Annotated in this window: 89 protein-coding genes and 1 tRNA gene; 47 read left to right on the top strand and 43 right to left on the bottom strand. The window is 70.1% G+C overall.

From position 1 onward, the window contains the following. The first annotated feature begins 185 nt into the window (after nucleotides 1-185). The 3 genes from H7F53_RS13050 (at nucleotide 186) to H7F53_RS13040 (ending at nucleotide 1,715) form a co-directional block, all read left to right on the top strand. Nucleotides 186-521 (top strand): RNA-binding S4 domain-containing protein, encoded by a 336-nt coding sequence (locus H7F53_RS13050; RefSeq protein WP_185679934.1) that lies wholly within the window; start codon nucleotides 186-188, stop codon nucleotides 519-521. Then, the gene (fdxA, locus tag H7F53_RS13045; RefSeq protein ID WP_185679933.1) at nucleotides 518-856 is read left to right on the top strand and encodes a ferredoxin FdxA; all 339 of its coding nucleotides are present in this window, start codon (nucleotides 518-520) and stop codon (nucleotides 854-856) included. Before H7F53_RS13050 ends, fdxA begins: the two co-directional genes overlap by 4 nt. Nucleotides 857-1,178: 322 nt before the next feature. After that, complete coding sequence (locus H7F53_RS13040) at nucleotides 1,179-1,715, top strand: CarD family transcriptional regulator (RefSeq protein WP_185679932.1); 537 nt, start codon at nucleotides 1,179-1,181, stop codon at nucleotides 1,713-1,715. 89 nt (nucleotides 1,716-1,804) lie between these two features. On the opposite strand, the gene H7F53_RS13035 is transcribed toward H7F53_RS13040, so the two are convergent. Beyond that, nucleotides 1,805-2,752, bottom strand: a complete 948-nt coding sequence (locus H7F53_RS13035; RefSeq protein ID WP_185679931.1) for an L-threonylcarbamoyladenylate synthase — start codon at nucleotides 2,750-2,752, stop codon at nucleotides 1,805-1,807. A gap of 63 nt (nucleotides 2,753-2,815) precedes the next feature. Here H7F53_RS13035 and H7F53_RS13030 point away from each other — a divergent pair, with 63 nt between their 5' ends. Both H7F53_RS13030 and H7F53_RS13025 read left to right on the top strand, forming a co-directional pair. Next, nucleotides 2,816-4,552 carry an acyl-CoA dehydrogenase family protein gene (locus tag H7F53_RS13030; protein ID WP_185679930.1) on the top strand — a complete coding sequence of 579 codons (1,737 nt, stop codon included), beginning with the start codon at nucleotides 2,816-2,818 and terminating at the stop codon, nucleotides 4,550-4,552. After that, the gene (locus H7F53_RS13025; RefSeq protein WP_185679929.1) at nucleotides 4,549-5,379 is read left to right on the top strand and encodes a DUF815 domain-containing protein; all 831 of its coding nucleotides are present in this window, start codon (nucleotides 4,549-4,551) and stop codon (nucleotides 5,377-5,379) included. Before H7F53_RS13030 ends, H7F53_RS13025 begins: the two co-directional genes overlap by 4 nt. A gap of 4 nt (nucleotides 5,380-5,383) precedes the next feature. Here H7F53_RS13025 and H7F53_RS13020 read toward each other — a convergent pair whose 3' ends face one another. Then, nucleotides 5,384-6,859, bottom strand: coding sequence for a PQQ-dependent sugar dehydrogenase (locus H7F53_RS13020; RefSeq protein ID WP_185679928.1), 1,476 nt, complete (start codon nucleotides 6,857-6,859; stop codon nucleotides 5,384-5,386). A 61-nt stretch (nucleotides 6,860-6,920) separates the two neighbouring features. Between H7F53_RS13020 and H7F53_RS13015 the strand changes: the two genes are divergently transcribed. Together H7F53_RS13015 and H7F53_RS13010 are read left to right on the top strand one after the other, a co-directional pair. Next, on the top strand, nucleotides 6,921-7,403 hold the full coding sequence (locus H7F53_RS13015) for a GAF domain-containing protein (protein ID WP_185679927.1): 483 nt from the start codon (nucleotides 6,921-6,923) through the stop codon (nucleotides 7,401-7,403). Nucleotides 7,404-7,585: 182 nt separating this feature from the next. Further along, complete coding sequence (locus H7F53_RS13010) at nucleotides 7,586-8,323, top strand: glycine zipper 2TM domain-containing protein (protein ID WP_185679926.1); 738 nt, start codon at nucleotides 7,586-7,588, stop codon at nucleotides 8,321-8,323. Nucleotides 8,324-8,361: 38 nt separating this feature from the next. On the opposite strand, the gene H7F53_RS13005 is transcribed toward H7F53_RS13010, so the two are convergent. The 11 genes from H7F53_RS13005 to hemE form a co-directional block, all read right to left on the bottom strand. Beyond that, nucleotides 8,362-9,351, bottom strand: coding sequence for a ParB/RepB/Spo0J family partition protein (locus H7F53_RS13005; protein WP_185679925.1), 990 nt, complete (start codon nucleotides 9,349-9,351; stop codon nucleotides 8,362-8,364). Further along, the gene (locus tag H7F53_RS13000; protein ID WP_185679924.1) at nucleotides 9,348-10,124 is read right to left on the bottom strand and encodes a ParA family protein; all 777 of its coding nucleotides are present in this window, start codon (nucleotides 10,122-10,124) and stop codon (nucleotides 9,348-9,350) included. Before H7F53_RS13000 ends, H7F53_RS13005 begins: the two co-directional genes overlap by 4 nt. A 7-nt stretch (nucleotides 10,125-10,131) precedes the next feature. Beyond that, complete coding sequence (gene rsmG / locus H7F53_RS12995) at nucleotides 10,132-10,791, bottom strand: 16S rRNA (guanine(527)-N(7))-methyltransferase RsmG (RefSeq protein WP_185679923.1); 660 nt, start codon at nucleotides 10,789-10,791, stop codon at nucleotides 10,132-10,134. Beyond that, nucleotides 10,788-12,635 (bottom strand): tRNA uridine-5-carboxymethylaminomethyl(34) synthesis enzyme MnmG, encoded by a 1,848-nt coding sequence (mnmG, locus tag H7F53_RS12990; protein ID WP_185679922.1) that lies wholly within the window; start codon nucleotides 12,633-12,635, stop codon nucleotides 10,788-10,790. The genes rsmG and mnmG overlap by 4 nt, the downstream gene beginning before the upstream one ends. A gap of 97 nt (nucleotides 12,636-12,732) precedes the next feature. Continuing rightward, on the bottom strand, nucleotides 12,733-14,007 hold the full coding sequence (gene mnmE, locus H7F53_RS12985) for a tRNA uridine-5-carboxymethylaminomethyl(34) synthesis GTPase MnmE (protein ID WP_185679921.1): 1,275 nt from the start codon (nucleotides 14,005-14,007) through the stop codon (nucleotides 12,733-12,735). Between the two features lie 42 nt (nucleotides 14,008-14,049). After that, a complete protein-coding gene (locus H7F53_RS12980; protein WP_185679920.1) occupies nucleotides 14,050-14,292 on the bottom strand; it encodes a DUF6489 family protein in 243 nt (80 codons plus the stop codon). 117 nt (nucleotides 14,293-14,409) lie between these two features. Continuing rightward, a complete protein-coding gene (locus tag H7F53_RS12975) occupies nucleotides 14,410-15,540 on the bottom strand; it encodes an aspartyl/asparaginyl beta-hydroxylase domain-containing protein (protein WP_185679919.1) in 1,131 nt (376 codons plus the stop codon). 7 nt (nucleotides 15,541-15,547) lie between these two features. Further along, entirely contained in the window at nucleotides 15,548-16,804 is a 1,257-nt protein-coding gene (rho, locus tag H7F53_RS12970; protein ID WP_185679918.1) for a transcription termination factor Rho, read from the bottom strand. A 191-nt stretch (nucleotides 16,805-16,995) separates the two neighbouring features. Next, nucleotides 16,996-17,439 carry a CopD family protein gene (locus H7F53_RS12965; RefSeq protein ID WP_185679917.1) on the bottom strand — a complete coding sequence of 148 codons (444 nt, stop codon included), beginning with the start codon at nucleotides 17,437-17,439 and terminating at the stop codon, nucleotides 16,996-16,998. A gap of 7 nt (nucleotides 17,440-17,446) precedes the next feature. Further along, nucleotides 17,447-17,680, bottom strand: coding sequence for a hypothetical protein (locus H7F53_RS12960; RefSeq protein WP_185679942.1), 234 nt, complete (start codon nucleotides 17,678-17,680; stop codon nucleotides 17,447-17,449). Between the two features lie 66 nt (nucleotides 17,681-17,746). Beyond that, nucleotides 17,747-18,775, bottom strand: a complete 1,029-nt coding sequence (gene hemE, locus H7F53_RS12955) for a uroporphyrinogen decarboxylase (protein WP_185679916.1) — start codon at nucleotides 18,773-18,775, stop codon at nucleotides 17,747-17,749. Nucleotides 18,776-19,104: 329 nt separating this feature from the next. Here hemE and H7F53_RS12950 point away from each other — a divergent pair, with 329 nt between their 5' ends. From H7F53_RS12950 to H7F53_RS12905, 10 genes are all read left to right on the top strand, one after another. Then, nucleotides 19,105-19,950 carry a pyruvate, water dikinase regulatory protein gene (locus H7F53_RS12950; RefSeq protein ID WP_185679915.1) on the top strand — a complete coding sequence of 282 codons (846 nt, stop codon included), beginning with the start codon at nucleotides 19,105-19,107 and terminating at the stop codon, nucleotides 19,948-19,950. Between the two features lie 10 nt (nucleotides 19,951-19,960). After that, nucleotides 19,961-20,545 (top strand): Maf family protein, encoded by a 585-nt coding sequence (locus tag H7F53_RS12945; protein WP_185679914.1) that lies wholly within the window; start codon nucleotides 19,961-19,963, stop codon nucleotides 20,543-20,545. Continuing rightward, nucleotides 20,542-21,456 carry a shikimate dehydrogenase family protein gene (locus tag H7F53_RS12940; RefSeq protein ID WP_185679913.1) on the top strand — a complete coding sequence of 305 codons (915 nt, stop codon included), beginning with the start codon at nucleotides 20,542-20,544 and terminating at the stop codon, nucleotides 21,454-21,456. The genes H7F53_RS12945 and H7F53_RS12940 overlap by 4 nt, the downstream gene beginning before the upstream one ends. Before the next feature lie 37 nt (nucleotides 21,457-21,493). Continuing rightward, entirely contained in the window at nucleotides 21,494-22,072 is a 579-nt protein-coding gene (coaE, locus tag H7F53_RS12935) for a dephospho-CoA kinase (RefSeq protein ID WP_281384799.1), read from the top strand. Nucleotides 22,073-22,150: 78 nt separating this feature from the next. Beyond that, entirely contained in the window at nucleotides 22,151-22,840 is a 690-nt protein-coding gene (gene dnaQ / locus H7F53_RS12930; RefSeq protein WP_185679912.1) for a DNA polymerase III subunit epsilon, read from the top strand. 17 nt (nucleotides 22,841-22,857) lie between these two features. Continuing rightward, nucleotides 22,858-23,424, top strand: a complete 567-nt coding sequence (gene hpf / locus H7F53_RS12925) for a ribosome hibernation-promoting factor, HPF/YfiA family (protein WP_185679911.1) — start codon at nucleotides 22,858-22,860, stop codon at nucleotides 23,422-23,424. Between the two features lie 144 nt (nucleotides 23,425-23,568). Then, nucleotides 23,569-24,030: a PTS sugar transporter subunit IIA gene (locus H7F53_RS12920; protein WP_185679910.1), complete on the top strand. Its 462-nt coding sequence runs from the start codon at nucleotides 23,569-23,571 to the stop codon at nucleotides 24,028-24,030. Then, entirely contained in the window at nucleotides 24,005-24,505 is a 501-nt protein-coding gene (locus H7F53_RS12915; protein WP_246438886.1) for a PaaI family thioesterase, read from the top strand. The genes H7F53_RS12920 and H7F53_RS12915 overlap by 26 nt, the downstream gene beginning before the upstream one ends. Continuing rightward, nucleotides 24,498-24,839, top strand: coding sequence for a DUF1491 family protein (locus H7F53_RS12910; RefSeq protein WP_185679908.1), 342 nt, complete (start codon nucleotides 24,498-24,500; stop codon nucleotides 24,837-24,839). The genes H7F53_RS12915 and H7F53_RS12910 overlap by 8 nt, the downstream gene beginning before the upstream one ends. Nucleotides 24,840-25,052: 213 nt before the next feature. Continuing rightward, nucleotides 25,053-25,679 (top strand): cell wall hydrolase, encoded by a 627-nt coding sequence (locus H7F53_RS12905; protein WP_185679907.1) that lies wholly within the window; start codon nucleotides 25,053-25,055, stop codon nucleotides 25,677-25,679. A gap of 125 nt (nucleotides 25,680-25,804) precedes the next feature. Here H7F53_RS12905 and xth read toward each other — a convergent pair whose 3' ends face one another. The 3 genes from xth to H7F53_RS12890 form a co-directional block, all read right to left on the bottom strand. Further along, nucleotides 25,805-26,608, bottom strand: coding sequence for an exodeoxyribonuclease III (gene xth / locus H7F53_RS12900; RefSeq protein WP_185679906.1), 804 nt, complete (start codon nucleotides 26,606-26,608; stop codon nucleotides 25,805-25,807). Continuing rightward, nucleotides 26,608-26,940, bottom strand: coding sequence for an iron-sulfur cluster insertion protein ErpA (gene erpA, locus H7F53_RS12895; protein WP_185679905.1), 333 nt, complete (start codon nucleotides 26,938-26,940; stop codon nucleotides 26,608-26,610). Before erpA ends, xth begins: the two co-directional genes overlap by 1 nt. A gap of 75 nt (nucleotides 26,941-27,015) precedes the next feature. Then, a complete protein-coding gene (locus tag H7F53_RS12890; RefSeq protein WP_185679904.1) occupies nucleotides 27,016-27,444 on the bottom strand; it encodes a CBS domain-containing protein in 429 nt (142 codons plus the stop codon). A gap of 201 nt (nucleotides 27,445-27,645) precedes the next feature. On the opposite strand from H7F53_RS12890, the gene H7F53_RS12885 reads away from it, so the two are divergent. Beyond that, on the top strand, nucleotides 27,646-27,936 hold the full coding sequence (locus H7F53_RS12885) for a hypothetical protein (protein WP_185679903.1): 291 nt from the start codon (nucleotides 27,646-27,648) through the stop codon (nucleotides 27,934-27,936). On the opposite strand, the gene H7F53_RS12880 is transcribed toward H7F53_RS12885, so the two are convergent. From H7F53_RS12880 to H7F53_RS12850, 7 genes are all read right to left on the bottom strand, one after another. After that, nucleotides 27,894-28,220 (bottom strand): hypothetical protein, encoded by a 327-nt coding sequence (locus H7F53_RS12880; protein WP_185679902.1) that lies wholly within the window; start codon nucleotides 28,218-28,220, stop codon nucleotides 27,894-27,896. The two genes, H7F53_RS12885 and H7F53_RS12880, sit on opposite strands and share 43 nt — an antisense overlap. Then, entirely contained in the window at nucleotides 28,220-30,154 is a 1,935-nt protein-coding gene (gene dxs, locus H7F53_RS12875) for a 1-deoxy-D-xylulose-5-phosphate synthase (protein WP_185679901.1), read from the bottom strand. The genes H7F53_RS12880 and dxs overlap by 1 nt, the downstream gene beginning before the upstream one ends. Before the next feature lie 9 nt (nucleotides 30,155-30,163). After that, entirely contained in the window at nucleotides 30,164-30,700 is a 537-nt protein-coding gene (locus H7F53_RS12870) for a Fur family transcriptional regulator (RefSeq protein WP_185679900.1), read from the bottom strand. A gap of 20 nt (nucleotides 30,701-30,720) precedes the next feature. Further along, nucleotides 30,721-31,365 carry a peptide-methionine (S)-S-oxide reductase MsrA gene (gene msrA / locus H7F53_RS12865; protein ID WP_343062059.1) on the bottom strand — a complete coding sequence of 215 codons (645 nt, stop codon included), beginning with the start codon at nucleotides 31,363-31,365 and terminating at the stop codon, nucleotides 30,721-30,723. A 69-nt stretch (nucleotides 31,366-31,434) separates the two neighbouring features. Next, entirely contained in the window at nucleotides 31,435-31,587 is a 153-nt protein-coding gene (locus H7F53_RS12860) for a thymidylate synthase family protein (protein ID WP_185679899.1), read from the bottom strand. A gap of 154 nt (nucleotides 31,588-31,741) precedes the next feature. Continuing rightward, nucleotides 31,742-33,331, bottom strand: coding sequence for a bifunctional phosphoribosylaminoimidazolecarboxamide formyltransferase/IMP cyclohydrolase (gene purH / locus H7F53_RS12855; protein ID WP_185679898.1), 1,590 nt, complete (start codon nucleotides 33,329-33,331; stop codon nucleotides 31,742-31,744). A gap of 125 nt (nucleotides 33,332-33,456) precedes the next feature. Next, a complete protein-coding gene (locus tag H7F53_RS12850; RefSeq protein ID WP_246438885.1) occupies nucleotides 33,457-33,795 on the bottom strand; it encodes an SEL1-like repeat protein in 339 nt (112 codons plus the stop codon). 264 nt (nucleotides 33,796-34,059) lie between these two features. Here H7F53_RS12850 and dksA point away from each other — a divergent pair, with 264 nt between their 5' ends. The 5 genes from dksA (at nucleotide 34,060) to trmB (ending at nucleotide 38,449) form a co-directional block, all read left to right on the top strand. Then, nucleotides 34,060-34,518, top strand: coding sequence for an RNA polymerase-binding protein DksA (gene dksA, locus H7F53_RS12845; protein ID WP_185679897.1), 459 nt, complete (start codon nucleotides 34,060-34,062; stop codon nucleotides 34,516-34,518). Between the two features lie 75 nt (nucleotides 34,519-34,593). Then, nucleotides 34,594-35,034: a PilZ domain-containing protein gene (locus tag H7F53_RS12840; protein ID WP_246438884.1), complete on the top strand. Its 441-nt coding sequence runs from the start codon at nucleotides 34,594-34,596 to the stop codon at nucleotides 35,032-35,034. Nucleotides 35,035-35,137: 103 nt separating this feature from the next. Next, on the top strand, nucleotides 35,138-36,685 hold the full coding sequence (locus tag H7F53_RS12835; RefSeq protein WP_185679896.1) for an ABC transporter substrate-binding protein: 1,548 nt from the start codon (nucleotides 35,138-35,140) through the stop codon (nucleotides 36,683-36,685). A 220-nt stretch (nucleotides 36,686-36,905) separates the two neighbouring features. Next, a complete protein-coding gene (gene ctrA, locus H7F53_RS12830; RefSeq protein WP_185679895.1) occupies nucleotides 36,906-37,601 on the top strand; it encodes a response regulator transcription factor CtrA in 696 nt (231 codons plus the stop codon). Nucleotides 37,602-37,750: 149 nt separating this feature from the next. Then, entirely contained in the window at nucleotides 37,751-38,449 is a 699-nt protein-coding gene (gene trmB, locus H7F53_RS12825) for a tRNA (guanine(46)-N(7))-methyltransferase TrmB (RefSeq protein ID WP_185679894.1), read from the top strand. Here the strand turns inward: trmB and H7F53_RS12820 are convergent. Then, nucleotides 38,446-39,024: a TMEM165/GDT1 family protein gene (locus H7F53_RS12820; RefSeq protein WP_185679893.1), complete on the bottom strand. Its 579-nt coding sequence runs from the start codon at nucleotides 39,022-39,024 to the stop codon at nucleotides 38,446-38,448. The two genes, trmB and H7F53_RS12820, sit on opposite strands and share 4 nt — an antisense overlap. Nucleotides 39,025-39,200: 176 nt before the next feature. Here H7F53_RS12820 and H7F53_RS12815 point away from each other — a divergent pair, with 176 nt between their 5' ends. Beyond that, nucleotides 39,201-40,991 carry a methyl-accepting chemotaxis protein gene (locus tag H7F53_RS12815; protein WP_185679892.1) on the top strand — a complete coding sequence of 597 codons (1,791 nt, stop codon included), beginning with the start codon at nucleotides 39,201-39,203 and terminating at the stop codon, nucleotides 40,989-40,991. Nucleotides 40,992-41,039: 48 nt separating this feature from the next. On the opposite strand, the gene H7F53_RS12810 is transcribed toward H7F53_RS12815, so the two are convergent. Beyond that, nucleotides 41,040-43,304 (bottom strand): NADP-dependent malic enzyme, encoded by a 2,265-nt coding sequence (locus H7F53_RS12810; protein ID WP_185679891.1) that lies wholly within the window; start codon nucleotides 43,302-43,304, stop codon nucleotides 41,040-41,042. 114 nt (nucleotides 43,305-43,418) lie between these two features. Between H7F53_RS12810 and mutS the strand changes: the two genes are divergently transcribed. Genes mutS through H7F53_RS12795 form a run of 3 tightly spaced genes read left to right on the top strand, consistent with a single transcriptional unit; the run spans nucleotide 43,419 to nucleotide 46,615 of the window. Then, nucleotides 43,419-46,055 carry a DNA mismatch repair protein MutS gene (gene mutS, locus H7F53_RS12805; RefSeq protein WP_452447338.1) on the top strand — a complete coding sequence of 879 codons (2,637 nt, stop codon included), beginning with the start codon at nucleotides 43,419-43,421 and terminating at the stop codon, nucleotides 46,053-46,055. Nucleotides 46,056-46,109: 54 nt separating this feature from the next. Beyond that, a complete protein-coding gene (locus tag H7F53_RS12800; RefSeq protein ID WP_185679890.1) occupies nucleotides 46,110-46,286 on the top strand; it encodes a hypothetical protein in 177 nt (58 codons plus the stop codon). After that, a complete protein-coding gene (locus tag H7F53_RS12795; protein ID WP_185679889.1) occupies nucleotides 46,283-46,615 on the top strand; it encodes a hypothetical protein in 333 nt (110 codons plus the stop codon). The genes H7F53_RS12800 and H7F53_RS12795 overlap by 4 nt, the downstream gene beginning before the upstream one ends. A gap of 86 nt (nucleotides 46,616-46,701) precedes the next feature. On the opposite strand, the gene H7F53_RS12790 is transcribed toward H7F53_RS12795, so the two are convergent. Genes H7F53_RS12790 through gluQRS form a run of 3 tightly spaced genes read right to left on the bottom strand, consistent with a single transcriptional unit; the run spans nucleotide 46,702 to nucleotide 48,372 of the window. Next, on the bottom strand, nucleotides 46,702-47,271 hold the full coding sequence (locus H7F53_RS12790; protein ID WP_185679888.1) for a cob(I)yrinic acid a,c-diamide adenosyltransferase: 570 nt from the start codon (nucleotides 47,269-47,271) through the stop codon (nucleotides 46,702-46,704). Between the two features lie 19 nt (nucleotides 47,272-47,290). Continuing rightward, nucleotides 47,291-47,524 (bottom strand): HIG1 domain-containing protein, encoded by a 234-nt coding sequence (locus tag H7F53_RS12785; protein ID WP_185679887.1) that lies wholly within the window; start codon nucleotides 47,522-47,524, stop codon nucleotides 47,291-47,293. Then, nucleotides 47,521-48,372 (bottom strand): tRNA glutamyl-Q(34) synthetase GluQRS, encoded by an 852-nt coding sequence (gene gluQRS / locus H7F53_RS12780; RefSeq protein WP_185679886.1) that lies wholly within the window; start codon nucleotides 48,370-48,372, stop codon nucleotides 47,521-47,523. Before gluQRS ends, H7F53_RS12785 begins: the two co-directional genes overlap by 4 nt. Nucleotides 48,373-48,524: 152 nt before the next feature. Between gluQRS and H7F53_RS12775 the strand changes: the two genes are divergently transcribed. Then, on the top strand, nucleotides 48,525-49,133 hold the full coding sequence (locus H7F53_RS12775; protein WP_185679936.1) for an HNH endonuclease: 609 nt from the start codon (nucleotides 48,525-48,527) through the stop codon (nucleotides 49,131-49,133). A 66-nt stretch (nucleotides 49,134-49,199) separates the two neighbouring features. Beyond that, a complete protein-coding gene (locus tag H7F53_RS12770) occupies nucleotides 49,200-50,027 on the top strand; it encodes an AIM24 family protein (RefSeq protein WP_185679885.1) in 828 nt (275 codons plus the stop codon). Nucleotides 50,028-50,057: 30 nt separating this feature from the next. On the opposite strand, the gene rpoN is transcribed toward H7F53_RS12770, so the two are convergent. From rpoN to H7F53_RS12750, 4 genes are all read right to left on the bottom strand, one after another. Next, nucleotides 50,058-51,560, bottom strand: a complete 1,503-nt coding sequence (gene rpoN / locus H7F53_RS12765) for an RNA polymerase factor sigma-54 (RefSeq protein ID WP_185679884.1) — start codon at nucleotides 51,558-51,560, stop codon at nucleotides 50,058-50,060. Nucleotides 51,561-51,624: 64 nt separating this feature from the next. After that, on the bottom strand, nucleotides 51,625-52,425 hold the full coding sequence (gene lptB, locus H7F53_RS12760) for an LPS export ABC transporter ATP-binding protein (RefSeq protein ID WP_185679883.1): 801 nt from the start codon (nucleotides 52,423-52,425) through the stop codon (nucleotides 51,625-51,627). A 99-nt stretch (nucleotides 52,426-52,524) separates the two neighbouring features. Then, nucleotides 52,525-53,019: an asparaginase domain-containing protein gene (locus H7F53_RS12755; protein ID WP_185679882.1), complete on the bottom strand. Its 495-nt coding sequence runs from the start codon at nucleotides 53,017-53,019 to the stop codon at nucleotides 52,525-52,527. Nucleotides 53,020-53,062: 43 nt separating this feature from the next. After that, nucleotides 53,063-53,749, bottom strand: a complete 687-nt coding sequence (locus H7F53_RS12750; RefSeq protein ID WP_185679881.1) for an NnrU family protein — start codon at nucleotides 53,747-53,749, stop codon at nucleotides 53,063-53,065. Nucleotides 53,750-54,097: 348 nt separating this feature from the next. Here H7F53_RS12750 and H7F53_RS12745 point away from each other — a divergent pair, with 348 nt between their 5' ends. Continuing rightward, on the top strand, nucleotides 54,098-55,315 hold the full coding sequence (locus H7F53_RS12745) for a PQQ-dependent sugar dehydrogenase (protein WP_221773729.1): 1,218 nt from the start codon (nucleotides 54,098-54,100) through the stop codon (nucleotides 55,313-55,315). 169 nt (nucleotides 55,316-55,484) lie between these two features. On the opposite strand, the gene H7F53_RS12740 is transcribed toward H7F53_RS12745, so the two are convergent. After that, nucleotides 55,485-55,561: transfer RNA gene (locus H7F53_RS12740), tRNA-Arg, on the bottom strand. Nucleotides 55,562-55,660: 99 nt separating this feature from the next. Between H7F53_RS12740 and H7F53_RS12735 the strand changes: the two genes are divergently transcribed. The 3 genes from H7F53_RS12735 (at nucleotide 55,661) to H7F53_RS12725 (ending at nucleotide 57,137) form a co-directional block, all read left to right on the top strand. Beyond that, nucleotides 55,661-56,020: a hypothetical protein gene (locus H7F53_RS12735; RefSeq protein ID WP_185679880.1), complete on the top strand. Its 360-nt coding sequence runs from the start codon at nucleotides 55,661-55,663 to the stop codon at nucleotides 56,018-56,020. A gap of 43 nt (nucleotides 56,021-56,063) precedes the next feature. Next, on the top strand, nucleotides 56,064-56,594 hold the full coding sequence (locus tag H7F53_RS12730) for an MmcB family DNA repair protein (RefSeq protein ID WP_185679879.1): 531 nt from the start codon (nucleotides 56,064-56,066) through the stop codon (nucleotides 56,592-56,594). 84 nt (nucleotides 56,595-56,678) lie between these two features. Beyond that, entirely contained in the window at nucleotides 56,679-57,137 is a 459-nt protein-coding gene (locus tag H7F53_RS12725) for a GNAT family N-acetyltransferase (protein WP_185679878.1), read from the top strand. A 46-nt stretch (nucleotides 57,138-57,183) separates the two neighbouring features. Here H7F53_RS12725 and H7F53_RS12720 read toward each other — a convergent pair whose 3' ends face one another. Further along, nucleotides 57,184-57,345, bottom strand: coding sequence for a DUF1289 domain-containing protein (locus tag H7F53_RS12720; RefSeq protein ID WP_185679877.1), 162 nt, complete (start codon nucleotides 57,343-57,345; stop codon nucleotides 57,184-57,186). A gap of 294 nt (nucleotides 57,346-57,639) precedes the next feature. On the opposite strand from H7F53_RS12720, the gene H7F53_RS12715 reads away from it, so the two are divergent. From H7F53_RS12715 to H7F53_RS12665, 11 genes are all read left to right on the top strand, one after another. Beyond that, complete coding sequence (locus H7F53_RS12715) at nucleotides 57,640-59,037, top strand: DEAD/DEAH box helicase (protein WP_185679876.1); 1,398 nt, start codon at nucleotides 57,640-57,642, stop codon at nucleotides 59,035-59,037. Between the two features lie 76 nt (nucleotides 59,038-59,113). Continuing rightward, nucleotides 59,114-59,836, top strand: a complete 723-nt coding sequence (locus H7F53_RS12710; protein ID WP_379542826.1) for a sterol desaturase family protein — start codon at nucleotides 59,114-59,116, stop codon at nucleotides 59,834-59,836. After that, complete coding sequence (locus H7F53_RS12705; protein ID WP_343062056.1) at nucleotides 59,803-60,255, top strand: DUF2141 domain-containing protein; 453 nt, start codon at nucleotides 59,803-59,805, stop codon at nucleotides 60,253-60,255. The genes H7F53_RS12710 and H7F53_RS12705 overlap by 34 nt, the downstream gene beginning before the upstream one ends. Nucleotides 60,256-60,318: 63 nt before the next feature. Then, on the top strand, nucleotides 60,319-61,593 hold the full coding sequence (locus tag H7F53_RS12700) for an MFS transporter (protein ID WP_185679873.1): 1,275 nt from the start codon (nucleotides 60,319-60,321) through the stop codon (nucleotides 61,591-61,593). 134 nt (nucleotides 61,594-61,727) lie between these two features. Next, nucleotides 61,728-63,047, top strand: a complete 1,320-nt coding sequence (locus H7F53_RS12695) for a PAS domain-containing protein (RefSeq protein ID WP_246438883.1) — start codon at nucleotides 61,728-61,730, stop codon at nucleotides 63,045-63,047. A 235-nt stretch (nucleotides 63,048-63,282) separates the two neighbouring features. Then, complete coding sequence (locus tag H7F53_RS12690; RefSeq protein ID WP_185679871.1) at nucleotides 63,283-64,614, top strand: M48 family metalloprotease; 1,332 nt, start codon at nucleotides 63,283-63,285, stop codon at nucleotides 64,612-64,614. 46 nt (nucleotides 64,615-64,660) lie between these two features. Next, a complete protein-coding gene (locus tag H7F53_RS12685; RefSeq protein ID WP_185679870.1) occupies nucleotides 64,661-65,428 on the top strand; it encodes a DsbA family protein in 768 nt (255 codons plus the stop codon). A gap of 64 nt (nucleotides 65,429-65,492) precedes the next feature. Further along, complete coding sequence (locus tag H7F53_RS12680; RefSeq protein WP_185679869.1) at nucleotides 65,493-66,653, top strand: sensor histidine kinase; 1,161 nt, start codon at nucleotides 65,493-65,495, stop codon at nucleotides 66,651-66,653. Nucleotides 66,654-66,742: 89 nt separating this feature from the next. After that, complete coding sequence (locus H7F53_RS12675) at nucleotides 66,743-67,552, top strand: LytR/AlgR family response regulator transcription factor (RefSeq protein WP_185679868.1); 810 nt, start codon at nucleotides 66,743-66,745, stop codon at nucleotides 67,550-67,552. Between the two features lie 56 nt (nucleotides 67,553-67,608). Continuing rightward, nucleotides 67,609-68,466, top strand: a complete 858-nt coding sequence (nadC, locus tag H7F53_RS12670; protein WP_185679867.1) for a carboxylating nicotinate-nucleotide diphosphorylase — start codon at nucleotides 67,609-67,611, stop codon at nucleotides 68,464-68,466. Next, nucleotides 68,463-69,182 (top strand): T2 family ribonuclease, encoded by a 720-nt coding sequence (locus tag H7F53_RS12665; protein ID WP_185679866.1) that lies wholly within the window; start codon nucleotides 68,463-68,465, stop codon nucleotides 69,180-69,182. Before nadC ends, H7F53_RS12665 begins: the two co-directional genes overlap by 4 nt. Here the strand turns inward: H7F53_RS12665 and H7F53_RS12660 are convergent. Next, nucleotides 69,179-69,634, bottom strand: a complete 456-nt coding sequence (locus tag H7F53_RS12660) for a nucleoside deaminase (RefSeq protein ID WP_185679865.1) — start codon at nucleotides 69,632-69,634, stop codon at nucleotides 69,179-69,181. The genes H7F53_RS12665 and H7F53_RS12660 overlap by 4 nt on opposite strands. A gap of 112 nt (nucleotides 69,635-69,746) precedes the next feature. Between H7F53_RS12660 and rpmB the strand changes: the two genes are divergently transcribed. Further along, nucleotides 69,747-70,037 carry a 50S ribosomal protein L28 gene (gene rpmB / locus H7F53_RS12655; protein ID WP_185679864.1) on the top strand — a complete coding sequence of 97 codons (291 nt, stop codon included), beginning with the start codon at nucleotides 69,747-69,749 and terminating at the stop codon, nucleotides 70,035-70,037. A gap of 100 nt (nucleotides 70,038-70,137) precedes the next feature. Here rpmB and H7F53_RS12650 read toward each other — a convergent pair whose 3' ends face one another. Further along, on the bottom strand, nucleotides 70,138-71,931 hold the full coding sequence (locus H7F53_RS12650; RefSeq protein WP_185679863.1) for a tetratricopeptide repeat protein: 1,794 nt from the start codon (nucleotides 71,929-71,931) through the stop codon (nucleotides 70,138-70,140). Nucleotides 71,932-72,041: 110 nt separating this feature from the next. Between H7F53_RS12650 and H7F53_RS12645 the strand changes: the two genes are divergently transcribed. After that, nucleotides 72,042-73,040, top strand: coding sequence for a hypothetical protein (locus H7F53_RS12645; RefSeq protein ID WP_185679862.1), 999 nt, complete (start codon nucleotides 72,042-72,044; stop codon nucleotides 73,038-73,040). Here H7F53_RS12645 and H7F53_RS12640 read toward each other — a convergent pair. The 6 genes from H7F53_RS12640 to xseA all read right to left on the bottom strand — a co-directional run bounded on the left by H7F53_RS12640 (nucleotide 73,030) and on the right by xseA (nucleotide 81,925). Then, nucleotides 73,030-74,466, bottom strand: a complete 1,437-nt coding sequence (locus H7F53_RS12640) for a tetratricopeptide repeat-containing sulfotransferase family protein (protein ID WP_185679861.1) — start codon at nucleotides 74,464-74,466, stop codon at nucleotides 73,030-73,032. The genes H7F53_RS12645 and H7F53_RS12640 overlap by 11 nt on opposite strands. An 86-nt stretch (nucleotides 74,467-74,552) precedes the next feature. Continuing rightward, nucleotides 74,553-77,498: a TonB-dependent receptor domain-containing protein gene (locus tag H7F53_RS12635; protein ID WP_185679860.1), complete on the bottom strand. Its 2,946-nt coding sequence runs from the start codon at nucleotides 77,496-77,498 to the stop codon at nucleotides 74,553-74,555. 266 nt (nucleotides 77,499-77,764) lie between these two features. Then, the gene (locus H7F53_RS12630) at nucleotides 77,765-78,949 is read right to left on the bottom strand and encodes an aspartyl/asparaginyl beta-hydroxylase domain-containing protein (protein WP_185679859.1); all 1,185 of its coding nucleotides are present in this window, start codon (nucleotides 78,947-78,949) and stop codon (nucleotides 77,765-77,767) included. A 404-nt stretch (nucleotides 78,950-79,353) separates the two neighbouring features. After that, nucleotides 79,354-80,079 (bottom strand): M23 family metallopeptidase, encoded by a 726-nt coding sequence (locus tag H7F53_RS12625; protein ID WP_343062055.1) that lies wholly within the window; start codon nucleotides 80,077-80,079, stop codon nucleotides 79,354-79,356. 137 nt (nucleotides 80,080-80,216) lie between these two features. Next, a complete protein-coding gene (locus H7F53_RS12620; RefSeq protein ID WP_185679857.1) occupies nucleotides 80,217-80,420 on the bottom strand; it encodes a DUF2093 domain-containing protein in 204 nt (67 codons plus the stop codon). 26 nt (nucleotides 80,421-80,446) lie between these two features. After that, complete coding sequence (gene xseA / locus H7F53_RS12615; RefSeq protein ID WP_185679856.1) at nucleotides 80,447-81,925, bottom strand: exodeoxyribonuclease VII large subunit; 1,479 nt, start codon at nucleotides 81,923-81,925, stop codon at nucleotides 80,447-80,449. Here xseA and purD point away from each other — a divergent pair. After that, nucleotides 81,924-83,213, top strand: coding sequence for a phosphoribosylamine--glycine ligase (gene purD / locus H7F53_RS12610; RefSeq protein WP_185679855.1), 1,290 nt, complete (start codon nucleotides 81,924-81,926; stop codon nucleotides 83,211-83,213). The genes xseA and purD overlap by 2 nt on opposite strands. Before the next feature lie 367 nt (nucleotides 83,214-83,580). Here the strand turns inward: purD and H7F53_RS12605 are convergent, their stop codons facing one another. Further along, nucleotides 83,581-84,576 (bottom strand): adenosine kinase, encoded by a 996-nt coding sequence (locus H7F53_RS12605; protein WP_185679854.1) that lies wholly within the window; start codon nucleotides 84,574-84,576, stop codon nucleotides 83,581-83,583. Nucleotides 84,577-84,856 lie beyond the last annotated feature (280 nt).

The following is an 84,856-nucleotide window of genomic DNA, read 5'->3' as shown; positions in this document are numbered from 1 at the left end:
GCAGCGCCGCTCCCCACGGCGGACAGAAGGCCGGCGCGGGCATGCGCGGCAAGCACGGCGCGGCGCGGCCCGGCGGCGGGGCGGATCGCCCTGTGCCGGCGCGCCCGGCCGCTCCCGCCGCGGCGGAACCGGTCCCCGGCAATCCCTTTGCGGCCCTCGCCGGGCTGGTCGGTCGCTGAGCGGCGATGCGGCTCGACAAGCTGCTGTGGTTCCTGCGCTTCGCCCGGACGCGGCCCTTGGCCCAGGCGCTGGTCGCCGCCGGCCATATCCGCCTCAACGGCCGCCGGGTCGAGCGCAGCGCACTGGCGGTGCGCACCGGCGACATCCTCGTGCTGCCGCTGCCCGCCGGGGTGCGCGTGATCGAGATTCTGGCCCTGCCCGGTCGCCGCGGCCCTGCCCTTGAAGCCCAGGCCTGCTATCGCGTGCTTGACGGGGCTCCCGCAAATCCCATAGCAGCCGAACCAGCACCGCCCGCGTCGGACCCAGACCGGCCCGAGCAACCAGGGGACCATTCGTCATGAGCTATGTCGTTACCGAGGCCTGCATCCGCTGCAAGTACATGGACTGCGTGGAAGTCTGCCCGGTCGATTGCTTCTACGAGGGCGAGAACATGCTCGTCATCAACCCGAACGAGTGCATCGACTGCGGCGTGTGCGAACCGGAATGCCCGGCCGAGGCGATCCTGCCCGACACCGAGGGTGGTCTCGAGCAGTGGCTCGAGCTGAACGCCAAGTATTCGGCCGAGTGGCCCAACCTCACCTCGAAGCGCGACACCCCCGAGGACGCCGATGCGTTCAAGGGCGTCGAGGGCAAGTTCGAGAAGTTCTTCTCGCCCGAACCCGGCGAGGGCGACTGAGCCCCAGCCCCGCGGATCACGGCGATTCGTCTCGCTGCGGCTGCGAGACAACCCTTTGCAGCGGCGCCTGGCGCCACCGCCCCGGAGTCGCCGGACTCCGGGGTTTTTGCGCGTTTTCCTGAGGGGGTGGAAATTTTGTTGCAGCTTCGCTATATGAAGGTGACCGAGCGGAACGCGTCGTTCCAGCGGCAGTACGCATCTTGAAAGGCAGGATCGCAACAGACGGTTGATCGGGCCAAGGCCGCTCCGCCGAGCGGGCCCCTTATCCCATCAAACCCCAGAACCGTCGGGTCGCGCGATCCTGGACGCGAAAGGACGATACATGGCGGCCAAGGCTCACGCCTTCGATGTTGGAGACTATGTCGTTTACCCCAAGCACGGTGTCGGCCGGGTAATCGAATTGCAGGAGCAGGAAATCGCCGGAATGAAGCTGGAGCTCTACGTGCTCCGCTTCGAGAAGGAACGGATGACGCTGCGGGTGCCGATGAACAAGGTCGAAGCGATCGGCATGCGCAAGCTGTCGTCGGACAAGACCCTGCGCGAGGCGCTCGACACGCTCAAGGGCAAGCCCAAGGTCAAGCGCACGATGTGGTCGCGCCGCGCCCAGGAATACGAAGCCAAGATCAACTCGGGCGACCTGGTGTCGATCGCCGAGGTGACCCGCGACCTGTTCCGCGCCGATGACCAGCCCGAGCAGTCCTATTCCGAGCGCCAGATCTTCGAGGCCGCTTCGTCGCGGCTCGCGCGCGAGCTGGCGGCCATGGAAAAGACCGACGAACCGGCGGCGCTGAAGAAGATCCTCGCGATCCTCAACGAGCATGCGCCCAAGTTCTACGAGGCCGCCGCCGCGGCCGAATAACCGGGCCCGCCTGCCGGACCCACGAAGGGGCCGCTCCTGCCGGGGCGGCCCTTTTCGCTATGGCTGAAAGACCGGCGCCGGTGGGTGATTCAGGCCGCCGCCCGGCGCAGCCGGTCGTTGATGGCCCGGCCAATCCCGCGATCGGGCACCGGCGCCACCGCGACGCGCGGCGCCGCGGCGCCGGCGGCGGCGTGGAGACAGGCATAGAGCCGCGCTGCCGCTTCGGCGAGATCGCCCGTGGCCGACAGGGTGACGTCACCGGCAAGCGCCCCGAACCCGATCAGGAATTCGTCCGGTGCCGCCGTCACGGCGCCCAGCCGCACCGGCTTGCCGGGCGCATAGTGGCTGGCGAGCTGACCCGGCGCCTCGATCGCGCCCGGGCTCGCGCCGGGGGCCTCATCGCTGCCGAGCACGGCAGCGATCTGCTCGGTGCTCACCGGGCCGGGGCGCAGGATCGTCCAGCCTTCGGTGCGCAGGGCGACGATGGTCGATTCGAGCCCGGTGGCACAGGGCCCGCCGTCGAGCACCAGGTCGATCCGGCCAGCCAGACTGGCGGCAACATGCGCGGCGGTGGTCGGACTGACCGCGCCGCTGCGGTTGGCCGAGGGCGCGGCCAGCGGCAGGGCGCAGGCGGCCAGCAGCGCGCGCATCACCGGATGATCCGGACAGCGCAGGGCAAGGGTCGGCAGCCCCGCGGTGACCGCCGGGGTGATCGCCGCACCGGCGCGCAGCGGCAGCACCATGGTCAGCGGCCCAGGCCAGAACGCGGCGGCCAGGCGTTCGGCCCGCGCATCCACCTCGGCCAGCGGCCGTGCTGCGGCGAGATCGCCCACATGGACGATCAGCGGATTGAAATCGGGCCGGCCCTTGGCGCGATAGACTGCGGCAACCGCCTCGGCCTGGTCGGCCCGCGCCGCCAGCCCATAGACCGTCTCGGTCGGCACCGCGACCGGTGCGCCGGCGCGCAGGCTATCCGCTGCGCGGGCAAGCCCCGCGGTATCGGGCGGCAGAACAAGAGGGCGGGTGTTGCCGGTCATGGCGCGGCGCTATAGCGGCCTTGCGGTGCAAACCCAAACCACGATGCACGCGGGAGTTGCCGGATGACCTATACTGCCCCCACCTCAGACCTGCTGCTGGCGCTCGAGGTGTGCGCCGGACTGGGCGACCTGGCCGAACAGCCCCGGTTCGCGGCCGCCACCCCCGACACGGTCGCGGCGGTGGTCGAAGGGATCGGGGCCTTTGCCGCGGGCGAATGGGCCCCGCTTGCCCAGGCCGGCGACCGGGTCGGCGCGCGCGTCCAGGACGGGGTGGTGACCCTGCCGGATGGCTATGCCGAAGCCTACCGCACCTTCGTCGAGCAGGGCTGGAACTCGATCGCCGGACCGGAGGACCATGGCGGCCAGGGCCTGCCGTGGTCACTGTCGGTCGCGGTGCTCGAAACGCTGGGCGCTGCCAACCTCGGCTTCACTCTCTTGCCGGTGCTCACCGCCGGGGCGATCGACGCGCTCGAGCAGCACGCCAGCCCGGCCCAGAAGGCACTCTACCTGCCCAGGCTGATCTCGGGCGAGTGGAGCGGGACGATGAACCTGACCGAGCCGCAGGCCGGGTCCGACGTCGGCGCGCTGCGCACCACGGCCACCCCGATCGGCGAGGGGCCGCACGCCGGAAAGTACCGGATCCGCGGCACCAAGATCTATATCAGCTGGGGCGAGCACGACCTGGCCGCCAATATCGTCCATCTGGTGCTGGCGCGGCTGCCCGGGGCGCCCGAGGGCTCGCGCGGGATCAGCCTGTTCATCGTCCCCAAGTACCTGCCCGATGCGCAGGGCGAACCCGGCGTGCGCAACGATCTCAAGGCGGTGTCGATCGAGCACAAGCTCGGTCTGCATGCCTCGCCGACCTGCGTGATGAGCTTCGGTGACGAGGATGCGTGCATCGGCGAGCTGGTCGGCGCACCCAATGAGGGACTGCGGGCGATGTTCACGATGATGAACGCCGCGCGGATCAATGTCGGCGGCCAGGGCGTGCAGGTGGCCGAGGCCGCCTGGCAGCGGGCCCGGTGGTTCGCGCGCGAGCGGGTCCAGTCGCCGCGCGCGGGCAGCGCCGTCAAGACCCCGGTGGCGATCGTGGAGCATCCCGACGTGCGGCGCATGCTGCTGCGGATGCGTGCGCTGACCGAGGGCGCCCGGGCGCTGCTCTACTACACCGCCGGCCAGGTCGATCGGGGCGGGCTGGGCGACGAGGCCGCCAAGCAGCGCGCCGACGTGCTGGTTCCGCTGATCAAGGCCTGGGGCACCGAGGCCGGGATCGAGGTGGCCAGCCTGGGCATCCAGGTCCACGGCGGCACCGGCTATGTCGAGGATACCGGCGCTGCCCAGCATTACCGCGACGCGCGCATCCTGCCGATCTACGAAGGCACCAACGGGATCCAGGCGGCCGATCTGGTCACCCGCAAGCTTGGCCTCGGCGGGGGTGAGGTGCTGCTGGGCCTGCTCGACGATGTTCGTCGCGACAGCGCCGACGCGCCGGCGCTGGCGTCCCTCGCCACCGACTGTGCCGCCGCCGCGCTGTGGCTGCGCGATGAGGCCTCGCTTGACGACCGCCTCGCCGGCTCGGTTTCGTTCCTCACCATGTGCGCCGTGGCCGTGGCCGGCTGGCAGCTGCTGCGCCAGGCCCGCGCCGTAGCCGGAACCGACCATGTCCTGGCGGCGAGCAAGCCCGTGGTGGCGCGGTTCTTCTTGGATCATCTGGTCCCGGCGGCGGCTGGACTGGCCCCTTCGGTGCGAGCCGGCGCCGCCACGCTCTACCAGCTCGGAGCGCTGGACCTGACCGCATGAGCAGCGAAGGGGACAGCCTGCGCCGGATCGCCGAGGCGCTCGAGCGTCTGGTCCCGGCCACGGCCGCTGGCCCGGATTGGCAGGCCTGCCCGGCCTATGTCTGGGACCGCGGCGGACCGCGCGGGGTGGAACGTCTGGTCGCTCCCGACCTCGCCCTGCTGCAGGGCATCGCCGCGCAGAAGGAGGTGGTGGTGGCCAACGTGCTGCGCCACGCCCGCGGTCACGCCGCACACGACATGCTGCTGTGGGGCTCACGCGGCATGGGCAAGTCGGCGCTGCTGCGCGCTGCGGTCAGGGCAGCCCAGCACGAGGATCCGGGCGGCATCGCGCTGGTCCAGGTCGCGCCCGACGCGCTCGACGGGCTGACCGGGCTGTTCCTGCAGCTGGGCCGCGTGGCGCGCCGGTTCCTCGTCTACATCGACGATCTCGGCTTCGAGGACGGCGACAGCACCGGTCCGCGCCAGCTGCGTTCGTGGTTGGAGGGCGGGGTTGAGGCGCGCCCCGGCAACGTCCGGCTGGCGGTCACTGCCAACCGCCGGGCCATCGTCGCCCGGCACCTGTCGGAGCAGGACGATCCGATCAACCCGCGCGATGTGGTCGACGACCGGCTTGCCCTGGCTGACCGGTTCGGCCTGTCGATCGGCTTCCACGCCTGCAGCCAGGACGATTACCTGGCGATCGTCGGCGGCTATGCCGCCGCCTATGGCCTGTCCTGGGACGAGGGCGACGCGCTTGAATGGTCCAAGCGGCGCGGCGCCCGGTCCGGCCGGGTTGCCTGGCAGTATGTGACCGAGCTGGCGGGACGCGCGGGCCAGACCCTCGGCTGAAGCGCTATTTTCCGGTCGCGGCCGCAGCCGCCTCCTCGGCGCTGGCCCGGAAGCTCGCCATGGCCTCGCTGTTGAGCTGCCGCTGCGGCGGCATGTGCCCGGTCACCACCGGCTTGACCCCCACTGCGGGCGCGGCCCCGGGCGCGATCAGGCGCCAGACGATTCCGGCGGTGTCATCGCTGACCAGCAGCGCCCCGGTGCGATCGAAGGCCAGCCAGGTCGGCCGGCCATGGGTCTTGCCCGTGCGGGTGAGGAAGCCGCCCAGCACCGGCACGGGCTGGCCGCGGGGATTGCCGTTGGCGTCGAAGGTCACGAAAACCACGTCATAGCCGACCGCGGGCTTGCGGTTCCACGACCCATGCCGGGCGATGAAGGCACCGTTCGCGAAGTTGCTGCCGAGCCGGTTGCCCGCCGCGGCGAAGCGCAACCCGAGCGGCGCGACATGGGCGCCCAGCGCGAACTCCGGCTTGCGGACATATTCGTTGAGATAGAGCGGCATCGGCTCCTTCACCCGGTCGTCGAGCTTGTCCTTCCAGTAGAACCACGGCCAGCCATACTGCGCACCGATCGGGACATTGGTGAGATAGTCAGGGACGAGATCGCCGCCGAGCATGTCGCGCTCGTTGACCACGGTCCACAGCTCGCCGGTGGCGGGGTTCCAGTCCATCCCGTTGGCGTTGCGCAGTCCGCCAGCATATTGCCGCGGCCGGCCCGAGGCGAGGTCGATCTCCCAGATCGCGGCGCGGCCTTCCTCGGCCTTGATCCCGGTCTCGGCGATGTTCGAGGCCGAGCCGACCGCGACGTAGAGCTTGGTCGCGTCGGGGCTGAGTTGGAGGTTGCGCATCCAGTGGTTGCCGCCGGCGGGCAGGTCCATCAGCTTGCGCGGGCTGGCGCTAAGCGTGGTGGCGCCGGGCTGGTAGGGGAAGGCGAGCACGGCGTCGTGATTGGCGACATAGAGCGTGCCGTCGTGCCAGGCGAGTCCGGAGGGCGAGGCGAGGCCCTGGCCCTGGCGCAGCACGAAGCGCTGTTCGGCCACGCCGTTGCCGTCGGCATCGCGCAGCAGGACCAGCACATCGGGCGAGGGATCGCCGGCCCCGGCGCGCGAGAACAGGAAGCCCATGACCAGCCCGGTCAGGCCGCCGCCACCCGTGCTCGGCGGCCGGTTGGCCTCGGCCACCAGCACATCGCCATTGGGCAGGGTCAGCATCACCCGGGGATGGTCGAGCCCCTCGGCGAAGCGGTTGACCTGCAAACCCGCTGCGGCGGTGGGCGCCTCGCCGGCGGCCCAGCCGATCGGCTTGGCGATGCCGATGGTCGGGAACTTCTCCGGTTCGGGATCGACCAGCTGCGGATCGCGCCCGGTGGTCGCGGCCAGCGGGCGATCGGTCGGATTGCCGTTGAGCAGCCAGGCTCCCGCCCCGACGAGCACGATGATCAGGAGGCCAAGGCCGGCGAGCACTTTGCGCAAGGTGTCACTCATAGTCGGGAAATAGGCTGCCCCGCCGCTTGCGGCAACCGGAGCGCAGGCTAGTCTGCGGCGGATGTACGATTTCACTCCCGCCGCGGACGCCACCCCCGCCGAACTCCATGCCGATCTGGCCCAGGCCGCACTGGCGCTGATTCATGACGAGCCCGATCCGGTAGCCAACATGGCCAATCTCGCCGCGCTGCTGTGGCAGATGCTGCCGCGGCTCAACTGGGCCGGGTTCTACCGGATGGTCGACGGCGGGCTGGTGCTCGGGCCGTTCATCGGCAAGCCCGCCTGCATCCGCATCGCGCTGGGGCAGGGCGTTTGCGGCACGGCGGCGGCGCGTGCCGAGACCCAGCTGGTGCCCGACGTGCACGCTTTTCCGGGCCATATCGCCTGCGATGCCGCCAGCCGCTCGGAGCTGGTGGTCCCGGTGCTGCGCGACGGGCAGGTCATCGCGGTGATCGATCTCGACAGCCCCGAGCCGGCCCGTTTCGACCCCGTCGACGCTGCCGGGATCGAGGCGCTCGCCCGGATCATCGCCCCGCATATCTGAACCCCGCATATCCGAGCTGGGGCCGCGCGCCCGGCCGGACCGATCGCTGCGCGGCGGTTTACCTTCCGCCGGTCCTGCGCCATTCCGGGACAGGTCCGTGCCAGCCGTGGCGGGCAGGGCGGCGCGCTGCTAAATTCCGGGTTAATGCCCGGGGCTGCGTGCCCCTCCTCAGGGGAATCACCATGCGCTGCCGAATCGCCCCGACTCACGTCACCCTGGCCAGAATCGCTGTGGCCGCTGCCGTCACGATCGCCGCACCCGCCCGCGCCCACGGCCCTGAGCACGGCCCGGCCGCGCCGGTCATGGTCTCTCCGGGGCACTGGGGCGGCCCCTTCGGCGCAATGTACGGCGGGTGGGCCCCGCAGATGGTGATCAACGTCCCCACCGCCCCCCCGCCACAGGCCTGGTCCGGCGCCGCCCCGGGCTATGCGCCGGGCGGCTATGAGGGCGCGACGCTCGACCGCGAATCGTGGCTGCGCGAATGCCGCCGCCGGCTGGGCGACAATGGCGTCGGCGGCGCGGTGATCGGCGGCGTGCTGGGCGGCGTGGCCGGGAACGTGATCGGCGGCCGCGGCAACCGCGTGCTCGGTACGGTTGCCGGTGCGGCGGTCGGCGCCGTGGCCGGTGCGGTGGTCGACAAGGCCGAGGACAAGGGCCGCGTACAAGACCGCTGCGAAGCCATGCTGGCCCAGCCTGCGCCTGGACCGGGCGGCCCGGCAATGGCCTATGGCTATGCCGTGCCGGTGATGTGGGTGCCGGTGATGATGATGCCGCAGCCCGCCGCAGCGGGCGCAACCAAGCGCACCGTGGTGACCGAGGTGCGTTACGAGACGGTCGGGCGTAGCCACCGCGCGATTCCTCGCCGCGCCGCGCCGGACAAGCGGGTGCGGCTTGTTCCGGACAAGCGCGTTCCCCAGTAAATATTTGATTCGTTGATATTAACTGGCTGAATCGAGGCTCAGATCGCCTCGCCGGTCAGCCGCTGGCAGACCAGATCGAGCTGATCGAGCGTGCGGTAGCGGATCGTCACCGAACCTGCGGTCGGATCGGCGGGATCGACCGCGATGCGAATCGGCAGGCCGAGGAACTCCTCGAGGTGGGTCTGCACCGCGATGATGTCGGCATTGCCGCTGCCATCGCCAAGGTCGCGCGCGCGCCGCGGCGTGGCGGGTTCTCCGCGGCTCTGCCGCCGCACCTGCTTTTCCAGCTCGCGCACCGACATCTGCCGCTCCACCACGGCCTGGGCGAGCGCCGCGGCGTTCTCCACCCCGACCAGCGTGCGCGCGTGGCCCATCGACAGGGCCCCGCTTTCGACCAGTGCGATCACCGGCTCGGGCAGGCTGAGCAGGCGCTGCAGGTTGGCGACATGGCTGCGCGACTTGTCGACCATCTTGGCGATGTCGGCCTGCGTCATGGCTTCCTGCTCGGCCAGGCGGTGATAGGCGCGCGCCTCCTCGATCGGGTTGAGATCCTCGCGCTGGAGGTTCTCGATCAGCGCCAGCGCCATGACCTCGCGTTCGCTCAATTCGCGCACCAGGGCAGGGATCTCGTGCAGGCGGGCGCGCTGGGTGGCTCGCCAGCGTCGCTCACCGGCGACCAGCTGATAGCGGCCGCCGCCGAGCGGGCGGACGATGACCGGCTGGATCACCCCGCGCGCGGCGATCGACGCGGCCAGCTCCTCGAGCGCCGCCTCGTCGAAATGCCGCCGCGGCTGCTCGGGGTGCGGCTCGATCGCCGCGACTGGAAGGGTGACGAGGCCACTGACCGGGTCCCCGGAGGTGGCGGCCTGAGCCGCCCCGCTGGTGACCAGCGGCTCTTCGCGGCGCACCTCGCCAAGCAGGGCACCCAGACCACGCCCCAGCGCGGGAGGCTTGCGCCGGACCAGCGGGCTGACCGCGTCAGCGGCCGAAGCGGCCGGCGGAACCTTGGTAGCGGGCTCGTCGCTCATGCGGCTTTCCTTCGTTCGGGCATGCGGCCGATCAGTTCGCGGGCGAGGGCCATATAGGCGCGGCTGCCGGTGCAATTGTAGTCATAGACCAACGCCGGCAGGCCATGGCTGGGCGCTTCGGAGAGCCGCACGTTGCGCGGGATCACCGCCTCGAACACCAGCGGGCCCAGGCAGGCACGCACATCGTCGGCGACCTGGTCGGTCAGGCGGTTCCGCCGGTCGAACATGGTCAGGGCCACGCCGATGATGCCCAGCGCAGGGTTGAAGCGCTGCTGCACCCGCTCGACCGTCTGGAGCAGCTGGCTCAGACCCTCGAGCGCGAAGAACTCGCACTGCAGGGGCACCAACAGGGTATCGGCGGCGGCCAGGGCGTTAAGCGTGAGCAGTCCGAGCGAGGGTGGGCAGTCGATGAAGCACACGTCATAGTCGGCGACCTCGGCCAGCGCCTCGCGCAGGCGGTCGGTGCGGTTCGCCACCCCGACCAGCTCGACCTCGGCCCCGGACAGATCGACCGTGGCGGGAACGATGCTCAGCTCGGGAATCCGGGTGGGCAGGGTGCAGTCGGCCAACGGCGCGCCATCGATCAGCAGATCATAGGACGAACGCTCGCGCTCGGCCGTGGCGATGCCGATGCCGGTCGAAGCGTTGCCCTGCGGATCAAGGTCGATCAGCAGCGTCTTCCACCCGGTCGCGGCGAGGGCCGTGGCGATGTTGATCGCGGTGGTGGTCTTGCCCACGCCGCCCTTCTGGTTAGCAATCGCGATTGTGATCATGGCTGCATCACCGCTTCCGATCCTTTTTGCCCGAGAGCTTGCCCAAGACCTGACCGACGATCACGCCGGCTTCGGTATCGGTCAGCGAATGTTCCACGTGGAACCGATGCGACCACCCGTTCAGCTGATTCACTTCATCCCGCGCCGACCGCCCCTTCGGCAACAGCCATAGCGTGTCGCTTGTGGAAAAGCGTGCGGAAAGCTCGACCAGACGATCGAGCGGGGCAAAGGCCCGGGCCGAAATCACCCGGGCCGGGAAGCTTTCGACCAGTTCGAGCCGCGCCCCGGCGACCCGCGCGCAGGGCAGGGCCAGCGCGGTGATCGCGCGCTGCAGCCAGTCGATCCGCTTGCTGCGCGATTCGACAAGGACCACCTCGCACTCCGGCCGCAGCGCCGCGACAACCAGACCGGGAAATCCGGCCCCACTGCCGAGATCGAGCCAAGGGGACCATGTTTCACGTGGAACATGGCAGAGCAGCTGGGCGCTGTCGGCCACGTGGCGCAGCCAGACCGCGTCAAGACTGGCCGCCGAAACGAGGTTCTGGCGCGCGTTCTCCTCCCGCAGCAGGGCGACCAGGCTTTCGAGCCGCTCGAGCGCCACGGCATTGCCCTCGGGCAGGGTGGCCAGCCAGGCGCGCGCCGCGGCGTTCGAATCGAGCGCGGTCACGCCGCCCGCCGCCGGGCATGGACAAGCAAGGCAGCCAGCGCGGCCGGGGTGATCCCCGGCACCCGGCCGGCATCGGCCAGGGTGGCGGGCTGGGCCCGGACGAGCCGCTCCACCATCTCGTTAGACAGGCCCGGGATCGCGGCATAGGGAAAGCCGTCACCCAGGGGCAGACGATCGCTGGCCCGCAGTTCGCGCAGCTCGCCATCCTGGCGCGCCAGGTAGGGCGCATAGGCCGCATCCTCGGCCATTTCGGCGCAGAGATCGGTATCGGCCGGGACGGCATCGCCCAGCCACGGCCGCAGGTCATCCAGGCTCACGCCAGCGAAGCGCAGCCACTCGCGCAGCGGCAACCGCCCGACATCACTGCGCACCGGCAGTCCGGCGCGGCCCAGCTCGCTCGCCGTGGCCATGTGGTCGAGTGCGGCATCGAGCCGGGCCCGGTCAGCCGCGCGGCGTTCGAACCAGGCGCGTCGCTCGGCCCCGACCGCGCCGCAGGCGAGCGCGAGCGGGGTTAGCCGAGTTGAGGCGTTGTTGGCGCGCAGCCGGAGACGATACTCCGACCGCGCAGTGAGCATGCGGTAGGGCTCGCTGACCCCGTGCAGCGTGAGATCGTCGATCATCACCGCCATGTAGGAATTGGCCCGGTCGAGCGCGGCCGAGGCGCGACCGAGCACAGCGGCCGCCGCGTGCATCCCGGCGACCAGCCCCTGGGCGGCGGCCTCCTCGTAGCCAGTCGTGCCATTGATCTGGCCGGCACAATAAAGCCCCGGCAGCGCGCGCAGCTCGAGCGTCCGGCGCAGCGCCCGGGGATCGATGTGATCGTACTCGACGGCATAGCCGGGCACGACCATCTCGACCTGCTCGAGCCCGACCATCGAGCGCAGCAGCGCCAGCTGGACATCGGCCGGAAGCGAGGTGCTGATGCCGTTGGGATAGACCAGCGCGGTATCGAGGCCCTCGGGCTCGAGAAACACCTGGTGCCCATCACGGTCGGCGAAGCGGTGGATCTTGTCCTCGATCGAGGGACAATAGCGCGGGCCGGAGGCACCGATCGCACCGGTGAAGAGAGGAGAGCGGTGGAGATTGTCGGCAATGATCTGGTGGGTGGCCGGATTGGTCCGGGTGATCGCACAGAACACCTGGGGCAGGGGGCGTACGCGCGTCAGCGGCGACATCGTCCAGGGATCCGCGTCCGAAGGTTGCTCGTCGAGCTGTGCCCAGTCGATGGTGCGGCCATCGAGGCGCGGCGGCGTGCCGGTCTTGAGCCGTGCCATCGGCAGATCCGTTTCGCGCAGCTGTGCCGCCAGTCGCTGGGCCGACTGCTCGCCAATGCGGCCGCCCATGAAGCGCTCCTCGCCGCGGAACAGCGTCCCACCAAGGAAGGTGCCGGTGCATAGCACCACGGCTTCGGCCGCCAGCACCGTACCGTCGGCCAGATCGAGCCCCACGACGCGCCCCCCGCCGAACCGCAACGCCGCCGCCTCGCCCGCAATCAGCGTGAGATCGCCCTGCTGGCGCAGCAGCGTGTGGATCGCCGCCTTGAACCGTACCCGGTCAGCCTGGACCCGTGGACCCTGCACCGCGCTGCCCTTGCTGCGGTTGAGCATGCGGTAGTGGATCGCCCCGGCATCCGCCGCGCGACCGATCAGCCCATCGCAGGCGTCAACCTCGCGTACGAGATGGCCCTTGCCGAGCCCACCGATCGCCGGATTGCAGCTCATCGCGCCGATCGCCGTCAGGTCGAAGCTGACCAGCGCCACGCGCGCGCCCATCCGCGCCGCGACCGCCGCCGCCTCGCAGCCGGCATGCCCACCGCCTACGACCAGGATGTCGAACCTCTGCATGGAGCTGCGCTTACAGGATCGCGCCCGCCGGGTCCACCGCAGCCCTGTTTCACGTGGAACATTTGGCCGCGCGCAACCTGCCCGCAACCGCCCGTGGCTACTTGCCGATGCAGAACCGGCCGAACAAGGCGTCGAGCATATCCTCGGTGGTGGTCCGGCCAAGCAGTGCATCGAAGGCGACCCGCGCAACACGCAATTCCTCGGCCACCAGCAGCGGATCAGTCTGTCCGTCAACCCGGCCGAGGGCGGCCTCGGCCTGGGCGAGCAGGCGATGCTGGCGCATGTTCAGCGCGGCGTCGCCGGGCCGGGGCAGCGCGGCCCGCGCCGTGGCGACCAGGTCGGCCCGCAAGTCCACCATGCCGGCCCCGGTTCGGGCCGAGAGCCGGTGGCGCGGCGCCTGCTTGGGGTCGGCATCGGCGCGATCACACTGCGCGGCGATGTCCCAGGCTCCCGGCGGGCAGGCCGCCTCCGGGCCCAGCCACAGCACGAGATCGGCCCGAGCCAGCTCCGCCGCGGCGCGCTCCACCCCGATGCGTTCGATCGCGTCGGCGCTGTCGTCCCGCAGCCCTGCGGTATCGAGAAACAGGAATGGGACGCCGTCGATCGCCACTGGCCGGCTCACCACATCGCGGGTGGTTCCGGCGATGGGCGAGGTGATCGCGGCCTCAGTCTCAACCAGAGCATTGAACAACGTCGACTTCCCCGCATTGGGTGGACCGGCGAGCACGACCCGGAACCCCTCGCGCAGCGCCTCGGCGCGCGGACGCGCCAGCCACGCAGCCAGGGCCGCACGGAGCCCCGCGGTGTTCCACGTGGAACAGTCGGCCTGCGCAGCCACGTCATCGTCATCGGCGAAGTCGAGCGTCGCCTCCACCGCGGCGGACAGGGCGAGCAACTCGTCGCGCCACTGCGCCACCTGACGCGACAGGCCGCCGCCGGCCATGGCAAGGGCGGCCTGGCGCTGGATCTCGGTCTCGGCCGCGAGCAGATCGGCGAGGCCCTCGGCCTCGGCCAGATCGATGCGCCCGTTGACGAAGGCACGCCGGGTAAACTCGCCGGGCTCGGCACGGCGCAGCCCCGGGCAGGCGAGCAGCGCCTGTTCAACCGCGGCGATCACCGCGCGGCCGCCATGCAGATGGAGCTCGGCGCAGTCCTCGCCCGTGGCGTTGGCTGGACCGGGCAGCCACAGCACCAGCGCACGGTCGAGCGTGTCTCCGCGGGCATCGCGCAGCCGCGCGGTCACGGCCCGGCGCGGCTCGGGCAGACGACCGGCAAGTTGGCGCAGGGCGGCAGACGCAGCAGGTCCGCTGATCCGGATCAGCCCGATCGCCGCCGGGGGCGCGCCGCTGGACAGGGCAAAGATCGTGGCCAAGGCCGCGCCTGGATCAGACTGCAGACACCCGGACGGAACGGCTCAATCCTTCTTGGTGCCGCGCATGCCGGTGCCATCGAGGAACTGCTGGAACAGCTTGAGTCCGATCTCGCCCATCGGCGCGATCTGCTTGCTCAGCTGCTGCAGCTGTTCGAGGTTGCCGACACCCTGCATCGCCTTGGTCACCGCATCGACATAGGCATCGTTCGCCTTGCTGACATCGGGCAGGCCGAGGAAGCGACGGGCCTCCTCCGGGGTGCAGTCGACCTCGACATTGACCTTCATGTCCGGAATCCTCTCTGATCGCGCAGGGCTGGCACGCTGGCACAGGGCCTGCACAAAGTCCATCGGCGCGCGGGCGGGGCAGGGTGACCGGGCGCCAGGCGCACCGGCGGGCCAGTATCAATTGACGTCGAACGCCTCGATCGCCTGGAACAGCCGCAGCAGGGTGTCGCGGTCCTCCGCAGGGATCTCCGGGCGCCAGATCTCGAACAGCAGCACCACGCGCTCTTCGGGACCATCGTTGCGCGCCTCGTGCTCGACCGAATCGTCGAACACCAGCGGCACGCCGGGCTCCCATGTACGGGTCTCGCCGCCGACGCGCAGCGTGCAATTGGGGGCCGGGCGGATCGGGATATGGCAGATCAGCCGGGTGTTGAGCATGCCGACATGCGGGGCGATATGCGCTCCGGGCTTGAGCCGCGACCACAGCGCGCCCGGGGCCCGGCCGGGAATGCGCGGCATCGGCGCCAGTTCCAGCGCGGCCATGGTGGCGGGACACCGTGCCATGGCGGTCTCCACCTGCGTGCCATTGCGCCAGAAGTAGAACGCGCCCCAGGCGGGATCGTCGAGCAGCGGATTGTTCGGCGAAGGGCGGCCCGGGATGGTCACCACATAGGGACTGAAGGCCGCATCCTCGACCGCGGCAAGCTCGGCCTGCATCTGCGGCAGCAGGTCGAGCATGTCATCCAGCCAGGGAAAATCACGCGGATCGTAGAACCATTTCTGCGGCAGGAAGGGATAGTAGAACATCGTGGGCTGCTGGAGATAGGGCTCGGTCCGCCCCATCAGCATGTCAAGCGCAGTGCGCATCGTCGGCGAAACCGTCGCTCCCACCACGGCATGGAGATGCTCGGCATAACGGTCCTGCGCCGAGGTGATCGCCCGTCCGGCATAGGCCAGCAGATCGGCAAAGGGCGGCGGGCAGCCGGTCACCGCGGCCTGGTTGACCGCGGCCTGGAAGAAGCTGGAGGCGGCGCGGGTGTCGCCGCCGCGCTCGCGCAGCAGGCCCTTGAACAGCAGGGCCCCGACATCGCGCATGGCCAGGGCCAGCTGGCGGTCGATCGCCGCCTCGGCGGCATCGTTGCGGCCCAGCATGAACTCGGCATTGCCCAGCGCCAGCCAGGGCACCTGATCGGCCGGCAGGGCGCCGGCCGCTTCGCGCAGCAGCGGCGCGGCGCGGGCGGCATCGCCGGCCTGCAGGGCGGCGAGACCCGCCCTGATCGCCTGCTGCGGATCCGCGGCGCCGGCCATGTCCTGCCTACTGGTTCATGGTCGCGAAGAAGTCCTCGTTGGTCTTGGTGTCCTTGATCTTGTCGAGCAGGAACTCCATCGCGTCGACCGTGCCCATCTGCATGAGGATGCGGCGCAGCACCCACATCTTGGCAAGGTTGCTCTTCTCGACCAGCAGCTCCTCCTTGCGGGTGCCGCTCTTGCCCACGTCGAGCGCCGGGAAAATGCGCTTGTCCGACACCTTGCGGTCGAGCACGATCTCGCTGTTGCCGGTGCCCTTGAACTCCTCGAAGATCACCTCGTCCATGCGGCTGCCGGTGTCGATCAGGGCCGTGGCGATGATCGACAGCGAACCGCCTTCCTCGATGTTGCGCGCTGCGCCGAAGAAGCGCTTCGGGCGCTGCAGGGCATTGGCGTCGACACCGCCGGTCAAGACCTTGCCCGAGCTTGGCACCACCGTGTTGTAGGCGCGGCCAAGGCGGGTGATCGAATCGAGCAGGATCACCACGTCCTTCTTGTGCTCAACCAGGCGCTTGGCTTTTTCAATAACCATTTCAGCAACTTGAACGTGCCGCGTGGCGGGCTCGTCGAAGGTCGACGAGATCACCTCGCCGCGCACCGAGCGCTGCATGTCGGTGACCTCCTCGGGCCGCTCGTCGATCAGCAGCACGATCAGGAAGACCTCGGGATGGTTGTCGGTGATGGCCTTGGCGATGTTCTGCAGCAGCACGGTCTTGCCGGTGCGCGGCGGCGCGACGATCAGCGCACGCTGGCCCTTGCCCTGCGGGCTGATCAGGTCGATCACCCGGGCCGACTTGTCCTTGACCGTGGGATCGATCGTGTCGAGCCGCAGCCGCTCGTTCGGATAGAGCGGGGTGAGGTTGTCGAAATTGACGCGGTGGCGCACCGCTTCGGGATCGTCGAAGTTGACGCTGATCAGGCGGGTGATCGCGAAGTAGCGCTCACCGTCCTTGGGAGCGCGGACCTCGCCCTCGACCGTATCGCCGGTGCGCAGGCCCCACTTGCGGACCTGGTTGGGCGACACGTAGATGTCGTCGGGCCCGGCCAGGTAATTGGCCTCAGGGCTGCGCAGGAAGCCGAAGCCATCGGGCAGGACCTCGATCGTGCCGATGCCGTAGATCTCTTCGCCGTCCTCGGCGACCTCCTTGAGGATGGCGAACATCAGGTCCTGACGGCGCATCGTGCTGGCGCCCTCGACGCCCAGCTCCTCGGCCATTTCGACCAGCTCGGCCGGGGTCTTCTTCTTGAGTTCTTTCAGGTGCATCGATCGGTTCCGGATAAGCGGGGTCGGGGGTGGCCGGCAGGTCGAAGGGCTTGGGGAAAGCAGACCCGGACGGCGCGCGCTGGCGCCTGTCCCACGCCGGAGACGCCGTTCAGATAGGCCCCCGCAGAGCCGCCGTCAATTGACAAGCACACCGCGGTTGCCCGGCCCGGCGCAGGGCCGGCGGAACCGGGTCAGAACGGCTTGACGATGACGAAGACGACGATGAACGCGGCCGCGATCCCGGGGATTTCGTTGAGCAGGCGCAGGCGCTTGCCGGTCAGCCGGCGCGTGCCCTGGGCCAGCGCCTGGTGATAACCGGCCAGCCAGAACTGGTAGGCGGTGAGCCCCAGAACGAAGGCCAGCTTGGCGTGGAACCAGCCCTGCTGGAACGCGCCGGTGACCATGGCCAGAGCCAGTCCGAGCACCCAGACCACCACCAGCGACGGCCACAGGATGATCTTGAGCACCTTGCCTTCGCGGTCGGTCCAGATCGCGTTGTCGGGCGATCCCGGGGCCGTTTCCTGATGGTAGACGAAGTAGCGCGGCAGCAGGAACAGGCCGGCCATCCAGAAGATCACGAAGATGACGTGGGCGGCCTTGAGCCAGAGGTAGGTCATTGCGAGCGCCTGTTGCATGGCCCGATCATAGGACCTTGTCCCCGGTGCCGGAAGTGGGCGCGGAGGGCAAGAGGGCGGCGCGGATCGCGGCGGGCGTGTGATGGCCCTTGCGGCGGCTGGTCAAGTGATGCCCCGCGCAGCGATCGCAGCGATAGGGCCGCAGCACCCAGCCGCCGGCCAGCGCCGCGGCGCTGGCGGCTTCGGCGCTGGGGTAGCGGACCTTGCGGCGGCAGATGCTGAGCCGGGTGCGTTTGGGCATGGTTTGTGCCTTGGGCGGGGGGACGTGGTTCGGGCCGCCGCGCAGCGAGGCTCGCCCCAAACCGCCTCAGCCGCGCTGCCACCCGCGCACCACCGCGAGGAGGGCCTCGACGTGCGGAATCGGGGTGAACTGGCCGATGCCATGGCCAAGGTTGAACACGTGCGGGCGGTCGGCAAAAGCCTCGAGCACGCGGTGCGCCTGGCGCTCGAGCTCGCTGCCGCCGGCCAGCAGCAGGAGCGGATCGAGATTGCCCTGCACCGGCATCCCCGCGGGCAACTCGCGCGCGGCCCACAGCGGGTCGATCGTTTCGTCGATGCCCACCGCGTCGACTCCGGTCTCGCGGGCATAGGCGGCCAGCTTCTCGCCGGCACCCTTGGGGAAGCCGATGATCGGCAGATCCGGGCAGCGCGCCTTGAGCTGGCGGACGATCGCCGCATTGGGAGCGATCACCCAGCGCTCGAACTCGGCTGGTGCCAGGCTCCCGGCCCACGAATCGAACAGCTGCACGGCCTCGGCCCCGGCCTTCGCCTGGCCTTCGAGATAGTCGACCGTGACCGTCACGATCGCGTCGATGATCGCCTGGAAGGCCACCGGATCGCGATAGGCATAGGCACGCGTCTCGTGCTGGTCGCGGCTGCCCTCGCCGTTCACCATGTAGGTGGCGATGGTCCAGGGGCTGCCGGCGAAACCCAGCATGGTCTGGTCGGCGGTCAAGGCCGCGCGGACCTGGCGCACGGTCTCGTAGATCGGCTCGAGCCGTTCGGGCACCGCCACCAGCGCGGCTAGCGCGGTGTCGACCAGCTTGGGCGACAGGGCCGGGCCCTCGCCCGCGAGGAACTGCAGGTCCTGGCCCATGGCATAGGGCACGATCAGAATGTCGGAGAACAGGATCGCCCCGTCGAACCCGAACCGGCGCAGCGGCTGCAAGGTGATCTCGGCCGCGGCGGCGGAATCGTAGACCAGCGGCAGGAACCCGCCCTTCTCTGCCCGCAGCTCGCGGTACTCGGGGAGATAACGACCGGCCTGGCGCATCAGCCACACGGGGCGCCGGGAACCGTTCGTCCCGGTCAAGGTATCGAGAAGCAGACCTGGCATCGCAAAGGGTCCAATCAAAAAATAAAGAGATTCTTTATAAAGGATTCTGAGTTCTGTTGGCCCTGTGGAAACCGGGGACAGCGGAGCCTTGCCAGAATTGTCCCGGGCTGAACAGGGGGAGCCTGTTGCCGACTCCGTACGCCGACGGGTCAAGCGCGACTTATCCCGCTTGTCCCCAGGCTGTGGGAAAGCTTGTCCCCCTGTCCACAGTTTGCCTCGGAGCAGGCCGGGACCGGGCAGCAAATCGACCCCCGAAGTTGTCAGTGCCACTGTCCCGTGGTTTATGCCGCGGGCTATCCACAAAGCCCGCAGGGACCGCTCGCCGCGCCATGACCCGACTCCACCTCCACCTGCTGTCGGATTCGACCGGCGAGACGCTGGAGATGATCGCCAAGGCGGCCCTGGCCCAGTTCGACGATGCCGACGTGATCCGCCATTTCTGGCCGATGGTGCGCTCGCAGCAGCACCTAGACCGGATCATGGCCGAAATCGCCGCCAACCCGGGGCTGGTCCTGTTCACCCTGGTCAATGCCGAGATCCGCCGCCGGCTCGAGGAGCGCTGCCGGGCGCTCGGCCTGCCCACGGTCCCCGCGCTCGATGCGGTCACCGCCGTGCTCGAGGACATGCTGGGCCAGCAGGCCAAGGCCCGGCCTGGCCGCCAGCACATGCTCGACGATGCCTACTTCGCCCGCGTCGATGCGATCCAGTTCACCATCGCCCACGACGATGGCATCGCCGCCGAGGACTGGGAGCATGCCGACATCGTCCTGGCCGGGGTGTCGCGCACCTCCAAGACCCCCACCAGCATCTACCTCGCCAACCGCGGCTACAAGGTGGCGAATATCCCGATCGTGGTGGAAAGTCCCCCGCCCGCGATCCTCTTCGCGCTGCGCCGGCCGCTGGTGGTCGGGCTGACCACTGCGCCCGACCGCCTCATCCAGGTCCGCCGCAACCGCCTGCTCTCGCTCAGCCAGGCCCCGACCACCGACTATGTGAACGAGGACCAGGTGGCCCGCGAGGTGCAGTTCGCGCGCCGGCTTTTCGCCGACAACGGCTGGCCGGTGATTGACGTGACGCGCCGCTCGATCGAAGAGACCGCCGCCGCGGTGATCAAGCTCTACCAGGAGTATCGGTCGCGCGGGGAAAGCGCCGATACCGGCGCCAAGCCGATCTGAGGACCGACCCATGCTGATCCTGGCCTCGCAGAGCGCATCGCGGCAGGCGATGCTCGCGGCGGCGGGGGTGCCGTTCACCGCCATCCCCGCCCGCATCGATGAACGCGCGCTCGAGGCCGGACTGGGCGACGCGCCGGCCCCGGCCATCGCCACGGCCCTTGCCGAGGCCAAGGCCGCTGCGGTCGCAGCGCTGCATCCCGGCGGCCTGGTGCTGGGTAGTGACAGCCTGGTGGTCTGCGCCGGGCGCCGGTTCGACAAGCCGCGCGACCGGGCCGAGGCCGCGGCGCATCTTGCCTGGTTCTCGGGCCGCCAGCTCGAGCTGCACAGCGCCGCGGCGCTGGTGCGCGACGGGACCGTGCTGTGGTCGGCCGCCAGCCGCGCCGACCTGGCCGTGCGCAGCCTCGGCAGTGGCTTCGTCGACGCATACCTCGATCACGAATGGCCGGCCGTGGCCGGCTGTGTCGGGGTGTTCCGCATCGAAGGGCGCGGCGTCCAGCTGTTCGAGACGATCGCGGGGGATCATTTCACCGTGCTTGGCATGCCCCTGCTCGCCGTGCTCGGCGCGCTCCGCGGGCTGGGAGCCCTGCCCGCATGAGCCGGTCAGCACCCGGGGCCGGCCCACAGCCCTATGCCCCCCTCGGGGCCGGTCCACGGCCCTATGCCGAGGTGATCGGTGATCCGATCGCGCAGTCCAAGTCGCCGCTGATCCACGGCTTCTGGCTGACCGAACTGGGCATTGCCGCCAATTACCGCGGCTGCCATGTCACCCCCGACGGGCTGGCCGGCTATCTCGCCGCCCGGCGCTGCGACCCCGCCTGGCGCGGCTGCAATGTCACCATGCCGCACAAGCAGGCGATCATGCCCTTGCTCGACCGGGTCGATCCGCTGGCCCGGCGGGTCGGCGCGGTGAACACCGTGGTGCGCGCCGCCGATGGCACGCTGACCGGGTTCAACACCGACGTTCCCGGCTTTCTAGAACCGCTCGCCCCGCTGCTCGCCCGCCCGCACCTGTTCCGCATGGCCCGCATTCTCGGGACCGGCGGTGCGGCCCGGGCGATCGTCTCGGGGCTGGCCGAGCGGGGCTTCGTGCTGGTTCTCGCCGGGCGCGATCCCGGCAAGGCCCGCGCCCTGCTCGACGAGCTCGCCCCCCAGGGCGATCATCATGCGGTGGACCTCGCCCATTTTGCGGCTCCCACCGACTTCGCCTTCGACGACCGCGCCGGGTGCTGCGATCTGGTGGTCAATGCCAGTCTGCTCGGCATGACCGGCCAGCCGCCGCTGCGGTTTGACTGGAGCCACGCCCCGCCGGGAAGCCTGGCCTATGACATCGTCACCGCGCCGCTCGACACGCCGTTCCTCCAGGGCGCCCGCGCGGCAGGCTTTGCCACTGTCGACGGGTTGGCGATGCTGATCGGCCAGGCCGACAGCGCCTTCACCCACTTCTTCGGGCAGGCGGCACCGCGCGGGCGCGATGCCGAGCTGCGCCGTATGATCGCCCGTGGTTGAGCCGCCCACCCGGACCCGGCCCGCGGGACGGCCCTTTTTGCTCGGGCTGACCGGCTCGATCGGCATGGGCAAGTCGGCCGTGGCGGCGATGTTCGCCGATCTGGGCGTGCCGGTGTTCGATGCCGATGCCACGGTCCATGCCCTGCAAGGGCCCGGCGGGGCGCTGCTCCCCGCCATCGAGGCGGCCTTTCCGGGCACGACCGGGCCGGACGGGGTTGACCGGGCCCGGCTGGGCGCGGCGGTGTTCGGCGATCCGGCGCAGCGCCGTGTGCTCGAGGGCATCGTCCATCCCGCGGTCGGGGCTGAGCGCCGCGCCTTTCTCGCGCGCCATGCGGCCGCACCGCTGGTGGTGTTCGACATTCCGCTGCTGTTCGAGACCGGCGCGACCCAGGTCGATGCCGTGGCCGTGGTCTCGGCCCCGGCGGAGGTGCAGCGCGCGCGGGTCCTCGCCCGGCCCGGCATGACGCCCGAGAAGTTCGCGCAGATCCTCGCGCTGCAGGTGCCCGATGCCGAGAAGCGCGCCCGCGCCGACCATGTGATCGACACCGGAGCCAGCCTGGCGGAGACCCGCGCAGCGGTCGCCGCGCTGGTCCGGCAACTGCGCGGCGCGGGCTGAGCGCGGGCGCTCCCCGCCGCGCTGTCGCCACCCATTCCCCGCTTGCACAGCGGCGCGGCGAGGCCGATATGGAGAGGAATGCGCGAGATCATCTTCGACACCGAAACCACCGGACTCGATCCCCGCAAGGGTGACAGGATGGTCGAGATCGGCTGCATCGAACTGGTCAACCGGGTCGCCACCGGCGCGGTGTTCCACGCCTATTTCAACCCCGAGCGCGACATGCCGGCCGAGGCTGAGGCGGTCCACGGCCTGTCCGCCACCTTCCTCGCCGACAAGCCGCGTTTCGCCGACCGGGCTGCCGAGCTGCTGGACTTCCTGGGCGACAGTCCGCTGGTGGCGCACAACGCCGGCTTCGATTTCGGCTTCCTCAATGCCGAGCTCGATCAGTGCGGGCGCGAGGCGGTGTGCCTCTCGCGCATGGTCGATACGGTCAAGCTGGCCCGGGTGCGGCATCCCGGGGCCAAGCTCTCGCTCGACGCGCTGTGCACCCGCTATGGGATCGACCGCAGCCACCGCACGCGCCATGGCGCCCTGCTCGATGCCGAACTGCTCGCCCAGGTCTATGTCGAGCTGACCGGCGGCCGGCAGATCGGGCTCGAGCTGGCCGGAGCCCCGGCCGATCAGATCGTTGCCGCGATGACCGTGGTCACTCGCGAGCGCGTTTTCCGTCCCGCCCGGCCGCATGCGGCGAGCGAGGCGGAACTGGCCGCGCATGCCGCGTTCCTCGAGGGGATCAAGGCCCCTTTGTGGACCGGCGGCGCGTAAGAAGAGGAGAAGAACACATGGACATTCGCGTATCGGGTCACCAGGTCGAAACCGGCGAAGCGCTGCAGACGCACGCGACCGAGCGCCTGAGCGCGATTGTCGAGAAGTACTTCAGTCGCGCCTTGTCGAGCCAGGTCACGTTCAACCGCGCACCGGCCTCGATGTTCCGCTGCGACATCGTCACCCATGTCACCCATGGACTGATCCTCAAGGGTGCGGGGATCGCACCTGATGCGCATATCGCGCTCGATCAGGCGGCCGAGAAGATCGACAAGCAGATCCGCCGCTACAAGCGCCGGCTCAACGACCACCACGCCCAGGGCGGCTTTGTCCCCCGTGAGGAGGAGGCCGCCTACGTGGTCTTCGCCGAGCCCGAGCCCGAAGCCGAAGAGCTTCACGCCGATGCGCCGCTGGTGATCGCCGAAACCCGCGTCGACGTGCCCGAGGCCACCGTCTCGGACGCGGTGATGATGCTCGATCTGCGCAACACCAATGCCCTGCTCTTCAAAAATGCTGGCACGGGACGGCATAATATGGTTTACCGCCGCGGCGACGGATCGATCGGCTGGGTCGAGCCGTCCTGACGCCCGCGACCGCGCGCCATACACCGCGTCCGCGCAGGGCAGGAACGTTATCAAGGGGGATGAGGCCCGGTTTCGGCCGGGGCACCACCGTGGTTTGGCCTCTTGGGGGGGCCGGGCGCGGCAGATAGGCGATACGATCAGTTCATGACGGCTCTCTTCACCCTTGACCCCGATGCGGTCACCACGATCCGCGCCGACGACAAGCCGGCGATCCTGCGTTCGCTCGCCACCCGCTTCGCCCAGGTCTACGATCTGGCCGAGGCGCACGTGCTCGAGCGGATCGAGGAGCGCGAACGCCTCGGCAGCACGGGTTTCGGCCGCGGCGTGGCGATTCCCCATGCCCGGATCGAAGGCCTGGCCCGCCCGGTCGCCGTATTCTTCCGGCTCGCAACGCCGGTCGCATTCGATGCTGCCGATGGCCTGCCGGTCGATCTGGTGTTCGGGCTGCTCTCGCCCGACCAGGCCGGCGCCGCGCACCTCCATGCGCTGGCCGCGATCTCGCGGATGATGCGCGACGAGCGCATGCACCAGGCCCTGCTCGAGGCCCCCGGACCCGAGGCGCTCTATGGCCTGCTGTGCAATGTCATCGATCGTGACGCCGCCTGACGACCAGACCGTCGCGGCCCCGCCCGAGGTTCCCGGTGCCGCCCTGCACTGGCGGGCGCTCGAGGGCCTCTACGCCTCGGCCCCGATCAACACGATGTTCGAATCGCGGCTGAGCGTGCAGGGCGAGGGCGCGGCGCGGATCGAGTTCACGATCGATCGCCGGGTCCATCACGCCGCCGGCGCGGCGCACGGCACGATCTATTTCAAGATGCTCGACGATGCCGCGTTCTATGCGGCCAACACCCTGGTCACCGACCGCTTCCTGCTGACCACCTCGTTCAACCTCCACTTCGTCCGCCCGGTGCGCAGCGGCAAGGTTGTGGCGGAGGGGCGCTGGATCAGCGGCAGGCGCCGCGTGCTGGTGGCGGAGGCCCGGCTGGTTGACGCCACCGGCGAGGAGATCGGCCGCGGCACCGGCACCTTCATGCGCAGCCGCATCGCGCTTTCGGGGCTGCCGGGCTACCGGATTGGCTGACCGCGATCCCTCGACCGCCCGGCTGCCGAGCCATGTCGAGGTGGGCGCCCTGCTGCGCCAGGTCCAGGCCGCGGGCGGTTTCGCCATGGTCCTGGCCAAGGGCGAGGCCGATTCGGGCGCGCTGCTGGTGGTCTTGACCGACCAGGGGCGCCGCTCACGCGCGTGGGAGCGCATGCCAAGCCCCGATGGGCACCGCGTCTGGACCCGAGTGCGCGAGGAGGTGGCCGAGGATCCCGGTGACTTTGCCGATTGGCTGAAACGGCGCCAGCATCAGGATCCGGACCTGTGGATAGTCGAACTGGACATCCCGGAGGGCGAACGCTTCATCCGATAGGTCCATTCTCCGGGTTGACACTTCTGCACCGCAGCATCAAAGGCGCCGCACCATTTGACGCGCAGGCGGCCGTGGGGGCACTGAGGTCCACCGGCTGGCACGCAGACGGGTGGCAACCGGCGGGTTTTCCGGAACCGGGGTGACGCAGGCCAAGCCTGCCGGGACCCGCTCCGCACCCGTGCAGGTCGGCCAACCGCCGATAAAGACAATGTGATGCGTTACGCCAACAGCCTGTCCGGTGCTCTGGCTCTGGGACTGGCCTTCTCCTTCACGGTCATCGCCGCCGATGGTTCCGGCGCGGTCGCACAGGACCGGACCCCGCAGATCGCAGCGCCCGCTGCCGCGGCAGAACCCGAACTTCTTCCTCTCGACCCGGCTTACGCCGCCGATCCGGCGCCGCTCGAGAGCCCGGCCCACCCCGCCGTCAGCGCCCAGAGCCTGGCCCAGCTGGTCGCCGCCCAGCCCGCCGGCGACCTCCCGCGGGAGCTCGAATGCCTGGCCGGCGCGATCTATTTCGAAGCCAAGAGCGAAACGCTGGATGGCCAGCTTGCGGTCGGTCGCGTGATCGTCAACCGTGCCCGCTCGGGCCGCTTCCCCGCTTCCTACTGCGGCGTGGTGTTCCAGCGCGCCCAGTTCTCGTTCGTGCGCGGCAAGGCCATGCCGGCCGTCAGCCACGGCTCGCGCGCCTGGCGTACCGCCGTGGCGGTGGCCCGCATCGCGCATGAGGGCTCATGGCAGAGCGCCGCCGAGGGCGCGCTCTACTTCCACGCCGCCCGCGTCTCGCCGGCGTGGAACCTCACCCGCATCGCGCGGGTCGATAGCCACATCTTCTACCGCTGAACGCGCTTCGGCGCGGATGCGCAGGGCCCGCTGCCGGCCACCGGAGCGGGCCCCTGGCCATGCGGCCGAACCGCGCGGTTGCTACCCCTGGCGCCGCTCCGGGCGCCCCGTCCGGAGCCGGTCGCTCAGGGCTCCGCCCGCACCTCGACCCACACCGGGGCATGGTCGCTCGCCTTCTCGCGGCCACGGTGGTCCTTGTCGACCCCGGCCGCGACCAGCCGGTCGGCCAGCTCGGGCGAGAGCAGGGCGTGGTCGATGCGGAAGCCGTGGTCGCGCTGCCAGGCCCCGGCCTGATAGTCCCAGAAGGTCCAGACCCCGCCGCGCGGGTTGAGCGTGTCCAGCGCGTCGGTCCAGCCGTCCGCCAGCAGACGGGCATAGGCGTCGCGCGATTCGGGCTGCATCAGCGCGTCGCTGGCCATGGCCGCGGGGGCCCAGACGTCCTTGTCCTCCGGAATCACGTTGAAGTCGCCCAGTATGGCTGCCGGCACCTCCTCGGCGGCGATCGCCGCCATGCGCCGGCGCAGGCGCTCCATCCAGCGCAGCTTGTAGTCGAACTTGGGACCGGGCACGGGATTGCCGTTGGGCAGGTAGATCCCCGCCACGCGCAGCCCGAACACGTCGGCTTCCAGATAGCGCGAATGCTCATCCTCCGGCTCGCCGGCCAGCCCGCGCTGGACCTCGACCGGCTGCTGCCCGTCGGCCAGCATGGCCACCCCGTTGAAGCCCTTCTGCCCGTGCCAGATCGCGCCATAGCCGATCTTCTCGAACTCGGCCGCCGGAAAGCCCTCGTCGGCGGTCTTGATCTCCTGCAGGCAGGCAACCGCCGGCCGGGTCTCCTCCAGCCATTCGAGCAGGCGCGGCAGCCGGGCCTTGATGCCGTTGATGTTGAACGAGGCGAGCCGGAGCGTCGTCACACCCGTTGCGGCCATCAGACCGCGAAGCTCGAACCACAGCCGCAGGAGGCGGCGGCATTGGGGTTCTCCACCTTGAAGGCGGCACCGCCGAGCGACTCGACATAGTCAACCACGCAGCCGGCGATGAAGTCGTGGCTGACCGGGTCCACCACCAGTCGCACGCCATCGGTTTCGACCACCAGGTCCTCGCCCTCGGCCGCTTCGGCGAGGCCGAACTTGTACTGGAAGCCCGAGCAGCCGCCGCCCTCGACGCTGAGGCGCAGGATCGCCGGCTTCCCCTGCTTGGCGGCGATCTGCGCGACGCGCCGGGCGGCGCTGGGGCTGAGGGTGAGCGGGGGCACGGTCATGGTGGGCCCGATGTAGGGCGTGCGGAAGGTCGCGGCAAGGGCAACCCGGCCGCGCACAGCCGCGCCGGTTGGGGATCAGGCGGTCTGGATGTAGCTGCGCAGGGCCTCGGCTTCGGCCTCGATCGCGTCGATCCGGTACTTGACCAGATCGCCGATCGACACGAAGCCGATCACCCGCGTCCCGTCGACCACCGGCAGGTGGCGGATCCGGCGGCGGGTCATCAGCGACAGCGCGGCGAGGATCGACGTGTCCGGGGTGACCGTGATCGGCGGCGAGGTCATCACCTCGCCGACCGGGCGGTCAAGCACCCCGGCGCCCTCGCGCGCGAGGCAGTAGAGCACGTCACGCTCCGAAAAGATGCCCACGGCGGTGCCGTCCGCCATGATCGGCAGGGCGCCGATCCGCCGCTCGGCGAGCAGGGCCACAACCGCGCGGACAGTCATGTCGGGAGTGGCGGAGATCAGCGTGCCGTCGCGGCCTTTGAGGATGCGGGATATGGTCATGGACAGCTCTCCCAAGCCTGCGCCCGCCCCTCCGGCGGATCACGGACGCCAAGGATGCCATGGCCCGGGGTAAAGTGCCAGTCCCTCGCCGGGCCCGCGGCGGCCGATTGGCGGGGCCGTCACGGGAACTGGTCGCGGCCCTGGCCCGGCAGGACCAAAGGGCCATTGCCAGCGCACCCGGCTTGGCCCATCAGCGCGGGTATGACCGTACCGCCGTCCCCGCTCGACGATCCGCACAATGCGGCCCATGCCTGGGGCCGCTACAAGCGGATGATGCGGCTGGCCGGATGGATCACCCTGGCGATCGTCGTCGCGGTGCTGGCCTGGCTGTGGCAGGAGAACGGGCTGGTCTCGATCAACCTCTACATCGCCTCGGCGCTGGGCATTGGCGGCACGGTGCTGCTGACCGTGGCGTTGATGGGGCTGGTGTTCCTGTCCAGCGGCACTGGTCACGATGCCGCGGTGGTCGATCCCCTGTCCGACGAGGACTGAACGTCCGCATCTGCCGCGCCGGGCGCGCTATGCGCGGCGATCCAGTGCCAGGCGGTGCGGCAGCCGAGCAGCCCGAGCAGCGCCTGGGCGAGCCCGGCGGCCAGGCTCAGGCCGAACAGGGTCCAGCTGAAATGGAGCGAGCCGATGCCGCGGCCATTAGCCAGCAGCCCGATCGCGAACAGGGTGAGCGCGCCGCTGAGCACGAACAGTGCGCCCAGCAGCACCAGCCCGCGCAGCACCGCCGCCTGCCAGCGCGGCAGGACCGGTGCCGCGGTCGCTGCCATCAGGCGCGGGCTTCCTCGACGCCAGCGCTGTTGTGGCGCAGCGCGGCCAGCACTGTCTCGACCACGTGCGGGGCGTTCAGCCGGGCGACGTCATACTGCTTGTCGGGACTGTCGTGGTCCTGGAACAGGTCGGGCAGGCGCATGGTGCGGATCTTGAGCCCGGCGTCGGTCAGCCCCTCGTCGCTGGCCATCGTCAGCACGTGGGCGCCGAGCCCGCCGATCGAGCCTTCCTCGATCGTCACCACCACCTCGTGGGTCGCCATCAGCCGACGGATCAGGTCCTCGTCGAGCGGCTTGGCGAAGCGCAGGTCGGCCACCGTGGTCGACAGCCCCCGTGCGTCGAGCTGTTCGGCCGCCTTGAGCGCTTCGGCCAGGCGCGTGCCCAGCGAAAGCAGCGCCACCTTGCTGCCCTGGCGGACGATCCGGCCCTTGCCGATTTCGAGCCGCTCGGGCACCGCGGGCAGGGGCACCCCGGTGCCATTGCCGCGCGGATAGCGGAAGGCGATCGGGCCGCTGTCGTAGAGTGCGGCGGTATGGGTCATATGGACCAGCTCGGCCTCGTCGGCCGCGGCCATGACCACGAAATTGGGCAGCGAAGCGAGATAGGTGACGTCAAACGAGCCGGCATGGGTCGCCCCGTCGGCCCCGACCAGCCCGGCACGGTCGATCGCGAAGCGCACCGGCAGGTTCTGGATCGCCACATCGTGGACCACCTGGTCGTAGGCACGCTGCAGGAAGGTGGAATAGATCGCGCAGAACGGCCGCATCCCCTGCGCGGCCAGCCCCGCAGCGAAGGTTACTGCGTGCTGCTCGGCGATGCCGACGTCGAAGGCCCGGTCGGGGAACAGGCTGGCGAAGCGGTCCAGCCCGGTGCCCGAGGGCATTGCCGCGGTGATTGCGCAGACTGTCGGATCGCGCTCGGCCTCGGCGACCAGCGCCTGGGCGAAGACATTGGTATAGCTGGGCGGGCCACCCGCGCTCTTGACCTGCTCACCGGTGATGATGTCGAACTTCTGGACCCCGTGGTACTTGTCGGCCGCGGCCTCGGCCGGGGCATAGCCCTTGCCCTTCTTGGTCACGACGTGGATCAGGCAGGGGCCCTCGGCAGCATCGCGCACGTTCTCGAGCACCGGGATCAGGTGCTCGAGGTTGTGCCCGTCGACCGGGCCGACGTAGTAGAAGCCCAGCTCCTCGAACAGGGTGCCGCCCATGGCCATGCCGCGGGCGAACTCGTCGGTCTTCTTGGCGGCCTTGTGGAGCGGTCCGGGCAGGCGCCGCGACAACCGCCGCAGCGTGTCGCGCAGACCGAGGAACGGGCGCGAGGAGACCAGCCGGGCGAGATAGGCCGACAGTCCGCCCACCGGCGGCGCGATCGACATGTCGTTGTCGTTGAGGATGACAATCAGGCGGTTGCCGGCAACATGGGCGTTGTTCATCGCCTCGTAGGCCATGCCCGCGCTCATCGCGCCGTCGCCGATCACGGCGATCCCCTTGCCCGGCTGGCCGGCCAGCTTGTTGGCCACGGCAAAGCCCAGCGCGGCCGAGATCGAGGTGGAGGAGTGCGCCGTGCCGAACGGATCGTATTCGCTCTCGCTGCGCTTGGTGAAGCCCGACAGCCCGCCGCCCTGGCGCAGGGTGCGGATGCGGTCGCGCCGGCCGGTGAGGATCTTGTGCGGATAGGCCTGGTGGCCTACGTCCCAGACCAGCCGGTCATCCGGGGTGTTGAACACGTAATGGATCGCCACGGTCAGTTCGACCACGCCCAGCCCGGAGCCGAGATGGCCTCCGGTCTGGCCCACCGCGGCGATCATCTCGGCGCGCAGCTCATCGGCCAGCTGGCGCAACTGGCCGACGGGAAGCTTGCGCAGGTCCTGCGGCAGCGTGACGGTGTCCAGCAACGGGGTGGCCGGGGCAGGGGCCTGGGAAGCAGTCATCCGAGTGCCTTACACGGTCGATCGGGGCGAGTCGATTGCCCCGCTCGCCACCATTGCGGCAGGCGCCTCGCCCGAACAGGTCGCGCAGATCCCGCGCAGCTCGATCACCGGGCGCACTTCGGCGAAGCCGGCGCGCTGGGCCGCCTCGCGCACTGTCGCGGCCAGCCGGTCGTCGTCGACGTGGATCGCGCTGCCGCAGGCATCGCAGATCAGGAACATGCAATCGTGGCGGCAGCCGGGGTGCGGGTTGGCGACATAGGCGTTGGCGCTCTCGATCCGCCGCGCCAGATTGGTCCGCACGAACAGGTCGAGGATGCGGTAGACGCTGTTCGCCGCCACCCGCTTGCCGCGCGCGGTGCTGACCTGGTCGGCGACATCATAGGCCGAGACCGGGCGCGACTGGCCGGCCAGCGCCGCGAAGACGTCGGCCCGCATGTCGGTCCATTGTTCCTCCGCGGCGCGCAGCGTGTCGCGCGCGGCGTCGATCAAGCCGCTGCCGGAGTGTTCGTGATGGTGATGGCCGGTGCCGCCGCGATGAGTGCCCATCGCTGCTAGATAGTGCCAACCTAGCCGCGGGTGAAGGCCGGCTTGTAGAACTGTGGGAACAACCGCTTGAGCGCCTCGATCTTGGGGGCGTCCCAGCGTCGGATATAGCCGTGGAACGGATTGGCCGCGGCGAAGTCCTGATGGTAGGCCTCGGCCGGATAGAAGGCGCGGTAGGGTTCGATCCGGGTCACGATCGGACCGCTCCACAGCCCCGACTGGGCGAGCTGGGCCAGGTAGGCCTGGGCCACCCGGCGCTGCGTCTCGTTCAGCGGGATCAGCGCCGAGCGGTACTGCGTGCCGACGTCGGGACCCTGGCGGTTGAGCAGGGTGGGATCGGCGCCGACCGAGAAGAACACCCGCAGCAGCTGGTCATAACGGATCAGCCTGGGATCGTAGCGCACGCGCACGGTCTCGGCGTGGCCGGTGCGCCCGTCGGATACGTCCTCGTAGCTGGGATTGCGCACGGTGCCGCCATGGTAGCCGGACACCGCGCTGTGCACGCCGCGCAGATGGCTGAACACCGCCTCGATGCCCCAGAAGCAGCCACCGGCGAACAGCGCGGTCTGCAGCCCGGTTTCCTCAGGCGCCGCGACCTTGGCGGCAGGCGCCAGCGGGGCGGCGGCGAGCGGGAGGGGCAGGGCGATTGTGCCGGCCAGAGCGGCCACTACCAGCCCGATGCGAGCAGTCCGAATCCGGTCGAGGAGGCGACGGGCCGTGGCCGGACGCCCCACGGCTCAGCGCTCCGTCACTGGCGCGGCGACAGCGTGGGGGACCATTCCGCCCGCGGCATCGTCACCGCCCGTGCCCAGCACTGCAACCAGGCCCAGCGCGCCAGCGACGAAGCCGATCGCGAAGGAGCGGAACAGATCGGTGGTGAACAGGCCCATGAACGTGCGCTCGCTGCGGGAAGGCGGGAATGCCGAATCGCTTCGCGCAGGTAGGGTTGCCGAAGCCTGAGCGCCATGCTGCGTTGCGGCGAACCGCCGGATGCCTGCGACGAAACGTTAAGCCAGGGCGCACGCGCCAGCGCCGCGGCGTCGGTCAGTGGCGGAAGTGGCGCATTCCGGTGAAGACCATGGCCAGTCCTGCCGCATCGGCCGCGGCGATCACCTCGTCGTCGCGGATCGAGCCGCCGGGCTGGATCACGGCGGTGGCGCCGGCCTCGGCCGCCGCGAGCAGCCCGTCGGCAAAGGGGAAGAACGCATCCGAGGCCACCGCCGACCCGACCGTGCGCGGCGCTGCCCAGCCATAGGTCTGTGCCGCCTCGGCCGCCTTGGTCGCGGCGATGCGCGAGCTGTCGCGGCGGTTCATCTGTCCGGCGCCGATCCCGGCGGTGACCCCGTCCTTGGCATAGACGATCGCGTTCGACTTGACGTGCCGCGCCACGGTCCAGGCGAACAGGCAGTCCTTGAGCTCCTGCGCGGTCGGCTGGCGCCGGGTCACCACCTGGAGATCGGCCGCGCTGATCGCGCCGTTGTCGCGGGTCTGGACCAGCAGGCCGCCGGTGATCGGCTTGACCTGCAGCCCGGCGCGGCGCGGATCGGGCAGGCTGCCGGTCAGCAGCAGGCGCAGGTTCTTCTTCTTGGCGAAGGCGGCCAACGCCTCGGGCGTGGCGGCGGGCGCGACCACGACCTCGGTGAAGATCTCGCAGATCGCCGCCGCCGTCGCGCCGTCGAGGGTGGTGTTGACCGCGACGATGCCGCCGAAGGCCGAGACCGAATCGCACTGCAGGGCGCCCTGCCAGGCCTCGAGCAGGCTGGTGCCCTGGGCCACGCCGCAGGGATTGGCGTGCTTGACGATCACCACCGCGGGATCCTGATCCCGGAACTCGGCGCAGAGCTCGAGCGCGGCGTCGGCATCGTTGTAGTTGTTGTAGGACAGCTCCTTGCCCTGGACCTGCTCGGCCTGGGCGATGCCATGGGCGTGCGGACCGACCGGGGTGTAGAGCGCCGCGCTCTGGTGCGGGTTCTCGCCATAGCGCAGCGTCGCCGCGCGCCGCCCGGTGATCGCCAGCGTCCCGGGGAAGGTCTCGCCCTGATCGGCGAAGGCGAACCACTGCGAGATCATCGAATCGTAGGCCGCCGTGGCGGCATAGGCCTTGCCGGCCATGCGGCGGCGGAAGTCGTAGCTGGTCGCACCCGCGCCCGCTTCGAGCTCGCCGAGCAGCTCGGCATAGTCGGCCGGATCGGTGACGATCGTGACGTAGGCGTGGTTCTTCGCGGCCGAGCGGACCATGCTGGGACCGCCGATATCGATATTCTCGATGATCTCGTCGCGCTCGGCGCCCTTCGCCACGGTCGCCTCGAAGGGGTAGAGGTTGACCACCACCAGGTCGATCGCGCCGATCGCGTGCTCGGCCATGGCGGCGGCATGCTCGGGATTGTCGCGCACGGCCAGCAGGCCGCCGTGGACCTTCGGGTGCAGTGTCTTGACCCGCCCGTCCATCATCTCGGGAAAGCCGGTCAGCTCGGAAATGTCGCGCACCGCGAGCCCGGCGTCGCGCAGCGTCCGGGCGGTACCGCCGGTGGAGACCAGCTCGACCCCGCGGGCGCTCAGTGCCCGGCCCAGCTCGACCAGACCGGTCTTGTCCGAAACGGAAAGCAGCGCGCGGCGAAGCGTGATGGCGGTCATGTGGTGGGTCCCTGCGGTGGCGTCGACCGGGGCCCCTTAGGCAAATCGGTGTGCCAGGCCAAGCGCGCAGCGGCGAAAGCTGCGGATTCGGCCGGCGTCAGGCCGGGCGCGGGCGCCCGGGCCGGTCAGGCAGCGTGGCGTGCTCCCGCCGCAAGCCACTCGCGCGCCCGGCGCTGGGCCTCGGCGATCTCGCGCGCGGTCATCTCGTCGGCCACGTCGGCGCGGCACTGGGCGGCGTCCTCGTAGCCGGCGACCGCGGCGAGGTTGAACCACTTGTGCGCCTCGATCAGATCGACCGGCGCCCCGTGGCTGCCGGTCGAATAGGCCACGCCCAGATCGAAGTAGGCACTGATCTCGCCCGCCGAGGCGGCGGCGAGGCAGGTTGCCACCAGCAGGTCGGCCTCCCCGGCCGGACGAACGGTTTCCGGCGCGTGATCGACCGGACGGATCCACTCTGCACCCATTGTTGTTACCCCCAAGATTCGGCCAGCCGGGCAAGCCCCCGCGGCGCTGTCCATGAGCCGGAAGCTGACCCATCATGGTCAACAAAAGGTTAACGCCCGGCGGCCGGCGCGGCCGGTCAGCCGGGACCAGCGGCGCAAGATCATTGCGCTTGTGCGAAACCGGCGCGGCTCCTATAGGCGCGCTCAACCCGGCTGGCGGTCTGACTCCGGAGATTCCGGCGCGCCAGAAGGCTCGCGGTATCTGGTCTGGAGCGCACGAATCCCATGCCTACCTCCGTTGCGGATGACATCGATATTCTGGTGAAGGCCAAGCGCGCCATCGCGGGTGATTACACGCCCCAGGCCGACGAGCCGTACATGAACGATGCGCAGCTGGACTACTTCCGCCGCCTGCTTCAGGCCTGGAAGAAAGCCATCCACGAATCCTCGGCCGACACGCTCCAGCAGCTGCAGGATGGCCCGATCCGCGAGCCCGACCTCAATGACCGCGCCTCGAGCGAGACCGACTGGGGGATCGAGCTGCGCACCCGCGACCGCCAGCGCAAGCTGATCGCCAAGATCGATTCCGCGCTGCGCCGGATCGAGGAGGGCGAGTACGGCTACTGCGAGGTGACCGGCGAGCCGATCGGGCTGGGCCGGCTGATCGCGCGGCCGATTGCGACCATGACGGTCGAGGCGCAGGAGGCCCACGAACGCCGCGAAAAGATCTCGCGCGACGACTAGCCGGGGATCGCGGGTTCCAGCGGCGGCGCTGGGCTTGCAATCGTTAACCGCTTGTTCGTTTTCGTCTGCTAGAGCATGATCGTGGAATGGACGATGCCGGACAACCGGCACGGCATACGATCACGGGACGCAAGTGGTACGATGGGCGACGGCGACAACCGGCACATTTCGCGAGACAGCCTGTTCATCCTGGCGGAGTTGCGTCTGGGTGATCATGGTAGCGAATATCGGGTCAAGGTGCGCAATCTCTCGAGCGGTGGCATGATGGCCGAAGGCGACGTCCCGGTGACCCGTAGCGATGCGATCAGCGTCAACCTGCGCAAGGTTGGCTGGATCGATGGGTCGGTCGCGTGGGTCGAGGGCAACCGCTTCGGCGTGGCCTTCGCGCGTGAGATCGACGTGGCCCAGGCGCGGATGCCGATGCAGGTCCAGCCCGATCCCCAGGAACCCTTCCGGCGCCGGCTGATGGCCGCCACCCCCACCGTTCCCGCCGGGCCGCTCCGCAAGGTGATCTGAGCGCCGGTACCGGGTCCGGACCCTTGGACCGGGCGGTGCCCGCCGCATCCCGGTCGCGCGCGGGGGGCTTGCCCCGACCCCGGTGCCAGCCTAACCCCTTGCCATGCGCTGCTGTGGACCATCCGGAGCTGTCCGGCTGATCGTCGTTCCGCTCGCCGCCCTGGCAGTGCTCGCCGGGTGCCGGGGCGACAACGAACAGCGGATCGATCTTGCCGTGATCGGCCGTCCGGCCGACCTCGCCGAACGGGGCGCGCGGCTTGGCGTGGCCGGACAGCTGGTCCAGGCTGCGACCGCGCAAGGATTGGTCGCGCTCGATGCCCAGGGACAGGTGGTCCCCGCCCTCGCCGACCGCTGGATCGTGACCGACGATGGCGACAGCTACATCTTCCGCCTACGCGACGGCACCTGGCCGGATGGCACCCCGCTAAGCGGGCAGACCGTGGCGCGAGCCCTGCGCCAGGCGCTCGACGGCCTCCGCGGCACCCCGCTCGGGCTTGACCTCGCCGACCTGGCAGAGGTGCGGGTGATGACCGACCGCGTGCTCGAGTTGCGCCTAGCCCGCCCTGTGCCCGAACTGCTGCAGTTGCTCGCCCAGCCTGAGCTCGCGTTGCGGCGGCGCGAGCGTGGCAGCGGCCCGCTCGAACCGGCCGCAAGCGCGGCTGGCACGCTGCGGTTGGTGCTGATCCCCCCGACCCGGCTGGGTCTGCCGGCGCTCGACCCGGCTGATCCCCGTCCCGCTTCGCTGCAGCTGCGTGCGCTTTCTGCCCGCGCCGCGACCGAGGCCTTTGCCCGGGGCGAGCTCAGCCTGGTGTTCGGTGGGCGGTTTGCCGACCTGCCGCAGGCCCAGGCTGTGGCCGGGCTGTCGCGTCGGGCGCTGCAGGTCGATCCGGCCGCAGGGCTGTTCGGTCTGGCCGTCGTGGGAGCCGAAGGTCCGCTCGCCGCACCCGAGTTCCGCGAAGCGCTGGCTATGGCGATCGATCGCGATGCCCTTGCCGGGGCCATGGGTCTCACCGGCTGGACCCCCACCACGCGGATCGTTCCGTTATCCGTCCCCGGTTCCGGTGGGGCCTTGACCCTGCCCGCGCGCGCGGGTGCCGAACCGGCCGCGCCGGTCCAGGCTGCCGCACCCGCCTGGACCACTGCGCCGCTTGACCTGCGTCAGGCCGAGGCGGCTGCCCGGGTCGCGCGCTGGACCGGTCGCAGCGGCAGGCCACTGGCCTCGCTGCGATTGGCCTGGCCCAGCGGGCCTGGCGCCGACGCGGTGTTCGAGCGTCTGCGCACGGACTTCGCCGCGATCGGGGTGACCCTGACCCGGGTTGCGGCCGAAGCTCCGGCCGACCTGCGGTTGCTCGATCTGGTCGCGCGCTATCCGGGGCCGCTGTGGTATCTGAATCAACTGTCCTGCCCGGCACGGCGCACCATTTGCAGCACCGCGGCCGACGCGCGCCTCGCCGAGGCCCGAGCAGAGCGCGATCCGGCACGGCGTCTGGCCATGCTCGCAGCGGTCGAAGCCCAGATGTCCGCCGCGGCTGTGTTTCTGCCGCTGGGCCCGCCGGTGCGCTGGTCCCTGGTGCGGCCTGGAACGCCCGGTTTTGCGCCGAATACCGTGGCCTTTCACCCACTTCCGCCACTGGTCGAGCAGACCGATTGATCCGGCCTCCGGCTCCGGCCGTTGGGCCTGAGCCGTTCTGCAGATAAGTAGTCGTGCGGGGCCGTTCGTACCCCTTAGAGGTAGGTCTCAAATTCAAAATGACGCCGATATCCCGTTTTACGGTAAATTAACCTTTCTCTTTCATAGGTCGCATGGTTAATTGCCTGAAAGACCCCAAACGTTGGGGTGGATCGGGTTTAGGGGCATAAGGGGGGCACCCATGCGAGTGCTGCTGATCGAGGACGAGCCGACAACGGCCCGGGCCATCGAGCTGATGCTCACGGCCGAGGGCTTCAATGTGTATTCGACCGACCTCGGTGAGGAAGGTTTGGACCTGGGCAAGCTGTATGACTACGACATCATCCTGCTCGACCTGAACCTGCCCGACATGCACGGCTACGACGTGCTGAAGAAGCTGCGGGTGGCCAAGGTCCAGACCCCGGTGCTGATCCTCTCGGGGATTGCCGAGATGGACTCCAAGGTCCGTTCGTTCGGTTTCGGCGCTGACGACTACGTGACCAAGCCGTTCCACCGTGAAGAGCTGATCGCCCGTATCCACGCCGTTGTCCGGCGCTCGAAGGGCCATTCCCAGTCGGTCATCCGCACCGGCAAGCTGTCGGTCAACCTTGATGCCAAGACTGTCGAAGTCGATGGCGCGCGGGTCCACCTGACCGGCAAGGAATATGCGATGCTCGAGCTGCTGTCGCTGCGCAAGGGCACCACGCTGACCAAGGAAATGTTCCTCAACCATCTCTATGGCGGGATGGACGAGCCCGAACTCAAGATCATCGACGTGTTCATCTGCAAGCTGCGCAAGAAGCTGGCCCATGCCTGCGGCGGCGAGAACTACATCGAGACCGTCTGGGGCCGCGGCTATGTGCTGCGGGATCCCAACGATCAGATGGAAGCCGCCTGACCACCGCCCTCGTCCCCTTTCGTCACGCCGCCTGCCAGGCGGTCTGAACCGGGCAACGGCCCGCCTCCGTGGGGGAAGGCGGGCCGTTTCTCGTTCCGGCTGACCGCAGCGGCTGGCGTTCCCTGCGCCGGCCGACTAAGGGGCCGCGCATGACGGCGTACAAGGCAGGCGACCCCACCACCATCAACCGGCTCTATGGCCGCGCCAAGGGCAAGCCCCTGCGGCAGGGCCAGCAGGAGCTGGTCGACCGCCTGCTGCCTCAGATCGCCGTGCCGAGCGCCGGGCCGGTCACCGCGGCGCGCCTGTTCGGCGAGGACCGGCCGCTCCATTTCGAGATCGGTTTTGGCGGCGGCGAACATCTTGCCTACCGGGCCGACCTGCTGCCCGACCATGGCTTCATCGGCTGCGAGCCCTTCGTCAACGGGGTGGCCCAGGCGCTGGTGCATGTCCGTGACGGCGGGCTCGCCAATGTCCGGATCCAGCACGGCGATGCGCTCGAGGTGCTTGAACGGGTGCCGGATGAGGCGCTGTCGTTCGTCTATCTGCTCCATCCCGACCCCTGGCCCAAGGCGCGCCACGCCAAGCGGCGGATGATGAACGATGGCCCGGTCCGGCTGATCGCCGACAAGCTGAAGCCAGGCGGCGAATTCCGCTTCGGGACCGATCATCCGGTCTACCTGCGCCACGCGCTGATGGTCATGCGCCGCCATCGCGACCTGTTCGACTGGCTTTGCGAACGCCCCGAGGACTTCCAGCGGCGCCCGGGCGGCTGGCCCGAGACGCGCTACGAGGCCAAGGCCCGGCGGCTTGGCCACGAAGTGTGGTACTTCCGCTTCCGCCGCCGCTAGTGCGTCAGCAGGCCGGCGGTCTCAAGCAGCAGCCACAGACCTACCGCCAGCAACAGCCCCGCCGCCAGGATCCGCACCAGCCGCAGCGGTACCCGCGCGATCAGCGCTTCGCCCAGGAACACGGCGGGCACGTTGGCCAACATCATGCCCAGCGTGGTGCCGGCCATCACCGCCAGCACGCTGTGGAAGCGCGCGCCCAGTGCGATCGTCGCGATCTGGGTCTTGTCGCCTATCTCGACCACGAAGAAGGCCACCACTGTGGCGAGAAAGGCACCGAACCGCCCCGCCCCGGGAGCGGCGTCATCGGCCGTGTCGGGAATCAGGGTCCAGCCTGCCATGGCGATGAACGAGAGCGCCACGGCATAGCGGAACCCCGCGCCATCGAGCAGTCCGGCCATCTTGGCGCCGAGCAAGGCGGCCAGGAAGTGGTTGGCCATTGTGGCGACAAGGATCCCGGCGACGACCGGCCACGGCCGGCGGAAGCGGGTGGCAAGGAGGATGGCGAGGAGCTGGGTCTTGTCGCCGATCTCGGCAAGCGCGACCACTGCGACAGAGGTCAGGAAGGCGTCGGGCATCGCGTCCCCTAGGCGCAGCCAGTCGCTCCGGCAAGCACCTCGCACCAGGGTCCGGCGCGGCACCCAATCGCCACCGACCCAGTGTGAATACTTATACCATAGGTATGGGATAAAGTTGCTAATCGATTGTAGAGCGGCACGCGGGATCGCACCCTAGTCATTCAGGATAAAGCCGCATGTCACTAAAGCGGACAAGCCGCAGAGGCAGCGCCATTCTTGGGCTCGCCCTGCTTTTCGCGATCGCCGTTACCGGTGTCGCGATCCAGCAGATCCGTTTCGGTGGGCCGATGCATCGCCAGAACCAGCAGATCAGCGATCTGACCGCCGATATCCTGCCGCCACCGCTGTACGTCATCGAGGCCTATCTGGAGGCGACCCAGGCCGTCGCGGCGCTGGGGTCGGGGCAGGCCGAACCAACCGAAGCGGACCTGCGGATCGGCCGTCTTGCCGCGCTGCGCCGCCAGTTTGCCGCGCGGGCCGATGTGTGGCGCGCCGCCGAGCTCGGCGGCGATCTTCAGACCCGACTGCTCCCCGCCGTAATCGACAGCGGCGATCGTTTCTGGCGCGAGGTGGACGCGCAGTTCGCGCCCGCGCTGCGATCGCGCGATCTCGCTGCAGTGACGGGGTCCTATGCCGCGCTTGGCCAGTACTATGCTGCGCACCGTGCCGCGGTCGACGCGCTGGTCGCTGCCGCCGCCGACCGCCAGACCCAGCTCGCCCGCTCCAGCGACACCACCCTGCTGATCGTCGGAGTCTTGCTCGCCTTGATCGCGCTGGGCGTGCTGGGAGCCCTGTTGGCCAGCCTCAAGCTGTTCGACCGCCATATCCTGCACCCGATCCAGGGAACCGCCGGGGTCCTGCGCGACATGGCCGGTGGGCGGACGGATGTCGCGCTGGACGGGATCGACACCGCCGCGCGCGGACCGGACGACGAGATTGGCGCAATGCTGGGTGCGGCCCGGGTGTTCCGCGATGCGCTGCAGACCCGCATCCAGCGCGAAAGCGAACAGCACGAGGTGGTCGAACGGCTCGACCAGGCCTTGACCGAGCTTGCGGCCGGCAATCTGGCCTTCCGCATCGATCAGCCGATGGCCGCCGAGTATGAACGGCTGCGCGCGGCCTACAACCGGACGATGGCGACGCTGGGCGAGACGCTGACGCAGGTCAGCCAGACCTCGCAGACCGTCTCGTCGGGTGCCAACGAGATCCACGCCGCGGCGGGCGACCTGGCGCTGCGCACCGAGCACCAGGCCAACCGGCTCGAGTCGGCGGCCCATGCGCTCAACGAGGTGACCGCGCTCGTCAGCCGTACCGCGCAGGATTCGCTCGAGGTCGCCACGGCGATCGTGGCGGCGCAGGACCAGGCACGGGCGAGCGCCGATGTCGTCGCCTCGACGATCGCGGCGATGAGCGAGATCGAGGTTTCCGCCCGCGCGATCGTTCAGATCATCGGCACCATCGATGCGCTTGCCTTCCAGACCAACCTGCTGGCGCTCAACGCCGGGGTCGAGGCAGCGCGCGCCGGCGAGGCCGGCAAGGGCTTCGCGGTGGTCGCGACCGAAGTGCGGGCCCTGTCCGACCGCTCCAAGGAGGCGGCCGAGGAAATCCGCCGGCTGATCACGTCCAGCACTGATCAGGTGGTCGGCGGTGTTGCGCTGGCCAATGAAAGCGGTGGCATGTTGCGGGAGATCGTCGGCGGCATCAGCGAGATTGCCGAGCGGGTCCAGGCCATCACCGACGCGGCGACCCGTCAGGCCACCAGCCTGCGCGAGGTCACCGCCGTGGTCAATGAGATGGACGGCGCGACCCAGCAGAACGCCGCCATGGTCGAGCAGACCACCGCGGCCGCGCGCAGCCTGTCGTCCGAGGCCGGGGTGCTGCACCGGCGGGTCGCGGTGTTCCGGGCCGACGATCAGGCGCGCACGGCGCCAGCCTTGCCGCGCGGACAGCTCGCGCTGGCCTCCTGACCGGCGTGACGGTGGCCGGCCCTTGATCGAGGGCCGGCGCCAATGGCATCAGCCGACCACGCCGCCCGCGGCCAGCACCGCGAGGGTGAGGATATCCGGCGCCAGCGCCGTCATCGGCGCGATCTGGACCGGCTTGTCCATCCCGATCAGCATCGGCCCGATCACGGCGTTGCCGGCCAGTTCGCGCAGCAGCTTGGCCGAGATGTTGGCCGACTGCAGCCCGGGCATGATCAGCACGTTGGCGGGGCCAGACAGACGACAAAACGGATAGTTCGCCATCACCTTCGGATTGAGCGCCGCGTCGGGAGCGATATCGCCTTCGTACTCGAAGCCCGGGTCCATCGCGTCGAGCAGGGCGACCGCCTCGCGGATCGGCTCGACCCAGCGCCCCATCGGATTGCCGAAAGTGGAGAACGACAGGAAGGCGACCCGCGGATCATGGCCCATGCGGCGCGCCACGGCGGCGGTCTCGACCGCGATGTGGGCCAGCTCCTGCGCGGTCGGGCGTTCGTTCACGGTCGTGTCGGCGAGGAACACGGTGTAGTTCTTGGCGACCATCAGGTGGACGCCGAAAGGCACGTGCCCGGGCTTGGGATCGAGCACCCGGCGCACCTCGCGCATGGTCTGCGAGAAGGTCCGGGTGAGGCCCGAGATCATCGCGTCGCCATGGCCGAGCGCGAGCAGCAGCGAGGCGAAGACATTGCGGTTCTGGTTGACCATCCGCCGCACGTCGCGCTCAAGGAAGCCGCGCCGCTGCATCCGCTCGTACAGGAAGGCGACCATCTCGGGCACCAGCGGCGAAACGTTGGAGTTGTGGATCTCGTAGCTGTCGGGATTGCCCACACCCAGCTCGGCGAGCTTGGCGCGGACCGCTTCGGTCCGGCCGACCAGCACCGGGGTGCCATAGCCGAAATCGCGGAACTGGATCGCGGCGCGCAGCACCACCTCGTTCTCCGCCTCGGCGAAGACCACGCGCTTGGGGGTCTCGCGCACCTGGGCATAGACGCTGGTGAGAACCGAGGTGGTCGGATTCAGCCGCGCCTTCAGGCTCAGGCGATAGGCCTCGAAGTCCTCGATCGGCTTCTGCGCCACGCCGGTGTCCATCGCCGCCTTGGCCACGGCCGAGGACACCACCTCCATCAGCCTTGGATCGAACGGGGCCGGGATGATGTAGTCCACCCCGAAGGTGTGGTTCTTGCCATAGGCGGCGGCGACCTCTTCCGGCACCTGCTCGCGCGCCAGGGCGGCGATGGCCTGGGCGGCGGCGATCTTCATCTCCTCGTTGATCGCGGTGGCGCGCACGTCGAGCGCGCCGCGGAAGATGAACGGGAAGCCCAGCACGTTGTTGACCTGGTTCGGATAGTCCGAGCGCCCGGTCGCAATGATCGCGTCCGGACGCACCGCTTTGGCCTCGGGCGGGGTGATCTCCGGATCGGGGTTGGCCATGGCGAAGATGATCGGCTGCGGCGCCATCTTCTTGACCCATTCGGGCTTGAGCGCGCCGGCGGCCGACAGGCCGAGGAAGATGTCGGCACCGACCACGGCCTCCTCGAGCGTACGGCTCGGGGTGTCGACCGCATGCGCGCTCTTCCACTGGTCCATGCCGTCCTCGCGGCCGCGGTAGATCACCCCCGAACGGTCGCACATGATGACATTGTCGTGGCGCACGCCCATCGCCTTGATCAGCTCGGTGCAGGCGATGGCCGCGGCGCCGGCCCCGTTGACCACCACCTTGACGTCGCGCAGCTCGCGTCCGGTCAGGTGGCAGGCATTGAGTAGGCCGGCCGCGGAGATGATCGCCGTGCCGTGCTGGTCGTCGTGCATCACCGGGATCTTCAGCCGCTCGCGCAGGGCCTGCTCGATGATGAAGCACTCGGGTGCCTTGATGTCTTCCAGGTTGATCCCGCCGAAGCTCGGCTCGAGCAGGGCGACCGCATCGATGAAGGCCTGGGGGTCTTCGGTGTCGAGCTCGAGGTCGATCGAATCGACGTCGGCGAAGCGCTTGAACAGCACCGCCTTGCCTTCCATCACCGGCTTCGAGGCCAGCGCACCCAGATTGCCCAGGCCAAGGATGGCGGTGCCGTTGGAGATGACCGCCACCAGATTGCCCTTGGCGGTATAATCATAGGCGGTGGCAGGGTCTTCGGCGATGGCGCGGACCGGGACGGCGACGCCGGGCGAATAGGCCAGGCTCAGGTCGCGCTGGGTCGCCATCGGCTTACTGGCGATGATCTCGATTTTGCCGGGCCGGATCGTGTTGTGGTAGAACAGCGCCTCGCGTTCGGTGAAACGGACGTTGCTTTCCTCGGACAATGCGGCCTCCCGTGTGGCTATCTCTCGCGCCCTATCGCGTGTCGCGGCGAGAGGATAGGGGAAAGCGGCGTAGGCGGCATTCCCAAGCGTCCGGCGCAGCGATAGCACCGCGCCATGCCCGCCCAGAATCCCCATGGCGCGATTCCCGCCGGCGCCACGCCGATGATGGCCCAGTATCTTGCGCTGAAGGCCCAGGCCGCCGATTGCCTGCTGTTCTACCGGATGGGCGATTTCTTCGAGCTGTTCTTCGATGATGCCCGCACCGCCGCCCAGGTGCTCGATATCGCGCTGACCACCCGCGGCGAGCACCTGGGCGAGCCGATCCCGATGTGCGGCGTGCCGGTCCATTCGGCCGAAAGCTATCTGGCCAGGCTGATCCGCGCGGGCTGCCGGGTGGCGATCGCCGAGCAGGTCGAGACCCCTGAGGAGGCGAGGAAGCGCGGCGGGTCCAAGGCGCTGGTGGCGCGCGACATCGTCCGCTTCGTTACGGCCGGGACCCTGACCGAGGAGGCCCTGCTCGAACCGCGCCGGGCCAATGTGCTGGCAGCCGCCTGCGATCTGCGGGGCCTGGTCGGGATCGCCGCCTGCGACGTGTCGACCGGGCGGATGGAGCTGGAGGAATGCCCGCCCGACCGGCTGGGGGCCGCCCTGGCCCGGCTGGGCGCGAGCGAACTGGTCGTGCCCGAGCACTGGGAGCTTGCCCCACCCGCGGCGATCGCGCGGCCGGTGCGCGAGTTCCAGAGCGACGGAGGAGCCGACCGGCTCCGTGCCATCCACGGGGTGGCCACGCTCGATGGCTTCGGCGCCTTTACCCGGCCCATGCTGGCCGCCGCCGGCGGGTTGATCGCCTATCTCGACCATGTCGGGCGCGGCCGGTTGCCCCTGTTGCTGCCGCCGGTGGCACGCAGCGGGGCAGCGCACCTGGCGATGGACGAGGCGACCCGCTCCAGCCTCGAGATCCTCGAGGCGAGCAGCGGCGGACGCCGCGGCAGCCTGGTCGAATCGGTTGACCGCTGCGTCACCGGCGCCGGTGCGCGCCAGCTTGCCGACGATCTTTCGGCGCCGCTCACGGACCCCGCCGCGATCGCGGCGCGGCTGGCTCTGGTTGGCTGGCTCCACGACGATCCGCTGCTGCGCGATGACCTGCGCGGTGCGCTGCGCGCGCAGCCCGATGTCGGTCGGGCGCTTGGCCGCGTGGTGGCCGGGCGCGGCTCGCCGCGCGACCTTGGCCAGTTGCGCGATGGGCTCGACGGGGCGCGGCGGATCCGCGACCGCTTGCTGCGCGAGGCCGATCGTCCGGCCCTGCTCGAAGCGCTGCTTCCCGCGCTGGGCGGGCACGGCGCGCTCGTCGATCTCCTGGCCCGGGCGCTCGTAGCCAGTCCGCCGACCGAACGCGGGCAGGGTGGCTACATTGCCCCGGGCTACGACCATGCGCTTGATGCGCTGCGCGACACCGCCGGCCATGCCCGCCGCGCGATCGCCGCGCTCGAGGCCAGGTACCGCGACGAGACCGGGATTGCCGCGCTGAAGATCCGCCACAACGGCGTACTCGGCTATTTCATCGAGGTGCCGGCGCGCCATGCCGATCGATTGATGGCACCCGATAGCGGCTTTACCCACCGCCAGACCATGGCCGGTGCGGTGCGCTTCAACGCGCTGGCCCTGCACGAGGAGGCAAGCCGGATCGGCGAGGCCGGCGGCCATGCCCTTGCCGCCGAGGAGGCCCATTTCACCGAGCTGGTCGCCGCGGCCGTTGCCCACCGCGAAGGCATCGCCGCGACCGCCGCGGCGCTGGCGCGGATCGATGTGGCCGCCGGCCTGGCCGAGCGCGCCGCCGAGGGCCAGTGGTGCTGCCCGGCGATCGTGACCGAGCCCTGCCTGGCGATCAGCGGTGGGCGCCATCCGGTCGTCGAGGCCGCCCTGGCAGCGCGCGGCGAGCGTTTCGTCGCGAATGATTGCGTGCTGTCGCCCGACGACCGGCTGTGGCTGATCGGCGGCCCCAACATGGGCGGCAAATCGACCTTCCTGCGCCAGAACGCACTGATCGTGCTCCTCGCCCACGCGGGCAGCTTCGTTCCGGCCGCCGCGGCCACCATCGGGCTGGTCGACCGCCTGTTCAGCCGGGTCGGTGCCGCCGACAACCTTGCCCGGGGCCGATCGACCTTCATGGTCGAGATGGTCGAGACCGCAGCGATCCTCGCCCAGGCAACCGAGCGCAGCTTCGTGATCCTCGACGAGGTTGGCCGGGGCACCTCGACCTACGATGGCCTTGCCTTGGCATGGGCCGTGGCCGAGGCGGTCCACGGCCACAACCGCAGCCGCTGCCTGTTCGCGACCCACTATCACGAGCTCGCGCGCCTCGGCGAAAGCTGCGAGGCGCTGTCCCTGCACCATGTCCGGGCCCGCGAATGGAAGGGCGAGCTGGTGCTGCTGCACGAGCTGGCCGACGGCCCGGCGGACCGCTCCTACGGGTTGGCCGTGGCGCGGCTGGCGGGCGTGCCGCAGCCCGTCATCGCCCGTGCCCGCGCTGTGCTTGAGCGACTCGAGCAGGGCCGCGCCGAGACCGGCGGTCTGGCGGCCGGGCTGGGCGACCTGCCGCTGTTCGCCGCCCTCCGCGACGAGCCCTCCCAACCCGCCCCGGACCCGCGGGCCGCGCTCGCCGCGCGGCTCGCCGCGCTCGATGTCGACGCGCTATCCCCGCGCGACGCGCTTGACCTGCTCTACCAGCTCAAGCGCGAGGCCGAGGGGTGACCGTGCCGTGCCGCCGCTAGCAGATCCTTAACTGCCGCCTGCTAGGCCGCGGGCATGATGGTGCCGCGCCTCAACCGGGTGTTTCGCAGCCGCTGGTCGGCCCTGTGGTGGGCGGCCGGCATTCTGCTGCTGGCCTGGCGGGTGGCCGCCGCGGGCGACATCGTCCCGCTCAACTCCGCGCGCAGCGCTGCGCCGCCCCCCGCCGATCCCTGGGCTCTCGATCCGCAATGAACATCGCCGGCAACCCGCGGATGACCATCGTGGTCGTCATCGCCTTCCTGATCATCGTCGCCCTGTTCATCAGTCCGGGCGGACCCGCCGAGCAGGCCACCGGGCAGATTACCGAGGCTGCCCGCGCCACCGCCGGGAAGCCTCCGGCGCGGAGCGTGGCACCGCCCCCGCAAAGCTGGTTCGCGCCCGAGGACGAGGCCGCGCCGCCTCCGCCCCCGCCGCCGGCTTCGGCGGGCGATCAGGGCGCGGCGCTTCCGGCCGAGCCCGGCGGCTTCCCGGTGCGCGAGAACCCGCCGCCACGCGGCCCCGACTTCCCTGAAAACAATTAGCCGATGGTGCCGCCTGCGGCCCTGCGCTCAGGCGGTCCGGGGCCAGTCACGGCCGCTCTGCACGGCAGCGCTTGCGCCGCGAGGGCTCAACGATTCTGCCCGGGCACCCACAGGGCGTCCGCGGCGCCGTTCGCGTTGAGCGCGCGGGCAAGGACGAACAGGTAGTCGGACAGGCGATTGGCATAGGCGAGTGCTGCGGGGTTGACCGGAGCTTCCGCTGCCAGCGCCACCATCCGCCGTTCGGCCCGGCGCACTGCCGCGCGGGCGACATGGACGCGCGCTGCAGCCTCGCTGCCGCCTGGCAGGATGAAGCTGGTCAGCGGCGCCAGTGCGGAGTTGACGCCGTCGATCGCGCCCTCGAGCCAGTCGACCTGACTGGGCACGATCCGCAGCACCATCGGTGATGGGGCGAAATCGTCGCCCGGGGTGGCAAGATCGGCACCCAGGTCGAACATGTCGTTCTGGATGCGGACCAGCGCCGACAGGTGCGGCGCGGCCGCCGGTGCGGCGGCGGCGAGGCCGATCGCGCTGTTGGCCTCGTCGACCGCACCGATCGCCTCCATCCGCGCGGTGTGCTTCGGGCAGCGCGAGCCGTCGACCAGCCCGGTGGTGCCGTCGTCGCCGGTGCGCGTGTAGATCTTGTTGAGCTTGACCAAGACAGGATCCGCCGCGGCGTCAGGACTTGCTGACGGCGAGCAGCACGCCAACCACAAGCACGGCCGCTGCCTGATACTTGATGCGGGCGAACATCATCTTGTTCTGGAGCAGCTGCATCTCGCTGGCGCCGGGCGCGTCGCCGCGCTCGAGGTCGGTGCGGGTGCTCTGCAGGAAGGCGGCGATGCCCTTGACCAGGCTGATCACGACCATGGCCATGAGGACGAGGATCACGGGGACAAGCAGGTAGATCATGGGGTGTCCTCTAGGCTGGGTGCGAGCGTTAGACCAGCAGGGATCTGGCCCTTGCGCAAGCTGTTCGCAAGGGCGAGGCCGTCGGTCGGGCCGGCCGCGCGGCGCAAGTCGGCCAAGGCGGGCGCACCGCGGCGCTTGGCCAGCTTGCGCCCGTCGGCTCCGATCAACAGGCCATGGTGGTGCCAGCGCGGCACCGGCAGGTCGAGCAGGGCCTGGAGCAGGCGGTGCACGTCGGTTGCGGCGAACAGGTCGGCGCCGCGCGTGACCAGGCTGATCCCCTGCGCCGCGTCGTCGAGCGTGACGGCCAAATGATAGCTGGCCGGGGCGTCCTTGCGCACCAGCACGACATCGCCGAACCGCTCCGGCCTTGCAAGCTGCCGCCCGGCCAGGGCATCGTCCCAGCTCAGCGGCCCGGTCCGCGCCAGCGCCGCCGCCATGTCGAGCCGCCAGGCCGCCCCGGCGGGCCGGTCGGTGCGGCCGCGGCAAGTGCCGGGATAGACCGGCCCGTCCGGCCCGGTCGCCCGGCTCGCCGCCAGCACCTCGGTCCGGGTGCAGGTGCAGGGATAAAGCAGGCCCAGCGCGCGCAGGTGCTCGGCCGCCGCGGCATAGCGTGGCAGCCGGGCCGACTGGTGGACCACAGCCTCGTCCCAGGTCAGCCCCAGCCAGGCGAGGTCGGCCAGGAACTCGGCCGCCAGCGCGGGAAGGCTGCGCGCCCCGTCGATGTCCTCGATCCGTACCAGGAAGGCGCCGCCCGCCGCGCGCGCCAGATCATGCGCCACCACCGCGGCATAGGCATGGCCCAGGTGGAGCGGACCGTTCGGGCTCGGGGCGAAGCGGGTGCGGAGCATCGGCTTCGCCTTAGCCCGATCCGCGCGCCATCGCGAGTTGTGGATTGCCGGGCGGCAGCAGGGGGGCACAGGGCTTGACCCGGCCCGGGCGAGGTGCATGATCGGACCATGCGCTGTCGCGAAACCGTCACGCCCGCTTGCCATCAGAGGCCATGCTCAAGGGCGAGCTGATCGAACGTGCGGCCCGGTTCCGCAGCGCCGAGGAGGATCCCTCCCGGCACCTTGCCAATTGTCCGGCCCTGGTGCTCAACGCCGACTATACCCCGCTGTCCTACTATCCGCTCAGCCTGTGGCCGTGGCAGACCGCGATCAAGGCGGTGTTCCTCGAGCGGGTGGACATCGTCGCCACCTACGAACGCGAGGTCCATTCGCCGAGCTGGACCATGCAGATCCCCTCGGTGATCGCGCTGCGCCAGTTTGTCCGGCCCAGCGAGTTTCCCGCCTTCACCCGCTTCAACGTGTTCCTGCGCGACCGCTTCAGCTGTCAGTACTGCGGCAGCCCGCACAACCTCACCTTCGACCACGTCATCCCGCGCCGCCTCGGTGGACGGACCAGCTGGGAAAACGTCGCGACCGCCTGTGCGCCGTGCAACATGCGCAAGGGCGGGCGGACCCCGAAACAGGCGCAGATGCCGCTGTTGCTCGAACCGATCCGGCCGACCAGCTGGCAGCTGCAAGAGCGCGGCCGCGGCTTCCCGCCCGGCTACCTGCACGAAACCTGGCGCGACTGGCTTTACTGGGACGTCGAGCTGGAGGCCTGATCCCGTCACCGGCCCGCCCTGCCGGCGGGCCAAACCCCCGTCGATGCCTTGCCCAAGGAGCCTGCCATGTCATCTTCCCCCTGGACCCACACCCGCAGCGCCGGCCTCGCCGACGACATCGATTTCGAGATCAAGGGCCAGGAGCTGCAGTTCGTCGAGATCGAGCTCGATCCCGGCGAGAGCGCCGTCGCCGAGGCCGGGGCGATGGTGTGGAAGGACGCCTCGATCGGCATGACCACCGTGTTCGGTGACGGGCGCGGCGCCGAGGGCGGATTCATGGGCAAGCTGCTCGGCGCGGGCAAACGGCTCGTCACCGGCGAAAGCCTGTTCACCACGGTCTTCACCCACAATGGCGGCGGCAAGGCCCGCGTCGCGTTCGGCGCGCCGGTGCCCGGGTCGATCCTGCCGCTCAAGCTCGACCAGCTCGGCGGCACGTTGATCTGCCAGAAGGATGCCTTCCTGTGCGCTGCGAAGGGCGTCCAGCTCGGCATCCACTTCCAGCAACGGATCATGACCGGGCTGTTCGGCGGCGAGGGCTTCATCATGCAGCGGCTCGACGGCGATGGCTGGGTCTTCGTCCAGATGGGCGGGACCGTGATCGAGCGCGAGCTGCGCCCCGGGGAGGAGCTGCACGTCGATACCGGCTGCCTTGCGGCCTACACCTATGGCGTGGAGTTCGACGTGGTCCGGGCCGGCAACGTCAAGACCATGATCTTCGGCGGCGAGGGCGTGTTCTTCGCCCGGCTGCGCGGACCCGGCAAGGTCTGGATCCAGTCGATGCCCTTCGCCCGCCTGGCCGGCCGCGTGATTGCCACGGCCATGCCCGCGGGCGGCCAGAACCGCGGCGAAGGCTCCGTGCTGGGCGCGCTGGGCAACCTCATCGACGGGGACTGACGTCGCGGGCGCGGCCGGGCCCGGGTCGGCTCAGCGCATCCCGGCCAGGGCTTTCTGCCGCCGCCGCTGCACCGAACTGCCCAGCCCGATCGCCTCGCGGTACTTGGCGACAGTGCGCCGCGCGAGGTCGAAGCCCTTCTCCTTGAGCAGGTCGACCAGGGTATCGTCCGACAGGATCGCCTTGGGGTCCTCGGCTTCGATCAGCTGGCGGATCGCTGCCTTTACTGCCTCGGCCGAGACCGCGCCCTCGCCGTCCGCCGAGGCCACGCCCGAGGTGAAGAAGTACTTCAGCTCGTAAGTACCGCGCGCGCAGTTCAGGTACTTGTTCGAGGTTACCCGGCTCACGGTGGATTCGTGCATGCCGATTGCCTCGGCCACGGTGCGCAGGGTCAGCGGCTTGAGATGCGCCACGCCGTGGCGGAAGAACCCGTCCTGCTGGGTGACGATCTCGGCCGCCACCTTGAGGATGGTCTTCTGGCGCTGGTCGAGGGCCTTCACCAGCCAGTTCGCGTCGGCCAGCTTCTCGGACAGCCACCCGCGCGAGGCCTTGTCGCCGCAGGAGCCGCGCAGTTCGACATAGTAGCTGCGGTTGATCACCAGCCGCGGCAGGGTCGCCTGGTTGAGCGCGATGTCCCAGCCCTGGAAGCGGCCCTGCGGATCGGTCCGGGCCCGCACCAGCACGTCGGGCACGACCGTTTCGCCGCCGCCACTGGCGAAGCGCAGCCCGGGCTTGGGATCGTAGCCCCGCAGCTCGGCCAGCATGTCGGCGAAATCCTCGTCGTCCACCCCGCACATGCGCTTGAGCCGCGCCAGCTCGCCGCGCCCGAGCAGCTCGAGATTGTCGAGCAGCCGGGCCATGCAGGGATCGTAGCGGTCGGCCTCGCGCGCCTGCAGCGCCAGGCATTCGCCCAGATGGCGTGCCCCGACCCCGGTCGGATCGAGCGACTGGACCACCGCCAGCCCGGCCTCGGCCTCGGCCAGCGACACGCCGAGATCGCCGGCCACCTCGGCCAGCGGGACGGTCAGATAACCCGCCTCGTCGAGCTGATCGATCAGCGCATGAGCCACGAAGGCATGGGCTGGATCGCGCGCCACCGGGCCGACCTGGGCATGGAGATGCTCTGCCAGCGTCTCCTCGCCGCTGCCGCGCTCGGCAATGTCGAGGCCCTCGCCCGAGCCCGGACCGCGGGCCTCGCCCAGCCAGTCGGCCTGGCCGTCACCGGTGTCGCGATCCCGGTCGAGCGCGGCCGGATCGATGTCGAGTGGCCGGTCGTCATCTGCCCGGCCCTCGCCGATCAGCTGGTCGACCGGCGAGGATTCAAGCGTGGTGCGGCGCAGGTCCTCGGTTTCGACCGGCACGGCCTCGGGAGCGGCCGAGCCCAGCTCGAGCAGCGGATTGGCCTCGATCGCCTCGCCGATGAAGGTCTCGATCTCGAGGTTTGACAGCGCCAGCAGCTTGATCGCCTGCTGCAGCTGCGGCGTCATCACCAGCGACTGCGACTGGCGCAGGTCAAGGCGGGGACCCAGGCCCATGGTCAGCTGTCGGACGATCGGGGCCGGACTGGGACCGGGGGGCGGCCCGGTCCGGAGCAAGCCGTCATAGCGTGAAGCTCTCGCCCAGGTAGAGCCGGCGGACGTTCTCGTCGGCGACAAGCGCCTCGGGGCTGCCCGCAAACAGCACCTGGCCGCCGTAGATGATGCAGGCCCGATCGACGATATCGAGCGTCTCGCGCACGTTGTGGTCAGTGATCAGCACGCCGATGCCGCGTTGCTTGAGATCCTTGACCAGCTCGCGGATGTCGCTGATCGACAGCGGATCGATCCCGGCAAAGGGCTCGTCGAGCAGCATGATCGAGGGCTTGGCGGCCAGCGCCCGCGCGATCTCGCAGCGCCGCCGCTCGCCGCCCGACAGCGCCATGGCGGCCGAGCCGCGCAGCCGGGTGAGGCCGAATTCGTCGAGCAGGCGTTCCAGCTCGCTGGCGCGCACCGCTTCGTCGGGCTCGTTCAGTTCGAGCACGCAGGCGATGTTCTGTTCCACCGTCATGCCACGGAAGATCGAGGTCTCCTGGGGCAGGTAGCCCAGGCCGAGCACCGCACGGCGGTACATCGGCAGGTTGGTGACGTCGATCCCGTCCATCAGGATGCGGCCGGAATCGGGCCGGACCAGCCCCATGATCGAATAGAAGCAGGTGGTCTTGCCGGCACCGTTCGGACCAAGCAGGCCAAGCACCTCGCCCTTGCCGACCGACAGCGAGATGTCGGTCAGGACCGCGCGCTTGTCGTAGCTCTTCGCGATCGAGACCACCTCGAGCCCGCCCTGCGGGATCGGCTGGACCGCGCTGGTCGAGGCGGAGGGCGCCGGCCGGTCGGCCGTGGCAGCGGGCAGGGTATCGCTCATCGCTGCCGGTTTAGGCCGCGCGTCCAGGCACTTCAAGCGGGTAAGCAAGATTCCGGCCAAGTCGTCCCGGTGCCGGGAGGCCGGGTCCAGCGCGGCGATTCAGACGGGGACGAAGCGCCCGGCGGCGCGGTCCTTGCGCACCTTGAGGCCGTCGAACACCTGGCCGCTCATCGCGATCCACACCCCCGGCGGTGCCACCTGCGCGGCGGCGAAGGCCATGCCGAGGTTGAAGGCGGCATCGCTCTCGGCGAACCGCGCGGGCGCGAGCGCGCCGGTCAGCACTATGGTCTTGCCCGCGACGCCGGCGGCGATGGCGCGAGCGGTCTCGGTCATCGTGTCGGTCCCGTGGGTGACGACGATCCGCGTCTCGGGGGCCTCGCGCAACGCGGCGACGATCAGCGCGCGGTCGGCATCGGTCAGTTCGAGGCTGTCCTTGCGCATCAGTTCGGTGACGCGGAACGGGGCGGTCACCCGGGCCCGGGCCAGCAGCGCGGGCACCGCGCTTTCCTCGATGCGGTATTCGCTCAGCGCGTCGAAATAGGCCTTGTCGATCGTGCCGCCGGTGGTGAGGACGAGGGTCGGACTGGTGCTCATGCCGGTCTCCTTGCCCGGTGCCGGGCGGCGCGGCAAGCGGGGATCAGCCAGCGATCCAGCGCCAGGGCCCGGCCGGCACATAGGCCAGGGGAATGTGGCCCCAGGTCGCCACCAGCCACAGCACCGTGCCGCCCAGCCAGGTGCCGAGCCCGGCGCGGGCCAGTCCGGCGGGGCGCGGCCAGTAGCTGGTGCGCCCCGCCCAGGCCTGCCAGTCCGCCCCCAGTTGCGCGGCCTTCTTGCCGTCCTGCAAGGCCGCGCCGCCCAGCGCCAGCAAGGCGATGGCCGCGGTCAGCACCAGCACCCGCGGCGTTCCGGCCACAAGGGCATGAGCCAGCGCCCACAGCCCGAAGCCCCACATCATCGGGTGGCGCGTCACGTGGAACACCCCCTGTACCGGCGCGGCGGCGTGCTGCGCGGCGCGCGGGTCGGGCAGGGCGGGATTGCCGCGCAGCGAGCCGATCAGCAGCACTGCGGCGAGCAGGGTGAGCAGGCTGGCCACCGTCCAGACCGCGGCGCCGCTGCCGTCCCATAGCGGAACCGCGCCGGCCGGCACCGCGCGGAAGGCTTCCGTCATCCACGCCATGGTCGCCAGCGCGATCACGGCATAGACTGCCGAAAACCCCTTTTCGCCCAGCCGCGCGACCAGCGGCGCGCGCAGCGGATGCGACAGCAGGACGTGGGTGCCGACAAAGGCGGTCGCTGCGACGATCAGTTCGAGCAGAGGCGTCATGGCCGTGTCCCTTGAGAACGGGCGGTGCGCCGGCCCGATGGTCCGCCGCCCGATCCGGATCTTGCCGCGCCACGCTGCGCCCGGCAATGCCAATGTCCCCGCGTGATCTTTCGGGAAGCGGCAGCGCCCGCCGCACCGCTGACGTTCAGGGATGGGGCCGTGGCGACCGATCCGCTCGCGGGCATCCAGCGCATCGGACGGTCGCCCCCTTGAGGACCAGGCCATGTTTTGCCCGTCTATCGCCCGGAAGGTCCGGGACTCCGCTGTTGTTTCGCGGTACTCTGCCGCGCCGCGGGATTTGGCTGCAAGGAGTCGCAAGTGTCCGTTTCCGTTCGTGCGAAAGTGTCCGTGACCCGGGCTGTCGGCCGCTCGCTGTTGGCGCCAGTGCTGCTCGCCCTGCTGTTGCCGGGCTGCGCCGAGGCACGCGACGATGCGCCAGCCGACCCTGCGCCGTTCGCGGTCACCAAGGTCGCCGATTTCCAGTATCCCTGGCGCATCGCCTTTCTGCCCGATGGCCGCATGCTCCTGACCGAAAAGCCCGGCAAGGTCTGGCTCGTCACACAAGGCGGTGCGAAGCAGCCTGTCGCAGGCATCCCGCCCGTGGTCTATGCCGGGCAGGGTGGCCTGCTTGGGGTCTACGTGGCGCCCACCTTCGCGCGCGACCGGCGGGTTTACCTGACCTATGCCGAACCGGGCGGGACCGGTTCGGGGCTGGCCCTTGCGCTGGCCAGGCTCGCCGCCGATGGATCGCGGCTCAACGACCTCAGGGTCATCTGGCGCGAATGGCCCAAGGGCAAGGGCGGGCAGTTCGGCGGCGCGCTGGCGTTCTCGCCCGACCACAAGACCCTGTTCCTGACGGTCGGGGATCGCCAGCGCATGACCCCGGCGCAGGACCCCGATCTTCCGCAGGGCAAGATCCTGCGGCTAACGCTGGACGGACGACCCGCGCCGGGCAACCCGCGGGCGGGCCGGACCGGCGCGGCGACCGCGCCGCTGATCGATCCGCCGCGCGATACGGAGGTCGCCAAGACCGCGCCGGTGGTCCAGCAATTCAGCTGGCCCGGTGCGAACCAGACCCCGTCCGAAACCTGGGCGACCGGGTTCAGGACGCCCTATGGCCTGGCATTTGGCCCCGACGGGCGGCTGTGGGAGCTGGAACATGGGCCCCGCGGCGGCGACGAGCTCAACCTGATCGAGCCCGGGCGCAACTACGGCTGGCCGCTGGTCTCGTTCGGCGACAACTACAATCGCGTGCCGATCCCCAGGCCCGCGACGCGGCCCGACCTGACCGCCCCGGTGGTGCAATGGACTCCGGTGATCGGCCCGGGCAACCTCATGTTCTACAGCGGCGTGCAGTTTCCGGACTGGCGGGGGCAGGCGCTGGTCGGTGGGCTGGCGAGCAAGGGGATCGAACGGATCGTGTTCGATAGCCAGGGCGGCGCGCGCGTCGCCGCGCGCTACGATCTCGGCTTCCGCGTCCGCGATGTGGCACAGGCCCCGGATGGCGCGCTCTGGGCCATCGCCGATGCCGATCCCGGCGGACTCTATCGCCTGGTCCCCAAGTGAGGGCGGCGCTGCGGCGCCGGTGCCGATCCGAACGCGGCGCGGAACCGAATCGCTTCACGCCGCGGTGGCGGCCGAATGGCCAGAGCCGGCCAAGCGCATGGTGCTGGCACGCTGCCGACTGAGCGGTTCCACCAGCGAGCCCGATGGGCGCCCGCCGCAAAGCTTGTGCTGGCGCACCCGACAGGATTCGAACCTGTGACCTCTGCCTTCGGAGGGCAGCGCTCTATCCAGCTGAGCTACGGGTGCGTGAGCGGCGCGACTAGCAGAGGCAGGACGGGCGCGCCAGCGTGAATTCGCAGACCAGGTTTAGCCATTTCGCAAGGGCTCGCGACTAGCTTGGTCCGCATGACCACGCTCGCCGTTCCGCCCACCCCTTCGGCCAGCCCGCGCGCCGAGGCGCTGCTGGTGCAGTGGCGCGCGCTGCACGAGGCGGCTGGGCTTGTGGCGAATCTCGCCGGCGAACCGGCGGCTGCGGCCGCGCCGCAAGCGGATGACGGCACCGAATCACTCGGCCTGGCCAACGGCTGGCGGCTGGCGCTGATCGGGCGCGGACTGGCCGATACCGCCGCGATCCTCGAGGGTGGGATTCGTGCCCTGCTGGTGGCCCGGGCGCGCGGCGCTGAGGTGCGCCCCGCAGCACAGGCGCTGTGGCAGGAGTTCCTCGCGGCGCGGGCGGCCTTGCTCGCGCTCGTCCCGCCGCACTAGCGCGGTGCCTTGCAAAGTTCGCATTATGTTCTAGTGTACGGCGATGGATTCGTCGCTCGCCCCGTCCTCTTTTCCCGACCCTGCCGCCGCGGTCCCCTGCGGTCTGGATACCGCGGCGCGGAGCGCGGCCGCGGTCGCACGCGGGGTCTGCCGGCTGTTCGCGCGCAACGATATCTGGTGCCTTGCCGAGATGCCCCTGCGCTCGGGCCGACGCGCCGATCTGATGGGGATCGATGCCAAGGGCCAGGTGATCATCGTCGAGATCAAGGTGAGCCGGGCCGATCTGTTGGGCGACGGCAAGTGGACCGACTATCTCGACCACTGCGACCGCTTCTTCTGGGCGCTCCATCCCGCGCTCGACCGCGCCTGCATGGAAGGGCCGGCCTTCCGTCCCACAGAGTGCGGGCTGATCGTGGCCGATGGCTACGACGCCGAGATCCTGCGGCCGGCGCCGATGCGCCCGCTGGCGGCGGCCCGGCGCAAGGCCGAGGTTGAGCGGCTGGCCCGCGCCGCGCTGCGCCGCCAGGTGGTCGCGGCCGATCCGCACTGCGCCGGGTTCGTCGCCGGGCTCTAGCCCGGCCGATTGCCCCGACGGGCCTTGCCCGGCCGCAGCAGGGCGGGCACATCGGACGGAGCCGCCACCACGGACCGCCCCGCCATGGATATCCGCGAAGACGACCTGACCGATCCGCAGACCCTCGAGCTGCTGCGCCTCCATCGCGAGGGCATGCTGGGCGGGACCCCGGCCGAACATGCCTATGTGCTCGATCTGGGCGGGCTGCGGCAGCCCGGAATCACGGTATGGACCGCCTGGCGCGACGGCCGGGCGCTGGGGATTGCGGCGCTCAAGCAGTTCGATGCGACCAGCGGCGAGATCAAGTCGATGCGCACCCATCCCGCCCATCTGCGCCAGGGCGTGGCGGCGCGGCTGCTGGATCATGTCATCGCCACGGCCCGGGCGCGCGGCCTGCGCCAGCTGATGCTCGAGACCGGCACTGCGCCGTCATTCGATCCGGCGCTGGCGCTCTACCGCCGGCACGGATTCCGCACCGGACCGGTCTTCGCCGACTACCAGGAAAGCCCCTACAACCAGTTCCTCCACCTCGCGCTCGACTAGACTCGGTGTCAGTTAAGCTGAACCAGTGACGGCACGGGCCCGTCACTCAGCGCCGGCGTGCCAGGTCGGCGAGCAGGGCGCGCTGCTGCGCCGGGGTCATCATCGCCCAGTCGGCGATCTCGGCGAGGGTCCGGCGGCAGCCCAGGCACCAGCCGGTGCGGGACTCGATCCGGCAGACCCGGGTGCAGGGCGAAGGTGGCGCGGCCATGGCCGCGCTGGACCATGCTGGCCGCCGCTTGGCAAGTCCCCGCCGGCCGCGCGTGGCAGCTTGCGTAATTTCCTTGCGTTTTGGCGCAATCGATCGTAAGACCCTGCCCGTGGCCGGCGCGGCATCCGCGCAATCGACCGCCAGCGTGAGATCCGCCTGCACCTAGCGCAAGGCGTGTTCCGCGGCGATGCACGGCCACGCCCACCAAGCTTCCCACTCACGCAGGGGTCGCCCGACGCGAACCCTTGTCGCGCGCGCCCGCTTGGCGTGCGCCAACGAAAGCATACTGATTCCATGTCCTATTTTTCCGACCTCGGCCTGGCCGAACCGATCCTGCGCGCGCTTGACGCGAAGGGCTATGCCGATCCGACCCCGATCCAGCGGAAGGCGATCCCGGCCCTGCTCGAAGGGCGTGACCTGCTCGGCATCGCCCAGACCGGCACCGGCAAGACCGCGGCCTTCTCGCTGCCCTCGTTGCACCGCCTGGCGGGCGATCTGAAGCCGACCAAGCCGGCCTCGTGCCGGATGCTGGTGTTGTCGCCCACCCGTGAGCTGGCGGCGCAGATCGCCGAGAACATCCGTGGCTATGCCAAGTACCTCCGGCTCGGCGTGCAATGCGTGTTCGGCGGTGTGCCGGTGGGCAAGCAGGCCCGGGCTCTGGTGGCCGGCACCGATATTCTCGTCGCCACCCCGGGGCGTCTGCTCGATCTGATCGACCAGCGCGCGCTGACCCTGCGCAATGTCGAGATCTTCGTGCTCGACGAGGCCGATCAGATGATGGATCTCGGCTTCATCCAGCCGCTCACCCGCGTCGCCGCGCTGCTGCCCAAGGACCGCCAGAGCCTGTTCTTCTCGGCCACCATGCCGCAGTCGATCGCCGAGCTCGGCAAGCGCTTCATCAACAATCCGGTGCGGGTCGAGGTGGCGCCGCAGTCGACCACCGCCGAGCGGGTCGAGCAGTACGCGACCTTCCTCAACCAGGCCGAGAAGCAGGCGTTGCTCACGCTGACGCTGCGCCGGGGTCTGGCCGACAAGTCGATCGACCGGGCGCTGGTCTTCACCCGCACCAAGCACGGCGCGGACCGCGTTGTGCGCCATCTCGCCGGCGCCGGCGTCAATGCCGCGGCGATCCACGGCAACAAGTCGCAGGCGCAGCGTACCCGCGCGCTCGAGGGCTTCCGCCAGGGCTCGACCCCGATCCTGGTCGCCACCGACATCGCCGCGCGCGGGATCGACGTGACCGGCGTCAGCCACGTGTTCAACTTCGAGATCCCCAACGTGCCCGAGCAGTATGTGCACCGCATCGGCCGCACGGCGCGGGCCGGCGCCGACGGGATTGCGCTGAGCTTCGTTGCCCCCGACGAGCGTCCCTACCTGCGCGACATCGAGAAGCTGACCGGGGTGAAGCTCACCCCGCAGCCCCTCCCCGAGGATTTTCTCAAGCAGGCTGCCAGTCTGCCCACGCCGATCCGCGCCGAGCCCGAGGCCCAGGGCCACGGCGGTGGTCGCGGCGAGCGGCGCGGGCCGCCGCGGCGCGATGGCGGCCGGGGTCAGGCCCAGCCGCGCGGCGAGGCACGCGGCGAGCCGCGTCCGCTCCGCGCCGAGGGTGACGGCCAACCCAAGCGCCGGTTCCGTCCGCGCGGGCCCAAGTCGGTCGGCCAGCATGCGGGCAAGGTCCGGCGCGTGAACTGACCCGCTGGACCCTCGGGCAACGGGATGGCCTTTTGCGGCGGATTCGGGCATGGCGGCGACGATGGAAGCGACCATGATGCTCACCACCGCCGCGGCCGCCGGCGGCGCGGCCCTGGCGATGACCGCCATCGTGGCGCTGCGCTACCTGCTCGCCAGCGGCGGTTTCGCGCTGGCGACGGCGCGGGTCCGCCCCGGGCTCTATGGCGGCCTGGGCCGCCAGATCCGCGGCGAAATCGGCTGGTCGCTGCTCTCTGCGGTGATCTACGGGATTCCTGCCGGGCTGGTCGCCTGGGGGTGGCAGACCTATGGCTGGACCCGGATCTATGCCGAATGGGATGCCTGGCCCCTGTGGTACCTGCCGGTGTCGTTGCTGCTGTACCTCTTTGCGCACGATACCTGGTTCTACTGGACCCATCGCCTGATGCACCGTCCGCGCTGGTTCCGTCTGGCCCATGCCGTGCACCATGCCAGCCGGCCTCCGACCGCCTGGGCGGCGATGAGCTTCCACCCGATCGAGGCGCTGACCGGGGCGGTGGTGATCCCCGTGCTGGTGTTGTTGATCCCGGTCCACGTCGCCGTCCTGGGGGTGGTGCTCACCATCATGACGGTGATGGGCGTGACCAATCACATGGGATGGGAGCTGTTTCCGCATGGGCTCGTTCATTCCCGGTTGGGAGGTTGGCTGATAACCGCCAGCCACCACCATCGCCATCATGAGCTCTATTCATGCAATTACGGCCTCTACTTTCGCGTCTGGGATCGACTGTGCGGGACCGATCGCGGCCTGTCGCAGCCCTGAGCCTCGGCGCGGCGGGGGTCGTGCTCGGCGGCGTGGCCCCGGCCGGGCAGGACGTCAGCGTGATGGTCAGCGGTTTGCGCAACGGGCGCGGACTGGTGCGGGCCTGCCTGACCACCAATGTCGCGCTGTTTCCGAACTGCAAGGACGATCCCCAGGCTCACAAGCTTGAGGTGCCAGCCGCACCGGGCCAGGTGCTGCTGGATTTCGGCAAGGTTCCGCCGGGCACCTATGCCTTCGCGCTGATCCACGACGAGAACGCCAACGGCCGGATCGACACGGCGCTGATGGTCCCGCGCGAGGGCTTCGGCTTCTCGCGCGATGCCAAGGTGCGCTTCGGTCCGCCGCGGTTCTCCGCCGCTGCCTTCGCCGTGACCGACGGGCCGGTGCGCCAGACCGTACGGGTGCGCTACATCTTCTGATCCGGCGCGGTGCAGGCGGGTGGACCGCTTGACCGCGCGGTTTGCGGGGGCCACGGAACAGCCATGGCCGATCTGCGCGACCGAACCGAACCGGCAGCCGCTTTCGCCGCGCCCACGCCGGTCGGGACCTTCGCCCCCCTGCGCTATCCTGCCTTCCGCGCGATCTGGACCGCCAACCTGCTGTCGCAGCTCGGCTCGATGATCCAGTCGATCGCGGCAGCCTGGCTGATGACCGAACTGACCCGCTCGCACACGCTGATCGCCGCGATCCAGGCCTCGGCCACCGCGCCGATCCTCTTGGTCGGCGTCTTTGCCGGAGCCATCGCGGACAACTACGACCGACGCCGGGTGATGCTCGCCGCGCAGAGCGCCATGCTGCTGTGCTCGGCCGCCTTGGCCGCGTTCAGCGCGACCGGGCTGCTCGGCCCCTACGGCCTGATCGCCTTCACTCTCGCGGTGGGCACGGGTACGGCGCTCAACGCCCCGGCCTGGCAGGCCTCGGTCCGTGCGCAGGTTGGCCCGCGCGACCTGCCGCAGGCGATCGCCCTCAACACCGTGGCGCTCAACCTTGCGCGAAGCATCGGCCCGGCGCTGGGCGGGGTGCTGGTGGCGACGATCGGGGTAACCGCTGCCTTCGGGCTCAACGCGGTCAGCTACCTCGCGCTCATCTTCGTGTTGCTGCGTTGGCGCCCCGGCCTGCCGGCGCCTGCGCGCCGCGCGATTTTGCCTTCGATCCGCGTCGGCCTGGCCTTTTGCGCCGGTTCGGGGCCGGTCCGCCGCATCCTGCTGCGCGGGCTTTGCGTGGGGATCGGGGGATCAGCGCTGCAATCGCTTCTGCCGGCGGTGATCCGCGACAATCTCGCGGCCGACGAGACCCTGTTCGGGCTGCTGCTCGCGGCCTTCGGGCTGGGGTCGATCCTCGGTGCGCTGGTGGTCACCCGCCTGCGGCGGTCGATCGGGGCCGAGGCGGTGGTGCGGGTCGGCGCGGTGATCTACGCTGCCAGCATGCTGGCGCTGGCCCTGATCGCCCAGGCCGCCGTGCTGTTCCCGTTCATCGTGCTCGGCGGGGTGGCCTTCACGTTCTGCTTCACCACGATCAACGTCGCCATGCAGCTGCGGTCGCCCGAGGCCATTCTAGGGCGGTGCATGGCGATCTACCAGTCGGTCAGCTTCGGCGGCATGGCGATCGGCGCCGGGCTGTGGGGCTGGCTTGCCGACCTCACGTCGAGCGCGGTCGCGCTTGGCCTCGCCGCTGCCTTCCTGCTGGCAGCGACTGTGCTGCTCGGGCTGGTCGCGCCCTTGCCACGCCCCGGCGAAGGGGTGGTCCTGGCGCGCTGACCTCCCTGGTCGCGCGCGAAGTTGCGCGGGTTTCGGCGCAACTTAACCATTTGTCCACCATGCTTGGGCAATCTCCCCGCCAGATGCAGCAGGGGACTGTTCGGATGGATACGTTGCGCGGGCCGTGGGGCGGGATGTCCGACCCGGACCACCTGGAGACCGAGTTCTACGATCCTCGGGAGGACGACATCGGCCACGAAACCTTGCCGCCGGTGATCGGACAGGACGATCGCCGCATGCAGGTGCGCGCCTACAACCACTGGGCCAGCCTGCTCGGCGATCGCAATTTCCCGCTGATTGCCGATCTCGAAACCGGCAGCCTTCCTGACTTCGATCCCCATTCGGTGCTGATTGACGTGTCGGGTGGGATCGAGGATCCGGTGATCCGCTACCTTGGCAGCGCGTTGGCCGAGGAATCCGGCTGCGATCCGCACAACGTCGGCCGCCTGTCCGACGTGCCAGGGCGTTCGCTCGCCTCCCGCATCACCGATCATTACCTGCAGATCATCGCCAATGCCGCGCCGATCGGGTTCGAGGCCGAATTCGTTAACCAGCGCGGCCGCACCCTGCTTTACCGCGGCATTCTCCTGCCCTTCTCGGCCAGCCTTGCGGCCGATCGGGTCGACCTGATCTATGGTGTGATCAACTGGAAGGAACTCGCCGACCAGCAGACCACCGACGAGCTGATGCTGGCCATCGACCAGGCGCTGCGGATCGATTCGCGCAGCACCCCTGGCCCTGCCCACGATGCCACTGGCCTGGCCGCCTGGGCCGATGGCCCAGCCGAGCCGCTGGACCAAGAGGAGCCACTGGAACTGACCGTGCTGGCCGATCCGGCCGAGACCGACGATGGCCTGCTCGGCCTCGCCGACCTGCTCGCCGCCGCACGCGACCTTGCCAAGGCGGCCCAGGGTTCGGAGGATCGCAGCCGGCATGCGCTCTATGCCGCGATCGGCCGGGCGCACGACTTTGCCCTGGCCGCGCTGGATCGACCGGACGAATTCGCCGAGCTGGTCGCCGACGCCGGCCTCACCATGCAGGCGCGCGCGCCGCTGCTGCCGGTGGTCAAGCTCGTCTTCGGCGCGACCTACGACAAGACCCGCCTGACCGAGTATGCCACCGTGATCGGCTATGCCCAGCGCACCGGCCTGCCCGCCGGCCAGCTGGCCGCCCATCTCGCTGCCGTCCCGGGGGGCCTCAAGGGCGTGCTCCAGGCCGAACGCGAGTTCCGCCGCACGCAGAGCGGCAAGCCCGGTCGGACGCAACCTGCCCGCGCGGCGCTGGCCGCACGGCTGCGCGATCTGCCGACCCGCCCCCTGACCGCGCTGCCGGCGGATGGCGACGAGTTTACCCTTGTCCTCGCGCGCCGCACCGCCGAGGGCGTGGTGCTGCTGGGCGAGGTGGCGGACGATGCCGTCCTGCTCGAGCGTGCGGCGCGCCAGCTGCTCGGCTGACCGCCTCGTCGCCTGCCTGCCAGGCTGACCCACCCGGCCTGCCCGTCGAAGCAGTGGCGCCGGGCTCGCAAGCCGGATAGGACTGGCCGTCATGGCCCGCTTTCATCCCCGGTTCAGCCGTTGCCCGCAAAGTCCGGCGACAATGTCTGTCCCGGCCCGCCTCCGCGAATCGTCGTCGTCGGCGCGCAACCGGCCATATGGTGGCCCGCTCCGAGATCGCCTGCGGTGCTGGACGATGGTCCTGCTGGCGCTGCTGCTGCCCTGGCAGCAGGCCCGGGCCCAGTCGATCCTGCGCGATGCCGAAACCGAGACCCTGCTGCGCGACATGAGCGCCCCGCTGGTCAAGGCGGCCGGGCTCGATCCCCGCAATGTCGATGTGGTGCTGGTCGGCGACATGTCGATCAACGCCTTCGTCATGAACGGGCAGGTGGTCTATCTCAACGCCGGGCTGATCAACACGGCCGACACCGCCAATCAGGTCCAGGGGGTGATCGCGCACGAACTTGGCCACATCACCGGCGGCCATGCGATCACCGGCGAGCAGGGTGCCAAGGCCGCGGGAAACATCAGCATCCTGTCGCTGCTGCTGGGCGCCGCGGCGGCGGTGGCCGGCGGCGGCGAGGCGGCGATGGCTGCGGTGATGGCCGGGCAGAGTGCGGCCATGGGCAAGTACCTGGCGTTCAGTCGGGCGCAGGAATCGCAGGCCGATGCCGCCGGCGCGGCCTATCTTTCGGCCGCCGGGATCAGCGGGCGCGGTTCGCTCGAATTCTTCAAGAAGCTTGAGCAGGAGGGCTACCGGCGCGGCTACAGCCAGGCCGACATGGACCCGTTCATGTCTACCCACCCGCTCGAGGGCGACCGTATCGCCACCCTGCTCGAGGTCTACCAGAAGGACCCGGCCTGGACCCGGCCCAGCGATCCCCAACTCGAGGCACGCTTCCGCCGCGCCAAGGCCAAGCTGTTCGGCTACCTGTCCGAGCCCCAGCAGACCCATGCGGCCTACCCCGCCAGCGACACCTCGGTCCCGGCGCGCTATGCCCGGGCCTATGCCTGGCACAAGGAGGCCTATCTCGACAAGGCGCTCGCCGAGGTCGACGCGCTGCTCGCCGAGGCGCCGAACGATCCCTATTTCCTCGAGCTCAAGGGCCAGATCCTGACCGAGGCGGGCAAGCCCGCCGAGGCGCTGGGGCCGCTGCGCCGTGCCACCGACCTGACCGGCAACCAGCCGCTGATCGCCACCACCTTCGGCCATGCCCTGGTCGCCACCGAGGATGCCGCCCACCTCGCCGAAGCTGCGCGGGTGCTGCGCGCGGCGGTGGCGCGCGATCGCGAGAACCCCGATGCCTGGTATCAGCTTGGGCAGATCTACAGCCAGACCGGCGATCTGCCGCGGGCGCGCCTCGCCAGTGCCGAGATGCAGGCGATGCGCGGGGCCTGGCCCCAGGCGCTGAGCAGCGCCGAGGCCGCCAGCGATGGCCTGACCCGTGGCACCCCCGACTGGCTGCGCGCGCAGGACATCGCCTTGCAGTCGCGCGCGGCGCTGGAGCAGGCGCGCCGTCGCCGTTGAACGGGAGGGGTGGCATGTGCGGGCGGTCTGCGTTAGGCCCCGGGCGATGAGCGATCCCGCCACCCGCTTGCGTGCCGCCGCCCCCATCCTGCTCATCGCGCTGGCCTGCGCTGCCCTCGGTGCGCTGGGCGGCTGGTACTGGGAGGCCCGCCGGCTGCGCGCCGATCCCGCCGCCAGGCTCGCCACGGCCGACCGCGCGGCGATCGAGCAGGTCGTCCACGATTACCTGATGGCCCATCCCGAGGTCCTGCCCAAGGCGATGGAGGCGCTCGAGCGCCGCGCCACGGCCGACCGGCTGGGCGCGGTGCGCGGTGCGGTGGAGCGCGCTCATCCCGGGGCCGTCCTCGGCAATCCGGCCGGCAAGGTGGTGATGGTCGAGTTCACCGACTATGCCTGCGGCTACTGCCGTGGCAGCGTGGCCGATGTCGAAGCGCTGATCGCGGCCAATCCCGACCTCAAGGTGGTGGTGCGCGAGATGCCGATCCTCACGCCCGAGAGCGCCGATGCCGCGCGCATGGCGCTCGCCGCCGCGGCCCAGGGGCGCTATGCCGCCTTCCACAAGGCGATGTTCGCCGCCGGGCGACCCACCGCGCAAACGATCGCCGCCGCCGCCCGGGCCGCCGGGATCGATCCCGCGCGCGCGCGCCAGACCATCGCCGCACCCGAGACCCAGGCCGAACTCGACCGCAACCTCGAACTGGCCCGCCAGCTCGGCTTCAGCGGCACGCCGAGCTGGGTGATCGGTGACCTTGCCGAAAGCGGCGCGATCGGCCGTGAGGCGCTCGGCGCGGCGATCGCCCAGGCCCGCAGCTGACCGTGCGCCCTGCCCCCCGGCGCAACGCATTGAGTTGTCCGGCGGGGGATACTAGGTTGCGGTGATGGCCGTCCTGCCGTTCCGCCCGACCCCGTTCTTCGCGAACAAGAACCAGGCCTTCTGGCGGCTCCAGGCCGTCGGCTGGGGCGGGGCTTTCCTGCTCCGCGCGATGTCGAGCATCGCCAATGGCCAGCCTCTGTCGTTCCTCGTGCTGGTGCTGATCGCCACGATCACCGGCTTCTCGATCTCGCTGATCCTGTCGGTCATCTACCGCCAGCTGATCGCCCGCCGGGCGCTGATCACCTGGGGGGTCACCGCGCTGGTCGTGCCGCTGGCGGTGACACTCTATGCCTTCATCGATGCCTGGGTGATCGGGCTTTACCGCCCCGAGAGCGCGGCCAGCTTCGCCCAGCTGCTGATCGGCGTGTTCTATCTCGACCTGACCCTGCTGGGAGCCTGGTCGGCGCTGTACTACGCGATCAACTTCTACCTCCAGATCGAGGAGCAGAACGATCAGCTGATCCGGCTCGAGAACCAGGCCACCCAGGCCCAGCTGGCGATGCTGCGCTACCAGCTCAACCCGCATTTCCTGTTCAACACGCTCAACTCGATCTCCACCCTGGTCCTGCTCAAGCAGACCGAGCCGGCCAATGCCATGCTCACCCGGCTGTCGGCCTTCCTGCGCTATACCCTGATCAACGAGCCCAGCGGCCGGGTCACCGTGGCGCAGGAGGTGGAGACCCTGCAGCTCTATCTCGACATCGAGCGGATGCGCTTCGAGGAGCGGCTGCGCACCACCTTCCACATCGACGAGCCGACCCGGCCGGCCCTACTGCCCTCGCTGCTGCTCCAGCCGCTGGTGGAGAACGCGATCAAGTACGCGGTCAGCCCGCAGGAAAGCGGCGCCGAAATCACCATCGCCACGCAGCTCATCGGGGCCATGCTTCGCATCACCGTCTCTGACACCGGTCCGGGATTGCAAAACGGCGCCACCGACAACAGGCTCTCGGGCGTGACCTTCGATGGCGGCGAAACCGTATCCACCGGTGTGGGCCTCGCGAACATCCGCGACCGGCTGATCCAGGCCTATGGCGAAAGCCACCGGTTCGAGATCATGGATTCACCCGAGGGCGGTTTCGCCGTCGTCATCGAGATCCCGTTTGAGCGCCGCGAAGGCGGCGGGGATGTGGCTGCCACGGCCCGCATCGCCGTTGCGACCGGCTGAAACCAATCGCACGCCCGCCCGTATGAACCGCAAGCCGTGCACCGTCCCCCGCCTGGCTGCAGCGCACAGAAGGCAACAAAGGCTTGACCATGACCATTCGCACCATCCTTGTCGATGACGAGAAACTCGCGATCCAGGGGCTCCAGCTGCGGCTGGCCCGGTTCCCCGACGTGGAGATCATCGACACCTGCTCGAACGGCCGCGAGGCGATCCGCAAGATCAAGACCGAGAAGCCCGATCTCGTCTTCCTCGACATCCAGATGCCCGGGTTCGACGGGTTCTCGGTGGTCAAGGGAGTGATGGAGATTGAGCCGCCGCTGTTCGTCTTTGTCACCGCCTACCAGGAACACGCGGTCCGCGCTTTCGAGGCCAACGCCGTCAACTACCTGATGAAGCCGGTCGACGAGGACAAGCTGGCCGACACGCTCGAGCGCGTTCGCACCCGCCTGGCCGAGAAGCGCAGCGCAGAGGAGGCCGAGAAGCTCAAGAGCGTGCTGGCCGAAGTTGCCCCCGACGCGATCGACACGATGGAGGACGAGGCCGCGGGCGAAGGCGGCCATGGCGCAGGGCGCTATGAAAAGCTCATCAACATCAAGGACCGCGGACAGATCTTCCGGGTCGATGTCGATTCGATCGAGCATATCGAGGCCGCGGGCGACTACATGTGCATCCGGACCGCGGACAATTCGCTGATCCTGCGCGAGACCATGAAGGACCTTGAGCGGCGGCTTGATCCGCGCGTGTTCCAGCGGGTCCACCGCTCGACCATCGTCAACCTCAACCAGGTCCGTCAGGTCAAGCCGCACACCAACGGCGAATGCTTCCTGGTGCTCGACAGCGGCGCCCAGGTGAAGGTCAGCCGCTCGTATCGCGACGTGGTGGCGCGCTTCGTGCACTGAGCCGGCCGGATTGCGCCCCCTTGCGCTCCGCGCCGACCTCGGCGAAACGCGCAGTCATGGACCCCGCTATCCCCGGCTTCGATCTCGACGCCTTCGTCACCGCCACGCTGGCCGAGGATCTGGGCGAGGGCTGGCCCGGCGGCGGGCGCGACGTCACCAGCGAAAGCGTGATTCCCGCCGAGGCGCGGTTTGCCGGGGTGATGGACAGCCGCGATGCGATCGTGGTTTGCGGTCTGCCGATCGCGGCGGCCTTCTTTCGCCGGCTCGATCCGGCGGTGGAGATCAAGATCCTCCATCCCGAGGGCGCCCGCGTTGCCGCCGGCACCGACCTGCTGCGCCTGGCCGGCAATGCCCGCGCCCTGCTCACCGCCGAGCGCGCGGCGCTCAACACGGTCCAGCACCTCTCCGGCATCGCGACCATGACCAGCGACTATGTCGCCGCCATGGCGGGCCACGCGATCCTGCTGGACACCCGCAAGACGCTTCCCGGCCTGCGCCATCTCGAGAAGTATGCGACGCGTACCGGCGGCGCGCGCAACCATCGACTTGGCCTGTGGGACGCGGCGATGATCAAGGACAACCACGTCGCCGTGGCCGGCGGGGTCGGCCCTGCCGTGGCGCGGGCCAAGGCCGCGGGGGTGACCAGCATCATCTGCGAGGTCGACCGGCTCGACCAGATCGAGCCGGCGCTGGAGGCCGGCGCCACCCACCTCCTGCTCGACAACATGGCGCCGGACCAGCTGCGCGCGGCGGTCGCGCTGGTCGCCGGGCGTGTCCCCTGCGAGGCATCGGGCGGGGTCAGGCTTGACACGATCGCGGCGATTGCCGCCACCGGCGTAACCTATGTCTCGGTCGGCCGCCTGACGCAGAGTGCCCCTGCGGCCGATATCGGACTGGACTTCACCCCGCTGTGAGGGCGCGGACCGCCCTCGCTGCGGCGCTTGTCGCGCTGGCCTCAGGCACGCCCGCGCTGGCGCAGGCCTATCAGTGCAGCCTGCCGGCACGCATCGCGCCGCTCCCGCCGGTGCGGCCCGATGGTCCCATGCGGCGCGCGCCGATCGGCGGCTATACCCTCGCGGCGAGCTGGTCGCCCGAGTTCTGCCGCGGAGATCGCGATCCGGCCTCCTTGCAGTGTTCGGGCCGTGCCGGGCGGTTCGGTTTCGTGTTGCACGGGCTCTGGCCCGAGGCCGCCAACGGCCCGCCCCCGCAGTGGTGCGCGCTCTTGCCGCGGCCCCAGCCCGAGACGATCCGCAGCGGGCTGTGCATCACCCCAGTGCCGCGCCTGATCGAGCACGAATGGGCCAAGCACGGCAGCTGCATGGCGCAGAGCCCGGAGGCCTACTGGGGGATCGCCCGGCAGCTCTGGGCACGGTTCCGCTGGCCCGATGCCGATGCCCTCTCGCGCCGCCCGGGACTGACCGTGGGAGACCTGCGCGAGGCCATCCTGCTGGCCAATCCCGCGGCCATTCCGGCCCTGCCGCGCGCCGCGATCGGGGTGACGCTGGGCCGGGGCGGCTGGCTGCGCGAACTGCGGATCTGTCACAACCGGGCCTATCGCCCCGAACCGTGTGACCGCGCGCGCTTCGGCCCACCCGACAGCGCGCCGCTGAAGATCTGGCGCGGGCTCTAGCGACGGTCGCGGAAGAAGCCGCGCAGTAGCGCCGCCGCCTCGGCCTCGCCCATCCCGGCATAGACCTCGGGCCGGTGCAGGCACTGCGGCTGCTCGAACACCCGGGCGCCGTGCTCCACGCCCCCGCCCTTGGGATCGCCCGCGGCATAGTAGACCCGCGCGATCCGGGCATGGGCGATCGCCCCGGCGCACATCGCGCAGGGCTCCAGCGTGACCCACAGCTCGCATCCCTCGAGCCGCTCCTGCCCCAGTACCCTTGCGGCATCCCGAATCGCCAGGACCTCGGCATGGGCGGTCGGATCGGGCAGGGCGCGGGTGCGGTTGTGGGCCCGAGCGATGACCGCGCCGTCGCGAACGATCACCGCCCCGATCGGCACCTCGCCCATGCGCGCGGCCGCGGCAGCCTCGTCGAGGGCCAGGCGCATCGGTTCGGGCAGGGGCCAGCGGGTCATCGCCCGGCTCTAGCCCGCGAAATTCCCGGGGACAACTTGACCGTGCGGGGGGGAATCGGTAAGGGCGCCACTCCCCCGGCAACGGGCACCAGATTCTTTAGCGAGTTGAGCCATGTCCCGTATTTGCGAACTGACCGGCAAGGGTCGCCAGGTCGGCCACAACGTCAGCCACGCCAACAACAAGACCAAGCGCGTCTTCCTGCCCAATCTGCAGAACGTCACGCTGCTGTCGGAAGGGCTGGATCGCAGCTTCAAGTTCCGCGTCTCGACTCACGGCCTGCGCTCGGTCGAGCACAACGGTGGCCTCGACAACTGGCTGCTCAAGACGGCTGACGCCAAGCTCAGCCCGCGCGCGCTGAAGGTCAAGCGCGAGCTGGCCAAGAAGGCGGCCGTCGCCGCCTGATCCGGACCTGCCCTGCGGGGCAGGACGACCCGCATGAAAGGCGTCCGGTTCGGGCGCCTTTTTTGCTGGCTGCGGCACGGAGAAGCCTACCGGATGCCGGTCAGACCGGCAGCGCATCGAAGGCGGCGGTAAGCCGGGGCGATTCGCTGTGGAACGGCACCGTGCCGTGCCAGGCATAGCTCGGGAAGATCGCCAGCCGCCCGGCCTGGGGGATCACCACCCGCCGTGGTTCAAGGTCCAGTCCAAGACTGGCATCGGGCGTGCCAAAGGTCAGGGCCCCGGCCTCCCCACCGGACCCGACCTCGGGCGGCAGGGCCACGTAGAAGGCCGAGCTGAGCCAGCCCTGCGGATGGATGTGGCTGACGTGGAAGCCCTGGCCCTGTAGCCGCACCGACCATGAGCCAACGAGCCGGACCCGCCCGGTCAGGCGACCCAGGAAGGGGTGGCCGGTCTGCGGGGCAAGACCTGCCAGGCTCTGTTCGACGGTCCGGCGCAGCGCGTCGCGGAAGGCGATCAGCACCGGATCGGTGGTGGCGAACAGCTCGCCGCGGGTCTGGGTGCCGCCGCGCAGGGTCTGCTCGGACGGAGCATTGCGCGTGACGTGGCGCGCCTCCAGCACCCTGCGCAGATCGCCCAGGAACGCGGCCCGGCTGCTCCAGCCGTCCGGCACCACCAGGTCCGCGGTCCGCACCAGCCGGTCATAGTCGATCAGCCAGGCCTCGCGCGGGTCCTGCTTCAGTCGCCAGATCACGCTCAGCAGGCTCCAGGCGGTCTGTTCAAGCGGGATCATGCGGCTGGCGGTGAGGGCAGCCGCCTCGGCCTCGTCCAGCTCGCCCTGGCGTAGCGCCAGCCAGGCGCGATGGTTGGCCAGCCCCGGCTCGGCGGGAAAGCGGGCCTGCTCGGTCCGGACCTCGTCCAGGGCTTCGGCAAAGCGGCAGAGCAGGCGCAGCCCGGTCAGCCGCGCCAGGCGCCATTCGGGTGCGAGGCCGAAGCGTCGCTCGGCCGCGGCGGCCCAGTCGAGCAGGGTGGCTCCATCCCCGCTGCCGCGCGCCGCCGCCAACGCCGCCTGCCACAGGCCGGGAGTGGCGGCATCGCCCGCCAGCGCGTCCCGGAACCCGTCCAGTGCGGCCTCTGGCTGCCCTAGCTGCGGCAGCAGAAAAGCCAGCGAGGTCAGCGCCTCGGCATGGCCGGGCCAGCGGGTTGCAACCGCACGATAGGCGGCCACCGCCTCGTCCATCTGCCCGGCGTCGGCCAGCAGGTCCGCCCGGATGGTGGCGAGTTGCGGATCCTCGGCCGCGCCGAGTGCGGCCAGGGCCGCTGCGACGTCGCCCTGCTGGCCCAGCGCCTTGGCCAGGCGCGCCCTGGCGCCAAGATCTGCGGGATCACGCTCGACCGCCCGGGTCAGGGCCGCCCGCGCCGCCGGGGCATCCCCCCGGGCCTGGGCCAGCGCCCCGGTTGCTGCCAGCACCCGCGGCGCTTCGGGGGTCAGGGCGGCGGCCCGGCCGAGGGCCGGGGCGGCGCCGTCCAGATCGCCGCGCTCCTGCCGCAGCAGGGCCAGGTTCAGCCAGGCCTCGGCATGGTCGGGCGCAGCCGCCACCGCCGCTTCCAGTGCGGCCACCGCCTCGGCCCCGCGGCCCAGCCGCGACAGGAACAGGGCATAGCTGTTGCGGTAACCGGCATTGCCGGGCGCGCGGTCGATCGCGGCGCGGAACAGCTGTTCGGCATCGCCCACCCGACCCAGGCCGTCCCCGGCGAGCGCGGCGAGATAGAGGGCATCGGGGTGCTGCTGCCCTGCGGCAGACAGGCGCGCCAGGGTGCCGCCCGCCTGGGCCGGCTGCCCCGCGCGAAGCAGGCCAAGCGCCTGCTGCAGCAGGCCGATGTCGGCCTGGCTCAACATGGCCGCGGCGTGCCGGTGGCGGCGTGATGCGTGGGGCGGGAGACTGGCTGCGGCATCCTGCCCTTCTACCCGCTGGACAAGCAAAGGCCAGCCAGCCAGAACGGGGCATGACCTCTGCTGCCAAGCGGGCTGCCGATCCGTTCTGGTTTCCTTGGCGTTTCGACGAGGCCGCCGATGGGTTCCAGTTGCGCCACCTCACCCGGCAGGATCACGCCCGCGCCACCTTCCTGACCGAGGAGTACCTGGGCAGTGCCCCGGTCGAGTTCGTGCCGCGCGCGAACGTTCCGGCGGTGGCCCAGGCCCCACTCCACTTCATCTTCCATTCGGCCTTCTGTCTGTCCTCGGTGCTGGTCCGCGCGTTCGACCTGCCGGGCGCGGCGATGGGCCTGAAAGAGCCGATGGTCCTGAACGATCTGGCCGGCTGGCATCTGCGGGGAACGGTCGGCCCGCAACTGGCCCAGGCGATGGACGCCAGCCTTGCCCTGCTGGCCCGTCCGCTCAGCCCAGGCGAGGCGGTGGTGGTCAAGCCCAGCAACATTGCCAATGCCCTGATCGCCGGCATGCTCCAGTTGCGCCCCCAGGCGCGCGCGCTGCTGCTCCATGCGCCGCTGCCGGTCTACCTCGGCTCGATTGCCCGCAAAGGGCTCGAAGGCCGGCTGTGGGTGCGCGACCTGCTGGTCAAGCAGCTTGGTCAGGGGTTGCACGAATTCGGATTCACCGCGCAGGACTACCTCGGCCAGTCGGATCTGCAGGTCGCGGCGATGGGCTGGCTGGCGCAGCAGCGGCTGTTCGGTCTTCTCGCGGGGCGCTTCGGCGAGCGGGTGCGGACCCTGAACAGTGACCTGGTCACGGCACGGCCGGCCGAGGTGATGTCCGCGTTGGCTACACTGTTTGGTGTCCCGCTCGACGTGCCGGCGGTGCTGGCCGGGCCAGCCTTCACCCGCCACAGCAAGCATGGCACCGCCTTCGACGCCGCGGCCCGCGAACGCGAGCGCGAAGCTGAGGCGGCCCATGCCGACGAGATCGGCAAGGTCACCTACTGGGCCGAACGGGTCGCCGAATCGCAGGGTATCGCGCTGACCCTGCCCAATCCCCTTATTCGCTGAACTCCGGGTACTCGGCGCGCAGGATCGCGGCGATTTCGCCGATGTGGGCGGCATAGTTGCGCCAGCGCCCGCGCGACCGGGCGTGGACCGGCTGGCGCACCTGCCACACGCTGGCGGTGCGGATGATCTGGTCGCCCGCCTCCTGCCCCGCGCCGGCCAGGTCGAGCCGCTGTGCCAGATCGGTGAGCGTCGCCTCGGGATTGCCGACCAGCGCCTCATAGCGGACCGGCACGATATCCTCGCCGAAACAGTCCGCCCAGTGCGCCATCAGCCGCCGGTACTCCCGGTAATAGTGCAGCATGTCATCGAAGTCGTTGGCGTAGGTCAGGGTGTCGGCGAACGGCAGGAAGTACATGGACAGGAAGGTGTCGATGGGATCGCGCAGGATGTGGACGATCCTGGCGGCCGGGAAGGCGCGTTTGATCAGGCCGAGGTACAGGAAGTTGTCCAGCCGCTTGTCGGTGAAGACCGAGGCCCCGCCCAGCACACCCTGCGCGAAGCTGGCGTAGTCGGCGCGGAACCGGGCCGCCGCATCAGCCACCGTGGCGGGGGCGATATGCGCGCCGTACTGGGTCATGAACCAGGGCGTATAGGCCAGCTCGCCGCCCATGGTCACCCCGGTCAGGCGATGGAGCAGGGTTTCCAGCAAGGTCGAACCGGATCGGAACAGCCCGCAGATGAAGATCGGCGCCACCGCCGTCTCGGCCTCCGGCAGGGGCTCGCGCGGGAACAGGCGGATCATCGCGTCGATCTGCGCGGTCACGTCGGCCTGGCGGTGCAGCAGCCGGGTCGAGCCCTTCTGCAGCCGGTTGGCGTCCTGCGCATGGGTGAAGGCCTCGTCATAGCGGCCCAGCGCATCGAGCGCATTCGCCGCAGCGAAAGACAGCTCAGTCAGGTCGTCGGGGGTGGCGGCGAGCGCCGCGGCCTGCTCGACCCGGGCAAGGCCCGCGGCCGCACGGCCCTCGAACACGTCGATCCCGGCGATGCGGGCATGGGCGCGGCCGAGCCCCGGGGCGTGGCGCAGCGCGGCTTCATAGGCCGCGCGCGCGGCGGCGGCATCGCCGACATCCTCCTCGAGCTGGCCGAGATTCTGCCAGGCCAGGACGAAGCCGGGCTCAAGCGCGAGCGCGGCGTGCAGGCTGGCGCGGGCGCCGGCCACATCGTGCAGCACTTCGGCCTGCACCGCGGCGATGTTGAGGTGGACCTGCTCGGGCTCGGTGATCCCGGCGGCCAGCGCGTGGCGGTAGGCCTCCAGGGCCGGTTCTGCCTGCAGCAGCTGGCGCAGGCAGAAGCCCAAGTTGAACCAGCCATCGGCATCGTCCGGGTGCTGGTCCACCCAGGCTTTGAGCAGGGCGGCGGCCTCGGCGAAGCGGCCGGTCTGGAGGGCCCGGCCGATCGGTTCGGGCGAAAGGGTGGGTTCGGTCATGGATCAGGCTCTTTCACGCTCCGGCCCAAAAGAAAAGGGGGCGGGCTCGCGCCCACCCCCCAATCTTGTCTGAGGCTCTGACGAAATCAGAGCTTCATGCCGAGGGTCACCTGGAAGCGGCGGCCCAGCGCGTCGTAGGACGACGGATAGGTGTTGCCGCTGTTCTGGCCGGTGGTGCCCAGGGTCGAACCGACGATCGGCGCCTTCTTGTTGAACAGGTTGGCGATCAGGAAGTCGACATTGAAGCGGTCCATGATCTTGAAGCCGCTCGACAGGTCGAAGTAGCTGAACGCCGGGATGCGGTTGAAGTCGACCGTCTGGCCCACCAGCGGACCGCTGCCGGTGATCACGCCGCGGAATGCCGGACGGACTTCGAACAGGCGCTGCTCGTAACGAACGCCGGTCTGGAAGTTCCACAGCAGCGACACGTTGATGTCACCGAAGTCCAGCGTCGAGCGCAGGTTGTGCTGCCACTTCGGCTGGATGCCACCACCGGTCGGACCGCAGTTGACCGAGTACTGACCGACGCACTCGCGGTTCACCGCGGTGGGCGAAGCGCGGAAGTAGTTGTCGATCGTGTAGGTGCCGTTCAGGTTGAACGACAGCTTGGCGAAGCCGAGTTCGGTGCCATAGGCCGCGGTCATGTCGATGCCGCTCGTGTAGAGACGGCCGCGGTTGGTGAGCGGCTGGGGCAGACCGAACACGGTGCCGGTCGGACCCGACAGACGCCCGTTGACCGGGTTACGACGGATGCTGGTGCACGCCGCCGAGGTGGCGGACGTGGCGGTGATGCTGCCGAAGCAGGCGTTGATGATGTCGCCCGGGGTTGCCGAGGTGATCGCGCTGTTCACCTTCACGTTGAAGTAGTCAACGGTCAGGGTCAGGCCCGGCACCATCGCCGGCTGCAGCACGGCACCGATGGTCACGGTATCGGCGGTTTCCGGCAGGATGTTCGGGTTGCCGCCGCCGGTGGCATTGGCCTGGCCCGCGGCCGGATCCTGGATCGAGCCCGCCGAGATCATGGCCGCCGTGGCGCCCTGCGCGATGCAGACCGCGGTCAGGTTGGCATTGCCCTGGGCCTTGGTGCCCGAGCACGGATCGACCGCAAGGCTGGTGAGCCCGGTCACGACCGGCGCGAACAGTTCGCCGATGTTCGGGGCGCGCACCGCGCGGTTGTAGCCGCCGCGCAGCTTGATGCCGTCAACCGGCTCCCAGCTCGATCCGACCTTCCAGGTGGTGGCGTTGAACGAGGGCTTGCCCGGGGCATTCACCTCGTAGTGCGACTGGCGGATACCACCTTCGAGCGACAGGTTCTTGAAGAACGGCTTGTCCTCGACCAGCGGCACGTTCACTTCGGCGAAGCCTTCGGTGACCTTGTAGCCGCCGGTGAAGGGCAGGATGGCGCCGCCGCCACCACCCAGCTCGCCCGGGACCTGGCTCAGGTTGTCGGGGTTCCGGGTGAAGGTGTAGTTGCGGTACTCGGCACCGACCGCGAAGTTGATCGGGGTCTCGGCGCCGGGAGCCGACACGCCGAAGTCACCGTTGATCACGCCGCGGACCTGGCTCAGGCCGGTGTCGATCGCGACGGTCGAGTTGCCCTGGATGAAGCCGACCATGGCCGGGGTGATCGAACCGGTGCCACCGAACAGGTTGAGCGGAACGCAGCCACCAGCGGTGTTACGGCAGGTGGTGGCGTTATCGGCCAGCAGGGCCTGCGACACGCGCGAACGCAGGGTGTAGCCGCTCAGCGCCTGGACCAGGTTCGACTGGCCGTAGGCGGCGTTGACGTCGAAGTTCACCGTGTCGGTGATCTTGCCGCGCAGGCCGACCTTGTAGTCGAACACGGTGGTGGTGAACTTGCTGATGCGCGGCCCGACTTCGACCGTGCGGCGATAGACCGCCGGGATCGAGAAGGTGGCGGTCGACCCGGCCGAGCAGTCCAGCGTCGGGTTGGCGGCGCAGATGGTGGCGCGCTGGCCAGCCGAGATGAACGGGTTGTTGATGTTCACCGACAGCGTTTCACCGAAGATGCCCGAGGGCGCGATGATGGTGCTGACAGTGTTCTTCGAGAACATGCCGCGGCCATAGACCTCGATGTTGTCGGTGATTTCATACTTCGCTTGGGCGAAGAGGTTGAAGCGCTCGAACGGGGTCTGGAAGATGTTGAACGGCGCGAAGTTGAAGCCGTCGGCGTTGGCAGTGACGAAGCCCGTGCCGGTCTCGTTGTTCTGCAGCGCGGTGGGCTGGGTGGCGGTGAAGTAGAAGCTCGAGGGCGTGTCGGTCGGCGAACCGCCGGCGGCGCGGCCGTTGAACGAGTTGATCTGGAACAGCGAGATATCGCGGTCACCCTGATAGACCGGGTTGGTCTTCTGGTAGCCGAAGCTGATCACGGCATTGCCGCGGTCCTCGGCGAAGTTCCCGCCCATGGTGATGTCGCCGCGGAAGGTGGCGCCATCGCCCTGCTGGGTCAGGCCGTAGGAGAAGCGGGCATCGAGGCCGCTGAAGTTCTGCTTGGTGACGAAGTTCACCACGCCCGACACGGCGTCGGCGCCGTAGGTGGTCGAGGCACCGCCGGTCAGCACGTCAACGCGGCTGACGAGGGCCAGCGGCACGTTGTTGAGGTCGAACTGGCCGCCCTGAGCCGCCGGCACGATGCGGTCGCCGTCGATCAGCGCGAGGTTGCGCTGGGTGCCGAGGCCACGCAGGTTGACGAACGACGAACCGCCGTTGCCGTTGTTCACGGCCGAACCGATGGCGGGCACGACGCCCGGCAGGTTACGGAGCAGCTGCTCGGCGTTGTTGATCTGGCGGGCGGCGATTTCCTTCTCGCCGACGACGTTGACGGGGCTCGACAGAACCAGGTTGGGGCTCTTGAGCAGGGTGCCGGTGACGACGATCGTCTCTTCCTCGGCAGCCGCATCGTCGGCCGGGGCCGCGGACTGCGCGAAGGCCGGCTGGCTGGCCAGCAGGGCAACGGTCACGAGGGCGGAGCTGCCGTAGAGTGCACGCCGGTTAAGGGTGTTGGTCCTCACGTGTGTTTCCTTCGTACAAAAAGTTGATGAGCGGTGGCCGCCGGCGGCAGGAAAATTTTCGCGACCCCTGTTCCCCGGGCGGCGTCTGCCCGGCGGAGTTCCGGACAGCGCAGTTCACGTCCGATTAAGGACATGGCCCCTTCACTGTTGGAACGCTCTGGTTAAGTCAAACGCCCGTGGGGACAGGGGCACACATCGCGACACATGTGTTGCAATAGCGCAACTATAACCGCGCACGTCCACTCGCGCCGGCCCGCCCCGGGCCCTCAGGCCGCAGAAAACCTGCCCAGTTCCTGTCCATGAGCATCGAGTTCGTGCACCCAGCGACGGATCAGATCGCGCTCGGCCGTGCCGATGAAGGGGTTCCACGCATCGACGATCAGCACGGCGCGCAGCGCATCGGTCGGGTTGACCGCCTCGTGTTCGATCGTGTCGTCGAAGGCGAAGGCCTCGCCCTCGCGCCACGGCCTGGTCTCGTTCCCCACGCGGAAGGTGCAGCCCGGCGGCACGATCAGCGGGAGGTGGATGATCGAGCGGATGTTGGTGGCGCCGGTGTGCGGCGGGATCCGGGTGTGCGGCTTGAGCAGCGAGAAGAAGGCCACCGGCCCGCGCCCGGGCAGATCGAACAGGGGGAGGCTGTCGAGCACGGCGGCGGTCTGCGGGCAATGCGCGCGCAGCGTGGCATTGCCCCGGCCGTGCTCGGTCAGGAAAGCGGCGGCCCAGGCATCGCTGTGGTTGAGCTCGCCCCACTGGTTGACCGGAGCACCGGGAGGGTAGCGCACATAGGGGGCAAAGCCGCCGCCACCCTCGGCCAGCAGCGCCTGCAGCTCGGTGCGGATGATCGCGGTGGCCGCCTCCAGCTGCGCCAGCCACGGGAAGTGGGCCCGGTCGAAGAACTGGATCGCCGGAAGGTAGGGATAGTTCAGCACCAGCGGCTGGTGGACATAGGTGCGGCGCCGCCCCAGTTGCACGTCGACGGCATGACGGAACCGCTCGGCCTCGGCCGCGGGTGCAGCCGCCTCGGCCGAGGCCACGACGGCCTCCAGCCGGGCGGCGAGGCTGGCGGTCTCGGCCGCCACCGCGGCCCGGGCGTGGGCCAGGCCGGCCTGGAAACCGGGGCCGCCCGGGGTCTGGCCTTCGGGCACGACGGCCAGCAGGCGCTTGAAGTCGGCCAGCGCCGCGGCACTGTAGCCCTGCAGCTCCGCCAGCTGGCCGCGGGCGAGCAGCGCCTGCGGCATGTAGGGATCCCGGTCGAGCGCGGCGTTGAGCGCGTCAAGCTGGGCGTCGGCATTGCCGGCGGCGGCATGGGCGTTGGCCAGGTTGAAATGCAGGATGGCGGCATCGGGATCGGCACTGACCGCGGCCGTGAAGGCGCTGATCGCACCGGCGGTGTCGCCGCGGCGCAGCGCCATCATGCCTTGCTGGTTGAGCGCGACGGGATCGAGGGTCATGGGCACGTCCGGGTGGGGGTGACGGCGGCGTGATAGGGGCAATCGGTTGGGCTGACCAGCGCCTGCCGCCCCGTTGCCCTGCGCTGTGCGTCTGCTCCGGTCGACCCCCCGCCGCCTGGGCCCGCCCATGCGAAAAGGGCGGCCCCGCAGGACCGCCCTTTCCCGGTTGAGTGCCGCTGCGCGCTGAGAAGCGCATGGCGATGCCGGCGTAGAGCATCCGGCCGTAGAGGTCGTAGGTGTTCGCCGAGGTCCGGGTGCCCGGGAAAGTCACCGGATTGGTGTCCCCGAACAGCGGAAGGCGCCACCCTTCCCTTACGGAAATGTGGCCAAATAGACACGAATTCGCGCTTCTGGGGGTCTTGCGCATCGGGTCGCGCGGAACGCCCCGCGCCGGCGCTGCCGGATCAGCCCCGTGGCAGAAACAGCAGGGGGTCGAGCCGGGCATGGCGCCAGCGCAGGCCCCAGTGCAGGTGCGGCCCGGTGGCGCGGCCGGTCATCCCGACCCGGGCGATCGGCTGACCCTGCCGCACCGATTCGCCTTCCCGCACCGTATGGGCCGAACAATGGAGGAAGGCGCTGGTCAGCCCCATGCCGTGATCGACCATCAGCAGCAGGCCTTCGAGGGTGAAGGGGCTTGTCGCGGCGAGGATCACGACCCCGTCGGCCGGGGCGAGGATCGGCGTTCCGGCGGCGGCGGCCAGGTCGAGCCCGGAATGGTAGCTGCCTGGCTGGCCGCGATAGATGCGCTGCGCGCCGAACAGTCCCGAGACCCGGCCCGGGGCGGGCCGGATCATCGCCTGGCGCCAGCCCTGCGCTTCGCTGCCCTGTGCTTCGCTGCCCTGTGCGCGAGCGGCCGCGATCCGCGCCAGTTCCTCGGCGCGGCGGCGCTGGAACTCGGCGTCGGGCACCCCCGGCGGGCGCAGCGGCGCGTCAATCTGCTCGATCCGCCATGCCCGCGGGGCGATGGCAATCAGATCGGGTGCCGCCCGCTCGCGCCCGTCGCCGACCGCAAGCCGCGCCGTGGGCGGCGCATCGCGGTCAAAGGCCAGGAAAAACCGTCCCTCCGGATCAACCGGGATCGCGGCATCGTCGAGCCACGCCGCGGTCATGCCGCGCCCTGTCTGGCCCACTGCCCAGCCCCCTTGGCTCAAGCGTCCGCGCAGGCTGTAGAGGGCCGGCTCCTGCGCCGCGCTGCGCGCCGGGCCCAGGGGGAACAGGGCGCCCCCAACGACTCCCAGCGCGGCTCGCCGGTCGAGCCGCATCCGGTTCAGGCCTTGCCGAGCAGCCGCTGCGTGGCCAGTTCCGGGCTGGCATAGGCCTCCTGCCGCGTCACGCTCCAATAGCGCAGCCCATCGAGCGGTATCGGTTCGCCGCTCACGGCGCAGAGCACGAAGTAACCTGGCGAAATCACCCGGAAGCCGTTGTGATCGAAATGCAGCGTGGCGGGGCGGTCGGACGAGGACATCAGCATGTGGCCTTCCTAGCAGCGCGCGCCGCTCAGAACAAATCGCCCTGCCGGGCGGGATCGGTCCGCCCCGCCGGGCGGGCTGACCGCGGGGGCGGAGCGGGGGGTGGCGCCCCTGGTCCGGCCGCGGCGACGATGAGGGCGCCGTCGTGGAACTCCAGCGTCATGGTGGCGAGCCGCGCAGCCTCGGCACGGGTCCGGACAACATGTCCGTCCGGCCCGGTCACCAGAGCATAGCCGCGGACCAGCGGCGCCTTGGGGTCAAGCTGGCGGCGCACCCGGTCCAGCCCGTCCACCCGCAGCCGCTCCTGCGCGACGCGGCGCAGCAGGTCATCCGGGCGCAGCCGGACATGGTCGAGCCGCTGCTGCGCATGGCGCCGCTGCGCCTGCAGCAACGGGGCCGACAGCCGCCCGGCATGGCGCTGCAGCTGCTGTGCGGCCACGCCGATCCGGTCGGCCAGCCCGCGCCGCAGCCGCTCGCCCAGGTCATCAAGCTGCTGGATGCGCGCCGCCAGCAGCGCCTCGGGGCGGGGCAGGCGCTGGGCCCGCGCCTCGAGCCGCTCGCGGCCGAGCTGGACCGGGCGCAGGGCGCAGCGGCGCTGGCGCAGTGCGAGATCGGCGATCTGCGCGGCCAGCTCGGCGCGCACCGGCACGGCCATTTCGGCCGCGGCGGTGGGCGTGGGGGCGCGCCGGTCGGCGGCGAAGTCGATCAGGGTGGTATCGGTCTCGTGGCCCACGGCCGAGATCACCGGGATCGTGCTGTCGGCCACGGCGCGGACCACCACCTCCTCGTTGAAGGCCCAGAGGTCCTCGATCGAGCCCCCCCCGCGCGCCACGATCACCAGGTCCGGACGCGGCACCGGGCCATCCTCCGGGAGCGCGGAAAAGCCGCGCACCGCCGCCGCCACCTGTTCGGCCGCGCCCTGGCCCTGGACCAGCACCGGCCAGACCAGCACGTGGCTGGGCCAGCGATCGGCCAGGCGGTGGAGGATGTCGCGAATCACCGCGCCGGTGGGCGATGTGACCACGCCGATCGTGCGCGGCAGGAACGGCAGGGCCCGCTTGCGCCGCGGATCGAACAGGCCCTCGGCCTCGAGCCGCGCCTTGGTCTTGGCCAGCAGGGCGAGCAGCGCGCCCTCGCCGGCGATCTCCATCCGCTCGATCACGATCTGGTAGTTCGAGCGGCCCGGATAGGTGGTGAGCTTGCCGGTCGCCACCACCTCGATCCCGTCCTCGGGGCGGAACCCCAGCCGCTGCACGCTGCCCTTCCACATCACCCCGTCGAGCCGCGCGCCCTCGTCCTTGAGCGCCAGGTAGAGGTGGCCCGAGGCGGCGCGCTTGACGCCCGACAGCTCCCCGCGCACCCGCACGAAGCCGAAGCGGTCCTCCACCGTACGCTTGAGCAGGGCGGAAATCTCGGTGATCGACAGGGGTGCGGCGTTGTCCCCGGGGGCGCCCTTCGCTAGGAGCCCGGCGGACGGATCATCGGCAAAAGGCGGAACTTCGGGCATGAACATCCTGCTCTTGGGCTCGGGCGGGCGCGAACATGCGCTGGCGTGGAAGCTGGCGCAATCGTCGCTGTTGGCTGGTGGCGGTACACTCTATGCCGCGCCGGGCAACCCCGGGATCGCCGCCCATGCCACCTGCATCGGCCTGGATGTGACCGATCACGCCGCGACCATCGCCTTCTGCGACAGCCACCGCATCGGTCTGGTCGTGGTCGGTCCCGAAGCCCCGCTGGTCGATGGCCTGGCGGATTCGCTGCGCGGGGCCGGCGTGCCGGTGTTCGGGCCCGGCCAGGCGGCGGCGCAACTGGAAGGCTCCAAGGGTTTCACCAAGGATCTCTGCGCCCGCGCCGGAATCCCCACCGGCGGGTACGAGCGGGTGTCCTCCGAGGAAGCGGGCCTCGCCGCAGTGCACCGCTTCGGGGCGCCGGTGGTGATCAAGGCCGATGGCCTCGCCGCGGGCAAGGGCGTGACCGTGGCGATGGACCTCGCAACCGCCGAGGCCGCGATCCGCGAGATCTTCGCCGGGCGTTTTGGTGAGGCCGGGGCCGAGGCCGTGGTCGAGGAATTCCTCGACGGCGAGGAGGCCAGCTTCTTCGCCCTGACCGACGGCGCCACGATCGTCCCCTTCGCCTCGGCGCAGGACCACAAGCGGGTGGGCGATGGCGATACTGGCCCCAACACCGGCGGGATGGGTGCCTACAGCCCGGCCCGGGTGCTGACCCCGGCGCTGCAGGCGGAATGCATGACCCGGATCATCGCGCCCACGGTCAAGACCCTGGCGGATGAGGGCATGCCCTATTCGGGCGTCCTGTTCCTGGGGGTGATGCTTACCGCCGAGGGGCCCAAGCTGATCGAGTACAACTGCCGCTTCGGCGATCCCGAATGCCAGGTGATGCTGATGCGGCTGGAGAGCGATCTGGGCGAGCTGCTGCTCGCCTGTGCCGAGAACCGCTTGGCCGCGATCGAGCCACCGCGCTTTTCGGACGCCACCGCGCTGACCGTGGTCATGGCGGGTGCGGGCTATCCGGGCGAGCCGAAGAAGGGCGGCCGGATCGACGGGATCGCCGCGGCCGAAGCGGGCGGGGCCAAGGTCTTCCACGCGGGCACCAAGCCGGGTGCGGACGGGGCCATTCTCGCCAACGGCGGCCGCGTGCTCAACGTCACCGCGCAGGGCCATTCGGTCAGCGAGGCCCAGGCTGCCGCCTATGCCGCGGTGGACGCGCTCGATGCCCCCGACCTGTTCTGCCGCCGCGACATCGGCTGGCGCGAGGTCGCGCGCGAGCGGGGCTGAGGGAAGCGCCGGGCGGACGCTTGCCCTCTTGCCTGTGAGCGCCTTGCTCCGCTCAGCCTGAGCTTGTCGAAGGCCGCGCGGGACCGCGCCCCAAGCGCACAGCAACACCCGCTCGGCAGCACCGGGTCGGGCTGTCGTGCGGGCTTCGACAGGCTCAGCCCGAGCGGGTCCTGATGACGGGCCTTCCCGCAGCGCGCTGTTGACGCGCTGCTTTGCACAAACCCCGCTCGGCCTGAGCTTGTCGAAGGCCACGCGCAACCTGCGCCCGGCAAGAGCGCGTGACCAGGCCCGTCCGCCGCGCGCGGGCTTCGCCAGGCTCAGCCCGAGCGGCGGTTTGGGTCTGGCCGGGACGACCCCTGGTGTTTCGTTACCCCAGCTTCGCCGCGACCAGCGTCTTGAGGTCGGCCTCGGGCCGGGCGCCATAGTGCGAGATGATCTCGGCGGCGCAGATCGCGCCCAGGCGCAGGCACTCGGCCAGCGGGCGCTGACGGGTGAAGCCGAACAGGAACCCGGCGGCGAAGAGGTCGCCCGCGCCGGTGGTGTCGATCACCTTGTCGATCGGCTCGGCCGCGACCTCGGCATGCGCGCCCTGGCTGATCGCATAGGCGCCCTTCTCGCTGCGGGTGACGACCACGGTCGGGACCTTGTCGGCCAGGCTGGCGATGCCCGCGTGGAAGTCCTCGATCCCGGTCAGCGCGGCCAGTTCATGCTCGTTGGCGAACAGGATGTCGATCTCGCCCGCGGCGATCAGCGCGCGGAAATCGTCGCCGTGGCGGGCAATGACGAAGGCGTCGGACAGGGTGAAGGCCACCTTGCGGCCGGCCTCGCGCGCGGTGGCGATGGCCCGGCGCATGGCGGCACGGGGCTCCTCCGGGTCCCACAGGTAGCCCTCCAGATAGAGCACCGCGGCATCGGCAATCGCTGCCGGATCGAGCGCCTCGGCGGGCAGGAACTGCGAGGCGCCGAGGAAGGTGTTCATCGTGCGCTGCCCGTCGGGCGAGACGAAGATCAGGCAGCGCGCCGTGCTCGGCTCGCCGGCGCGGGCCGGGGTGGCGAAGGCGATCCCGCCGGCGCGGATGTCGTGGGCGAAGACCTCGCCCAGCTGGTCATCGGCGACCTGGCCGATGAAGGCGCAGCGCGCACCGAGCGCGGCCAGCCCGGCCAGCGTGTTGGCGGCCGAGCCGCCCGAAATCTCGCGCGCGGGGCCCATCGCGGCATAGAGCTCGCGGGCGCGATCGGGGTCGACCAGGGTCATGCCGCCCTTGGCCAGGCCAAGGCGCACGATGTCCTCGTCGCGGCACGGGGCCATCACGTCGACGATGGCATTGCCGATGGCGATCACGTCGAAGCTGGGTGCGGTCATGGGGCAGGCGTCCTTGGCTGGTCTGCCGGGGACTGGCCCGGGCAGGGGTTGCTCGCCGCCTAGCGGCGAGGCGGGCTGCCAGCAAGCCCGCCCGTGCGCTACCGGACGTTGACAGCGTGGGGCGGCCGGGCGATTCCGGCGCCATGCGTCTGTTTCGCCCTGTCTGGCCCGTGGCGGCGGTGGCCCTGCTTGCCGCCTGCGGCGGACCTGCGCCGGTGCGCGGGCCGGGCAGTGCGCCCCCGCCGCGGCCGGGCAAGCCGGTGCGGCCCGCGCCGCGCCC

Source organism: Novosphingobium piscinae (assembly GCF_014230355.1).
In the GTDB taxonomy this organism is placed as follows: Bacteria; Pseudomonadota; Alphaproteobacteria; order Sphingomonadales; family Sphingomonadaceae; genus Novosphingobium; species Novosphingobium piscinae.
The sequence above is the reverse complement of the archived record's forward strand: the minus strand, read 5'-3'. Positions and strand labels throughout refer to the sequence as shown.

What these genes read in the sequence shown, in the direction of transcription:
- H7F53_RS13050 (WP_185679934.1), top strand. Translation starts at nt 186, where the DNA reads ATGCGGCTCGACAAGCTGCTGTGGTTCCTGCGCTTCGCCCGGACGCGG.
- fdxA (WP_185679933.1), top strand. Translation starts at nt 518, where the DNA reads ATGAGCTATGTCGTTACCGAGGCCTGCATCCGCTGCAAGTACATGGAC.
- H7F53_RS13040 (WP_185679932.1), top strand. Translation starts at nt 1,179, where the DNA reads ATGGCGGCCAAGGCTCACGCCTTCGATGTTGGAGACTATGTCGTTTAC.
- H7F53_RS13035 (WP_185679931.1), bottom strand. Translation starts at nt 2,752, where the DNA reads ATGACCGGCAACACCCGCCCTCTTGTTCTGCCGCCCGATACCGCGGGG.
- H7F53_RS13030 (WP_185679930.1), top strand. Translation starts at nt 2,816, where the DNA reads ATGACCTATACTGCCCCCACCTCAGACCTGCTGCTGGCGCTCGAGGTG.
- H7F53_RS13025 (WP_185679929.1), top strand. Translation starts at nt 4,549, where the DNA reads ATGAGCAGCGAAGGGGACAGCCTGCGCCGGATCGCCGAGGCGCTCGAG.
- H7F53_RS13020 (WP_185679928.1), bottom strand. Translation starts at nt 6,859, where the DNA reads ATGAGTGACACCTTGCGCAAAGTGCTCGCCGGCCTTGGCCTCCTGATC.
- H7F53_RS13015 (WP_185679927.1), top strand. Translation starts at nt 6,921, where the DNA reads ATGTACGATTTCACTCCCGCCGCGGACGCCACCCCCGCCGAACTCCAT.
- H7F53_RS13010 (WP_185679926.1), top strand. Translation starts at nt 7,586, where the DNA reads ATGCGCTGCCGAATCGCCCCGACTCACGTCACCCTGGCCAGAATCGCT.
- H7F53_RS13005 (WP_185679925.1), bottom strand. Translation starts at nt 9,351, where the DNA reads ATGAGCGACGAGCCCGCTACCAAGGTTCCGCCGGCCGCTTCGGCCGCT.
- H7F53_RS13000 (WP_185679924.1), bottom strand. Translation starts at nt 10,124, where the DNA reads ATGATCACAATCGCGATTGCTAACCAGAAGGGCGGCGTGGGCAAGACC.
- mnmG (WP_185679922.1), bottom strand. Translation starts at nt 12,635, where the DNA reads ATGCAGAGGTTCGACATCCTGGTCGTAGGCGGTGGGCATGCCGGCTGC.
- H7F53_RS12980 (WP_185679920.1), bottom strand. Translation starts at nt 14,292, where the DNA reads ATGAAGGTCAATGTCGAGGTCGACTGCACCCCGGAGGAGGCCCGTCGC.
- H7F53_RS12975 (WP_185679919.1), bottom strand. Translation starts at nt 15,540, where the DNA reads ATGGCCGGCGCCGCGGATCCGCAGCAGGCGATCAGGGCGGGTCTCGCC.
- rho (WP_185679918.1), bottom strand. Translation starts at nt 16,804, where the DNA reads ATGCACCTGAAAGAACTCAAGAAGAAGACCCCGGCCGAGCTGGTCGAA.
- H7F53_RS12965 (WP_185679917.1), bottom strand. Translation starts at nt 17,439, where the DNA reads ATGCAACAGGCGCTCGCAATGACCTACCTCTGGCTCAAGGCCGCCCAC.
- H7F53_RS12960 (WP_185679942.1), bottom strand. Translation starts at nt 17,680, where the DNA reads ATGCCCAAACGCACCCGGCTCAGCATCTGCCGCCGCAAGGTCCGCTAC.
- hemE (WP_185679916.1), bottom strand. Translation starts at nt 18,775, where the DNA reads ATGCCAGGTCTGCTTCTCGATACCTTGACCGGGACGAACGGTTCCCGG.
- H7F53_RS12950 (WP_185679915.1), top strand. Translation starts at nt 19,105, where the DNA reads ATGACCCGACTCCACCTCCACCTGCTGTCGGATTCGACCGGCGAGACG.
- H7F53_RS12945 (WP_185679914.1), top strand. Translation starts at nt 19,961, where the DNA reads ATGCTGATCCTGGCCTCGCAGAGCGCATCGCGGCAGGCGATGCTCGCG.
- H7F53_RS12940 (WP_185679913.1), top strand. Translation starts at nt 20,542, where the DNA reads ATGAGCCGGTCAGCACCCGGGGCCGGCCCACAGCCCTATGCCCCCCTC.
- dnaQ (WP_185679912.1), top strand. Translation starts at nt 22,151, where the DNA reads ATGCGCGAGATCATCTTCGACACCGAAACCACCGGACTCGATCCCCGC.
- hpf (WP_185679911.1), top strand. Translation starts at nt 22,858, where the DNA reads ATGGACATTCGCGTATCGGGTCACCAGGTCGAAACCGGCGAAGCGCTG.
- H7F53_RS12920 (WP_185679910.1), top strand. Translation starts at nt 23,569, where the DNA reads ATGACGGCTCTCTTCACCCTTGACCCCGATGCGGTCACCACGATCCGC.
- H7F53_RS12915 (WP_246438886.1), top strand. Translation starts at nt 24,005, where the DNA reads ATGTCATCGATCGTGACGCCGCCTGACGACCAGACCGTCGCGGCCCCG.
- H7F53_RS12905 (WP_185679907.1), top strand. Translation starts at nt 25,053, where the DNA reads ATGCGTTACGCCAACAGCCTGTCCGGTGCTCTGGCTCTGGGACTGGCC.
- xth (WP_185679906.1), bottom strand. Translation starts at nt 26,608, where the DNA reads ATGGCCGCAACGGGTGTGACGACGCTCCGGCTCGCCTCGTTCAACATC.
- erpA (WP_185679905.1), bottom strand. Translation starts at nt 26,940, where the DNA reads ATGACCGTGCCCCCGCTCACCCTCAGCCCCAGCGCCGCCCGGCGCGTC.
- H7F53_RS12890 (WP_185679904.1), bottom strand. Translation starts at nt 27,444, where the DNA reads ATGACCATATCCCGCATCCTCAAAGGCCGCGACGGCACGCTGATCTCC.
- H7F53_RS12885 (WP_185679903.1), top strand. Translation starts at nt 27,646, where the DNA reads ATGACCGTACCGCCGTCCCCGCTCGACGATCCGCACAATGCGGCCCAT.
- H7F53_RS12880 (WP_185679902.1), bottom strand. Translation starts at nt 28,220, where the DNA reads ATGGCAGCGACCGCGGCACCGGTCCTGCCGCGCTGGCAGGCGGCGGTG.
- dxs (WP_185679901.1), bottom strand. Translation starts at nt 30,154, where the DNA reads ATGACTGCTTCCCAGGCCCCTGCCCCGGCCACCCCGTTGCTGGACACC.
- H7F53_RS12870 (WP_185679900.1), bottom strand. Translation starts at nt 30,700, where the DNA reads ATGGGCACTCATCGCGGCGGCACCGGCCATCACCATCACGAACACTCC.
- H7F53_RS12860 (WP_185679899.1), bottom strand. Translation starts at nt 31,587, where the DNA reads ATGGGCCTGTTCACCACCGATCTGTTCCGCTCCTTCGCGATCGGCTTC.
- purH (WP_185679898.1), bottom strand. Translation starts at nt 33,331, where the DNA reads ATGACCGCCATCACGCTTCGCCGCGCGCTGCTTTCCGTTTCGGACAAG.
- H7F53_RS12850 (WP_246438885.1), bottom strand. Translation starts at nt 33,795, where the DNA reads ATGGGTGCAGAGTGGATCCGTCCGGTCGATCACGCGCCGGAAACCGTT.
- dksA (WP_185679897.1), top strand. Translation starts at nt 34,060, where the DNA reads ATGCCTACCTCCGTTGCGGATGACATCGATATTCTGGTGAAGGCCAAG.
- H7F53_RS12840 (WP_246438884.1), top strand. Translation starts at nt 34,594, where the DNA reads ATGATCGTGGAATGGACGATGCCGGACAACCGGCACGGCATACGATCA.
- H7F53_RS12835 (WP_185679896.1), top strand. Translation starts at nt 35,138, where the DNA reads ATGCGCTGCTGTGGACCATCCGGAGCTGTCCGGCTGATCGTCGTTCCG.
- ctrA (WP_185679895.1), top strand. Translation starts at nt 36,906, where the DNA reads ATGCGAGTGCTGCTGATCGAGGACGAGCCGACAACGGCCCGGGCCATC.
- trmB (WP_185679894.1), top strand. Translation starts at nt 37,751, where the DNA reads ATGACGGCGTACAAGGCAGGCGACCCCACCACCATCAACCGGCTCTAT.
- H7F53_RS12820 (WP_185679893.1), bottom strand. Translation starts at nt 39,024, where the DNA reads ATGCCCGACGCCTTCCTGACCTCTGTCGCAGTGGTCGCGCTTGCCGAG.
- H7F53_RS12815 (WP_185679892.1), top strand. Translation starts at nt 39,201, where the DNA reads ATGTCACTAAAGCGGACAAGCCGCAGAGGCAGCGCCATTCTTGGGCTC.
- mutS (WP_452447338.1), top strand. Translation starts at nt 43,419, where the DNA reads ATGCCCGCCCAGAATCCCCATGGCGCGATTCCCGCCGGCGCCACGCCG.
- H7F53_RS12800 (WP_185679890.1), top strand. Translation starts at nt 46,110, where the DNA reads ATGATGGTGCCGCGCCTCAACCGGGTGTTTCGCAGCCGCTGGTCGGCC.
- H7F53_RS12795 (WP_185679889.1), top strand. Translation starts at nt 46,283, where the DNA reads ATGAACATCGCCGGCAACCCGCGGATGACCATCGTGGTCGTCATCGCC.
- H7F53_RS12785 (WP_185679887.1), bottom strand. Translation starts at nt 47,524, where the DNA reads ATGATCTACCTGCTTGTCCCCGTGATCCTCGTCCTCATGGCCATGGTC.
- gluQRS (WP_185679886.1), bottom strand. Translation starts at nt 48,372, where the DNA reads ATGCTCCGCACCCGCTTCGCCCCGAGCCCGAACGGTCCGCTCCACCTG.
- H7F53_RS12775 (WP_185679936.1), top strand. Translation starts at nt 48,525, where the DNA reads ATGCTCAAGGGCGAGCTGATCGAACGTGCGGCCCGGTTCCGCAGCGCC.
- H7F53_RS12770 (WP_185679885.1), top strand. Translation starts at nt 49,200, where the DNA reads ATGTCATCTTCCCCCTGGACCCACACCCGCAGCGCCGGCCTCGCCGAC.
- rpoN (WP_185679884.1), bottom strand. Translation starts at nt 51,560, where the DNA reads ATGGGCCTGGGTCCCCGCCTTGACCTGCGCCAGTCGCAGTCGCTGGTG.
- lptB (WP_185679883.1), bottom strand. Translation starts at nt 52,425, where the DNA reads ATGAGCGATACCCTGCCCGCTGCCACGGCCGACCGGCCGGCGCCCTCC.
- H7F53_RS12755 (WP_185679882.1), bottom strand. Translation starts at nt 53,019, where the DNA reads ATGAGCACCAGTCCGACCCTCGTCCTCACCACCGGCGGCACGATCGAC.
- H7F53_RS12750 (WP_185679881.1), bottom strand. Translation starts at nt 53,749, where the DNA reads ATGACGCCTCTGCTCGAACTGATCGTCGCAGCGACCGCCTTTGTCGGC.
- H7F53_RS12735 (WP_185679880.1), top strand. Translation starts at nt 55,661, where the DNA reads ATGACCACGCTCGCCGTTCCGCCCACCCCTTCGGCCAGCCCGCGCGCC.
- H7F53_RS12730 (WP_185679879.1), top strand. Translation starts at nt 56,064, where the DNA reads ATGGATTCGTCGCTCGCCCCGTCCTCTTTTCCCGACCCTGCCGCCGCG.
- H7F53_RS12725 (WP_185679878.1), top strand. Translation starts at nt 56,679, where the DNA reads ATGGATATCCGCGAAGACGACCTGACCGATCCGCAGACCCTCGAGCTG.
- H7F53_RS12720 (WP_185679877.1), bottom strand. Translation starts at nt 57,345, where the DNA reads ATGGCCGCGCCACCTTCGCCCTGCACCCGGGTCTGCCGGATCGAGTCC.
- H7F53_RS12715 (WP_185679876.1), top strand. Translation starts at nt 57,640, where the DNA reads ATGTCCTATTTTTCCGACCTCGGCCTGGCCGAACCGATCCTGCGCGCG.
- H7F53_RS12710 (WP_379542826.1), top strand. Translation starts at nt 59,114, where the DNA reads ATGCTCACCACCGCCGCGGCCGCCGGCGGCGCGGCCCTGGCGATGACC.
- H7F53_RS12700 (WP_185679873.1), top strand. Translation starts at nt 60,319, where the DNA reads ATGGCCGATCTGCGCGACCGAACCGAACCGGCAGCCGCTTTCGCCGCG.
- H7F53_RS12695 (WP_246438883.1), top strand. Translation starts at nt 61,728, where the DNA reads ATGTCCGACCCGGACCACCTGGAGACCGAGTTCTACGATCCTCGGGAG.
- H7F53_RS12690 (WP_185679871.1), top strand. Translation starts at nt 63,283, where the DNA reads ATGGTCCTGCTGGCGCTGCTGCTGCCCTGGCAGCAGGCCCGGGCCCAG.
- H7F53_RS12685 (WP_185679870.1), top strand. Translation starts at nt 64,661, where the DNA reads ATGAGCGATCCCGCCACCCGCTTGCGTGCCGCCGCCCCCATCCTGCTC.
- H7F53_RS12680 (WP_185679869.1), top strand. Translation starts at nt 65,493, where the DNA reads ATGGCCGTCCTGCCGTTCCGCCCGACCCCGTTCTTCGCGAACAAGAAC.
- H7F53_RS12675 (WP_185679868.1), top strand. Translation starts at nt 66,743, where the DNA reads ATGACCATTCGCACCATCCTTGTCGATGACGAGAAACTCGCGATCCAG.
- nadC (WP_185679867.1), top strand. Translation starts at nt 67,609, where the DNA reads ATGGACCCCGCTATCCCCGGCTTCGATCTCGACGCCTTCGTCACCGCC.
- H7F53_RS12660 (WP_185679865.1), bottom strand. Translation starts at nt 69,634, where the DNA reads ATGACCCGCTGGCCCCTGCCCGAACCGATGCGCCTGGCCCTCGACGAG.
- rpmB (WP_185679864.1), top strand. Translation starts at nt 69,747, where the DNA reads ATGTCCCGTATTTGCGAACTGACCGGCAAGGGTCGCCAGGTCGGCCAC.
- H7F53_RS12645 (WP_185679862.1), top strand. Translation starts at nt 72,042, where the DNA reads ATGACCTCTGCTGCCAAGCGGGCTGCCGATCCGTTCTGGTTTCCTTGG.
- H7F53_RS12640 (WP_185679861.1), bottom strand. Translation starts at nt 74,466, where the DNA reads ATGACCGAACCCACCCTTTCGCCCGAACCGATCGGCCGGGCCCTCCAG.
- H7F53_RS12630 (WP_185679859.1), bottom strand. Translation starts at nt 78,949, where the DNA reads ATGACCCTCGATCCCGTCGCGCTCAACCAGCAAGGCATGATGGCGCTG.
- H7F53_RS12620 (WP_185679857.1), bottom strand. Translation starts at nt 80,420, where the DNA reads ATGCTGATGTCCTCGTCCGACCGCCCCGCCACGCTGCATTTCGATCAC.
- purD (WP_185679855.1), top strand. Translation starts at nt 81,924, where the DNA reads ATGAACATCCTGCTCTTGGGCTCGGGCGGGCGCGAACATGCGCTGGCG.
- xseA (WP_185679856.1), bottom strand. Translation starts at nt 81,925, where the DNA reads ATGCCCGAAGTTCCGCCTTTTGCCGATGATCCGTCCGCCGGGCTCCTA.
- H7F53_RS12605 (WP_185679854.1), bottom strand. Translation starts at nt 84,576, where the DNA reads ATGACCGCACCCAGCTTCGACGTGATCGCCATCGGCAATGCCATCGTC.